This is a genomic window from Yoonia sp. SWMV100, assembly GCF_056108365.1.
On sequence record NZ_JBWBAQ010000003.1, the window covers coordinates 736,028 to 849,112 of the forward strand.

Below are 113,085 nucleotides of genomic sequence, written 5' to 3' on the forward strand. Positions count from 1 at the left end.
CCCCGTTCTGGATGTCACGGCGATCGATAACCTGCCATCGATGCTGCCAGCGGAAAGCAGTGCAGATTTTGCCGGGCAATTGCTGCCCCACCTGACGACGCTGCACGCGATTGACCAAGATGTTTGGGCGCGTGCGCGTGCGATTTTCGACAGTGAAGTGGGTTAAAACCCGCCTCGGGTCAGTATAATGCGTCTTCGGCGTCCGTCGGATCAATGCCCAACGCGGCCAACCCGGCCTCAAGGTGATCGGCCAGATGCGGCGATCCTTTCAGGTAATGCGCCGTAGGTGTCCGGGCTTCTTGGGTGGCGGTGCGCAGGGCCTCGGCCCAGTCATCAGCGTCGAAACTGCCGCGTCCGATCCAGAAGATGGCGACCAAGGCGGCCTGCTCGTCTTGGGCCAAACGATTCACAAAACCGTCGAATTCGTTTTCGGCACGGTCAAGTTCACGCGCAAGGATGATTACTTCGGCGACTTTGTCTGTGGGGATAGGTAACATTTGCAGGTCCTCCTGCCGCTACCTTAGTCTATGATTTGGGGCGCGTCTTGATGTAGCGCAACTAATCTTGTGCTGGGGCCAGTGGCACGACATCGGCGACCGGATTTGCCTCTAGTTCTGCAAAGTCGAAGTGATCAAGGCGGTTCGCCCGCTTCCCGGCTTTATCGGCCGAGATTTTGATTTCTTCGATGTCTTTGGCGGCCTGCCCAAAATGACGGTCAAGGTTGCCGACCCGCGTCACCAGCCGGTCCACGTCATCGCCCAACAAAGCCAGTTCTTTGCGGATGGCCCCTGTCTGTTCACGCATTCGCGCGTCCTTGAGGATCGCGCGCATGGTGTTAAGCGTCGCCATACAGGTGGTTGGTGACACGATCCAAACCCGCGCGGCAAAACCTTCGCGCACGATATGTGGCAAGCGGCCGTGCAGTTCGGCATAGACGGCCTCGGAGGGAAGGAACATCAGTGCGCCATCGGCGGTTTCACCTTCGATCAGGTAGCTGTCTGATATTTTGCGGATATGCCCACGCACCGCTTGTCCTAGCGCAGTAAGCGCGCGGTCGCGGTCGGCCTTCGTTTCTGCGGCGACAAGCGCCTCGTAGGCCTCGAGCGGGAATTTGGCGTCGATGACCATCGGGCCAGGCGGATTGGGCAGGTGGATCAGGCAATCGGCCCGGCGGTTATTCGACAGCGTGGCCTGCCACGTGTAGCTGTCGGCGGGCAGGGCCTTGGACACGATATCTTGCAGTTGGATTTCACCAAATGCACCACGGGTTTGTTTGTTGGACAAGATATCCTGAAGCGACAGCACATCCCCCGATAGCTTTTCGATATTGGTCTGGGCCTTGTCGATGGTGGCCAGCCGTTCCTGCAATTCCGTCAGGCTTTTGGTGGTTTTTTCCGACGATCCGGTCAGGGTTTCCTTCATCCGTTCTTGCATTTCGGCAAGTGTGTGTGCGGATTTCAAGGCGTTATCCGCCAGTCGGTCGGCCATTTGTGCCTGCACCGCCGCAAGCCGCGTTTCCATGGTTTGGATCACCAGCACCTGACCGTTCGCCTGTGCATCGCTGACAGTTTGGATGTTTCCGGCCAATTGGTGCTGGCTTTGACCAAGGGTGTTCATCCCCACGGACAGTCGTTCAATCTGATTGACCATCGCCTGCATGGTGCCCGCAGACCGACCGGTGCGGCGCATGGTGGTGATCAGGATGACCAGCACAAGCAGCAAAATGACGCCAGCGACCAGTGCGCCGATCACCACGGGGTTATTGAAAGCATAGGTTTGATCGCCGATTTGGATCATGTGCGCCCGAACAGCCGTTCGATATCAGACAGTTTCAGCTCTACGTATGTGGGACGCCCGTGATTACATTGGCCGGACAGCGGGGTTGCTTCCATTTCGCGCAACAGCGCGTTCATTTCGGCGCCTTGCATGCGGCGGCCTGACCGGATTGACCCGTGGCAGGCGACGCGGCTAAGGATGGCTTCGATTTTGGTTTTAACGCTGGCGCTGTCGCCTTGGTCCGTCAGTTCGTCCAGAATGTCGCGGATCATTGCTTGGGCGTTGACCTGTCCCAAAATTGCGGGGGTTTCGCGCACGGCGATGGCGTTGCCGCCAAAGGTTTCAATCGTCAGGCCAAGGCGTGAAAGGTCATCGGCAATGTCCAACAGCATCGCGACCTCGTTATCAGTCATTTCGATGATCTCGGGGATCAAAAGCGCCTGCGCGGCGACCCCGTTTTCGGCCATTTGCGTTTTCAGTTTTTCATAGACCAGCCGTTCATGCGCGGCGTGTTGATCGACGATCACAATGCCGGTTTCGGTTTGGGCGATGATATAGTTTTCATGCACCTGCGCGCGGGCCGCGCCAAGTGGCAGATTATCAGGTTCATCGACCATTGGCGGTTCAAAACGGGCCGACGGGGCCTCTGAAAACCCCGGTGCTTGGGCCTGAAACGTGAGTGACCGCGCGCTGAAGCTGGGGCGGGTCGGCAAATAGCTGCGGTCCATTTGATAGACGCGCGGTTCGGTCTGCTGGGGCTGCATCGCGCCCAGCGTTGCAGTGGCCACCGTGGTGGATGCCCGATGCCCGGCACCAGCCAACGCATGGCGCAGGCCAGAAACGATCAGCCCCCGCACGGTACCCGGATCGCGAAAACGGACCTCGGATTTCGCGGGGTGCACGTTAACGTCGACCAACGTGGGGTCACAATCGACGAACAGCGCGGCGACAGGGTGTCTATCGCGCGACAGCACATCCATATAGGCGGCGCGCAACGCGCCCAGCAACATCTTGTCACGCACAGGGCGGCCATTCACGAACAGGAATTGCGCGATGGCAGCCCCCCGCGAATAGGTCGGCAGCGCGGTATATCCGGTCAGGTGGAACCCGTCACGTTCCGCATCAATCGCCAGCGCGTTTTCGGCAAATTCGCGGCCCAACACGGTTTGCAACCGCCCGTGCAGCGCGTCGAACAGGTCACCGGTTTGGGCGTCCGCACGGAAGGTGGTGCGGTTATCGCCGTTGGACGCGTCGCGTAAGATGAAGGTGACAAAGGGTTCTGCCATCGCAAGGCGTTTTACCACATCATTCACGGCCTGAGCTTCGGCGCGGTCGGTGCGCAGGAATTTCAGGCGGGCCGGGGTGGCATAGAACATGTCACGCAATTCAACGACTGTCCCGGTGGACAGCGCGGCAGGGCGCACATCGCCCATCTTGCCGCCAGCGACGTTGATGCAGGCCGCGTCGGCATCAGGAATACGCGACGTAATCGTCAGGCGGCCCACCGCGCCCAAAGACGGCAGTGCCTCGCCTCGGAACCCGAAAGAGTGGATGTTCAGCAGGTCTGATCCGTCGATTTTTGATGTCGCGTGGCGCGACAGTGCCAATGCCAAATCATCCGCTGCGATCCCGCACCCATTGTCGGTGACGCGGATCAATGTCTTGCCACCATCGGCAATCACCACCTCGATCCGGGTTGCGCCAGCATCGACTGCGTTCTCGACTAATTCTTTGACGGCAGAGGCAGGGCGTTCCAACACTTCGCCTGCCGCAATCCGGTTGATTGCGGCATCGTCAAGCTGCCGGATCACCGGGCGGGGCTTTATCTGGGGGTCAGCAATAGTCATACCACTAGTATTAGCACAGCGCGCCACGATTCTGCGAGTGGAGAGTTGGGCACCAGCAGCGGTTAGCGGCCAGTGTTTTCCAATCCTTCGGGCTGCCCCACCACGACAAAATGTAGATTTTCAGGTTGCAGCAATGTGCGTGCGACCCTGTTCACATCGTCCAAGGTCACGGCATCGATAAAGCTGTTGCGGTTCGTTACATAGTCCGGCGAAAGGTCAATCATCTGCATCCCGACCATGATATTCGCAATCTCGCTATTACCGTCAAAGCGCAGGGGATATTCCCCGGTCAGATAGGTTTTCGCGCTTTCCAATTCTTCGGCGGTGATCCCGTTGGCGGCAGTATCGGCCCAGACATCGCGGGTGACGGAAATTGCTTCGGCAATTGTGGCATTTCCCGATGCGACTTGGCCTAACATCATGTCTGCGTGAAACTTTGAGACAAGATAGGTCCCGATTCCATAGGTAAGGCCCCGTTTTTCACGAACCTCATTCATCAGGCGCGATTCAAAGCCGCCCGCACCCAGTACCTGATTAAGCACATAAGCGGCAAAGAAATCTGGATCGTCGCGTTTCATCCCGGCGTGGCCGAAAATGGCCACCGCTTGCGGCGTTTCATAATCAATGACAGTGACGCCGCCCGCCAAGCCAAATGGCACATCGGCGGGCATCTCCGGTCCGGTCGCGGGTAGGTCGCCCAAAAGCTGGTCCAGCATTTCCCCAACCTGATCGGCCGCAATATCACCTACGACCGACACGTAAAGCTGATCGCGGGTCAGGCCATTTTGGTAGGCTGTGACGATATCATCGCGGCTAAGAGCGTTAACGCTGTCGACGGTGCCGTTGCTATCGGTGCCATAGGGGTGATCACCAAAGGCTTCGGCATCAAAGGTCTGACCTGCGATGCTGTTGGGACGTTTCGCGTCGCTGGCGATGACGGCCAAGACCTGACTACGGACGCGGTCGATTGCATCTTGGTCAAAAGTCGGGGTGATCAGCGCCTGCCGCAAAAGCGCAAGCGCCGCATCTTTGTTTTCGGTTAGAAACTGCGCGGATACACCAAGTGCATCGTCGTTCGCGTCAAAGCCATAGCTGGCGGCCAATGCTTCGCGGGCCGTTTGAAACGCCTGGGCATCCATTTCGCCAGAGCCTTCTTCCAACAGGCCCATCATCAGATTGGTCGCGCCACGTTTGCCGGGCAGATCAAGCGAAGTGCCGCCGCGAAACCGGATTTCCACTGCGATAAAGGGGATGCTGGGTTCTTCGACGACCCACGCGTTGATCCCGCCGGGTGACGTGACCTTGACGATATCAATTTCAGCGTGGGCTGTTCCGGCGAAAACCGCCAACATCAGGGCGAAAACTGTGCGCAACATCATCAGATCGCCTCTTCTTGATTGGCAACAACCCAGCCGGTCACGGCCTGATCGCGGTTAAACACCTTGGCGGCGACGGCTTTGATGTCCGCTTCGGTAACATTTTGCAAAACCTCGGGCCATGCTTGTACATCGGCAACTGTCAGGCTTTGGGTGAGCGCCGCGCCATAGCGGTTTGCCAAGCCTTGGACGTTGTCCAAAGCGTAGATTTCAGAGGCGCGCAGCTGTGTGCGAATACTGTCCAGCCGGTTTGGGTCGATGTCATTGGCGATAAAGTCGGTGATCACCTGATCCATCGCCGTTTCTGCCTCTGATAGGCTGACGCCTTCGGCGGGGGCGACCGCAACGCTAAAGGTTGCTGTATCCAAAGAGCTGCCATCATATGACGCAGAGGTATAGAGCGCTGTTTGCGTGTCGAATTGCAGCGCGCGGCCCAAGTCAGACGTAAAGGCGGATCCGCCGAGAAGCTCGGCCAGATAGGTAAGTGCTGCGGCCTCTTGTTGTGCGCCGGGGTCGCGTTCTGGGGCCAGATAGCTGCGCACCAGATAGGGTTGACTGACGCGCTGATCGACATACGTGATCCGGCGTTCCGCCCGTTGTGGCGGTTCTTGCGGGCGGATGCGTTCGGGCAGGTTCGGTTCTGCCGGGATCACGCCGTAGTAGGTTTCTGCCAATGCTTTGACGTCGTCCGGCTGCACATCACCGGCCACCACAAGAACGGCGTTGTTCGGGGAATAATACAGATCATAAAACGCCAAAGCGTCATCAATTTCCAACTGCTCCATCTCGTGTTTCCAGCCGATGATGGGCACGCCGTAGCGGTGGTTTTGATATTGCGCTGCGTTAAATTGTTCGCGGGCAAGCGCACCGGGGTTGTTTTCGGTCCGCTGGTTGCGTTCTTCAAGGATCACATTGCGTTCGGTTTCGATGTTATCTGCTGTGATCGCCAGATGGGTCATCCGGTTGCTTTCCATCTGCATCATCAGATCAAGCCGATCCGCGGCCACGCGTTGGAAATACGCGGTGTAGTCATAACTGGTAAAGGCATTGTCGCTGCCACCATTGGCCGCAACGGTCGCCGAAAATTCGCCGGCCTCTAGAATATCGGTCTGCTTGAACATCAGGTGTTCGAAAAAATGCGCCACGCCGGACGCGCCGACAGGTTCATCCGCTGACCCAACTTTGTACCAGACCATCTGCACCACCACCGGGGCGCGGTGATCTTCGATCACGACGACTTCCATCCCGTTATCAAGCGTGAATGTGGTCACGTCTTCAGCCAGCGCAGCGCTTGCGCAGGTGATGATGGCAGCAGCAGCAAACAATTGTTTCATGGGCACCCTTCCAGCTTAACTTGGGTGTAAACTGACGCCGGGTGCCGCGATGTTCAAGCCGTCATACGTTGTTGTGAGAATTGGTATTATTCGGCGACAGGTGCGTCGGGTACCTGCACGCCAAGCGCGGCAAGGCGCGCTAATTCGGCGTAGGCATCCAATGCCTGGTTCGCGTAGGCGCCGAAATAACGGTCGCGGTTCAATGGATTAAATACGTTGGATATCCGTTTGCGGCGCAAGATCGCGTCGTCCGCAGCAGCAAGTTCGGCACGGATCGCAGGGTTCACACCGTAACGCGCGGTATGTGCCGCAAGTGCGGCTTCGGTGGCGGGAATGCCGCCGGCGATTTGCGATGATGGGTTTCCACCCAGCACGGCAATTGCTGTCGCTTTGGGGGCTTGGTCGGCGCGATTTGTTCCGCCGGGTGTCGGCATCGGCAGGGACGCGCTGGCCGGCACGTCCAGCGGGTTCAGCGGGATCACCAAAAATTCGTCTGGCCCACCATCCGACACGCCCATTTCCCGCAGGGGACGGTCGGTGTTGCCGCAGGCGGCCAATGTCGCAAAGGTCAGAACAGAAAAAAGGATCGCACGCATCAAAGCACCCGTTAGATTGTTGCGACGTGTTTAGCCGATGATTGGCATGAGGTCACGCGCTCTTCTTCTTTGGTTTTGATTTGTCGCCGTCACCTAAAAACGCCAGCCCAACAGCCCCCAGAAAAATCGCCACATCTGCGACGTTGAACGAGTAGGGGTTGTTGATGCCGCAGCACGACATGTTCAGAAAGTCGGCGACTGCGCCATAGAAGACCCTGTCAATGACATTGCCCAAGGCCCCACCAACCAGCAAGCCTGCGGATAAATAAGCCCATTTCGAACCACCGTTTTTATGCAGCCACCACAGCACCGCGACCGAGATAACAAGCGCCAGTCCGATCAGAACCCAGCGCATATCAAACCCGGCAAATAGCCCAAAGTTGACGCCACGGTTCCACGCCATCTGGAACTCCAGATAGGGCGGGAAAACGCGGATCGGGCTGACACCCGGTTCGGACAGCCGCAGCCAGTGTACAACATAGTATTTGCTGGCTTGGTCCAGCAACAGCACCAATAGCCCGGTCCAGAATGTCAGACGCATCATCGCCCCTTAGTGTTTAAAGTGGCGCATACCGGTAAAGACCATCGCGATCCCGGCCTCGTCCGCTGCTGCGATAACTTCGTCGTCGCGCATTGAGCCACCCGGTTGGATAACGCAGGTTGCGCCTGCGGCGGCGGCCTCGAGGAGGCCGTCGGCAAACGGGAAGAACGCGTCTGATGCAACGGCTGATCCAATGGTCAGCGGCTGTGCAAGCCCCATAGCATCGGCCATGCGTTCGGCCTTTTTGGCGGCGATCAAGGCGCTATCGAGGCGCGACATCTGCCCTGCACCAACACCAACAGTTGCCCTATTTTTCACATAGACGATCGCGTTGGATTTCACGTGCTTTGCCACTTTCCATGCGAATAGCAGGTCGGCCATCTGTTCATCTGTCGGCGCCACCTTTGTCACGACTTTCAGGTCATCCAGCCCGACAAAGCCTGTGTCTTTGTCCTGCACCAGCATCCCGCCCGCAACCTGACGGTAAGTGGTGATCGGCGCGGTCACATCAGGAAGGCCGTCTGTCGTCAAAAGCCGCAGGTTTTTCTTGGCTGCAAACACGGCCTTTGCGGCATCGGACGCACCGGGGGCGATCACGACTTCGGTAAAGATTTCAACAATCGCCTTGGCTGTTTCCTCATCAAGCGGTTGGTTCAGCGCGACAATACCGCCAAAGGCAGATGTGCGGTCGCAATCGAACGCATTTTGGTAGGCTTCAAGCAGGGTGGCCCCACGCGCGACACCGCAAGGGTTCGCGTGTTTGATGATCGCAACGGCCGGGCCGTCTTCGGGCGCAAATTCGGACACCAATTCGAACGCGGCGTCGGTGTCGTTGATATTGTTATAAGACAGCTCTTTGCCCTGATGCTGCGTCGCGGTGGCCACGCCGGGGCGGTCTGTCCCATCGGTGTAAAATGCTGCCGACTGGTGGCTGTTTTCACCATAGCGCATGACCTGCTTGAAGGTGCCGCTGAACGACCGGCGGCGCGGGGTCTGCGCATCAATCGCGCCCGCCATCCATGTGCTGACTGCTGTGTCATACGCAGCGGTGCGGGCATAGGCCGTCTGGGCAAGACGTTGACGCAGGGCCAGCGTGGTCTGACCGTCGTTGGCATCCATATCAGCCAGCACGGCGTCGTAATCTTCAACATCGGTTACAACCGTCACAAAGGCGTGGTTTTTGGCCGCAGAACGGATCATCGCGGGACCGCCAATGTCGATGTTTTCAATGCAGGTGTCGAAATCGGCGCCTTTGGCGACGGTTTCTTCGAATGGATAGAGGTTGACCACCAACAGGTCGATCGGACCAATGTTGTGTTCCACCATCGCATCGCGATGGGTTTCCAGATCGCGGCGGGCAAGCAGGCCGCCATGAACAACGGGATGCAATGTCTTGACCCGACCATCCATCATTTCCGGGAACCCGGTGACATCGGCGACATCGCGCACCTCAAGGCCAGCATCGCGCAGTGCCTTGGCCGATCCGCCAGTGGAGAGGAGTTCCACGCCACGCTTTGCAAGCGCGGTGGCCAGGTCGATCAGACCCGTCTTGTCAGAAACAGAAAGCAGCGCGCGGCGCAGTGGTGCAAGGTTGGTCATTCAAAGTCCCCAGGTGTATAATCCACGTCGTCCAGTGGCGCGGTCTGCACCAGATCACGCAGGGCAGTGGGCGTGTCTTGTGCCTTGGCCAGTGACCAGCGGACGCGTGTCGCATAGGACATTGCGCGGCCAGATAAAACCACTTGATGTGTTCCAAGGGGTCTTAATCTGCCATTTTGAAGATAAACTGACGGGCTAAGCGCCATTCCGGCGCTACCGTCATGACGAAACACCCATGTTTCGCCTGATTTCAGGGTCAGATACACATCCGGGCCATGGGTTGTGGTTGTCACATCAGGATGCAAGTGGAACCGGATACTGAACGCGACCCCCGGATCCGCAGTCGCGCTGTCAAAAACCGCGGTGTCTGCATCATCCAGCGTGGTTAGCAGGTCTTCGCCCCATAGGGTGCGCCCGTCGGTTGAAAGTTGCAAAATGCGGGCGTGGGTCAGCCCATGGCTGGCTTGATAGCCGTTGTGTGATACCTCTAGCTTGCGCCCACCTTCGACGGCTGGTGCATGGTATCGTACAACGTCCGGCGTGTTGCTTAGCAGGTCATCTTCAGAGTTGAGCCGCGACGATGACATCCCGTCAAAACAAAGCGTTGAGTGGCTGGGCGTTGCACGGCTCGCGCGGCGCCACTCTTTGCCAAAACGCGCACCTGACCCGCAATTCACGATCAGGGGGCGACGCCCCGAGGTTAGCTCGAAGCCGAGCGTGCTGGCGTGACCTTTGGCCGACGCCGCCCCTGTGGGCGGCGGTGCGGCATCCAAGATGATTGTCGAACGTCCACCTGTGAGCCGGGCAAACCCCATCGGAAGGCCCGCGGGTGCCGGTGTTCTGACCCCTGAATCGGCCAAAGCCTGATCCAGCCAGCCGTCAAGCCCCGCGCCGCCACCGTGAAAACGGGGGAGCGCCCCATCAGCATGGCGCAGGCCGCGCAGGGTCGGCGCAATCCGTTCGATCGCTTGGGTGACCTGTCGCGGGACACGTTGATTGGCGTTGGTCAAGGTCTGATGGACGAGGTTTAACAGTGTCAGTGTTTCAAGCAATTCTTCGGGGTTGCGTGTTGCGATTGCGCCACCCGGACTGATGTGGGTTTCGCACAGCGCCGCCAGCGCAATGACCGCTGGGGCTGCACATTTGTCCATACCTTGCAGCGTCAGTCCGGCATAGATCACGCCAGACAGGGCCTCGAGTTGCGGCAGGCCTTTGGGGGCAGTTTTCCAGCGGTGGTGCAAAAACAGGGTCTGTTGTGCCAATGTCCGCATGAAATCGTCACTGGCGGTCTGATCTTGTCCGCGCAGCACGAAAGATCCATGATTGATCCAGCGGATTACCCGGCGTCCGGTAACTTCAGGAACCCAGCCATCGCTGCGCCCGTCACCAAACCGTTTGATCCAGTCGAAAACCCATGTTTGCGCGCGATCGCGCGCCTTTTCGTCGCCAACTGCGGCCAGATCATCCATCCATGCGCAGCCATGAATTTCACCACGCACCTGCGGATTTTTCTGAACGATGTCCCAGATCGACAGTTGCGGCCCCTCGATGAACAGACCCGAAAACAGGAAGTTACCGGTAATCAACTGCCGACCGCGCGCGACAACGCCGATTGTGCGGGGATCGGGCGGTGTGACAAAACCCAGTGGCAATTCGGTACGCGCGGCGCGGCGGGCGTGATACCTGTGCATCAGTCGGGTGCGGCGATCCCGCCATGGTGTTGGATTTGCCAAATCTGCGCTGCCTCAGATGTTCGTCTAAGGCGCACGATAGGAAATGTCGGGGCTCAAGTCACGCAAGCATCTGTGTCTCGGCGAGGCTTTGCCAATATCACGAGATTGCTTCGTAACTGACGCAACTGGTCCGCCTGTTGTGGCTGTCGGACGTACGCAGCAACCCGCGCAGGCTGTTTCCCCAACGGCGCAAACAGAGTGGCGTCAAACCCGCTGCTGACCGTTGCAAGCACCATCCGAAGGGTGTCCGACATATCGGCGCCGCGGTGCGTCTCGCAGCGCTGTGTTTGTCGGATCTCGGCGCACACTGCCAGATATAGCAAGGATGTTTAAAGCGGTTTGCAAAGCACCGCCATATAGAACCCGTCCATGCCGCCAAGTTCCGCCCAGTAATCGGGGCGTAGGCGCAAACCACCTTCGGCTGTCACCCAGGCAGGATCAATGCCGGGAATATCCAGCGCGGCGCGGTCGATTTTCAGGTCTGGGTGCCGCGCAAGTGCGTCTTCGGCTTGCACTTCGCCTTCGTCGGGCAGCAACGAGCAGGTGCAGAACACCAGACGCCCACCGGGTTTGAGCAAGGTTAATGCGTGGTCGATCATGGCCCCTTGCTGATCGATCAACGTGCCAAATTCTGATCCGTCCTTCGCATAGGGCAGATCCGGGTGCCGACGAATGGTGCCGGTGGCAGAACAGGGCGCATCAAGCAGGATCGCGTCGAACCCGGTTTCGTCAAATGCAAAGGCGTCGCTGATCACGGTGCGTGCGGTCAGCCCGACCCGTGCAAGGTTTTCTGTGACGCGTGCCATGCGGCGTTGTGATAAATCAACTGCGGTGACATCTGCGCCCGCCGCAGCCAATTGCATGGCCTTGCCGCCGGGGGCTGCGCAAAGATCCAGTACTTTCAGGCCAGTGACGTCACCCAGCAATTTCACGGGGATCGCCGCGGCGGCATCTTGTACCCACCAATCACCTGTTTCATAACCCGGCAGCGTTGTGACCTGACCTGCGTTTGCGATTCGCACCGACCCTGTGGGCAGGATGGCGCCACCTGTCGCGGCGGCAACCGCTTGCGCGTCACCCTTTGGGGTCAGATCAAGCGGGGCACCTGCAAAATGCACCGCCTCTATCGCGGTCACCGCGTCGCGGCCCCATGCGGCCACCAGCGGTTGCCGAAGCCAGCCGGGCGTCAGAGGAATTGCGCGTTTATCCCACGCCGCCGCACCTTCGTCAGCGATCTTGCGCAGCACGGCGTTGGTAAGGCCTTTCATGGTTTGCGTGCGCTTGTTGCGTCCGACAATTTCCACATAAGCGTTAACAACGCCGTGCGCTGCCTCGCCGGCCGATAGTTCAATGACCCCTAAACGCAGCGCATTCAGCACGTGGTCCGGCGGGGTCTTTTTCAGGTGCGGTTTCAGCATACGGTCTGCGCGGTCAAGCCCCCGCAGCGCCGCGGTGGTCAGACGTTGGGCGCGGGCGCGGTCATCATTGGCAAGATGATTAAGCGCACCTCCGACGATCAGTTCCGCCATCAAACGACCTTCGGTCGTGATTTCCATCAGCATGTGATGTGCGGTGCGGCGGGCGGGCAGACCGGTCTGAGTCATGGAGTCTCTCTTGAGATTAGGTGAAAGCGGCGTATATCAAACAGGTGCCGCCGACAAGGAGACCCGAAATGACAGACCAACCGACAGATCTGCCGCCCGCAGCCCAGCGCGCCTTGGCGGAAGCCGAAGACCGGCGCAACAAAGTCGCGGCAAAGCGACTTCCGCCCGAATTGGGCGGCCGCGATGGTCCTGAACCGGTGCGTTATGGCGATTGGGAACGAAAAGGTATCGCGGTCGATTTTTGAGCATCCGCATTGGCAATTTATTGCTAGGCGTGGGCGAAAATTTGCGACAAATCTGCACATAGCAAGAAGCCACGCGACAATTAAAATGTATGGTGTAAATCCCTAGTCGAGCTGCATGTTGCTCTGACAATAAAAGGATATAACCTATGAAAATTGAGGCACTTTTAGCGACTATTGCAATCGTTTCCGGATCGACCGCCTTTGCAGCAGGGGACTGCACTGCCGAGGTAATCGATGTCAAAATCTTGCAAGCGCGCGAGGCAATCCAGACGATCGGGTCGCAGGATCCAGACCGCGCGTATGTTTTGGTTAGCCAATTTCAGCGCAACTTGTCCGCTGCGACAGCGTCTGCTGATCTGACACCAGTTTGTGCCACTTACGATGCTGTTATCGCAGCAGCAGTCGAAGGTTGACGAGTTGACGGCAAAGCGCGTGATCAGCGCGCTTTGCCGTGTCGCAAATTTGCACTGATAGAGTGTGTTTTTTGCATTTCAGCATTTTGCTGTCTCACATTTTACTCCAATTTAGGCTAGTCGTCGGTATGAAAGGGCTTGGTTGCTGTTTCAGTGACCGTGCTTTGTGGGAGAAAACATGCTTTTGACGTTACATCGTGCCGCAATCCTGAGCCTGTCTTTGCTTGTATCGGGCTGCAGTTTACCGCGTGGCGCGGGTTTCCAATCCGAGGTTCTGGCCGCGTCGAATGCTGGCAACCGGGCGGAAGGCGAAGAAGCAGTTTACGATTTCGAAGTGTACAAGGTCACCCGCGAAACGTTGCCAGTGATCGGCGCATGGCCGGACCCACATGCCGAAAGCTTTCCGTGGATTAGCAGCCAAGAGCAGCCCGCATCGCTGATCATTGCGCCAGATGATTTGGTACAGCTCACAATTTGGGATGCAGAAGAAAATTCTTTGTTGTCCGGACTTGGCGGTGGCGTCACCCCGTTGCAGGAAACACAGGTGGATTCCACCGGGCGCATTTTTGTGCCCTACATCGGCGAATTGCAGATTTCTGGTATGTCCCCGACGACTGCGCGCAGTCGCATCGAAGAGGAATTGAGCCGCACAATTCCATCGGCGCAGGTACAATTGATCGTGAAACCGGGGCGCCGTAACACCGCGAACATTCTGGGTGGTGCTGGCGCGTCCGGCCTGTATGAACTGCCAGATCGGAATTTCAAACTGCTTGAACTTCTTTCCATGGCAGGTGGGGCAAACACCGAATTAACCAACCCACAGGTGCGGTTGATCCGTGATGGGCGTACATATGGCATACCTCTTAAGCGGCTGTTGGAAGAGCCGGCTTTGAACACGACGATGCGCGGTGGCGATTTGGTGCGCGTTGTGTCCGATGACCGCAGTTTCCTTGCGCTGGGCGCCACGGGTGCAGAGGCTGTCGTCCCGATTGAAAAGCCCGAACTCTCCGCGCTTGAGGCGCTGGCGACGATCGGCGGCGTGAACGACGGATCTGCAAACCCAAAGGGTATTTTGATTCTGCGCGAGTATCCCGCCAGTGCGGTGCGCACCGATTTGACTGGCCCACCACAAGAGCGCGTGGTGTTTACGCTTGATTTGACAACTGCTGACGGTCTGTTTTCCGCTGGAAAGTTTTTGATCCAAGATGGCGACCTGATTTACGGAACCGAAAGCGTGCTTGGCGCTGCTTTGACCTTGGTCGGCGTTGGTCAGACGATTGCTTCTCTTGGGAACTAAGGTTCGTTAGAATAGGCTGATGTCGTCACCGAGCGTGCTGGGATTGGACACGTTTTCAATTACCAGCACGTTGCCGTCGCCAAAATCAATGACCATCTGCGATCCGGTATGCGTGCCGTAAAGGCGCAAAACATCATCAGCAGAGGTAAGCCCGGTCCAGACGGCTGGATCCAAAGTGATGTGATCAATCCCTTGGGCGAAATCGGCGATCGTATCGGTGCCGCCGTCAAAGATGAATTCATCTGCACCTGCGTCACCAAACAAAATGTCATTGCCCGCGCCGCCGCTGATCGTGTCGTCGCCGGCACCACCGTGCAATATATCGTGCCCGTTCCCACCCCATATCTGGTCGTCGCCTGCGCCACCGAACATCATATCTGCCCCGTCATCGCCATTGATCACATCGTTGCCGCTGCGTCCCATCAAGGTGTCATCACCATTGCCACCGTTCAGTGTGTCATGCCCTGCGCCGCCACTGATGACATCGCGCCCCGCGCCGCCTGTTAGCGTGTTATTACCGTTGCCCCCGAATATCATAGCATCTGCCGTGCTGCCGCCAGATGACTGCGGTGGCTGGGTTCCGTGTAGCGCCGCGCGCAGCGTGACTAGATTGTTGCTAGCGATCACTTGGGCCCCGGTCATGACGTTGATGGCGCCGCCTTGGTCAACTTCGGTGGGGGTCGGGTTCAGATTTGGCGGTGGTGTCGCCGGACCGGGATAGCCGGCGGTGCTGTTTTGCGGAACATGTGTCAATCCGATGAGGTCTGCATTGGTAAAGTCGCGATAGTCGAATGGGTTGCCATCGCTGCTTTGAATAATCAGCACCTCATCCCCATAGCGAATTTCGACGCCATCGTCGCGAATGCGCATGGTCAGTTGCTGAATGTCGCGCAGCATTGGCCACAGCGACACGTCAATCCGGTCTTCGCCCCAGGTAAAGTCCGTGATGGTGTCGGTCTGCCCATCCAGCGATAGCACAAATACATCAGCGCCTGCGCCACCGGTCATGACATCACTGCCTAACCCATCGCGCAAAATGTCATCACCCAGGCCGCCATCGATCACATCGTCCCCATTGTGCCCCTGCATAATGTCGGCCCCACCGGTTCCAACAAGAAGCCCCCCCGCTAAGGCCGCGGTTGCAGTGACGCCTGCCGTTCCGACGTCATAGCGCAGCTGCGTCAGCCCATTTTCGCTCGCGCTTGCGACAAATATGTTGATCGCGTTGCCTTGTCCCTGCACCGCGATTGCACTGATATTATCAAGGGTCATGTCCGTCGTATCAGCCAGCGTTGCACGGGGCACCAGTTGACCACCGTCAAGCAACGAAAAGACCGTAATGCCGTCATCCGCCCCACCCGCGACGACAAAGGTTTGGCCTTGATGTGTGATCACCTCTAGGGCGGTGACCCCGCCAAAACGCGTGTCCAAGGTATCAATTACATGATCGCGGATGATCAGGCTGCCGTCTGGACCGATCTGCATAACGGTGATGGTGCTGCTACCTGCGGCCCCCAATAAAATGTAGGTTTTATCTCCGACCGTTGCGGTTGCCATCGCGGTAGGTGCTTCGATCCAAAGTCCTTCGGTCACGTCCAGGCTGTGCGCGGCGGTTAGGTCGCCGTTCGCACCTATTGCCCAGCTTGTGATCGTATTTGCGGTGCCGCTTGTGGTAAGCAGGAATTGCTGCGCGCCTACTGTTGCATATGTGGTCGCCGCGATGTGATGGGTTGCGCTGCCCAAGGGACCAACCGTGATGTCGTGTCCCAGAAAACTGCCACCGCTGTCGAATGTGAGTTGTCCGATGCCAGTGGTCCCGTTCAGACCGCCATAGACTGCTTGCATACCGGATTCCAGCGCGACCGTGGTATAGTTCTGAAACCCGCTGAAGGGGACTGTTGTTAGGGGTGTTGCGCTATCAAAGCTGCCGTCAACGGCTGTCGAAATCGTCTGAACCGTACCGCCGCCGGTGATGATGGCGATGCCGCCGGACGTCGCAACCCCTGCCAGCGTCGGGTGGCTACCCGGCGTATCAGCGCCGTCAAGGTCGTGTATATCCGTAACGACAGGTTCCGCGCCGGTGATGTTCCATGCGGTCAGCACGCCATCGTCACGTGTCGTGCTATACAGCACGGACCCGTTGGCAACCGTCATAATAGACAGATCGGTGATGTGTGAATGGTCAGGGTCAGTCACCAAGCTGACACACGACACGAAGCTGATTGCTGACATGCATGGTCCCCCCCAGGACCGGTAACAGTCGTCTGAGGATAGGTTCGGTCCGCGCCTTGGCTCTCAGGTGGCGCGAATAGGGCATAACGGTGGCTCTTTGTTCGAAATTGGCTCAATATCGCGCTGAATTTTAGTGTTCACAGTGGCGGCGTGCAGGGTAGAAGTGGCAGCAACGACAAGAGCGAGGCGGCATGAGCCCAAAATTTGGAACAAGCGGTCTGCGCGGTTTAGTCACCGAACTGACGCCTGGTTGTGTGACGCGACACGTCACCGCCTTTGTCGCGGCATGCCCGGTTGGTGCGGGGCTGTTCATTGGGCATGATTTGCGACCATCGTCCCCTGAGATCGCGATGTATGTTGCGCATGCGGCGCGGGCGGCGGGCGTCGATGTTGTTATGTGCGGGCCAATTCCAACCCCGGCTTTGGCGTTGGCGGCGATGTCCAATGGCGCGGCGGCAGTCATGGTCACGGGTAGTCACATTCCTGCGGACCGAAACGGCCTCAAGTTTTACACACCGACAGGGGAGATTACCAAAGCAGACGAGAGCGCAATTCTCGCAGTGCGCGATCAGTCACGCAATGTGACACCGGGCGATATGGCGCTGCGCGATGACGTGGGCGCAGCCTATTGTGAACGGTACACTGCGGCATTTCAGGGCGCGCTGGGCGGTATGCGGGTCGGACTTTATGCACATAGTGCTGTCGGACGCGATGATTTGAACCACCTTTTGACAGCGCTGGGCGCAGAGGTCACTGTTCTTGGCTTGTCGGACACATTTGTGCCCGTCGATACCGAGGCTGTTTCACCTGCGGTGCGCCAGCAATTGCGCGACTGGGCCGATACCCACGATTTTGCAGCCATTGTATCAACCGATGGTGACGGCGATCGGCCTTTGATGACCGATGAAAATGGCGAAGTTATTCCGGGCGATATTTTAGGGCAGATCACCGCGAAGGTTTTGGGCGCTGATACGGCTGTGACGCCTGTTTCTTCTAACACGGGCGCTGACAGGCAGTTCGCGACCGTCATACGGACAAAAATAGGGTCGCCGTACGTGATTGCCGGAATGCAGACCCAAACCGGAAGGGTCGCCGGGTACGAGGCGAACGGAGGGTTCTTGCTGGGTTATACCGCGCATGGACCATCAGGTACTTTGGCGCCGCTTATGACGCGAGATGCCGTCTTGCCGTTGATTGCGGGCCTTGTCGCTGGGCGTGATCGCGGGTTGGCGCGTGTGGTGGCCGAACAGCCCGCACGATTTACGGCGGCGGACCGTATTGCTGATGTTTCACGGCAGGCCGTTGAAAACATGTTGATGCGCCTGAAAGAGGATGTTGCGTACCGCGCAGCGCTATTGAAGCAGTTGGGCGCACGTGAAGCCAACGTCGATCTGACCGATGGTTTGCGAATGACCTGCGTCGATGGACGGATTATCCATTTTCGCGCGTCAGGAAATGCGCCGGAACTCCGCGTTTATTCCGAAGCCGAAAGTGTAAGTGCAGCGCGGGATACAACGCTAGATAGCATTGCGTGTATTTTAGATATATTGGGCCAGGCTCAGGCATAAATTAATACATCGTTAACCTGAAATGTGACAATAGGCACAGACTTTTGACCGGAAGTTTGGAAAGTCAAAGGGCCGACAACGTTAAAAATTTTTAGTGTTTATCAGTTTTCCCGCGGGCTCCGTGTTTGTTCTCAGGCGCGGAGCCTACGGGATACGCGTCGTCATAGCCGTTCGGGTTTGAAGATTGCCATGCCCACGTGCTTTTTGTCATGTCATCCAATCCGAATTCTGCCTTCCACCCAAGTTCTGTGGCCGCACGGCGTGGATCAGCCTGAGAGGCTGCAATATCGCCAGAACGCCGCGGGGCTTGTTGTGTAGGAATTGGATGACCGCACGCGCGCTCGAAGGCAGAAACCATCTCGCGCACGCTGTAGCTTTGGCCCGTGCCGATATTAAATGCACGCGCACCGATTGCCCTGCTGGTAAAGCCCAACGCGGCAACATGCGCGCGCGCGAGGTCGACCACATGAATGTAGTCACGCAAACCTGTGCCATCGGGGGTGTCGTAATCATCGCCGAACACCGTCAGCACATCGCGTTTTCCAACGGCGACTTGGGCGATGAATGGCATCAGATTGTTGGGGATGTCTTTGGGGTCTTCGCCAATCTGGGCAGAGTGATGCGCGCCCACGGGGTTGAAATAGCGCAGTAATACCGCCGAAGTACCCGGTGTCGCCTTTGCCCAATCGGTTATGATTTGTTCTGCCATCAGCTTTGATCGACCATAGACAGATGTCGGCGCGGTCGGGTGGTCTTCGTCATATGGCAGGTAGACGGGTTCGCCATAAACTGTCGCAGAGGACGAAAAGATGATCTGCTTGCACCCGGCACGGTCCATTGCATGCAAAAGCGCCAACGTGCCACCTACATTCACGTCGTAGTACCACAGCGGCTTTGCTTCGCTTTCTCCTACTGCCTTGAGGCCCGCAAAGTGGATCACCGTATCGGGGCGAAAGTCCTGCATTGCGCGGTCCAACGCTGCCGGGTCGCGCACGTCACCAACAAAATCTGTGACCACACCATTCGACAAGCTCCGCACACGATTTAGAACCTCGGGCGCGGCATTTGTGTAGTTGTCCAGCACGCAGACCTCGTTCCCTTGGGCCATCAGCTCAAGCAGAGTGTGGCTGCCGATATATCCGGCACCGCCAGTGACAAGAACGCGCATGGGCAAGACTTTCTATTTTTCGTGTTTCTTATAGGCGACATGGGCGCGGTATCAACGCACCCTTCCAGATGCCCTAAAGAATAAAGTCCGACTCGGTCAATCCGGACACCGCCAAAAGCGTGATGCCCATGTCCGCGATGCCGTCGCCGTTCTGGTCGATAAACACGAAAGTGTCGCCGCCAGTTTCCGACAGCCACACTTCGCCAGCGTTGTTTCCGGCTGCGGCGACGAACGTGAACGCCTGATCTCCGCCGGTCCCAAGATTCGCATCGATCGTGGAAAGATCAATGACATCTAACCCAATCGCAAAGTCTGTGATTGTGTCTTGCGTCCCGACAAAACTGTCGCTGATGGCATGGAAGATAAATGTATCGGCACCCAGTCCGCCGGTGATTTGGTCGCCGCCGCCGCCGCCATCAATCGCATCGTGTCCGCGCCCGCCCGACAGGTTATCCGCACCGCCACCGCCGCTGATGGTGTCGTTGCCGGACCCGCCGTATATCGTATCGATACCTGACCCGCCTTGCAGGACATCGTAGCCGCTGCCGCCGTAGATGGTATTGATGCCACTTGCGGTCTCTACTGTATCACCGCCGGAGTTACCGTAGAGCGTATCGTTGTTGGCACCACCATCGATGGTGTCATCACTAGACCCGCCATGGGCCGTGTCATTGCCATTGCCACCGATCAGATCATCGTTTCCGGCACCGCCGATGATCTCGTCATTTCCGTTATTGCCGGTGAGCGTGTTGTTCGCGTGATTGCCAATAAGGGTGTCGTTGCCGGACCCACCAGTCGCATTCTCGATCTCGACTCCGTTGGCAATTGTATACCCGCCGGCGATCCCGTCAGCGGCCGAAATGAACCCGCCGCCGCCGATTTCGTACTGCAAGGTCGCAGGGCGCAAGTCGATGGTCACTGCGGTTGCGCCGCTGTAACTAATTGTATCAATCCCGCCGGTATCCCAGATCGAAAGCCATCCTGTGCCACTATTCGCACTGTTGCTATCAGGCATTTCATAGGTGTCGTTGCCACTGGCGTAGGTCGTGTTCGCGCCATACAATTTTTGCAGTGCCGCGATATCCAACGCCATTGGCCCGGCAGCATCGCCATAGTCAAAGCTATTGGACGGGGCGCCATTGTAACCAGAATTGTAGGACATGATCGTATAGACGGCTTGGTTCAGGTCAAAGTCACCATACTGCCCAAACGGAAAATCGGGATCGTTCTGATCGAGACCATTCAATACGTTTTCGCCATCATGGGGATGTCCAAGCCCCAAACCATGCAGGGCCTCGTGGACAATAGTTGAAAACCCAACACCGCCAGCCTGTAATCCGTTTGTATCCCACCCGTACCCGCTGCCGTTAAAAACACCCACGCTAGGAGCAGGCCCATTTGGGTAATAAAAATACCCCAGCAAGCCTGCACCCTCTCTTGCAAGCAGTTCGTTGTCGTCCAGCACCAGTTGAAAGTCTGCATTTGGATCAGTCGTTTCCACAAAAGTGACGTTGGCCACGGCAGAGATAGAGGCAAGGGCCGCCATAAACTGCGCGCGCTCGGTGCTGGTCCAGCCCTCGGATGTCACCCCATCACGCGACTGCCCTGCCGGAACAAAGTAGACAGTGATCGGCGTCGCTGTATCCGTGCGCTCGCTTCCACTGTCGAGCGTATCAACAGGTGTGCTGGCGGGAACCTCGACCGCGCTGAATCGGTAGGTGCCTGACGACGCATCGCCATAGCTGGCCGCCTCAAGGTAGAACGTGCCGCCAGTGGCGCTGCCCACAACAACCCGTGAATCTAGGTTGGCCCCTGGATCGATGTCATCGTTCTGCTGAACCAAGTCCCCGTTCGCTGCATAAACGCGAAGGTATGTGTCCAGAGTGCCAAACCCGTCCAATGTGACTTCGACATATTGCCCCGGCTCCAGTTCGATCCGCACCCAATCCCGGTCGCCAACGGTTTCCAGTGCATCAACATATGTGCCACCAACAGCGATCGTTGCGGTCGTCGTGTTATTTGATGGAAGATCAGGCATCATATACTCTTTAATTCGGGGGCGCGCGACGGGTTGTAGTCCCAAGATCATCCACAACTTTGGCGAAAATACCCGGGCCGCGTATAATTACGGCGCAATGTCCACAACTCGGCAGCCTGTGTCAATCTTCACAACTTACGTTAGCGGATCTGCGCCCATCACGTGCGCGCATAGATATCTTCGTAACGCTGAATGTCATCTTCGCCCAAATAGCTCCCGGTTTGGACCTCGATCAAGACCACCGGCAGTTTTCCGGGGTTTTCAAGCCTGTGTACGGCGCCGAGCGGAATATAGATGGACTGGTTTTCCGTTATTAATTTACAGGTGCCATCGACGCTTACGTTTGCAGTGCCGTGAACCACGATCCAGTGTTCGGCCCGGTGGTGATGCGATTGAAGCGATAGCGATGCGCCAGGGTTCACCACGATCCGCTTTACCTGAAATCTGTTCCCATGCGCCAGGCATTCATACCACCCCCAAGGCCGGTGATCTTTTGGGAAACACTCTGCTTGGGGTGCGCCTTGTTCTTTCAGCAGTGCGACTACCTGTTTCACGTCCTGCGCCCGGCTTTTGTGGCTGATCAAAACTGCGTCCGGCATTGCCACTGCAATAATGTCTTCCAGGCCAATACCGACAATGGTCTGCCCGTCTGTTTCTGATCGCAGCAGGCTGTTTTTGCAGTCGATTGCGGTGGCGGCCCCTGACAGCGCCAGCCCGTCATTTTCGGTTTCGCGCCAGACTGATGCCCAATCGCCCAGATCTGACCAGCCGCCACTGAATGGAACAACAGACAGGTTATCGGCCTTTTCCATCACGGCATAGTCAATCGAGATATCGCCAGCAGCTTTCCATGACGCTTCATCAAGCCGTAAAAAGCCAAGGTCGTGTTTGGCGGCGCTGACCGCGGCCTGTACTGTGGCAAACATTTCCGGCGCGTGGGCCCTGTATGCCGCCAAAATTGTCTGCACGGAAAACAGAAAAATACCCGAGTTCCAAAGATATCGCCCGTCAGACAGCATATGCGCCGCCTTGTTCGCGTCGGGCTTTTCGACAAAGCTGCGCAGCGGTAGGGCGACCGTTTCACCCTTGGGCATCGTATGGAGTTCAAGGTAACCGTACCCCGTTTCGGGGCGTGTCGGCGTGATCCCAAATGTCACCAACTGTCCAGATTGCGCTGCCGGAATAGCGGTCGCGATGGCAGAATCAAACGCGTGTTTGTCAGGGATCACCTGGTCGGACGGCGCAACCAGCATCAGGCCGTCCGGATCGGTTTCCATGAGGTGAAGCGCGGCAGCCAAGATCGCCGGCCCGGTATTGCGTGCGGCGGGTTCGATCAAAATGGCGCCGGGATCAAGGCCGACGTGCTGCAGTTGCTGCGCCACGGTGAAGCGAAAGCTGTCTGCCGTGACGACCACAGGTGCCGTGAAGGTAGCACCTTTCAACCGGATGGCGCAGGATTGGAATAGGCTGTGTTCACCCATCAGGGGAACAAATTGCTTTGGATAGCTTTTGCGCGACAGCGGCCAAAGCCGGGTGCCTGTGCCACCACACAAGATAATGGGGGAGATCATGCTATACCTCTGACGCTATGCTCAGAGCGCAGCCAGTCGTAGGTCGCAGTCATTCCCGCGGTCAACTCGATCCGGGCCTGCCAGCCGAGCGCGGACATCACACTGATATCCAGAAGTTTGCGCAGCGCGCCATCAGGTTTACTGGTGTCGTAGGAAATGGCCCCGGTAAACCCCGTGATTTTAGCGATCATTCGCGCCAGTTCCGAAATCGCAATGTCCTGCCCTGTGCCGACATTCAGGTGGCTTTGCATAGGCGTGGTGACCGCGTCATAGCGCAGCTTTTCCAGATTTAATACAAAAAGGGCGGCGGCGGCGAGGTCGTCGACATGCAAAAATTCACGGCGTGCTATGCCGCTCCCCCAGATTTGGACCCGATCTGCACCTTTGCGTGCGGCATCATCAAACCGGTGCAGTAGCGCCGGCACGACATGCGCCGTCTCCGGGTGAAAGTTGTCGCCCGGTCCATAAAGATTCGTTGGCATGATTGACCGGTAATCACGGCCGTATTGCCGATTATAGCTTTCACACAGCTTGATTCCGGCGATTTTTGCGATCGCATAGGGTTCATTCGTGGGTTCAAGCCCGCCGGTGAGCAGGGCGTTTTCGCGCATCGGTTGGGGCGCTGCGGCAGGGTATATACATGACGACCCCAGAAACAGAAGGCGTTGGATATCCGCGTCATGCGCAGCGTTGATAACGTTGGCCGCAATCATCAAGTTTTCATAGATGAAATTCGCCGGGAACGTCGCATTTGCCATGATTCCGCCGACGCGGGCTGCGGCAAGGATCACGGCATCTGGGCGCGTGTCGTTCATAAAGTTGCGCACCGCGTGCTGGTCTGTCAGATCAAGCCGTGCGCGGGGCGCGGTAATCAGTTCGTGGTGGGTTTGCGTCTGTAGCTTTCGTAAAATTGCGCTGCCGACCATGCCGCAATGCCCTGCAATATAAATCCGCATCTATGCCTCGACGGACACGGGCAGGTGCATCCCATGCTGGACAAGAAGCGCGTGACGACGCGCAGCCTGCAAATCATGGGTCACCATTTCTGCGCACATTTCCTGCGCCGTGATCTGCGGTGACCACCCTAATTGCGCCTTTGCTTTCGCCGGATTGCCCAGCAAAGTTTCTACTTCGGCTGGCCGAAAGTAGCGGGGATCGACGCGCATCACCACATCGCCGGGTTTCACCGCGGCGGCGCGGTCGCTTGTCACGGCGGTCACTGTTGCGGTCTCTTGCAGGCCTTCGCCGCGAAACGCCAGCTGAAGTCCCAGTTCTGCCGCTGTCCAGCGGATGAAATCACGCACAGAATGCTGGATGCCCGTGGCGATAACGTAATCGTCTGGTGTGTCCTGTTGCAGCATCATCCACTGCATACGCACGTAGTCTTTGGCATGGCCCCAGTCGCGCTGTGCGTTGATATTGCCCAGATACAGGCAATCCTGAAGGCCCAACGCGATATTGGCCATGCCGCGCGTGATTTTGCGGGTCACAAATGTTTCGCCGCGCCGCGGGCTTTCGTGGTTAAACATGATGCCGTTGCAGGCAAACATACCGTATGCCTCGCGGTAGTTCACGCAGGTCCAGTAGGCATACAGTTTGGCAATGCCATACGGGCTACGCGGATGAAAAGGGGTGGTTTCGCTTTGCGGGCTTTCACGCACAAGCCCGAACAGTTCCGATGTCGAAGCCTGATAGAACCGTGTTTTGTTTTCCAGACCCAGAAACCGGATTGCTTCCAGTAGGCGCAGCGTGCCGATGGCATCGACATCTGCCGTGTATTCCGGCGCTTCAAAGCTGACGGCAACATGGGATTGTGCACCAAGATTGTAGACTTCGTCGGGCTGCACCTGTGCGATGATTCGGGTCAGGCAAGAACTGTCCGTCAAGTCGCCGTGGTGCAAGATAAGCCGTGCGTCATCGGTCTGGGGGTCTTCGTAGATGTGGTCTATCCGTGCGGTGTTAAACATTGACGCGCGGCGCTTGATTCCGTGGACTTCGTACCCTTTTTCCAGCAGAAACTCTGCTAAATAGGATCCATCTTGACCGGTTATGCCGGTAATCAACGCGCGCTTCACCGTCTTATGCCTCCGCTTTGCCGCGAGGCGATTCGTTTCACCCGCGTTAACCTCTTTGTCGCCGCAGAAGCCTTAACGACACGTTAATCTTAATGAATTTCGGGCGTTTCAGGCACCGTACGGCCGCTGCACCAATCATTTACGGCAATCAATGAATAGTGGTTTGGATTTCATTTTCCCAAAAGGTGCTGTCCCCATGTCAAACCAAACCCCTAATCTTTCATTGCCATTTATCATGCCCGCGCAGGCGCAAAAGCACGTCACCCATAACGAGGCGATTGAATTGCTCGACATGGTTGTCCAATTGACGCTTGAAAGTTCCTTTGCGACCACGCCACCTGTCAGCCCAGCCGAAGGGCAAGCATGGGCGTTGGGTGCCGGGGCGACGGGGGATTGGGTCGGCCACGACGGCCAGATCGCCACTTGGCGCGGGGGTGGGTGGCTGTTTGTCGCACCGCGTGACGGGTGGGTCGCGTGGGTGCGCGATTTGGCGGAATTGCAAGTGTGTTCGGGTGGTGGCTGGGTGACCAAAGGCGGCGACCCGTTGCTGCAAAACCTTTCTTTCATTGGGATTAATGCGACCGCGGATAGCTACAACAGGCTGAGCATCAATGCGCCGTCAACGCTGCTGAATAACGAAGGCGCGGGGCACCAGCTGAAAATCAATAAGGCGGGGTCGGGCGACACCGGGTCGCTATTGTACCAATCCGGCTGGTCAGGACGGGCAGAAATGGGGCTGGCAGGCAATGACGACTTTAGCATCAAGGTCAGCGCGGACGGATCAAACTGGACGACAGCCGCGACGATTGCAGGGGATACAGGACGCGTTACGGTTGAGCAGTTATTGCGTCTGACACCGGGCGCAGCCCCTGCCAGCGCGCAGGCTGGTGACGTTTATTTCGATTCTGCCGCTGCGAAACTGCGGTGTCATGACGGGGTGGTTTGGCAGGATTTATTTTAACACAGCGACAAAAATCTAACACTTTTGTGGGTGCGGCCTTGATAGGCCGCGCCCATTTTTTTGTGCCTCATTTATTTAATATGTGGTTTCTGCGGACAAAATCATGCCAAAGTGCGCCAAGTGACCAATATGATGTGCATTAACGCCGCAGGGTGCTTGCGACAGCATAGCTGCTCTGCTACATCGCGCTGGATTTTGACGCTTTCGTGATGAACGGGGGCCAAACAAGTTGCCTGTTTGCTGCCCTAGGTCGGGCGGTGATCTGGGCCTAAGACATCGGAAGGGTGGACGTGTCCGAAACTGCTGGTATCTCCACAAGCATTGCGTCGCGATATGCGACTGCTGTGTTTGACCTTGCCAAGGAAGGCAAGGCCATCAAGGCGCTCGAAGTTGACGTAGCTGCCTTTGAAACTGCAATGGCTGAAAGCGCGGATTTGCGCACATTGCTGTCGTCGCCGCTGTACAGCCGCGACGAACAGGGCGCAGCGATTTCTGCTGTGGCCAAAAAAATGGAATTATCTGCGACAACAAGCAATGTATTGGCGCTGCTGGCAAGCAAGCGCCGTTTGTTTGTATTGCCGCAGTTTCTTGTCGCATTAAGCGACATGCTGGCGGACGAGCGCGGCGAAGTGACAGCGGAAGTCACTGCAGCGAAAAAGCTGACCAAAGCGCAAGCCGACAAACTGGCAAAAACACTGACTTCCCAATTCGGCAAGTCTGTCACCATCAAAGAAACCGTTGATGCGTCAATCATCGGCGGTCTTATTGTAAAAGTGGGCTCTAAAATGATCGATACGTCGATCGCTTCAAAGCTCAACGCACTCCAGAACACTATGAAAGAGGTCGGATAAATGGCGATCCAAGCGTCTGAAATCTCTGCGATCCTTAAGGACCAGATCAAAAACTTCGGTCAAGATGCCGAAGTGGCCGAAGTTGGCCGGGTACTGAGCGTTGGTGATGGTATCGCCCGCGTTTATGGCCTTGATAACGTGCAGGCCGGTGAAATGGTTGAATTCCCCGGGGGTATCCGTGGGATGGCTTTGAACCTTGAATCTGACAACGTCGGTGTTGTTATTTTCGGGTCCGACCGTGACATTAAAGAAGGTGACGTTGTGAAACGCACCAAGTCCATCGTGGACGTTCCCGTTGGTGATGAACTGCTGGGCCGCGTTGTCGATGGTCTGGGCAACCCGTTGGACGGTAAAGGTCCGATCAAAACAACAAAGCGCGCTGTTGCTGATTCCAAGGCACCAGGCATTATCCCACGTAAGTCCGTGCACGAACCAATGGCGACTGGTCTGAAGTCTGTTGACTCGATGATCCCGGTTGGCCGTGGTCAGCGCGAATTGATCATTGGTGACCGTCAGACAGGTAAAACAGCCATCGCGCTGGATACGATTCTGAACCAAAAATCGTATAACGATGCAGCGACCAGCGAATATGACAAGCTGTATTGCGTATACGTTGCGATCGGTCAAAAGCGTTCGACCGTTGCACAATTGGTGAAAAAGCTCGAAGAATCCGGCGCGATTGAATATTCGATCGTTGTTGCTGCGACAGCTTCTGACCCTGCGCCGATGCAGTTCCTTGCACCATATGCTGCAACTGCGATGGCAGAACATTTCCGCGACAACGGCCGCCACGCGCTGATCATCTATGATGATCTGTCGAAGCAGGCTGTGTCTTATCGTCAAATGTCGCTGCTGCTGCGCCGCCCACCAGGGCGTGAAGCCTACCCAGGTGACGTTTTCTATCTCCACTCTCGCTTGCTGGAGCGGTCTTGTAAGTTGAACGAAGACAACGGTTCCGGGTCTTTGACGGCGCTGCCGATCATCGAAACCCAAGGTGGTGACGTGTCTGCGTTTATTCCGACAAACGTGATTTCGATCACCGACGGTCAGATCTTCCTGGAAACAGAACTGTTCTACCAAGGGATCCGTCCTGCTGTGAACACAGGTCTGTCGGTGTCGCGCGTTGGTTCGTCTGCTCAAACAAACTCGATGAAGTCGGTTGCTGGTCCGGTGAAACTGGAATTGGCGCAGTACCGCGAAATGGCGGCCTTTGCGCAGTTCGGTTCTGACTTGGACGCCGCGACACAGCAATTGCTGGCCCGTGGTGCCCGTCTGACAGAGCTGATGAAACAGCCGCAGTATTCGCCACTGACCAACGCAGAGATCGTTTGCGTCATCTACGCAGGCACCAAAGGTTACTTGGATAAGGTCGGCGTCAAAGACGTTGGTCGTTTCGAGGCTGGTCTTCTTAAGCACCTGCGCACAAACGCAAAAGACGTGCTGGACATGATCACCAAGGAAGATCCAAAAATCAAAGGTGACGCAGAAGCAAAGATCAAAGCCGCTTTGGACGCATTCGCCGCTGATTTCGCGTAAATCTTGAGATAAGGAGACGAAAACGTGCCTAATCTTAAGGACCTTAAAAATCGGATCGCGTCGGTCAAATCGACCCGCAAGATCACGAAGGCCATGCAGATGGTCTCGGCTGCAAAATTGCGCCGGGCCCAAGACGCAGCCGAAGCATCACGTCCCTACACAGAGCGTTTTAACGCTTTGATGGGTGCGCTGTCTGCTTCGGTTGGCGGCTCTGCGAGTGCTCCAAAATTGCTGGCCGGTACGGGCAGCGATCAGGTGCATTTGCTGGTTGTCATGACGGCTGAACGTGGCCTTTGTGGTGGTTTTAACGGCAACATCGCAAAGCTTGCTAAAGTGCATGCGCAAAAACTGATCGCCGCCGGTAAGACAGTGAAAATTGTCACCGTTGGGAAAAAAGGCCGCGACGCGATCAAGCGCGACTTGGGTCAGTATTTCGTAAAGCACTTTGACATGTCGGGCGTGAAACGCGTGGGCTATGCCGATGCGCAAAACATCGCAAAAGATGTGTTGTCGCGTTTCGATGACGGTGAATTTGACATCGCGACGATCTTCTTCGCGCGTTTCGAAAACGTTGTCACACAACATCCGACTGCGCAGCAGATCATCCCTGCGAAATTCGACGTGGCCGAAGACGCTGACGCAGCGCTTTATGACTATGAGCCAAGTGAGGAAGAAATCCTTGCTGACTTGTTGCCACGTGGTGTTGCAACAGCCATTTTCAGCGCACTGCTGGAAAATGCTGCCTCTGAACAGGGCGCACGGATGTCCGCGATGGATAACGCCACACGCAACGCTGGTGAAATGATCGACAAGCTGACCATCGAGTATAACCGCTCGCGTCAGGCTGTGATCACCAACGAGCTGATTGAAATTATTTCGGGCGCGGAAGCGCTCTAGACCCCGGAGAAAACCATTATGGCAAACGCAAAAGGCAAGATCACGCAGATCATCGGCGCCGTCGTTGACGTGCAGTTCGGTGACCATCTGCCTGAAATTCTGAACGCCCTAACCACAGACAACAACGGCAAGCTGTTGACGCTTGAAGTTGCGCAGCACCTTGGCGAAAACACCGTCCGTACCATCGCGATGGACTCTACCGAAGGTCTGGTGCGCGGTCAGGAAGTGACCGATCTGGGCACAACCATCACCGTGCCAGTGGGCGACGCCACACTGGGCCGCATCATGAACGTGATCGGTGAACCTATCGACGAAAAAGGCCCGATTGGCGAGCAACAGCGCCGTTCGATTCACGCTGACGCGCCACCTTTTGAAGCACAGTCAACAGCTTCCGAAGTGCTGGTCACAGGCATCAAGGTTATCGACCTTCTCGCGCCGTATGCGAAGGGTGGTAAAATTGGACTGTTCGGTGGTGCCGGTGTTGGTAAAACCGTTCTGATTCAGGAACTGATCAACAACATCGCCAAAGTGCACTCGGGTTATTCCGTGTTCGCGGGTGTGGGTGAACGGACCCGTGAAGGGAACGACCTGTACTACGAATTCATCGATTCCAAAGTTATCGACATCGACGACCTGACCAAGTCCAAAGTTGCGCTGGTTTACGGTCAGATGAACGAGCCACCAGGTGCGCGTATGCGTGTGGCCCTGTCAGGTCTGACAATGGCAGAAGCATTCCGCGACCAGTCCGGCACAGACGTTCTGTTCTTCGTGGACAACATCTTCCGGTTTACACAAGCCGGTTCCGAAGTGTCCGCACTGCTGGGCCGTATTCCTTCGGCTGTGGGCTACCAGCCGACACTGGCCACCGACATGGGCCAGATGCAAGAACGCATTACATCGACCAAAAACGGTTCGATCACGTCCGTTCAGGCGATCTATGTTCCTGCGGATGACTTGACCGACCCTGCGCCGGCCACATCGTTTGCTCACTTGGATGCGACAACGGTTCTGAACCGTGCGATTTCGGAAAAGGGTATCTACCCTGCGGTTGACCCGCTTGATTCCACATCGCGCCTGCTGGACCCAGCCATCGTTGGCGAAGAGCACTATGCCGTTGCGGCGGACGTGCAGCAGATGTTGCAGCGCTACAAATCGTTGCAGGATATCATCGCGATTTTGGGCATGGACGAATTGTCAGAAGAAGACAAACTGACCGTTGCGCGCGCACGTAAGATCGAACGCTTCCTGTCACAGCCTTTCGACGTGGCGCAGGTGTTCACTGGCTCTCCGGGTGTTCAGGTTCCGCTGGAAGACACAATCGCGTCCTTTAAGGCCGTTGTTGCTGGCGAATACGATCACCTGCCAGAAGGTGCGTTCTACATGGTAGGCGGCATCGCTGAAGTTATCGCAAAAGCCGAAAAAATGGCTGCAGCCGCAGCTTAATGAACCTGTAAGGAGCCGACATGGCAAACCTACAATTTGACCTTGTCTCGCCCGAACGCCGCTTGGCGTCGGTCGAGGCGACCGAGGTCCAGATCCCCGGTGCCGACGGTGATATGACCGCGATGGCAGGCCACGCGCCCACCATCACGACATTGCGCCCCGGTATCCTGCGCGTGACGCATGGCAGCACCACAGACGAATATGTCGTCTTGGGCGGTTTTGCCGAGATCAGCGCGACAGGCGTTTCTGTACTGGCCGAACAGGCCATGCACCGCGACGAGCTGACGCAAGAGGTCTATGACCAAATGATCGCTGACGCCAAAGAACTGTACAAGAAGCACGAAGAAGTCTTTAAAAATGAGCCGGGCCCCGTCGATGACGCGGCCAAGCTGATTGCAGATATGGTGGCGATTGGCACCCATATCGGTCTTGACCCAAATCAGTCCAGCTTCGGGTAACGCTCTTTAAATCTATTCGCCATTGGCCCCGCCTTGCGGGGCCTTTTGCGTTTTTTAGGTCGCATTTATTCACAAACTCTGTGATACACCTATGGATGTATTCGAGAGGCCGGTCGCGGCAATGCGTAAATTTGAACGTGGGTTGATAGGGGTTGATCACGGCGACGTGGTTCTGTTCTCTGACTTCGAAGATGATGGCGAGATGTGGCGTGGCCAAGGCCCGCGCAAAAGCCATGCATCCGTTAAGTTTGCGAAACCATATGTGACGCCGCCGCATGTGCAGGTCTCGATTTCGATGTGGGATATTTCAAATAGCTCAAACATCCGCGCCGACGTCCAGGCCGAAAGAATCACCGAGACCGGATTCGAGATCGTCTTTCGGACATGGTCCGACACGCAGGTTGCGCGGCTTCGGGTTGCGTGGACGTCGATCGGGGAACTCCCGCATGATGATGCGTGGGAACTTTATTGATGCCCGCTGAATGCCGCGCCCAAAAATAAACCCGACCGCTTGCGCGACCGGGTTTTTCTTTGGCGCAACGCCTTGCTTAGTCGGCTGTATAAAGGCCCTCGTAGATCGGGCCCAAGGTCTTGTGGTCGAACAGCGATGACACGGATGTGCCGTTCCATGTGTTCAGAATGGCCTGCGCAAACATCGGCGCGGTGGGAACGATGCGAATGTTGGATGCGGCTTTGATGGCATCTGTCGCAGCGATAGTGTCGGTGATCACAAGGCTTTTCATGGCTGAATTCTTGATCCGTTCGACCGCCGGGCCAGACAGCACGCCGTGCGTGATATAAGAATGCACCTCTTTTGCGCCGTTCTCCATCAGCACTTCGGCGGCTTTGCATAGGGTGCCAGCCGTGTCGACGATGTCATCGACGATGATGCAGACGCGGTCTTTCACATCACCGATCACGGTCATTTCAGCGACTTCACCGGGTTTGCCGCGGCGTTTGTCCACGATGGACAGGGGGGCCCCAATACGCTGGGCAAGGTCGCGCGCGCGGGTCACACCCCCAACGTCAGGCGACACGACCATCACGTCTTCCATGCAAGACCGAAAGTGGTGCATCGCATCCAAGGCATAGATCGGCGAAGCATAGAGGTTATCAACCGGAATGTCGAAAAAACCCTGAATTTGGGTGGCGTGCAAATCCAACGTCAGGATACGTTCGATGCCCGCTTCGACCAACATGTTTGCGACCAATTTTGCTGTGATGGGCGTGCGCGCTTTGGACCGGCGATCTTGGCGGGCGTAGCCAAAGTACGGGATAACCGCGGTGATGCGGCCAGCCGATGACCGCCGCAAGGCGTCTGTAATGATAAGCAATTCCATCAAATTGTCGTTGGCCGGATTTGATGTGGGCTGGACGATAAACATATCCTCGCCACGCACATTTTCGAACACCTCGACGAATATCTCGCCATCGTTAAACCGTTCGACGCGCGCATCAACAAGCCCGACATCCATCCCGCGATGCATCGACATTCGTCGGGAAATTGCGGCGGCAAGGGGTTGGTTCGCGTTACCTGAAATCAGCTTTGGCGCATTCATTTTGGGCATTAGGCATCCTTTGGCAGAGGAGGGTTACATTGGCGTAACAGATTCGTGGCGTTGACACCGACTAGCACAGGGTTACCGTCAGGCAAACAATGCGCGCACCTCAGGAGACAAAAATGGCCCATGTTGACTACTTCTTTTCCACCATTTCGCCATTTAGCTACCTATGCGGGACACGCCCCGCTGAAATCGCGGAAAAGAATGGCGCCACAATCACCTATCGACCATTAGACATCATGGGTCTGTTTGCCCGAACTGGTGGAACTGCCCCAAAAGATCGCCACCCCAGCCGGATGGAATACCGTGCCCAAGAGCTGCGTCGCGAAAGCGGCAAAGCGGGACTGCCGCTCACGCTTAAGCCCGCGTTCTGGCCCACCAATCCTGCGCCGTCGTCCTATGCGATTATTGCGGCGCAAAAGGTCGGGGGTGACGTGGCCGGGCTGGCAAAGGCGATCGGCGCGGCATGTTGGGCGGACGACCGCGATATTTCGCAAGATGATGTGATCCGCGACTGTTTGACGGCGGCAGGTTTTGACGCTGACCTCGCTGATAAACACATGCTGACTAGCGCAGACACCTATGCGCAAAACCTTGAGCAGGCTGTGTTGCGCGGTGCGTTTGGCGCACCCTTTTTTATCACCGATACGGATGAACGGTTTTGGGGGCGCGACCGGTTGGATGATCTGGACCTATATCTGGCTGGCGCCTAAGTGACGCTGCTTGCGGGCCAAAGGGTCTGTGTTGACGTCAGTGGCGCAGGCGCACCCATCGTGATGGCGCATTGCGCGTTAGGGCGGCTAGAGGGTATGAAGCCGCTTGCCCGGCATCTGGATGGCACAATGACGCTGTTCGATCTTCCCGGCCATGGCCGCAGCGCAGATTGGGACGGGAACGCCGAATATCAGGGGCTGGTTGCCAAGATCACCGCGTCGCTTTGCGACGGTCCAACCCACGTGATCGGTCATTCGTTCGGCGCAACTGCTGCGCTGCGCGTGGCTGTTGAGCGGCCCGATCTGGTCAGTCGCTTGACCCTGATCGAACCTGTCTATTTTGCGGCCACCAAAGGAAGTGCCGCGCATGCCGCCCATGCTGCGGCCTTTCGCCCGTTTATCGGCGCAATGCTTACGGGCGACGAAGCCCGCGCCGCACAGCATTTTAACACATTGTGGGGGGCGCAGCCGTGGAATGATCTATCGCCTGGACGCCAACGCTATTTAACTGACCGCATCCATCTGATCGTCGCGGGTGCTGCGGCGATTGAAGAGGACGCGGATGGGATCACATCTGCGACGCGTTTGGGCGCGCTGACAATGCCCGTGACATTGGTCAGGGGCAGCGCCACGCAGCCTGTGGTCGCTGCGATTCACGCAACCCTGATGCAGCGCATTCCGCAAGCTACAGATAATGTGGTTGATGGGGCAGCGCACATGGTGCCGCTGACCCATGCGACCGAAGTCGCTGCGATCATCCGCGCAGCAGCGCGAGGAATTCACTGACGCTTTGTTCGGTCATTGCCCAATCGGTGACAAGGCGGGCGGTCAGCATTTGATCGGGATCGCCTGTATTCACATCGCCGTCCATGACGTAATAGACCGCGCCGGCATCAAGCACACGCTTGTGGTCATGGCGGGGCATCCGGAAAAAGATGATGTTGGCCTGCGGCGTAAACAACAGTTGCGCTGTGTTATGGGCGCGTAGCCCTTCGGCCAATTGTACGCAGCGTGCGTTTGAGGCCCGCGCTGTTTCGATCCACAAACCGTCCGTCAGATAGGCCTGCATTTGCGCAGACAAATAGCGGTGCTTGGACAGCAGATGCCCACCGCGTTTGCGGCGCAACTCGAATTCCCACGCGAGGTCGGGATCAAAGATCACACAGGCCTCTACCCCCATCGCGCCGTTTTTCGTCCCGCCAAAGCTGACGGTATCAATGCCTGCTTTCCATGTCATGTCCGCAGGGCTGCATCCCAGCGTGACCATTGCATTGGCGAAACGCGCACCATCCATGTGGGTTTTCAGACCAAAAGACCGGGCGACATCGGTGATCGCGCGGATCTCGTCCAATGTGTAAACCGTCCCTTTTTCGGTGGTCTGCGTCAGTGAAACCGGACCGCGCTGCACACCATGGACACCACGATTTTGCTCTGCTTCGATGCGGGTTTTTAGCGAAACACTGTCAAATTTACCATCGACAGTGGGAATAAGCGATAGTTTCGCCTGCGAATAGAATTCGGGGGCGTTGCATTCGTCTTCTTGGATGTGGGCGATATCCGCACAAAAGATCGTCTGCCAAGGCTGGGTCATTGTCGCCAGCAAAAGGGCGTTCGCAGATGTGCCGTTGATCGTCAGATAAACGGCGGCATCGGGGGCTTCGAACAGGTCTCGTACCTGCTGGCGCACGTCGTCCATAATCTTGTCGGCGCCATACCCAAGCGCATAGCCGATGTTGGCATCGCTGAGGGCTTGCATGATTTTCGGATGCACTGGACCCGCGTTGTCAGACGCAAAAAACATTACAGCGGCTCCTCGATGATGTGGTCTTCCCAGTCGTCTTCGTCGACCTCGAATTCGGGGATCGTCATGCCCCGCACGGATACGCCAGCGCGATGCACCGATTCTGGATCACCGCTGATCAGCGGGTGCCAGTCGTATAGCGGACGCCCTTCATAGACCAAACGATAGGCGCAGGTTAGCGGCAGCCAATACATCGTGCTTTCGATGGTTTTCGGGCTAAGAACGATGCATTCCGGCACAAACTGATGCCGGATCGGGTAGTTGCCACAAAGACAGGTTTGATCATCCAGCAGGCGACACGCCACGCGCGTCATCACGACGACGCCGGTGTCTTCGTCTTCCAATTTGTTCAGACAACATTTGCCGCAGCCATCGCACAGCGCTTCCCATTCGGGCTTTGACAGTTTGTTCATGGCTTTGGTTTCCCAAAACCGGTCCGTCAGGCCGCCACGGGTGATTTCATTTGACATTTTTCAGGATCTTTCGGGCAGTGTCGCAGTCGACACCCATCTGGGTGATCAGCGCGTCAAGCCCATCAAATTTCAGTTCGGGCCGCAGGTAATCGACCAGCGCGACAGACAGCGTTGCGCCATAAAGATCGCCCTTGAAGTCAAAGAGAAAGCTTTCGCAATTGGGGGTATTTTCGCCAAACATCGGGCGCACACCAATCGATGCGGCACCGTCATATGTGCCTTTGTGGGCGCCGTCCAATACGTCAACTTTGACCGCATAAACCCCGAATTTGGGGGGATGCAGTCCTGCGATGGACATATTTGCGGTTGGATACCCCAATTCGCGCCCGCGCTGATCGCCGCGAATAACTTTGCCTTCGATACGGTGCCAATGGCCCAACATCGCGGCGGCGTCACGTGGCCTGCCGTCTGTCAGCGCGTCACGGATCGCGGTTGACGAAACATTCCCGTTGTCATGGGTGAGGAGCGGTGCAATTGTCACGCCAAAACCCATCTCGGCGCCAAAGGTCTGCAAGTCAGTGACCGTTCCACTGCGCCCCTTGCCAAAGCAAAAATCGGCGCCCACCACAACATGCTTGAGGCCAAGTTGGTCAGCAATCACGGTCTGCGCGAATTCACGTGGGCTAAGCTGCGCGAGGGCTGCGTTAAAAGGGACTTCATACAGCTTCTCAACGCTTAATTTGGCCAGACGATTGGCGCGGGATTCGGCGTTCATCAGGCGGAACGGGTTCGGGTCGCGGGAAAAATAGCTGCGCGGATGAGGTTCGAATGTCATGACGCCCAATGGTGCGTTTGCAGCCTGCGCTGCGCTGCGCGTCAAATTGAGAACCGACTGGTGCCCTAAATGGACACCGTCAAAGTTGCCAATGGCCGCAACCGCGCCGCGGTCATTTGGGTCGATGAATAAGGTGTCTCGGATGATGCGCATATCCTTGCGTAGCGCGGCCTGCGGGGGTGTTCAACCCTAGTCGAATTTACGTGACGGCGCGAGAACCGTAGCATCGCCCACAAGGACCTTTTTATCATTCACGAGACAGCGCGTATTCAGCGTCACCCGGCGTTTGGAATGGTCGATATCTGTCACTTCGACCTCGGCCAGAACCATGTCACCGGGGCGCACCGGTGCCAAGAATTTCAGGCTTTGACCCAAATAAACCGTGCCGTGGCCAGGCAGTTGTTCGCCAATGACGGCGCTGATCAGGCCAGCGGTCAACATGCCATGCGCAATGCGTCCGCCAAAGATCGTATCTTGGGCATAGTCTTCGTCTAAATGGACCGGATTCCGGTCGGTGGAGACTTCGGCGAACATTTCGATATCACGGTCGGTCACGACCTTCCGCAAAGACCGGATCATTCCGATTTCAATATCTTCGATGCAAATCGTCCCACGGGGGGCGTTATCTAACATGTCGCGCTCCATTGAGTAACAAAAATCCCAAATACATATCCGTATTGTAATTTTATTACTTTGCAGGCGCAGAAAGATCAAGTGATTCCGTTAGCGAAGATGCCCGATCGCAAATGTTGCACTGGTTTGCTGCGCATTCAGATAGGCATCAAGCGCGGCGGGATCGGGCTGGTGCATCGTCTTGGTCTCGGTCGCGGCAAGCCCGCCGGTGATGAACAAAACGTCCAGATCTTCCTGAACAGCACCCAAAACATCAGTATGTACGCCGTCGCCGATAGCAATGATCTGGGCGTCCGCGGGCACTTTGTTCAGGGCAGCCAGACGGCGGCGGGCAAGATCATAGATCGGCGGATGCGGTTTGCCGAAATACAGGCTTTCGCCACCCATTTCGGTGTAAAGGGCTGCCAGCGCGCCGGCACACCATTCGCGTATCTCGCCGCGGTCCACAACGATATCGGGGTTGGCACACAGCAACTTGAGCCCCTTTTGTTTGGCATAAAGGAACTGCGCGCGGTTGACGTCAAGGTCGGCCATCGGATCGAACGGACCGCAACAAACGATGCCCTCGGCTTCGTCCAGTGGTACGCGTTGGATGTTCACCGGGGTGTCGATGATTTTTAGTGGCTTAAAGAAATCATCATCGCGGGGGCTTTCACCCATAAACCAGACTTTTTCGCCAACGATGCCGCGATACATCGCGGCACGGGCGCTGTCACCAGAGGTGGCAATCGCATCCCACGCGTCTTCGGGAATGCCAAAACCGTGGATTTGATGGGCAACCGATTCCCATGGGCGGGGCGAATTGGTCACCAGCACCACAACACCGCCTTGCGCGCGGTACGATTGCATCGCAGACACCGCATCGGGCAACGCCGTGATGCCGTCGTGCATACAGCCCCATAAATCAACAAAGGCCGCGTCGTACTGACCCGAGATGTCAGCGAAAGTTTCGATAATCTGGGTCATGGCGCGGCCTTTTTTAAGTATTGGCGTGTTGCCCCGGACCGATCCGGGGCAAGCCGATTACAGTTTCAGGTTCGGGATGATCTGCTTTTTGCGGCTCATGATGCCCGGCAGAACAACGCTGTCACCTTCGACTTTGGCGTCGAACGATTTTTCGGCCAGCGTTTTGGATAGATCGTTCGGGATCAACATTGTGGCTTCTTCGCGCAAAATATCGACGACAAACAGCAGCACCTGATCAACGCCGTCTTCCTTGGCGACGGTGGTCATGGTTTCCATGATGGATGCTTTGCGGTCCAGGATAATTTTTGGCGCAGTGGTTTCCAGAACAGAAACGCGGAACTTGGTTCCGGCGACTTCGTATTCTTTGCTGTCCATCCGCAGCAGTTCAGCATCCGAAAACGCGGATACATCCGATTTGGCTTCGAACATTTCCGACGCGTAGGATTCGATGTCGATTTTCAGGTCTTTGGCCAAAGATTCGGCCAAGTCTTTATCGACCGATGTCGTTGTCGGGGACCGAAACGCAAGCGTGTCGGACAGGATGCACGACAGCATCAGACCTTTGATGTTGTCGGGCATATCAGCCGCCTTTGCACCCATCATTTCATGCATAATGGTCGCGGTACAGGCCAGCGGACGGATCGTGATATTGATCGGGCCTTTGGTGCTGAGGCCGCCGACCAACAGGTGGTGATCAATGATCGCCAGAATGTCAGCATTGTTAATATTTGCGGGCAGTTCGGCAGGGTTGTTGGTGTCCACAATCACACAAGATTGGCCATCTTCCACGTCGGAAATCACCGCCGGCAAGTCAAAGCCCCAGCGCTTTGCGACAAAGGCCGCTTCGGTGTTGGGCGTGCCAAGCAGGGCCGCTTTGGCTTCGATACCTGTGTGGTTCAAAAACCAGTCCCAGATCAGCGGAGACCCGGTGCTGTCGGTGTCGGGGGCTTTGTGGCCAAAAACAAGAGTTGTCATAATTGTCTGCCTTTAGATGTGATCGGATTTGGGCGCGTTATAGCAGGGCTTTTCACAATGTCACGCCGTTGCATTCACCCGGCACCCTACGCCATGATACGGCGATTGCACAGGATAGCCGACAAATGACCAAACCCCGCGAGGCCGATCTTTATGCGCCGATCAAAGCCTACCTTCAAAGGCAAGGTTACGAAGTCAAAGGCGAGGTCGGCGCGGCCGATGTTGTGGCGCGCAAGGCGGATGACTTGATTGTGGTCGAGCTCAAGCTTGGGTTCTCGCTTGCGCTTTTTCATCAAGGGGTCGACCGATTGTCTGTAACGGACCACGTTTATGTCGCAGTGCCGTCCGATGGGCGCGCCAAGGCGCAAAAGGCAAATGTATCGCTTGCCCGTCGCTTGGGGCTTGGCGTTATGACGGTGCGATTGCGCGATAATTTCGTCGAGGTTCTGGCCGATCCCGGCCCCTATGCCCCACGTAAATCCAAGAAAAAGCAAACCCGGCTGTTGCGGGCATTTGATCGGTTGCAGGGCGACCCCAACGCTGGTGGCGCAACCCGCCATGGCATCGTCACAGGGTATCGGCAAGATGCCCTGCGATGCGCGCGTTTTTTGGCGGTGCATGGCCCGTCAAAAGGCGCAAAAGTCAAAGAATGGGCCGAGGTGCCGCAGGCCACCCAAATTATGGCCGACGATCATTACGGGTGGTTTCAGCGTGTATCGCGCGGGATCTATGACCTGACAGAAACCGGCCGAAAAGGGATGATCGATTTCGGAGATGACGGTGACGCATAGGGCGCTGTCAGTCTGCGCGACTTATGGCCCACCCGTCGTCTTGCAGCAAATTCAAAATCCCGTTTTCACCCACCAGATGCGCCGCCCCAACCGCGACGACAATATCATCATGGGTTGCCAATGCTTCGGTGATGACAGGAATCCAGTTGCGGTTTCGATTGTCTAGCAGTTCGGTTTGGGTTTCGTCGAACAATGCCATCGCCGCTGTCACGTCCATGTTCGGCAGATCCGAGAGCGCGATGCGCGACAATTCCAGCAAGGTTGCGATATCTTGGGAAAAATACGCGTCCAGCATGGCAACAAACATGGCCTCTTGCATCTCGGGCATCAAAAGATTCATGCGCAGCACTTCCAACTGCTGTTCCAACGGTTCGTCCTGAAAGATCGAAAACAGCAGCCGAAAATCCTCAAGGGCCTGCATGGGCACGCCTGTCTCGGCCGCAGCCCCCGTGATCATGTGGTCAAGGCCCTGATCGCCCGCCAGCATGTCGGTCATTGCGCAAGGCGGCACCGCTAACACGATCGACAGGTACCACGGTTGCATTTTCGCGGCCATGAAGCTGGGAATCTGACGGGCAGAGGCGGCCTCTGACAACAGCTGCCATGTCTCTTCGTCCAAAAGTTCGGGCAACGTAGGCCCTGACGTCAGAAAGATCTGGCTGGGGTCGCTCGTCACCAGACGTTGCAAGGCGGCTTCGTCTTCTGGCGTCGCCTCTACAAGAACCAGGTCTGCGTTGTGAACTGCGTCAGCGACCGCCGCGAATACCGACTCTAGGCGTGGGTCGTAGATGTGCATCGTTCCGACGACCTTAATGGTGTCATTGCCCTTGCGGGCGTCCCAAATCACGCCTTCGGCAAATGGTATGGTGGCCACAGCCTCGATCAACTGTGCATTTTGCGCGGCGGTCAGTTGATCAAGATAGCTCCCACCGGCACACAATGCCGCCGCGGGCAGACTAAGGCAGCTGATAAAGGCCGCAGTGGCGATACGCTTGAACATGGCGTTTCCTTTACGTGAAGTCAGTGACACCCTAAGGACGGATCGCCCCGGGTCAATTACCCGAGGCGATTTTCAAGGATCATGCGTTGGCCTAGCCTTATTAACCAGCGCCCGACGATGTGCCGCAGATTACGCTGCGGTGGTGGTACGACATGCAACACAGGCCGCAGCAAAATCTTCGCGCCGCTTGGAAGCGGAACGTACCCAGTCAATGTTGCTTCATCAACTAAAGGAAACGGCGGCCACCCCGTTGCCACGTGTGACAAATTCAGGGCCTCTGGCTTCCCGCGACGCCTGCTGGGGCGGAGGGTATCACGGTGATATATATCGGGGCCGATCTTGTGATCGACGACAAAAAACGGGGGATGCATCTGCAATCCAATCTACGAATGTATAGAAAAAACGTTGGAGATACCTTGTGCCAGTGGCACACAGGCGCTGCTTTCGTGCGCTAGCACGTATGGGCGATAAAATCCTTTCGGTCCATGAGCAGTCTCCTTGATTCGTAGTCGAATAGATGTTGTTTAGCCGAATTGTTTTAAGCGTCAAAACGGCTTTTTAGAAATTTTTTGACTGTGGCAAATTAGCCAAAGGCAGACGATATCAGCACGATAACCAATCCACCGCACATTAAGACACCCTCTGGCCCCAGAATAGTTAACCGTTTCATTGCGCTTCCCATCAATGTACCTCAATTGCGAGGCATAACAGTGCTGTACACTAACGGTTGTGTCCTAAAACACGGTTAATAAATTTCTTCGGAAAGTGCACCCGGGTCAAGAATCTCGATTCTTTGACGAGAGGATTTGATCACCCCTCTTTTGGAAAGCTTGCTGATCGACCTGCTCACCATCTCGCGGTTCGCGCCAATTGTTCCCGCAATTTCTGCATGGGTGGGGGCATTTTCGATCACGGAACCAGCGGAAAGTTTTCCAAGCTCGGCGGCGAGGCGCAGGAGGTAGCTGTTCACACGCTGTTCGACCGAAAGCGTTGTCATTTCCATATTGCGCTCGGTCAGGCTGCGGATTCGGGCAACCAGATGGTGGGTAATGCGATCACGGATCAATGGTACGTCGCTAAATAGACGTAAAAACGTTTCGCGTTTTAGTGACAGGACTTTTGCGTCGGTTTTTGCGACGATCGCGAGTGACCGGTTAACCCCATCCAGGGCGGCAAGTTCCCCAAAGTAGGCCCCGACCGGAAACCGCGAAAAAACAATCTCGCGCCCGTCCGAAGTCCAATAGACCGCCAAGATCGCGCCATAGAGCAGAAAATGCAGATCGTATGACGCGTCTTCTTGGTCAAAAATCGTCTGCCACGCATCAAAAACTTGTTCGCTTGCTGCCAGCGGGATGCCAGCAAGATCATTTTCAGTCACGCCGTCAAATAACGGTAGGTTGTACCCCAATAATTGTGCGGCGTTCATGCGAAGGCCAACAGGCGCTTTGCGTCGACCAATTCAGGTGGCGATGCGTCGGGATGAAAGATTGCTACAGCCGCTGCCAGTGCAGGCTTGTCGATCAGACCCGCGTCCAGTTGGTCAAGCCGCACGCGCAAAAGCCAGAGCCGTGCATTTTGCCGTTGCGCCACCGTTGCCGCGCGTTCCAGTGTATTTTTTGCCTCAGCCTCCAGACCCAGCCGCAGGCAAATTTTTGCATGTATGCGCAGGATTTCAGCGAACCAGCAGTTCAATCCACTGCGGTCGTTTTCGTCAACGGCGAGCGATGACGCTTGGTACGCAGTGTCCAAGTCACCATGCTGCGCGTATGCCAGGGCAAGATGCGCACGGAAATATGGCAACCCGACCTTCGCGCCAACGGCCTCGTGCATTTGGATGACGGCCTGAAAAGCGGCAAAACCATCGGCACTCGCGCTTTGGGTGGGGTCCATGACATTCAGCCACGCGGCGCCGGTCAATTGCCAGAATGCCGCGGTTTGTTCATTCGCTGTCGCGATCCCTTCTTTTACGCGCGCGATCGCAGTTTGTGTGTCGCCAGCATAAAATAAGGGAACTGACCCCCAGATCAGCGAATAGGGCCGCATGACGGGAATGTTCAGCAATTTTTGATGTGCGTCAGTTTCTGCGATCAGATCCGGCACCATATGGCTGTCGCCGTAGATCGACCGCCCTACGCTGTCAAACATCTGGGTCGCAGCAAAGGTGTCAACGCCGTACTGCGTGATCATCGCCCCGTGCCGGGAGATGTCGTAAACGTCCCTCAGCTTTTGATATTCTACAAAGAGCTGTTCAAAGTTTCCGCTGTAGCAATGCAGACAAGCCTGCACATTGAGTGACGCGAGACGAATTTCGCTGTCGGCTGCTTGGTCTGTGCTATTTTTGACGGCATCCAGCAACAGGTCGCTGAACTGTTCTGACCCATCTTTATCGCCAGAGATGATTGCGTGCGAGAAGCTACCATAAAATGCGGGACCGATTGCGGCTGAATATTTATGTTGCGCTTGTGCGCGCGTTGTCACAGCATCGAATGCTTCTTTGACATGTGGTGCCATATAGCCGCTTGTTTGTACCCGGATCGACCCAAGCGCGGTGTAGCACGCAATTTCAAGATCCGTCACGTCGACGTCGGCAGGTGCGTCTTTGCACAGCGAAATCGCCGCGAGAATATGCGCCTCGGCATCCTCGAACGCGCCTTGAAAAAGAGCCCATTGGCTGACCGTAAGGTAGTTTTGGATCGCTGGCACGTGCTGTTGTGCAAGCCGTAAGTGGTCTGTCAACAAAGCGGGGTTCCGGCGCACAGCGTCCGGATGGTTGTTTTGAAGATGGGCCGCGATCTGGCTATGATAGTCGACGCGCGTGCGGCGCAACAGACCTTGGTAAGCAGCCCGATGCAAAAGCGCGTGCGAAAACATCCATGTCTCGGCACCGTTTTGTTGCAACACGCCGCGCGCGCAGGCCTTGGATAAATGCGGTTCGAGCGGTTCAAACTCGTTCGCAACAACACGCAGCATATCAAGCGTAAAGTTGCGGCCAATACTGGCCGCGCATTGCAGCACAGGTTTTGATGCACCTGTGGCGTCAATCTGCCCGGCAAGCAAATCCATCAGTGATTCTGGTACGCTGTCGTTTCCAATGTCTTCGGACTGGGCGCGCTGCAAAAGCTGCTCAAGGAAAAGCGGAATCCCCCCCGCTTTTTCGATCAGTGCCGCACGATTTTCTGCGGTGACTTGCCCCTTGCTCAGGGTGTCGAGCATCACGGCCGCATCAGCATCCGAAAGCGTATCGAGAGGCACGGTCGTAATTTGTAGCGTGCCCAGATACTTGCCAATCTTCGTGTCTTCGCGGCTGGTCATCACAATTTGATAGCGGGCTGCCTGCGGACTATTCAGAATGCCGATAAGTACGCCGAAACTCGCGTTATCGAGCCAGTGCAAGTCCTCAAAAACCAATAGACAGGCAGGTTGAATGACTTGGATTGCCTGCCATATACTGTCTTCGATAAGGGACTTCAGGGCGATGTTGGTTCGCTCCGATAACAGGCGCTGCCCTTCGGCAAGGCCCAAGACAAGCGCCAAGGCGCGCTGGGACTCGACCGACAGCCCAAACGGTCCAAAGCAATTTTGGATATCTGTGAATTCTGGTAGGGCGCTGCCAATTTGCGCCAAAATCCAGTCCTTAAAGGGTTGGTAACTGGCACGTGTGTGCACACCGTCGGCCGTGAATGTTGCGACCGCTGCCGCTGATTGTCCTATATGCCGGCTAAGGGCCGTCTTTCCGATACCTGCGGGCCCAATGATAAGGCAGGGCAAGTGGCTGGTGGCCACGCGTATCAATTCTGCACGGCGCCCAACAAAAAACTTTAGGCTGCGCTGATCTGGTTGCGGGACGTCAGGCGCGGGCGCAAAAAGCGTGTGAGGTTTCGAAAAACCTTTGAGAACCTGATCGGGCATCGCGGTCAGTGAAAGGCTGCCACGCAGCAACATGCGGGTGCTTTCGGCGATTAAAACAGTTCCAGGCGCGGCGCGTTCTTGGATGCGCTGCGCGAGGGTTGTCACCATTCCAGTGGCGCGCGGCAGGTTGTCGTTGGTGTGTGATGATCGTACCGCGACCTCTCCTGTGGCGATGCCGGCGCGAAGTTGCACGGTAATGCTGCCAAGATAACCTGCGTTTATCGTGTTCACAGACTGAAGCGCGGCATTTACCGCTTTTGACGCAGCCAGTTCGTCGGCGCGCGCCAACCCGAACAGGGCAACAATGCCATCACCCAAGTATTCTGTGATTTCGCCATCATGTTCTTCGATAATTTTTCGAGACTGTGCATAGAACTCTTCGAGCCACTGCTCCAGATCCTCTGCGTCGGCTGTGCTGGCGATCGCACTGAAACCTACGACGTCTAAAAACATCGCCGTAATTTGCTTTCGCTCACCCCTGCCGCTAGCGGCAGGGGGCAGTACTGGCTGGTTCATACCGCACTCCCGACGCCCCAGAGTTACTATAAGCGGAATTTTGCCGCTTCCAAGCGTGCAATGCGCGCACTGTCAAAAGGATTTGACAATGTCCAGCTTGTCCAGATCCGAAACGCGCCCGGCAGGGATGATTCCGGACTATGCGATGCATTTTCTAGTTGTAGAGGCGATGCAACCATACGGCCGACCGGAAGATTAGCGAAGGCGGAATTCTGGATATCAATTTGCGCATGAACGCCCGCGGCTTGCGCCCCGGTTAGGCCAAAATCCAAGTTTGAAAACTGCCACTTACCCCATTTATTAAGGGTCACAACCACTTGGTTGGCCAAACGCGACACCCGGCCTAATCCTGCAAAGTCGGTCAGGGGGCGTGCGACCCCAGGTTGTGCGTATTTACCAAACCAAACCGGCGTTCCGTCCGGCGTTTCGACCGCATAGTGGTCGTTGCCCATTGTCAATTTGCCGAGCCTCTTGTTGTAACCGTAAAACCACACCCCGGCGAGCTGTGGGAGTTTGCTGTTCAGGTAAAGATTAGGCAAGTAGGTGAAAACGCCATCATGACCTTCGACCTGTACATCGTTGATGGCGACGATGGCTTCATTATAGGGCCGAAAACCCAGCAGCCGCGGCAGGATGGTCGGCCGCACACCGATCTGCTGGTTGGCCAGAATCGACACCGGGTGTGTCCCTTCGGGCGTTGTTGACTGTGGGTGTAATGTCATCCCTTTTGGCAGGCATTTCGCAAGCGCGACTGCATCCACAGCGTGAAAGCTAAAGAAACCGTCCAATTCCCCCACACCAAAGAACGGCGTCAGCGGCCAGTTTGCATTCTGTGCATAAGGGCTGGCCAGACGCGTTGCGTCACCGGGACCATCGTCCATCGTGATGTCGCCTTCGCCCACGATTTCGATGTCAGCGCCGGTCAGGCCGCGCGCTGCACCTAATCCCGAAATTGTTGCGGCTTCGACGCAGCCCGCGTTAATCCCGCAGCGCGTCCAGTCCCCCGCGATAAAAAGGTTGTCAAACCCCGTGCCGTCGGGTGGTAGCCGATATTGCACGCTGCCCGGAACCGACAGGACATATCTTTCGGACCCATAAAAGTTCTCGCGGAAATATTGGGCTTTGAATTTTGCAGGGCCGGTTTTGGCGGTTTCCGCATGCAGCAGGGACATATCAAATTTGCCGTTCTTTTCCGCATTGGGCCACATCTGCAAAAGCGCGGTATCAGCCCAGTCTTTGACGCGGTCGGCAAACGGAATGGCATCAACACCTGCGTCGTGCGCTGGGCTACAGAAGTAAGCGATGGATGCGGGGCCGGGCGCAGACCAATCTTCGCGGCCAATCAGGTCCGACATATCAGCCCAAGTATCCAGTGGTTCGATAAAGCTGGTGATGACGGTCTTTAGGTCGGCGGGGATATCACCAATGTTGTGTTTGGCCACGACATCGTTCCACCCTAGATCTGCGGCTGTTTTATCCACCCAAAACTGTGCCGCATGGGTTGCAACGGTTGGCACCTTTTCCAACATCAGTTTCCACCGTTCGCTCGCAGCGACAAGTTCAGACGCCATATAGGGCAGCGAACCGATCGATGCGCCAAGGATCACCGCGTCAAAGTCGACCCCACGTCGCAGGCTATAGGCGCGGCCCGTTGGTGCATCTTTTTCGCATTCAAAATCAACACCGGCCTTCTTGAGCACAGCACCGTTTTCCAACTGATCCCAATGGGGCTGTGACGGCCAGCAAGGCAGGTCTTTGACGGTGACAAAGGGGTCATAGTCGGCACCGGTCAATGCCGCCTGTTCCACCATATCAATGCGCTCAACACAGGTTTTTGTGGCGTCCAACGCCAAATGGGTGGCGGCGTTGAAGAATTTGAATTTCACCCCCCGATGTTTCAAAATCTGATAGTATGGGCCAAATATCGTGTCGCCCATCCCGGCCATCATTTTGAAAAACAGTGAACCCTTATAGGTGAAGGCAAGGCGTAAAAGGCCGCGAATTGCGGTGCCGGCACCCACGCTGCGATGATCGGTGACACCAGCGGGATAACCAAACACATAGTCATAGCAGCCGCGGAACACGGCTGAATAAACCGCGTCAGGGCTGGCACCATAGTCCAGCAACCATTGGCTGATCTCGTTGTCATCAATCGCATCAAAGCCTTGCAAAAATACGCCGTTGTCGATGGTGCCGCGGAAGAACGCCAGTGACAGGTCGATGATATATTTCAGACGGCGTGCCTCATCGGACAGTTTTCCGCTTAGCCCTGTATCACTGGCAATCCAGTTTTGGGCGTGACGGGCCAAATCGGCCAGCACCATAAGGTCGCTTTTACTGTGCGCACTGGCTTTTTCGGGCATCGCTTTGGCAAAGTCGCGCATCTGGTGCAGCGGTGACGGTTTTTCGATGTGCAACCCCTTGCGCAAAAGCGCCGGGTGAAAGCGGGCGGGTGTCACATAGGCGGTGTCGTTTTCTATCTCCTCAAGGATTTTTTCGACGAAATTCACCACAGCTTCCAACAGCATCTGGAAATATCCGAACGGTGTGGGCAACACGCCACCTGTTCCGGGAACATTGTCGTTTGGCGGGAATTCAAGGAACCAAGGGTGAATGGTCTTAACGCCGTCAGTTTCGATTTCTTCGGCGAGCAGGAACCTGTTGAGGCCGGTGAACGCCTTGTCCAATGTGCCAAGCGGGGCATCTGGGCTGCGCAAACCGGTCAGGTTCAGTTGATCATAGCAATCACGCATCAACCGAAACCCGTTTTCGTAAAACCCGGCCCAGATATGCAGCCCGTGTTCTTCGATCCGGCCACCATGATCCATGTTGCGACCGCTGGCCCCCTTGCCGCCTAACCGCCAGCCAAGCTGGTAAAGCGTGATGTCGTATTGATCCTGCCAGTTTGGTTGCTGTGTAATGGCATAGGCCGCCGTAATTGCACCAACACCGCCGCCGATAATGGCGACTTTCTTTTTTGCGGACATAATCTATAGCTCCCCGATTCAATAAATATTGAAATACGTAAAGCCCCACCCGCGCTAAGTCTCTGCGATTATGCGCGATTTGCCAAGTGCATCTTGTTCCGCGGAACACCCGAACGCGGTAAATTCTTGCCCCTTACATCGAAGATGCTGGTGTGATCATGGCCTAAAAGGAGTAGTCCCATGGCGCGGCAACGTTGATGGACATTGCGGGTGCAGCGTCCTTGCGCGCGGTCATGTGAATATCACCATGGTGGGTGATACCTTTGGGCGCGACGGGCAGGTTTTCCATCAGTTGGGTGTAATGTGCTTGTTTGGCGAAACTGCATGCCCGCACCCGCCGTTCGATGGCGTCGTCTGTTCCAAAAAGCGCCTTGGATGAAAATGCCAGTGATAAGGTCGGCAGGGATTCTGTGGCGCCTATGGTATAGCTAAAGCGCAGCTTTTGGGTGGGCAGGTCCATACTGGGTGCTGCATCGGTCATGCCGTCAATCGACATCGACAGAACGTCTGGTGACACCTGTGCCGGCCCACACAATGCTGGCAGTATGGTACGTTTGACGCCGTCGGCTTCGCAATAAATCGTCACTTTGCGTGTTGTTCCGTCGTAACCCAGCATTGTCGTGCGCGCCGATGGTCCAAGGATCTGCAAAATCGGCTCAAACGGTGCCTGTGACATCAGCGTGGAAAGATCAGAAGCCGCCGTTGGAAGTTCGGCAAACAGCATCGTACTCAGCGTGTTGCCGTCATGACGCAGCCCCAAGCGCGCACCATAATGCAATTTTGCGGCGCCTTGGGCCACACTGATCACGTCACGCAGCGCGGCATCGGGCGGCGTTCCACCCAGATCGGCCATGATGCTACAAACTTGGCCAAAGCGCGTATTCGGATCGTGACTTGGGTTGTCGACTTCGGTCGTGAGCGTCGCAGCTTTGTCATGTGTTGAAAAGACTACCTCAACCGGGGAACCGGTGTCTGTCAGGCTGCTGGCAGACCAATCGGCCCAGCCACTAGGGTGCATGACCCCAATATTGTGCAGCACACGTTCAATCGCCTCGCCCGCGCGCCCCTGTCGACGCAGGTACCAACACCAGTCCAAATCACTGCGGGACGGAATTGCCGGAGAAAAGCTGAACATTGCCTGACCTTCTTCAATAAAGTGCGCCATATCTGGCGGTGTGTACTGAAAGACGGCTAACATTTCGCGTTGTGGCTATATGTGCGCAATCACACAAACCAGATATTTTTTATGCGTCTAATCAGTTGGATAGCTTAGTTGCGGCGCGGGAACATACCGTCCAGCGCAATAATGTAGTTCATGCACAGTGTGGGCTGCATCGTATCAACTGACAGGTCCGCAAGAAGGGCGCGCCCCGACGTTTCGGCCTGTTGGGGGGCAGCCACGCCAATAGAACTGCTTGTTGCGTTTGCGGTTACTTTTTCTGATCCTGTCTTTTCACCAATTGCGCGGGGCGTCAGGTTTGGTCCAGCGCCGGCGTGCATGGGAACCCGTCCTCGCAGGTCAGGCAATCCAAATGTATCGTGTCCGTCGCCGCCATAAGTTGTGCCCAGAATCGCAAACAAGGCTTCATTGGAAGCGATTTCCAAAAGCTGGCCATCGCAAAACGCCCATCCGCGCGGTGCAAAGTTTCCGCTGAACAGGACAACCTGTCCCAAGAGTGGTTCCATATTGAATTCCAGTTCCGAGCGGAGCTCCTACATACAAAAGGTGCGCGTTTCGGAAACACTGTGTGGTCGGTGCACCGTTGTGTCTGTGACTTTTCGCACAATCGATTTAGGGTGCGCGGAAAAGCCCCCTGATCAGCTCTGGATGCGAAAAATCATAGGTAATTCAATCACGCCATGATTGCACGGCGAATGACGGGTCAGCTATCGGGTGTGTTTTGTATGCACCCTCTGGTCTTGTGCAGACATTTTCAGCAAGGTGATGTGTTGCATCAAAGAGGCAGATGAAATCCAACCTCTGGGTACTAAAACACGTAAATTATTGATTTAATTAGGTAATAACGATTTATTTTTACTTTGTGCTAAGGCGTCGCGCGCGACGCGGACGAATTTTATGCATGACGCCATTGTTCTTACATCACTGTTTGCGCAAAAATATCAGGATGTCAGTTGCTTACGGTGTCTCCAAAGCAAAATCGGTGCCTTTGTGAAGGGTAGGAAATGCAAGAAGATCAAAAAAACAGCGCGACTAACGATCCGCTGCGTGGCAGGCCGAAACTTCGCGCTGATGGTCGGTCTGACCCCAGATTTCCAGAGGTAGACGATATTGCTGACCGTTTGAATACGATGACCCAGTTTCGCACCATGCCGGATGACGACAAGTAACATTCTCGTTTGAATTGCGCACTGGTCGCCCTGTTCCACTGCCGCTAAGTTGCGCTGGCAACTGATCAGGAATCCCTTATGCGGCGTTTGACTTATTTTGTTCTGCTTCTTGCCGGTCTTTATAGCGGGTACTGGTTTATCGGACAAAGCGCGGTTGAACGCGGGGTGCGCGATGCGATCACGCAAGCCCGTGCAGACGGTTGGCAGATATCTTACGGTCGCCTTGACACGGTCGGGTTCCCCTCGCGCTTTGATACGACAATTACCGAACCTGTGGTGTCTCCGCCTGATGGCGTCTGGCGTTGGGATGCCCCATTTTTGCAGGTCTTTGCGCTTAGTTACCAGCCGAACCGCATCATTGCTGCATTCCCGAATGAACAGGCACTGCGGCTTGGCGCGCAAACGGTCCAAATTTCAAGCAGTGGGCTTCGGTTAAGCGCGGGTGTCAAAGCTGCCACCGACCTTGCCTTTGATGCCGCCACGGCAGAGGTTGGTGCGTCGATGTTCGCGTCCGATGCAGGATGGGACGCGTCTTTGCAGCGTGCCCTGATCGCCGTTCGTGCGCAAACGCATGTCGATGCTACGTATGACGTCTACCTTGACGCGGATCAGCTGCAATTACCCGACGCTGTCGTTACGCAGATCGACCCGAAAGGACATCTGGGTCAGACCGTGTCGCGGGTTGTCGTTGATAGCGCGGTTACGCTTGATTCCCCATTGGACCGTCACGCCTTTGACGGGACTGGCCCGACGCCACGTGCCACCAAATTTGTGCTGCGAGAGTTGATCCTGGATTGGGGTGATGTCACCGTTCGTGGATCTGGACGGTTCGATATTGATGCTGCTGGCGTTCTGGACGGTCGGATCACGCTTGTATCAGCTGAATGGCGCCAGATGATCGACCTGCTTGTGGCGGCTCAAGTCATTGATGCCGGCGTTGCACCCACCGTGACAAAGCTGGCCGCGGCGATGGCCGCGGCAGACGGCACGCTGGATCTGCCTGTGCTGTTTCGGGATGGCACGATGTTCCTCGGGCCGTTACCGATTGGGCCTGCCCCCCGCTTGAACTAGTCGCGGCCAAATAACCCCGTCAGTGCGCGTCGCACCAAGGCGGTCACCGATGGTCGCTTTGCTGCGTGAAATGCAAGGGGGCGGCAAACCTCGATTGCGGCGACGCCGACCCGCGCGGTTAACGCACCGTTGATCACGCCTTCGCCAAAGCGACGCGAGACTTTGGACAACACGCCACCGCCCGCCACTGATCCGATCAAATCGTCACCAACCGCCACTGCCCCAGTGGCGACGAGATGTGACAGGACCGAGCGCGTTAGCCGCCAGTTGCCAAAGGCTCCTGAGCGCCCACCGTATATTTCGGCAATCCGTCGGATCATCCGCAAATTAGAGGTAAGCGCAGTGAATAAATCTGCCAGCGCGATCGGCACAATGGCCGTGACGGTGGCAACTTGGCGTGCAGCGGCTTCGACCTCGCGCTGGGCGCGGGCGTCCAGTGGCGCCAGCAACGTTGTTTCAGCCAGCCCCAGCAGCCCGTCCGCATCCAACACATCGCTTACACGGGTTTTCATCTCGGCGCGGCCCCATGCGGTGTCGTCGCGTTTGGCATATAGTTTGTCCAACGCCACGGTTACCTGACGCGCGGCTTTCAGATCGCCTGATGCCAGCGCAGCCGCCGCTTGGCGCTGAATACTGTCGAGGCGCTGCAACCTGCCAAACGCGGCCAGTTCCCGAAGTGCGACAAGCGCGAGCACCAGCACCAAAAGTGCGATGAGCGCGGTCGCGATCCCGCCAAGGATGGGCGAACGCGCAAGCAATCCGTTCACATAATCCCACGCGGCAAGTGACACGATAAAGGTGATCAACGACACGGCGAGCGACCAAAACCAACGCGAAATGCGGGATGGTTTACGTGCGGCCAATGCGGCCACGTGTTGCATGGCTGTCTGATCATACGATCCGGCAATATCCGGTACTGGTGGCACTGAATCGGGCTTTGCTGAATCAGAATCGTCAAGGTCGATCAACACAGGGCCAAGGGTCATAGCCGGTCTCCCAACAGAAATTGTGCGGCCTTATCCAGCCGGATATGCGGCGGGCCATCGCCCGGACGTGATGTAAGCGGGGCAGGTGCAAAGCGCATGATGCTGTAATCCGCATTCAGCCATTTTTCGGCGCCAGCCCGTGCAGGCGAAAGCAGATGCGCCGGATCATCGGGTAGCTTTCCAGGATAAAGCGCGGCCTGCTTGCCAGTATCAAGCAACCGACCACGCACCACGTTCAGCGGGTTCCCTGCGTGTTCCACCGTATCTTCAACAGTTGTACGCAAGGCCGCTATCGACATGGCAGCAGTTTGCGCACCTGCGAAATCGGCACGGTCGCGGGCCTCGCGTAGCAAAGCTTCGGTGATGGCCGTCAGTTGTGGGTGTTGTGTATGGTGCAAATGATCGGCCTTGGTCGCGGCAAAAAGGATTTTCTCGACTCGGCGGCCTTGGAAAATACGGGTTAAGAACGCGTTGCGCCCGGGGCGGAACGCCCCAAGAATCCCCGCCATCGCGCCGCGCAAATCGTCTAATGCGGCGGGGCCGGCGTGGATGGCGCCCAAGACATCGACCAATACAATCTGGCGGTCTATTTTCGCAAAATGGTCCTTAAAGAACGGTTTGACGATGTTGCGCTTATAGCTTTCGAACCGGCGCTCAAATTCGCGGCCCAGCGATTTGCGGGCAAAACTGTCGCCGGGCAGCGGCGCAAAGGTCAGCACTGGCGATCCGGCCAACTCTCCGGGCAACAAAAACCGTCCCGGTGTGCAATCGGAATAGCCTGCTGCACGTGCGGCATTCAGGTGTGCGGTGAACCGCTGGGCCAGCGCCTCGGCGACGGGTTCGTCAAGGGTTTGATCGGGGTCTGTGCTGGCGATTTGCGCCAGATAATCATCGCCGCCGGGACGGCCTTTGGCACGGGCCAGCGCGGCCGCCGCCCAATCGGCATAGGTCAGATCAAGCAGCGACAGGTCCAGCAGCCATTCACCCGGATAATCCACGATGTCGATATGCACAGTGCGCGGCCCGGAAAACCCCGATAGGAACCCGCTTGGTTGCACCCGTAGCGACAGACGCAATTCGCTGATGCGGTTGGTGCTTTCGGGCCAGCTTGGGTCGGGGGCCGTCAATTGGCCAAGGTGGGTTTCGTAGGGAAACCGGGGGATCGTGTCATCGGGTTGCGGTTGTAAATACGCAGCGCGGATACTGCCATTGGCAGCAGCAACCAGTTGCGGCATCCGGCCTCTGTCCATCAAATTGGCGACAAGAGACGTGATAAACACAGTCTTGCCGGCGCGTGACAGCCCCGTCACGCCCAACCGTATGACCGGATCGGCGAAAGGCGCGGTCAAGGTGTCGGTCACCCCTGTCACTGTGCGTGCAATCTGATCGGCGAATGTAGCGATGCCCAAGGTCGACCCTTTCCCAGCGTTTGCCACAAGATAGGGTGGCGCGGGGCAGATGTGTAGGGATTGATTTTATAGCTGTCGGTCCGTAATGCGGTGGCATGCCCCGCTATGCCCTTCTTGTTGAATATCACGGCGCGCCCTTTGCCGGGTGGCAACGCCAGAATGACCAGCCTTCTGTGCAGGGCGCGATCGAGGCTGCCTTAGCCAAGCTGGAACCGCGCGCCCACACCATCGCCGCAGCCGGGCGGACTGATGCGGGGGTGCACGCAACCGGGCAGGTTGCCCACTGTGATATGGACCGGGACTGGGACCCGTTCCGGCTGTCCGAGGCCCTTAATTTTCATTTGAAACCGGAACCTGTCGCAATTGTGAGCTGTGCAAAGGTGGCGGACGACTGGCACGCAAGGTTTGACGCGCTGGAGCGGCGTTATCTGTTTCGGCTGATGTCGCGCCGCGCACCGCTGACATCTGAGGCAGGGCAAATGTGGCGGGTGAACCATCCGTTGGACGGGGTGGCCATGCAGGCCGGGGCGGACCGGTTGCTGGGTCAACATGATTTTACGACATTCCGGTCGTCGATTTGTCAGGCAAAAAGCCCCGTCAAGACCCTTGATTCACTGCGGGTCGAGACGATTGAACACGCTGTCGGCACTGAATACCGCTTTCACGTGCGGGCGCGTTCGTTCCTGCACAATCAGGTCCGCAGCTTCGTGGGGACGTTGGAACGTGTCGGGGCGGGGGCGTGGACGCCGGACGATGTTACAGCAGCGTTGAAAGCCAGAAATCGCGCGGCGTGCGGGCCGGTTTGCCCGCCACATGGGCTGTATCTGGCACAGGTCCAGTATCCAGCAGACCCGTTTTCCTGATCGCGCGTTGCGCGGATGTGAATAGCCAATCATCGGAGTGTTCGCTAAGGTTGTGTGGAACCAAAGAGCGGTGAAACCGTTGAGACGCCAAAGGGGTGACAAGTGGCCAATTTGAAATGGTTTTGTGCAGGCTTTGTTTTTGCAGCGAGCATGGCGCAGGGGCAATCCGTGCGTTTGGTAAGCGATGAAGCGCGCGGGGTTCTTGATGCGGCTTCGTTGTTGCGATCTTTGGATGACACCGCCGTCCCCCAAGATTACATCGCCGCTGCACGTGCAGATTATCAACGATTGCTCACGGCGCTGTATTCCAAAGGTTACTATGGTGGCACGATTTCGATTACCATTGATGGGGTCGAGGCCGCGAACATTGCGCCGCTTGCCGCGCCAGCGCGGATTTCAGAGGTTGTCATCAACGTCGATCCGGGTCCGCAGTTTACCTTTGGGAATGTATCGATTGCGCCATTGCCAAGTGGCGCGGAAATCCCCCAGGATTTAGGCCCGCGCCAGCCCGCAGAGGCAGGGCGCATTTCTGCCGCGGTCTCTGACGGGATCCGAAGCTGGCGCGACGTCGGCTATGGCAGGGCGGCTGTTTCAGGACAGCAAATCACCGCGCGCCACCCTGATGCAAAACTGGATGTGAATGTTGCCTTGGCGCCGGGACCACAGCTGCGTTTCGGGGCACTTTCGGTCGAGGGAAACGAAAACGTACGCGAAGGACGCATTCGTCAAATCGCAGGCTTACCCACCGGCGAAGTTTATTCGCCAGCTGAACTGGATGCAGCGGCGCAGCGGTTGCGGCGGACGGGTGCCTTTGACAGCGTTGCTTTTACCGAATCCGACGCGATCGGCCCCGACAATGTGATGGGCATCACGGCGACCGTGGACGAGTCAAAGCCGCGGCGTTTCGGGTTTGGCGTTGAACTCGCGTCGATTGACGGACTGACGGTGTCGTCATTTTGGCTGCACCGCAACCTGTTGGGGGGCGCCGAGAGCCTTCGTTTTGATGGCGAGGTCGCAGGGATCGGCGGTGAAACGGGCGGCACAGACTATCGCTTGGGTGCTAACTTTATCCGGCCCGCCACCTTTGGGCCCAAAACCGAATATTATCTGACGGCGGAAATCTCGCGCGAAAACGAACCCGATTACCTGCTGGATAAGATATCCATTGAAAACGGTGTTGTAAGGCCGTTGACTGACGATTTGATGTTACGGGCGGGTATCGGTCTGCTGACAGCCCATGAAGAGACCGATCTGGGCGCACGCGACTATACACTTTTGACCTTCCCGCTGACGCTCACGCTTGAGCGGCGGGATGTGCCGACAAATGCGAAAAATGGATACTATGCAGACGCTTCGGCAACCCCGTTTGTCAGCCTGATCGGAAATTCGAACGGGGCGCGTTTGTACAGTGATTTGCGTGGTTATCGCACCTTTGGCGAGGCGGAAAAGCTGACTTTTGCGGCGCGCGCACAAGTGGGAAGCCTGCTTGGGGCGACGATCGAGGAAGCACCGGCAGATTACCTGTTCTATTCTGGCGGCGGCGGCACCGTGCGCGGACAAAGTTACAATTCCTTGGGTGTCGAAACCGTGCAGGGTGGGCAAACCGTGACCACAGGCGGCACGTCCTTTGCTGGCGCGCAGATCGAGGCGCGTTTTGCGGTTGGCGAAAAGATTTCGCTGGTCGGTTTCTACGATATCGGACAGGTCGGCGATACGGCGCTGCCTTTTGACGGTGGTGACTGGCATGCAGGGGCGGGGCTTGGGCTGCGCTATGACACAGGAATTGGCCCGATCCGGTTGGATATCGGTACACCGGCCAGCGGCGATGATGCCGGTCAATCCGTGCAAGTTTATATTGGTATTGGACAGGCGTTTTGATGATTTTACGCGCATTCGTGATTGCATTGTTGTTCCCCTGTGCCGCGCTTGCGCAGACGCAGGAGGAAGCAGACAAAAGCTATCTCGCTTCTTTGATAGAAGACAACCTGTCCGGCGCGGGCCGCGAGGTCAGCATCATCGGTTTCCAAGGTGCGCTTAGTTCACAAGCGACGATTGATGTGTTGACGATTGCAGATACCGAAGGCGTCTGGCTCACCATCGAGGATATCGTGCTTGATTGGAACCGCAGCGCCTTGTTGCGTGGCGCCATTGATGTTCAGGAATTGAGCGCGGCGCATGTGGTGCTTTCGCGTCCCCCTGTTGCGGACCCGAATGCCGTCAGTGCAACGCTGGAAGCAAAACCCTTTGCCTTGCCAGAACTTCCGGTCAGCATCGCGCTTGGTAAGCTCAATATCGACCTGATCGAATTGGGTGATGTTTTTTTGGGTGAACCCATTTCGGTCAGCCTGTCCGGCACCGCTGCGCTGGGCGACGGCGAGGGTACCGCGAACATCATTGCCAACCGGATCGACGGCAAGTCAGGGGCGTTTGAAATCAAGGGTAGCTACGCTAACGCCACCCGCCAGTTGGGTCTGCTGCTGCGTCTGGAAGAAGGTGCCGACGGGATTGCTGCGCGTGTTCTCGATTTACCGGGGCGGCCTGCCGTCAAACTGGTCGTTGAAGGCGATGCGCCTGTCGATGATTATGCGGCAACACTTGCCATCGCCACCGATGGGCAGGACAGGTTGAACGGCGACTTCGCATTGGTCAACACTGACGGCCAGCAGCAAATTCGCCTGAACGTTACGGGGGATATATCGCCGCTATTTTTGCCCGAATATCAGGATTTTTTCGGCACCGATGCGCGGCTGACGGCGCGGGCGGTGCGATCGGATACCGGGCGGATCGACGTTCCTGAACTTGAACTGGATGCAGGCCGGGTTGCTTTGACGGGTGCGCTTCAGATTGGCACACAAGGCTGGCCCGAACGGATCGATTTGACGGGTGGCATCACGCCGATGGGTGACAACCCTGTCTTGCTACCCGTGAGCGGCCCGAAGACCTATGTTGATGGGGCCGTTCTTGCGATCACATATGATGCAAAGGTCGCGGACGACTGGCGCGCCGAGATTTCGGTCGATGGGTTCGACCGTCCCGGGCTTGGCATTGAAAGCCTGAGCCTGCGCGGCGGCGGTATTTTGAAGGCAGGCGAAGGTGACGCCATCGGTCAGATCACGGCCAACCTGCGGTATGCGGCAGATGGTGTTCAGTTGGACGATGCCGGGGCGGCACGCGCGTTTGGCGACCGGATCGAAGGCGTATTTTCAGCCGCCCGCACCGAAGGTGCCGCCACACAGATTAGTCAACTGACCCTGTCAGGCGCAGGTATTGACGTCATGGTTCAAGGCACGGTCGACGGCCCAAAGGCCGGATTTGCAACAAACGCGACGGCAAAGATTGACGTTGCTGGGCTAGGGCGGTTTTCGACCCTCGCTGGGCAAGATCTGGGTGGTGCTGCCACATTGGATGTCATAGCGAACATTGGCCCGTTGGACCGGATGTTCCGCGTGATTGTCACAGGTGAGACCGATAATTTATCCGTTGGAATTCCGCAGGCCGACGCAGTTTTGGCAGGCGTCGGAGACATCGCTGCGACGGTGGTGCGCGACACAGAGGGTACCCGGCTCGAGGCACTGCGCCTGCAAACGCCCGAAGCAACGGTGACAGGGACCGCGAATTTGACAAGCGCCGGATCAAAGGCGCAGTTTAACGCCGCGCTGCGCGACGTTGCGGTCGTGCTGCCAGATGTATCCGGGGCGGCCACGGTCGCCGGTCAGGTTACCCGCAGCGCCGAAGGTCAGGTGGCGTTCGCGCTGCAAGGGATCGGGCCCGCTGTCCAGTTTGAAACAACAGGCAGTATGGATCCGGCTGAAACGGGTCAAACCATCAACGCCGACGTCACTGCCGAAGTGACCGATTTGTCGCGCTATGCAGCTCTTGCTGGGCGCCCTCTTGCTGGCGCGGCGTCGTTTGCGGCGAACGGTGTTCTGCTTAGCGATCAGATGCGTTTTGATGTGACAGTTTCCGGCGAGACCCGCGATGTTTCAACCGGAATAGACCGCGTTGACCCGTTGCTGGCGGGCGATGGGCAGTTTTCTGTCGGCTTGTCGCGGCCTAGCGATGATGCGCTGTTGATTTCCGATTTGTCTATTCTGACGCCAGGTTTCATTGCGCGTGGCGATGCAGAACTGCGCGCAGAGGGACCGACGCAGGCTGATATCACTGCGCGCATTGCTGATCTGGGGCTGCTTGATCCCGCGCTCAGTGGACCGCTCGTCATGAGCCTGTCAGCCGAACCCGAGGCAGGCGGTGCAACGGCGACCATGATACGGCTCACGGGACCGGGCAGCTTGGTCGCGATCGACGCAACGGTTGCGGCGCCCGCTGAAGGTTACGCCGTCACGGGCGATGTGACAGCGTCGGTTGCGGACCTTGCGACGTTTGCATCGCTTATCGGTCAGCCGATCGCGGGCAGCATCGATGTGACTGCGTCAGGCACCGTGATGCCCGATTTGACCCGGTTTGATGCCCAAATCAAAGCGACCAGCCAAGATATCCAAATCCGCAACCCGACGATTGATCCGCTGATTGCGGGGAAGGGACGCGTCAATGCGACGATTGCGCTGGCAGACGGTGTTTTGGCGGTGCGCACGCTCGAAGTTTCAACACCACAAGTATCGGTCGTTGGCGCGTTGAACGGGAACACCGGCTATGGCCAAGGGCGCTTTAACGCCAGTTTGCGCGATGTGGGCGTGCTGACTGACCAGATCAGCGGTCCGGTGCGGGCCACCGGCAGCGCATCGTTGGACGAAGATGGGAACTGGGGGATCGACGCGAACGGTACGGGGCCGGGCGGTCTGGTGGCGACGATCCGGGGGCAAGTCAGCCAAAGCGGGCAATTGAACCTTGCGATCAATGGCGGCGCACCCTTGGCGCTGGCCAATGCCGCGCTGGAGCCGCGCCGCCTAAGCGGAACCGCCAATTTCGATATCGGCGTCAACGGCCCGCCGGCGCTGTCATCGCTTAGCGGCAACGTGACCTTTGCGAACGGGCGGCTTACCGCGCCGACCTTGGGGCAGGCACTGACCAATGTCGGCGGACAAATCCGGCTTGGCGGGTCTTCGGCGCAAATCGACCTGCGGGCCGATGTGGCCAGTGGTGGTGGTGTGTCGGTTTCTGGCCCGGTCGCGCTAACCGGGGGCAATCAGGCTGACGTCACCGTGCGGCTTGATAACGTCGTGCTGCAAGATCCCGAACTGTATTCAACAACGGTGAACGGACAGATATCCCTGCGTGGACCAGCCCAAGGGGGCGCGCGGATCGAGGGGCGGCTAAATTTGGGCAAGACCGATATTCAGGTGCCGTCCTCGGGGGTCAGCGCGCTGGGGGATTTGCCTACGGTGATGCATATCGGAGCAGAAAGTGACGTGCGTCGCACTTTGGCGCGGGCGAATGTTGCATTAGGCGGCGGCGCTGCAACAGCCGCGACGTCTGCGCCACGGCGTGCTTACCCGCTCAATATTGTTGTGGATGCACCTTCGCGGATCTTTATCCGGGGCCGGGGGCTGGATGCGGAATTGGGCGGACGGCTTACCATTGGCGGAACGACCGCAAATGTTATCCCGGTCGGGCAATTTTCGCTGGTGCGCGGACGGATCAATATCTTGCAACAGCGGTTCGACCTGACCGAAGGCAGCGCCAGCCTGCAGGGTGATTTCGAACCCTACATCAGACTGGTTGCATCCACACAATCGACGTCAGGCACAACCATCCGGATTATCGTCGAAGGTCCGGCGGCATCGCCAGAGGTCCGGTTTGAATCCGTGCCGGACCTTCCCCAAGACGAAGTCCTATCGCAGCTTATCTTTGGCCGCGATTTGCAAAGCATCAGCCCATTGCAAGCCGTCCAGCTTGCAGCGGCGATCAGCACGCTTGCGGGGAATGGCGGTGGCGCACTGGACCGCTTGCGCGAAAATATCGGTCTGGACGATTTTGACGTAACGACCGACGATGATGGAAATGCGGCCGTACGTGCGGGGAAATACCTGTCAGATAACGTCTATACAGATGTGACCATCACCAGCGAGGGCAACACAGAAATCAACCTTAATCTTGATATCACAAGCGAAATCACCGCAAAAGGCAGCGTCGACCAAGACGGTGAAACCAGCATTGGCGTGTTTTTCGAGCGGGATTATTAAGTCCGATTTTGCCTCTCGTGCTCCATCTGGCGGATATAATCCCGCAGAAGTGTCACGCGGCGCGGGCGAAAGCTGTCTTCGGTCGGTTGGAAATGTATGATCCGAGACAACCTGAACTGCCGAAACTCTGCACGCAGACAACACCATGCAAGCAGCATAATGCCGTGGTCCAGATAAACAATCGCCAGTGGATATACGCGGCGCTCTGTCTTTGCGCCCTTCGCATCGGTATAAATTAAATCGGCGGCGCGTTCGTCCCAGCAGGCGGTGCGCAGGGCCGAGATATCGGGGCCAACTGGCACCTCTGCCCCCATGCGATAGACCAAATGGGTCGCGTGCAGCGCCTGACGTTGCAGCCGCTCTGGTAGCGTGGCGGCAATTTTGGCGAGCGCCGATTCGGCGGCGGCCGTCAACTGCGCGTCACCCAAATGGCGGATATCGCTGAGCCCCATCACCAGCGCCTCGATCTCTATTCTGTCAAAAGTTTGCGGTGGCAGGGCCGGATCTTCGGTCAGGGTATACCCCACCCCTGCGGCACCATCGATCAGCGCACCAGCCGCGCGCAAACTTGCGATATCGCGATAAAGCGTGCGCTCTGACACTTCTGTTTCCTGCGCCAGACGTGCGGCAGTGATGGGCTGTGGCAGGGTGCGCAGCGCGTGCAATAGGCGAAAAAGGCGATCAGAGCGGCTCATATCATCCTGACGGAAACTGACAGTAGGGACGATCTATACCAAAGCCGATAACGCAACAAAACCTCAAGAGGCTTTACCATGCTGACGCTGTATTATTCACCCAACTCGCGCGCGACGCGGATCATCCGACTGATCGAAGAACTGGATATCTGGGACGCAATCGACATCAAAGCGGTGGGGATCCCACGCCAGGACGGAACGGGTGCCGCCGATCCTGCAAACCCGCATCCCGAAGGCAAAGTGCCGCTGCTCGTGCACGACGGGGTCGAGATTTGGGAAAGCAACGCGATCATTCTGTATCTTACGGATATGTTCCCGCAGGCGCAGATGGGGCCAACGGTGGGCGACCCGCTGCGGGGGCGGTACCTAAGCTGGCTTGCGTGGTACGGCAATGTGCTGGAACCCGTCTTTGTGACCAGCGTGGCCCAACTGTCCCACCCAATGTTGACAGCGACCTTTCGCGGCGTGCCGGAAATGACGGCGCGTCTGGTTTCGGCATTGGAACGATCACCCTACCTGCTGGGCGACAGCTTTAGCGCGGCCGACTTGCTGATAGTGTCGCCCTTTACGTGGTTTCCGGGCGGAACACCGGACCACCCCGCCGTTCACGCATGGCTGCAACGCTGCGAGGCCCGCCCATCCGCCGCCAAAGCCGCTGCATTTGACGCTGAACAGCTTGCGCATATGCGGGGGGCGCCAGACAGGGGCTAAGCGCGATGAACCTATTGGTTCACCGCCAAAAGATGTTGAACCTCGTGATAGGGGCAGGCGACATAATGCTGTTCGCCGATGTTCTCCAGTACCGGCTTTGCCTGCGCACATGACGGCTGCACTTTTGGGCATCGGGTGCGGAAAACGCAGCCTGACGGTGGTGACAGGGGTGACGGCAGTTCGCCTTCCAAAATGGGCCGCGGGCGTGCGCGCTCTAACACCGGGTCGGGGATCGGCACCGAGGCGATCAGCGCTTGCGCATAGGGGTGCGCAGGCGCCGTTGACAGGGTGTCGCTGTCAGCAGTTTCCATCACGCGGCCAAGGTACAACACCAACGTGCGGTCACTGATATGGCGGACCACGCTCAGGTCATGTGCGATAAAGATCATCGACAACCCCATTTCGCGTTGCAGTTCCATCAGCAGGTTGATGACCTGCGCTTGCACGGACACATCCAGCGCCGATACGGGTTCGTCACAAATCAGCAGTTTCGGTTTCAGGATCAAAGCCCGGGCAATCCCGATGCGCTGACACTGCCCACCGGAAAATTCATGCGGATAGCGGTTGATCAGGTTTGGTAGCAAACCGACGCGCTCCATCAGTTCGGCGACGCGGGCCTTTACTTCTTTGCGGGGGGTGTTGGGATAGTGCGTGACCAAAGGTTCCGCGATAATATCACCCACTGTCATGCGTGGGTTCAGCGCGGCAAGTGGGTCTTGAAAGATCATCTGCACATCGCGGCGATGGATGCGGCGTTCGGTTGGTTCCATATTGGCCAAATCGGCATCTTCAAAAAAGATGTTGCCGCCCGACGACGGGATCGTGCCGACAATCGCGCGGGCCAGCGTGGATTTTCCAGACCCTGATTCCCCCACAATGCCAAGGCATTCGCCGGGGGCGAGGTCGAAAGACACCTCGGATACGGCATGTAGTTTGCGCGGTGGCGTCCATGGCCATGACCCGGGGCGGCGCACGTCAAATGTAACGGACAGGTTACGAACGGAAAGGATGGGCGACATTACGCGACCTCCTGAATGGGCAGGTGACAGGCACGGCGACGGTCGCCAAGGGTTTCCAGTATCGGGCGATCAGCCCGGCAGTTTTCAAGAACCTGCGCGCACCGCGGAGAGAACGGACAACCCGCTGGCAGACGCGACATATCCGGCGGTTCGCCTGCAATGGTCGCCAGCGTGGCATCAGCGCGATCAAGCCTCGGCACAGCCTTTAGCAATCCTGATGTGTATGGGTGCTGGGGTTTGGCGAAAATGTCGTCGGTTGGGCCTTCTTCCATGATTTGCCCGCCGTACATCACCAGCGTCCTGTCGCAGAACCCTGCAACCACGCCCAGATCATGGGTGATCAAGATCACAGCCGTGCCAAAGTCGCGACGAATGTCGCCCAGCAGCTGCATGATCTGCGCCTGAACGGTCACATCCAGTGCGGTGGTTGGTTCATCCGCGATTAACAGACGTGGTTGGCACAGCAGCGACATCGCGATCATAATCCGCTGGCGCATGCCGCCGGAAAATTCATGCGGGTACATGGTGATCCGCGCCCGGGCGTCGGGGATGCGAACGGCATCCAGCATTTTCGCCGCCTCATTGACCGCGTCGCGTTTGGACATGCCTTTGTGCAGCATCAACACTTCGGCCATTTGGTCGCTGATCCGCATATAGGGGTTCAGCGACGTCATGGGATCTTGAAAGATCATGGCGATTTCTTGGCTGCGGACCTTGTTCAGGGCGCGTTGGTTCATCGTGAGCAGGTTGTGCCCGTCAAACCGCGCCTCGCCACTGGCGCTTCCGTTTTTGGCAAGCAGGCCCATCGCGGCAAACGCTGTCTGGCTTTTGCCGGACCCGGATTCGCCGACGATCGCCAGCGTTTCGCCCTTGTCGATTCCGAAGCTGACGCCGTTCACGGCATTGACGTCGCCATCGGCGGTTTTAAACGTGACCCGCAGGTCTTGGACTTCCAATAAGCGCATGATCAGCGGTCCTTCGGATCAAGTGCGTCACGCAGGCCATCGCCCACAAAGAAGAAGGCAAAGATGGTGGCGACAAAAAAGAAAATCGGAAAGCCGATCTGCCAATAATACCCATACTGCATGGTGCTTGAGCCTTCGTCGATCAATGCGCCCAGCGACGTTGACGGTTCTTGCACTCCCAACCCGAGAAAGCTGATGAAGCTTTCAAAGATGATCATGTTCGGCACCAAGAGGGTCGCGTAGACAACGACGATTCCCAGCAGATTTGGCACAATGTGCCGCAAGATGATCTTGGCGGGGTGTACACCCGTGGCATGGGCGACTTCGACAAATTCCTTGTTCTTGATGGTCAGCGTCTGCCCGCGCGCGATCCGTGCCATATCCAGCCATGAAATCAGCCCGATGCCCAGAAACAGCATAAAAATCGACCGACCAAAGATGACCAGCATCAAGATAAGGACGAACATGAACGGGATCGACATCAACACATCGACGATGCGCATCATGATCCCGTCAATACGGCCGCCAAAGTAGCCCGCCGTTGCCCCGTAAATGGTGCCGACGACCACCGCGACAAGGGCGCCCACGACCCCAACCATCAACGAAATCCGTGTCCCTTGCACAACACGTGCATAAAGGTCGCGGCCGTTGCTATCGGTGCCGAAATAATGCCCGGTTTCGATCCCCGGCACACCTTTGTAAGCATTGCTGCCGATCAGGCTAAAGTCGACATAGTCCGCTTTGTATTGGGCAATCACACCACCAAACATCGCGAACAGACCGATCAAGATCAGAATGATCAAGGATACCACCGCAGCTTTGTTGCGGAAAAAACGGATACGGGCGTCCGCCCAAAGCGACCGGCCTTGCACCTCGGCAAGGTTCATCGCCTCTGCGACGGATTCAACGGAAGCAGTATTAGGTAACATCGATGCCCCCTTTAATAGCGGATCTTGGGGTCGATCCATGCGTACAGGATATCGACAACAAGGTTGAACAAGATGGTCAGGGCGCCCACCAGAATGGTGATCCCCATGATGACCGAATAGTCGCGGTTAAAGGCCGAGTTCACAAAGAACTGTCCGATACCGCCGGTCGAAAAATAGACGTCGATGACAACGGATCCGGTGATCATCCCCACGAACGCAGGCCCCAGATAGGACAACACCGGCAAAAACGTCGGCTTCATCGCGTGTTTCCAGATCACGCGGCGCATCGGTAGGCCCTTGGCCTTGGCGGTGCGGATGAAGTTGGTGTTTAACACCTCAAGCATAGACGAGCGCGTGATCCGCGCAACAGATGCCATGTAAGACGTCGACAGCGCGATAACCGGCATGACCAGATACTGCCATTGGCCACCTTCCCAGCCACCGCCCGGCAACCACCCCAGCCAGAGCGTAAATGTCAGAACCAGCAACGGCGCCATGACAAAGTTGGGCAAAACCTGCGCGCCGATGGATATGCCAACCGCCGCATAATCGATCCAGCTGTTTTGCTTGATCGCGGCAGCAACGCCAAGGCTCATGCCAAAGACGACGGCGACAAGGAACGACCAGAACCCGTAGGTAAGCGTCACCGGGAAACCCTGGGCGATCACATCGTTGACGGTGCGGTCTTTGTATTGAAACGATGGCCCGAAATCGAAATGGACGACAACACCCCAGATATAATTGACGATCTGTTTCCAGAACGGTTGGTCCAACCCGTATTTGGCTTCGATATTGGCCAGCACTTCGGGGGGCAGGGGGCGTTCACCACCGAACGGACCACCGGGCGCCGCGTACATCAGGATGAACGACAAAACGACCAGTATCAAAAGGGTCGGGATAGCCACCGCAAGGCGGCGGATGACAAAGCTGAACATGTGTCTGGGGTCCACAAATTTTGGATTGTGAAAAGCTAAACCGCGCCCCTTGGGTTTCAAGGGGCGCGGCGGATCAATCGCGAGCGTTACTCAGCGATTTTGTACAGATCGCGCGAATACCAGTTCTGCTGGAAGTTTTCGAGAGGCCAGCCTTCGAGGTTTTCAGTGAACATCTTAACCGATGCATAGTGGTAGATCGGGATGATAGGTGTGTCTTGCGCGATGAACTCTTCAACGGCGGTATAATCTGCCTGTGGGTTCTCGGCGGTTTTGGCGTCTGCCAGCAGCGCGTCAACTTCTGGGTTGTTGTACTTGCTGTCGTTATAGCCGGACTCGGACTGCATCAGATCAAGGAAGGTCGATGCTTCGTTATAGTCCGCACACCAGCCGCCACGGGCAACGTCAAAGTCACCGTTGGCACGGGCTTCTAGGAAGGTTTGCCATTCTTGGTTCGACAGTGTGGTGTCGACACCCAATGTCTGCTTCCACATCTGGCTGATCGCAACAGCGACGGTTTTGTGCGAATCGTTGGTGTTGTAAACCAGATTGACTGTCAGCGGATTGTCTTCGCCATAGCCCGCATCGGTCAGCAATTGCTGCGCCATCTCGTTGCGTTCGGTCTGTGTCATTGACGCCATTGCAATCTCGGGTGTTTCAAACCCGGCAGTCGCCCAGTGCGTAAATGTATAGGCAGGGGCCTGACCACCAGCCAGAACGTTGTCCACAATGATATCGCGATCAATCGCGAGGCTCAGGGCCTTGCGGACGTTCGGGTCTTGCATTTCCGCAGGGCCGTTTTCACGCAGGTTGAACATGTAATAGTAGGAACACGCATAGGGGACAGACACAGCCTGATCTGGGTATTCTTCTTGCAGGCGCGGGAATTGACCTGCAGGCACATCGGTGCGGTCCAATTCGCCAGCCAGATAGCGGGTCAGTGCAACGTTTTCATCGCCGATCACAAGCGCGGTGACTTTTTCGATGATCGTGTTGTCGTTGTCCCAATACATCGGGTTGCGTTCGCGGACGAGTTTTTCCTGCGGGACGTGTTCTGTCAGGATATAGGCACCGTTTGATACCATATTGCCGGGCTTGGTCCAGTCGGCGCCGAACTCTTCGACAGTCGCCTGATGCACAGGGAAGGTGGTGTAGTGTGTCAACATCTGCGGAAAGTATGGCAGCGGTTGGGTCAGCGTTACGACCAGCGTTGTGTCGTCGACCGCTTTGATACCCAGTTCTGATGGATCCATATCGCCGGCGATGACTTGCGACGCGTTTGCGACCGACATCAGTTCAATGAACCAAGCGTAAGGGGACGCCAGTTCAGGGGATGCAGCACGTTTCCAAGCATATTCAAAATCGCCAGCAACAACGGGGTCGCCGTTCGACCACTTTGCGTTGTCGCGCAATGTAAACGTGTAAACAAGGTTGTCATCACTGACTTCGTAACCCGTCGCAACGCCGGGCTCTAGGTTGCCGGCAGCGTCTTGGTTGAACAGACCTTCGAACAAGTCGCGTACGGCGTCACCACCGTCGGAATCTTCGGTCATGCCTGGATCAATGGATGGGCTTTCGTCACCCACGCGGTAGGTGAATGTTTGTTCAGAGGCAAGAGGTTCGCCTGTGACGGGATGTGTGGCGTGGCTTTCCGCGAAAGCGGTGCCAGATGCGGCGATTAAAATCGCAGAGGTCGTTGCGAGCAGTGTTGATTTCATTGTCATGAAAAACTCCCTGTTTCTGCATCGTTGGCCGATGCAATTGTCGGATATGTCACGCGCGTTTTCGCGCAGATAGCGCGCATATTTTGACCAATCGGTGGAAATGGCAAGGAACTTTGCAAGCTGACGCCACGGCACAAGAAATCTGCCGGGGGTAAAAGAGGAACAGATCCGCTGTTCAGATTTTTATTGCGGCGTGTTCCATCGTTGACGCAACAAACGAACAGGGTTTTTTTAAATTTTCCGCTGATGATTTGATCTTTGGGATGATTTTCTGTGCGAACGATGCGGGTTTAGTCGCTATTTTCGATCCGAAACACGGCTGAATCGCCTGTACCATAGTCGACTGTGAATCGGATCTGCGCACGCGCGTTGGTTTCGACCAGTTGACAGTTTGCTGGAATTTCACGGGTTCCCCAGCGCATCGCGCGGCAAAAATATCCGTCCTGCCAGTCCCACGATCCTGTGATCTGCCGACCAACGGCTGACCCGGTGATTGTACCGTCGGGGTTGACCATGAGCCGCACACCGTAAAGCCGGTTGCGCAAATGCTTGTCCGCGACCGTTGCTAAAAACGCCGACCGGTCCCGCAAGGGTTCAAACCCTTCTGCATAAGCAGCATTCGCGCATAGGGTGAGAGCAATAAGAACATATTTCATGGGCCACCTGTTTTTCATCAAGTGTCCCAATTACGCGCAACGCAGCGGTTTGGATGACTTTAAAGCCCCAGCACGTCCACCATATCATATTCGCCGGGGGTTTTGTCCTGCCCCCAAAGCGCAGCCTTAAGCGCGCCGCGGGCGAAAATCGCGCGGTCAGTTGCCATATGCCGCAGCACGATCCGTTCTCCTGCCGCCGCGAACAAAACATCATGTTCACCCACGATGTCACCGGCACGAATGGCGCTGAACCCGATGTCACCACGTTTACGGGCACCCGTAATCCCATCGCGGCCGCTATCGCTGACATCTTTCAGATTGACACCGCGCCCTTCGGCGGCGGCTTCACCCAACATCAGCGCTGTGCCAGATGGCGCATCAACTTTGTGGTGGTGGTGGGCCTCGATGATCTCGATGTCGAAATCTTCATCAAGGGCGGCGGCCACCTTTTTGGTTAGTTGCACCAACAGATTAACCCCCAGCGACATATTGCCAGCACGCACGATCACGGCATGACGCGCGGCTGCTTTTATTGCCGCAAGGTCATCATCTGACAGACCTGTCGTGCCGATCACATGCACGGCGCGCGCCTGTGCTGCCAGTTCCGCAAATCCGACCGTCGCCGCCGGCGAGGTGAAATCAATCACCGCCTGTGCTTTTGCAAACGCCTCAAGCGCATCGTCGGTGACAACAACGCCGACAGGTTGCCCGCCCATTACCGTGCCAATGTCCTGCCCGATCCAATCGTGACCGGGCCGATCGACCACGCCGACAAGGCGGCATTTATCAGACGCAAGCACGGATTTGATCAACATTTGGCCCATTCTGCCTGAGCCGCCGGTGATAACGATGCCTGGAGTGTCTGTCATGGGTCTGTTCCTTCGTGTTTGCACCCTATTAGCGATTGATTGCAGATGACGCAAAGCCCTCCTTGGCTTTGTCGCAAACTCGGCCTACATCTAGCGCATGGCTAAGAACACAAAAACACGCGACGGCAAGGCACCCACACAACGTATGTTGCGCGTGGGCGAACAGTTTCGTCGCATCCTGTCCGAGGTTTTGCAGCGCGGTGACGTGCATGACCCGGAGCTGAACCGGATGTCAATTACTGTCGGCGAGGTCCGGATGTCCCCAGACCTAAGCATTGCGACAGCATTCATTCTGCCGCTTGGCGGTGATGGCAAACAAGAGGCTCTCGCGGCGATGCGCCGGAACCGTTACGAAATCCGTCATCTGGTGGTCAAGGGCGGGACAATGAAATTTGCCCCCGAGCTGCGGTTTGAAATTGATGGCACCTTTGATCAAATGGACGCAACGCGCGCCCTTTTGGCGGAAAGCCACGTGCGTCAGGACCTTGACGACTGATGCGACTGTTTGCGTTTGTGCTGATCTGGATGGCAGCCCCTGCGGCGGCTGTGACCTGCGCGAACGTCGACTACGATGGCAACAGCTATACCACATGCAGCGTTGATGCGCGGACAGAAGACTTGCGGCTGTTTCTGCGCGACGAAGATGGCGCGGTGTTGGGCAGTTTTTCGGGTATCGAGGCCAACTTGGATGAGCAGGTTTTGGCATTCGGGATGAATGCCGGCATGTACCATGCGGACCGTGCGCCAGTCGGTCACTACGTCGAGGATGGCGTAGAAGAGATGCGCGTGATTCCAAACGCAGGCCCCGGCAATTTTGGCCTGCTGCCCAACGGCGTATTCTGTATCAATGACCAAAGCGCACAGGTGATTGAAACATTGCGGTTTCTGGACGAGAAACCCCAATGTCGGGATGCAACGCAATCAGGCCCGATGCTGGTGATCGACGGGGCGTTGCACCCGCGATTTTTAGCAAACAGTACTTCGCGATTCCTGCGCAACGGCGTCGGTGCGACAGCCAATGGCGCGCGCGCCGTCTTTGTGATCTCGAACAATGCAGTCAGTTTTTACGATTTCGGGCGGTTTTTTCGTGACTACCTGAAATTGCCAAATGCGCTCTATTTTGATGGCAAGGTGTCCCGGCTTTATGCCCGCGATATGGGCCGGTCCGATTTCGGGTTCCAGTTAGGACCAATGGTCGGAGTGGTAGAATAGGGTCAGCCTAGGCGCCATAACCGCGCGCAAGAACTGCAATCGCATGCACGTCGGCGCTGCATGCGACTGTATCCAGCAGATCGACGTGAAACCATCTGGCGTCGCTGACGTCATCGGCTGCGACCGGTGTGCCGCTTTCAAAGCTGCACAGCACTGCGGCCAGCAAGAAATGGTGTTGCACCGCCCCTGTGTCGTCGCGCGTGATAATATCAAGATTTGTCAGGTAGCTGACCGGTGTGGCAATCACCCCTGTTTCTTCACGCAGTTCACGTGCCGCGGCATCCAGGGCCGTTTCCCCCAAATCGACGTGGCCACCGGGATACCCCCAAAGCCCTGCATCCGGTTCCTTTTTGCGCCGCACCAGCAAAACCCGGTCGTCATCGAGGACAACCGCAATTGCCGCGACTTTTGGGGTCATAGAACGGCAGCCACAGCGCGTCCGAGCGTGACGTGCGAATCTGCTTCGAAATGCACACCGTCGATAGGGCTGGGTGCGATATGCTGACCTGCGTCAAGGAAATCCGCGCCCCAATTTTGTGCCAAGGCATCGTAAAGTCTGGGCAGGCCTGCTGCTTTGGTCGCTGCGCCAAAGAATTGTTCCGCAATCGGCCCTTGTTCCAACACCCGTGGCGGGCAGATCAAAAGAACGTCAAAGCCGCCGTGGCGGGTTTGGTATTCAACCGAATTGGCAATGGCAAGTAGTCCAGCAACACCAGCGGTGACGCCTTCGGGTGTGAGCCCAAAATGCGCCTTAAGGTCATTTGTGCCCAACATAATGGCCAAGACATCAATTGGACCGTGGCTTTCAAGCGCGATGCGCAAACCGCATTGCCCGTTCATATGCGCGCCCATCACAGGATCATCATGCGCGGCCGTGCGGCCCGGCAGTCCTTCCTCGATCAAGGTCCAGTCCGGCCCCAGCGTCGCGACGGTGACAGTGGGCCAGCGCACGGCGGGTCCAAAGCGTTGGTAAACGCCGCGTGTCGTGATCGGGGGCGTGCCGTGTGTGTTGCTATCGCCAAACGTCATCAGTGTTTTTGTCATATCGGCAGGCTACGCCGCGTTTGCGATGCGGTAAAGCATCATTGCCTCTTGGCCTGACGCGTGTGAGCGCACATATATGTCCCAACACACATAAGGAGATGGAACATGCTGGAATTGGATGCCACGCCAAAGGCCCCCGCTGATCTGATCAAAGATACGACCGATGCCACGTTTGTTGCCGATGTCATCGAAGCCTCGCAGACGGTGCCAGTCATTGTCGATTTTTGGGCGCCGTGGTGCGGCCCGTGTAAAACGCTTGGTCCCGCCATAGAGGCGGCAGTGACCAAAGCTGGCGGCCGGGTCAAGCTGGTCAAGGTCGATGTGGACCGTAACCAAGGGTACGCTGGGCAGTTGCAGGTGCAATCGATCCCGACGGTGTATGCGTTCTATCAGGGCAGGCCGGTAGATGGCTTCCAAGGCGCATTGCCGCCGTCCGAAATAAACGCGTTTGTTGAAAAAATCGCCGCGCTTGCGGGCGACCCCGAAGCCGAAGGGCTGGCCGCTGCGATCGAAGCTGCCGAACAGATGCTGGACGAGGGCGCTGCCGCAGATGCGGCAGAAACATTTGCCGCAATTCTGCAAGAAGAACCCGCCAACGCTCTGGCTTACGCGGGATTGGTGCGGTCCTATCTGGCGTTGGATGAAGTGGAACAGGCCGAAGCGATTTTGAACGGGGCCCCTGCTGAAATCGCTGACCACGCCGCGATCGAGGCGGTGCGGGCGCAGATCACTTTGGCGCGCGAGGCGGCAAATGCAGGGCCGCTGGCGGAATTGCAGGATGCTGTTGATGCGGACCCCGCGAACCATCAGGCGCGGTTTGATCTGTCCATCGCTTTGCATGCTGCCGGGCAGGTCGAAGACTCCGTGAACCAACTGCTAGAACTGTTCCGCCGGGACCGCGAGTGGAATGATGGGGCGGCGAAGGCGCAATTGTTCAAAATATTTGACGCGCGCGATGCCAAAGATCCCATTGTGCTGAACGGGCGCAGAAAATTATCGTCATTGATATTTGTTTGATCCGGTTCACGGGCTAGGTTGTCGACTATGATACCATTCAATGACCTTCCTGATGTGATCCCGGTATTCCCGCTGCCTGGCGCGTTATTGTTGCCGCGTGCAAAACTGCCGCTGCATTTGTTTGAACCGCGTTACCTTGCGATGCTGGACGACGTGCTGAAAACGTCGTCCCGTCTTATTGGGATGATCCAGCCCTACGCACGCCCCGACGACAAAGATCGCCTGCACGCCATCGGCTGCGCCGGGCGGCTTACGGCGTTTTCTGAAACCGAAGACGGGCGCTATATGGTGACGTTATCGGGTGTGTCGCGTTTTCGTATTGTGCAAGAAATCGAAGGATTTACCCCGTATCGCCGCTGCAAAGTCGATTGGGCCGGGTTTGATCGCGACCTGGGCGCCGTCGAAAAAGATCCGGGGTTTGATCGCGTCCCGTTCATGAAGATGTTGGGGCGGTTTTTTGAAGACAAAGGCCTGTCGACGGATTGGGACAGTTTGGGTGACGCAGAGGACGAATTGTTAATCAATTCATTGTCGATGCTGTGCCCGTTTGACCCGGAAGACAAGCAAGCCTTGCTTGAGGCGCCGTCGCTGACAACCCGGCGAGAGACATTAACAACATTAATCCAATTCGCCTTGCGCGGTGGATCAGGCGACGAGATTTTACAATGAATGAACCGGAATTCGACCCAAAGATGCTAGAGGCTTTGGTCTGCCCGTTGACCCAATCCACACTCGCATACGATGCGGAAAAACAAGAGCTGGTGTCAAAAAACGCGCAGCTTGCCTTTCCGATCCGCAACGGGATTCCTGTGATGCTGGTCGATGAGGCGCGCAAACTGGACTGAGGTTCGGGCGCGTTACCCCTGCATCAATTTCGGCAAATCCCCTGACAGTCCTGCCGCCTCGCGGATGAAACCGCGTCGCAGGCCAGGAATCGCGTTCACCGCCCCCATGCCAAGGTCGCGTAATCCGCGCAGCAGTGGGTTATCGTTTGAAAACAGGCGGTTGAACGTGTCGGTCGCCAGCGCAAGCGTCGCAGTATCGAACCGCCGCCATTGCTGATAGCGCTGCAAAACCAAGGGGCTACCGATGTCTTCGCCGCGGGCGCGGGCGTCAGACAGAACTTCGGCCAAGGCGGCGACATCGCGCAGTCCGGCGTTTAATCCTTGGCCTGCAATCGGGTGCATCCCGTGCGCCGCGTCGCCGACCAGCGCCATGCGATCACTGATCAGGCTATTGGCGAGCGTCAGGCCCAAAGGATAGGTAAATCGCGCACCCGTCAGACTGATCTGTCCGAGGAAACTGCCAAAGGCAGGGCGCAGTGCAGCAAGGAAATCAGCGTCATTCATCGCGGCCAATGCGGTCGCGCGGGCGTCGGTTTCGCTCCACACGATGGAACTGCGGTTTTCGGTCAGCGGCAGGATCGCCAGCGGTCCTGCAGGCATGAAAAACTGATGCGCGATGCCACCGTGCGGTTTGTCATGGGCAACGGCGCAGACCACGGCGGTTTGGCCATACCCCCAACCAGTGCGTTTGATTCCGGCCCGCGCGGCGGTGCCGCTGCGGCGTCCGTCAGAACCGACCAAAACCTGACCGGAAACCACCTTGCCAGAGCCTAGCGTGACGGTGACACCAGACGCGCGCATGTCTTGGGCAACAACGGTTTCTTGGGACAGTTGCGTGATCTTTGGATTAGCGGCCATCGCATCCAGAAAGGCGCGGCGCAGGTGGCGGTCTTCGACCATGAAACCCATAGGGCCTTCTTCGATCTCGGCGTGGTCAAAATGCAGCATCCACGGGCTGGCCCCTTTGCCGGCGTGGCCATCGGTGACCTTGATCTCAAGCATGGGCTGTGCGTCGTCGCGTACGGCATCCCAGATGCCAATACCCTGCAAAAGGCGTTTCGATGACACCGCCAGCGCATAACTGCGCCCATCAAAGTCAGGGCGTTTACGCCGATCAATGGCCAAGCTGTCAATAATTGTGACAGCAAAGCCCGCCTGTGCAGCGGCCAATGCCAACGCAGGCCCGTTCAGCCCGCCCCCTACGATGATGATATCCGTATCCATAGGGCGTAATATGACCCTGCGTGCGGGATTGTCCATGCGATCCTTGGCCGCTGGGCGCACATCGTACGGTGGTTTTTTCAGTTTATCCCGAATCGAGAGTTAACGCGTTATTTTGTTAGGAAATGATCTGTGGGCGATGCATCGGGCCTTTTTGGCGCGTGGGGCGTTGTAAGGGGCGCGCGCGCTGGAGCTGAAAGGGGTTTTGGGTCGTTCGATAGGATGGATGCATCGGTCGTCATGAACGCAAGCATCAAAGAATTTCCGCTTAGCGCCCAAATTGACAGGCTGATATTCAGAACGCTAAAACCTTTGTAGGCGATTTTGATGACCATCCGTCGCACGATTGCATTTGGGTGCAAAACTGGCAGAATAAATGGCGCGATAAAGGGAATTTCGAAAGCGCGCCTCTGTGCTAGAGAATGCGCCGGAGATTTATAAAGAAAAGCGCAGACATCATATTTCGTGAGATAGTTACTTCGTCCCATGATGCAAACACCGTGTTAGCCTGACAGCCGCAATGTGGTCATCGGCCCGCTTTCCTCGATTGTTCTCCGTTTTTCTCCCCGCTAGGGTCGGCCCAAGACAGGAGATTTCACATGCAAGACTGGCGATGGATGACGGCGGCGGATTTGGGGCGTGCGATTGCGGCGGGGCAGATTGACCCGATTGCTCTGACGGATGTGTATCTTGATGCCATTGACGCGCATCAGTTTCGGGATCGGATTTATGCGCGGGTGACGCAGACCCGTGCGCGCGCAGAGGCCAAGGCCGCGTCTGACCGCGCCAAGGCGGGGATGCGCCGTGGACCGTTGGATGGTGTGCCTGTGTCTTGGAAAGATCTGTTTGATACGGCTGGTATTGCGACAGAGGCCGGGACTGCGTTGATGGCTGGCCGTGTGCCGGACGCCGATGCGCTGGTGTTGCAAAATGCCACGGTGGCGGGACTGGTGTGTTTGGGTAAAACCCATATGTCCGAGATCGCATTTTCGGGGCTGGGGCTGAACCCGATCACGGCAACACCGCCTTGTGTAAACGACCATGCAGCGGTTGCTGGTGGGTCGTCGTCTGGCGCTGCGACGTCGGTTGCGTTTGGGCTAGCTGCGGCAGCAATAGGGTCTGATACAGGGGGATCAGTGCGGATTCCGTCGGCATGGAATGATCTGGTGGGGTTGAAAACCACCCATGGCCGATTGTCGCTGGACGGTGTTGTGCCGCTATGTTTGACCTTTGATACGGTGGGGCCGCTTTGCCGGTCGGTCGAAGACGCGGCACTGTTGTTTGCCGCGCTCAAAGGCGCAAAGCCGGTGGATTTGGCGGCAGCGGATCTGACCGGTGTTCGCTTGATGCTGTTGGATACGATTGCGCCCGATGATGTGCGCGGCGCCCCGCGCGCCGCGTTTCAAAGCGCGGTGGAGCGATTGCAGAACGCCGGTGCGACAGTCGAGCGCCGTGCATTCGCGCCGTTACTGGACGCGTTCAATGTGGCAGGCGCGCTATATGGCGCGGATAGCTATGGTTGGTGGCGTGATCGGGTCGAGGCGCACCCTGAAAAAATGTTCCCGCAGATATTGGAACGGGTGCGTGGCGGCCGTGACGTATCTGGCCCTGATTACGTGGCCGGTTGGAACCTGTTGCGTGACATTCGCAAGGCGTATGCGGCGGCGGTTGCCGGATTTGACGCGGTGATTATGCCGACGGCGGCGATGCTGCCCCCCGATGCGGCCCGGCTGCTATCGGATGCAGATTATTACAAAGTCGAGAATCTGCTGGCGTTGCGCAATACCCGCATTGCGAACCTGCTGGAACTGGCGTCGATCACGTTGCCAACGGGCGTGCCGTCGTGTGGGATTATGTTCAATGGGCGTCATGGGGGCGAAGCGGCGTTGCTGCGGCTGTGTGCTGCGGCCGAGCGGGCGCTGGCGTAAAAGCCACAAAATCATACCGATTCGCGGCTTGTTCTGGACAGGACGGGTCGCATCACGCTACTTTGGTAAAAAACGGGGCGAAATGATCCCGTGAATTGAGGCAGTTATGGTGTTCCCCGCGCGGTTTTCGAACCTCCCGGTTGCGACGTGGCCCCGTTTGCGTGCGTTACTTGACGTGCCAACAAAGGCGACGGATGTGATCAATATGACGATTGGCGAACCGCGCCACGCGTTTCCTGCGTTTGTGGGCGATATTCTGGCCGCCAATTTACAGGGCTTTGCCAAGTACCCCAACAACAACGGCACCGATGAATTGCTGGATGCGATTGCTGGGTTTTTGCAGCGGCGCTATGGGCTTGCCCTTGGGCATAATCAAATCCTGACGCTGAATGGCACCCGCGAGGGGCTGTATAATGCGGCGATGGCGCTGTGCCCCGAGGCGAAAAACGGACAACCGGTGATTTTGACACCGAACCCGTTCTATCAGGTTTACGCGGTCGCGGCGCTGTCAGTCGGTGCAGAACCAGTCTATGTGCCCGCGACCGAAGCCACCGGGCATTTGCCTGATTTTCATGCTTTGTCCGATGACGTGCTGAACCGGACCGCGATTGCCTATATCTGTTCACCAGCGAACCCGCAGGGTGCTGTGGCCGATGAAGCCTATTGGCGCGCGCTGATTACTTTGGCGCAAAAGCATGATTTCATCATTTTTGCCGATGAATGCTACTCCGAGATTTACCGCGATGTGCCGCCTGTTGGCGCGCTGCAGGTGGCGACCGACATGGGTGCAGATCCCGATCGGGTGGTGATTTTCCATTCGCTGTCAAAGCGGTCGAACCTACCGGGGTTGCGGTCTGGGTTCTGTGCGGGGGGTGCCAAATCCATTGCGCGGATCGCGCAGTTGCGTGCCTTTGCGGGCGCACCGCTGCCTGAACCGTTGCAGGCGGTCGCAGCGCAGGTTTGGCGCGATGAAGCACATGTCGAAGAGAACCGCGCGCTTTATCACCGCAAATACGAGATTGCGGATGATATTTTGGGCCATGTGCCGGGATATCAGTCGCCGCAGGCCGGGTTTTTCCTGTGGCTGCCTGTGGATGACGGCGAGGCCGCAGCGGTAAAGTTGTGGCAAGACACTGGGGTACGGGTTCTTCCGGGCGCTTATCTAAGCCGGGACGTGGCGGGCGAAAACCCCGGCAAAGGTTATATTCGGGTCGCCATGGTGGCCCCAACACAAGAAATGCAGCGCGGTCTGACTTTGATCCGCGACTGTTTGTATGGTTGAGGACGGTAAAATGGCATCATATCAGACACGGCAACGCGACCCCTTGTTGGATAGCGCAACGCAGGCAGTGATCGAAAAACGCAGCAGGGAACTGCTGGGGTTGGGTCTGGCGGTCGCAGGTTTGATTATCGCGATGATCGTCGGCAGCTATTCCCCCGATGACCCCAGCTGGATTTCGGCAACCGATGCGCCCGTGAAAAACTGGCTTGGGCATTTTGGCGCGTCGATCGCCGCACCGTTAATGATGGTCTTGGGCATGGGTGTTTGGATCGTACCGGTCGTTTTGCTGGGTTGGGGCGCGCGGTTTGTCCTGCATCACGGCCATGAACGGGCGCTTGGGCGGATTGTTTTCGCACCAGTGGCCGTGGTTGTTGCGGCTGTTTACGCCGCGACGTTGACCCCCGGCACCGATTGGCCCGCAAATTTTGGCTTGGGCGGATTGTTCGGCGACACTGTGCTGGGGGTGATTTTGACGATTGTGCCGTTTGGTGCGGTTTTCGGCGTCAAGCTGCTGTCGTTTTTGACCGGCCTTGGGTTGGTGGCGCTGATGGCGTTTGCGCTGGGCTTTACCAGGCCCGAGCTGCGTGTCGCGGGACGGTTCCTGTTTTTGGGCACGGTGATGCTGTATGCGATGATCCTGAAACTGGTTGGCAAGGGGGCAACCCTGTCGGCGACAGCGGCCCATGGGATGACGGCAGCGGCGCAAAATTACCGTAGTGCTGCCATTGTGCGCCGCACTGCTGCCGAAGATGATGCTATTTTTGAAGACGATGCGCCGCAAACGGCCCCTGCGATGCCGGACTTCAAAGCCCGCGCTGCGGCGGTCGTGCGGGCGCGCAATGCGTCCCATAGCCAGGAACCGGTCGTCACAGGTGCGCCAAAGATGCCGCCTGCACCGCCGGTTGGTGCGCCGATGCGTGCGGCCCCGGTCGCGCCAGTCAAACCTGTTGCCGAACCTGCAAGCGGCGGTTTTCTGTCGAATCTTCTTAAGCGTAATGACCCGATGCCCGAACCGGAATTGGTCACGCACCCCGAGATTGCACCAATCGCCCCGCTTGCAGGCGATTCCGACCGTGTAAGTGCCCGGATTGCCAGCGCCATAAAAGCCCGCGAAGTGCCACCTTCTCCGACGGGCGTGCGCATAGAGCCATCATTGACCGCTGGGCGTGGCCCCAAGCCGTTGGTGTTCAGCGCCCGGCAAGAACCTGTGCTGACCCAGCCTGCGGTGCACGTTCCGCCTGCGCCTACGGTGATGCCGCCGGCAGACATGGCCGAAGCGCCAGAACCCGATTTTGACGATATTGACATCGATGATGATATGATCGTTGCCGAGGATACACCGCGCATGGCAACGCCGCACATGCCGATCCCGCAGCGCCATGTGCCGGTTGCGCCGGTTGTGCCAACCCCAGAGCCGCGCGCCGTTGTGCAGCATCCGCCCAAGCGGACACCACAACCGTCACGTCAGGCGATCGCCGAGGCCCAGCCTGTGCTGGCCTTTGACGACAAATATGCCGACTATGAACACCCTCCGCTAAACCTGCTGATGAACCCAATTGATATTCAACGCCATCATCTGAGCGATGAAGCGTTAGAGGAAAACGCGCGCATGTTGGAAAGCGTGCTGGACGATTATGGCGTTAAGGGGGACATCACATCGGTGCGCCCCGGTCCTGTTGTCACGATGTACGAACTGGAACCGGCGCCGGGCCTCAAGGCATCCCGTGTGATCGGCCTGTCGGATGATATCGCCCGGTCGATGTCGGCGCTGTCTGCCCGTGTGTCCACGGTGCCGGGGCGGACCGTGATCGGGATCGAACTTCCTAACGAGAACCGCGAAAAAGTTGTGCTGCGTGAAATTCTGTCGCACCGTGATTTTGGCGATGGCACCCACAAGCTGCCGTTGGCGCTTGGTAAGGATATCGGCGGCGAGCCGGTGATTGCGAACCTTGCCAAGATGCCGCACCTTTTGATTGCGGGGACCACGGGTTCTGGGAAATCGGTAGCGATTAACACGATGATTCTGTCGCTGCTGTACAAGCTGACGCCCGAAGAATGCCGGATGATCATGATCGACCCCAAGATGCTGGAACTGTCGGTTTACGACGGCATTCCGCACCTGTTGTCGCCCGTTGTCACCGACCCGAAAAAGGCGGTTGTTGCCCTGAAATGGGTCGTAGGCGAGATGGAAGAACGCTATCGCAAGATGTCGAAAATGGGTGTGCGCAACATTGACGGCTTTAACGGGCGCGTCAAAGAGGCGTTGTCCAAAAACGAAATGTTCAGCCGCACCGTGCAAACCGGGTTTGACGACGAAACCGGCGATCCGGTATTTGAGACCGAAGAATTCGCACCCGAAGTGCTGCCCTATATCGTTGTCATCGTCGACGAGATGGCCGACCTGATGATGGTTGCGGGCAAAGAAATCGAAGCCTGCATTCAGCGCCTTGCGCAGATGGCGCGTGCGTCGGGGATTCACCTGATCATGGCGACACAGCGTCCGTCGGTGGATGTGATCACCGGGACGATCAAGGCCAACTTCCCGACCCGTATTTCATTCCAGGTGACGTCGAAAATCGATAGTCGCACGATCTTGGGCGAAATGGGCGCAGAGCAACTGCTGGGCATGGGTGACATGCTTTACATGGCGGGCGGATCCAAGATCACCCGTATTCACGGCCCGTTTGTCAGTGACGAAGAGGTCGAGGAAATCGTGAACCACCTCAAGGGCTTTGGCCCGCCTGAATATATGTCGGGTGTGGTCGAAGGCCCGTCTGACGATGCAGAAAGCAGCATTGATCAGGTGCTGGGCCTGAGCGATGGATCGTCGGACGTCGAAAATGCATTGTACGACACTGCTGTGGCAATTGTGATCAAGGATCGCAAATGCTCGACATCCTACATCCAGCGTAAACTGGCGATCGGCTATAACAAAGCCGCGCGTCTGGTGGAGCAGATGGAGGACGAGGGCGTGGTCAGTTCGGCGAACCATGTCGGCAAACGTGAAATACTCGTGCCAGAGCGTCACTAAGCCAGAACAGGTTTCTGGTTTTTTGCGTGCCTTGCGACCAGTTTGCGTTGCTGGGCAACGGGGGGGATGAGGACGGCGGGCGCGGGCGCATATGTGCCGCCTGCCAGTTCTGGAAAGAGCGTGAATAGCTCTGCGCGTGCTTCGGGTGGGATAGATTTCAGCGCCTCTGCGCCTGCGTACAGGCTTTCTGCAGGCGCATTTTCGGCGAATATAATTTCGTGACGATCAAAGAGGATGTGAAAATACTCTATGCCGTCCACGGTCACGTCCACTGAAATTTCGGGCAGAACCGTCAGTTTAATGGCCGATATCAATACCTCGGGGCAACCGAACATGCGCTGTGCGATCTTGGACGACACCAGCATGCGGTGTTGTCGCGACACCACCAGATCACGGTCAGGTAGGCCGCGTCCCAAGGCGCCATTTTTGATGCGAACGGGATAGAACTGCGGGTTTGCAACGAGTTGGCTCCGCGATATTTTCCGGCAGCCGATCCATCGAACAGTGTTAAGGCCGTGCGCGCGCGTCACAACTTTGTCGCCGACACGCAAATCTTCGATGCTTCGTTGCCCATCTTGGGTCAGGATACGCGTCCCGCGCGTAAAGCATATCGGGGGCGGTGCAACCGCGGTGACGTCGGCATCAAACGTGTTGCTCAGGCCGCTTGTAATCGCAGTGACATTCTGACCAACAGTAAATGGGGTGCCATTTGTTGCATAAAGGGTTCCGCTGCTTCCAGCGCCCTTTTGGAAAAGGTAGAATCCGGAACCTGTGTCGTTGCCGCCACCGGCACCGATGAACGCATCCCATTCGTCGTTCGAAATCAGCCCATCGTTGTTAACGTCATCGATATTCAGAACGACGCTTGTCGCGTTGACCGAATTAACGGTTACTGTCCCGCCGCCGCTAACGACTGCAACGGTTCCCGGTGGGAATGTGAGGGTGATTATCGCCATCTTCCGACCTCGACTCATGGTGGGGCAGGAGAATGTCGTTGCTATTCCTCAGCGCTAAACTCCAGCAATCTTTGAACTTAAGTTGGTTTAACTCAACCTCAAAGGCAATAGGGAAGTTTGGCATCGCGCTCAGGCAATGCGCCCGGTGTGCAAACAGCGTAGACTTTTGCGCCGCGGTGGATCGGGGCTATGGCGCTATTCACTTTGCGGCGTCAATGCGACCAGCAGAACCCGCGCTTCGTAGTTGCGCAGCACGCGTCGCGCCGCCTGTGCCGCATTGCGCAGATCAAGGAATGCCTCGGGAAACAGGTTGAAGAGTTCGGCTTGCTGAACGTCGGTTCCTTCGGTCATGGCTTCCCACGATGGAAACAGGCTTTCACTGAACACGTTATCTGTTGCGACGATTTCGTGCGCTTCGAATAGGATGTGGACATAGTCGACGACGCCGCCGCTGCGTATGCGAATGGTTGAATCATTCGCCAAATGTTTTGCTGCGATCAAAATTTCGTCTTCGCCAAAGAGAAGTTCGGCCATGTACCCCGTCACGAGAACGCGGTGATTTGGTGACAGCTCTAACGGGTGGGTATTGCCGATGGCGCCGGGAGCAAAGCGGACCGGGGCAAAGTTGCCAAGCGCGGGAACGCGCCTGCGCCCGATCCATTTAACAGGTTGATAGCCGTGATCCGCCGTCCAAACCAGATCACCGACAGCGAGCGTTTCAATCGGACGATCGCCATCAGCTGTTGCAATCATGGTGCCCGCGACAAAACAGATAGGGCCGCCGTTAATGATCTCGACGTAGTCGCCGATGTAAAAATCCGAGTTGCCGACTTCGACGGTGCCGCCGTCAATGGACGTATTGTAGTTGAGGTCAAAATCACGCTGACGATCAAGCAGGATCGTTTCGCCGCCATTTGTTGCAATCCCTGTGCCCGGCGCAATGGTGAGCGTGTTGCTGAGCGTGGGACCGCCGTCCGACGGAATCAGCACGTTGGCGTTAAACCGGACGTAGCTGTCGCCAAGACCGGAAATATCGGATTGGACGTTGGCAGTTTGGCCGGGGTTTTGCGGGGCGTAGTTGTATTTTATCAGCGACGTATCCGGAGTGCCGGACGCCACGCTGGCCAGATAGGCCTGATAATCGGCGTAGGTGTCAAAAATGGTCAGGTCAGAAATAGAGCTGCCGTTCCCGATTTCGCCTTGGGCGGTCGGGTTGGTCACCTCGAACACGACAATATCGTCGGGTTCAAAAATCGCGGTCCCACCCTGAAACGTCACGGTACCGGCGTTGTTGTAGCCGCCGCTTGAGTTGGTGCCGATGTTGCCACCCTGGATGACATCCGCACCCAGCACAGCGAACGAAGCTGTTGCCATCGTTTCCACTCCTACCAAACTAAACCAAACGCTACTCGACACATATCAATGCACATAATACCCTTATCAGTACATTGTAAGCGTTCAAAGTCTGCTTTTGGTGCAACAAACGTATCATTCCGGATGGATTTTAGCACACGCAACGCGTGGGTGGTAATAATTAGGCATGCCTGCAGCACGATTGTGGTCCGAAAAATATAAATTTTGGTTCTGAAGCGATGCCTAGATACCAGTGCCTAAATAAAAACCCCCACCCGATTTCTCGGGCGGGGGCTTTTGAATCTTCACGTCGGGAATGGTTTAGACCATACCTTCGCGCTGGAGCTTCTTGCGCGCCAGCTTGCGCTGACGACGAATAGCTTCTGCTTTCTCACGCGCTTTACGCACGGAAGGCTTTTCGAAATGCTGCTTAAGCTTCATTTCACGAAAGACGCCTTCACGCTGAAGTTTTTTCTTCAGAGCACGCAACGCCTGATCGACGTTGTTATCACGAACACTAACCTGCATGTGGTTTTCACCACCTCTCTAAGTTGGATTTGCAAAAATTGCAGGAACTGGGCATGTAGCAAAGGCGTGCTAGTTTGTCCAGTACCCGCACTCACAGGAGCCACCCAATGTCCAATCCACCCATTGACCCGGTAAAAATTCAACTGCTTGACGCCATTCTGCCGCATGTGGCGTTTGATGGGTGGTCGCCTGCGGCATTTGCGGCCGCCGTTTCCGAAGTCGGTCTAAACCCTGAACATGCGCGCACCCTGTGTCCGCGCGGCGCGGTGGATCTGGCCATTGCATTTCATCAGCGCGGCGATGCGGTGATGATTGCACGGCTGGCGGCGGCCGATCTGTCCGACATGCGGTTCCGCGATAAAGTGGCCGAGGCGGTACGCCTGCGTATTCGCGCGATTGATGACAAAGAGGCGGTGCGCCGCGGAACGGCGCTGTTCGCGCTGCCACATATGGCCGCCGATGGTGCGAAACTGATCTGGGGTACGGCGGATGCGATTTGGGATGCATTGGGCGATACATCGCAGGATGCTAACTGGTACACGAAACGGTTGACGTTGTCGGGCGTTTACAGTGCTGTTGTTCTCTATTGGTTGGGCGATGACAGTCTGGACGCCCAAGCGACGGATGCGTTCATTGACCGCCGTATCGACAACGTGATGCAGTTCGAAAAGGTCAAGGCCAAGGTGCGGGCGAACCCGCTGTTCAAACCATTGACCGGGCCGCTGGGCCGGATGATGGGCCTTGTGAAAGCCCCCACCAAGGTACCCGACGTCGATTTGCCCGGCGTATGGCGGGACCCACAATGATGCGTGCAGTTGAGATTTCCAAACCCGGTGGCCCCGAGGTTCTGACGCTGACAGAGCGCAAGATGCCAGCGCCTGCCCATGATCAGGTTGTGATCAAAGTGGCCTACGCTGGCGTGAACCGCCCCGACGCATTGCAGCGCGCCGGGCTCTATAATCCGCCGCAAGGGGCCAGTGATTTGCCGGGGCTTGAAGCATCCGGCGTAGTGGTGGCAGTTGGGGGTGGCGTCACAACGGTGGCAGTGGGTGATCCCGTTTGTGCGTTATTGCCCGGCGGTGGCTACGCGGAATATGTTGCGACCGCAGCGGCGCATTGTTTGCCGGTTCCTGCCGGGCTGAGCATGGCGCAGGCCGCGTGTTTGCCCGAAACATTCTATACCGTGTGGTCAAATGTGTTCTTGCGTGGCGGCCTGCAAGCAGGAGAGCGGTTTTTGGTGCATGGCGGATCGTCAGGTATCGGAACGACGGCTATACAATTGGCCAAGGCATTTGGCGCGCGGGTGTTTACCACGGCTGGCAGTGACGACAAATGTGACGCGTGCATCAGGTTAGGCGCCGAAGCCGCATTTAATTATCGTAACACTGATTTTGTTGAAAAAATGCAAGCTTTGGGTGGCGCTGATCTGATCCTTGATATGGTCGGCGGCCCGTATATTCAGCGCAATATCAAATCTCTGGCTGATGATGGCAGGCTGGTGCAGATTGCATTTCTGCAAGGGCCAAAGGTCGATCTGAACTTGATGCAGGTGATGACGCGGCGGTTGACGATCACCGGATCAACATTGCGCCCGCAGTCAGATCTGGCCAAGGCGCGGATTGCCGGCCAATTGCGCGCACAGGTTTGGCCGCTGCTTGCGGCCGGTAAAATCGCCCCGGTGATGGATCAGGAATTCGCCCTTGCCGATGCGAGCGCTGCCCATACGCGGATGGAATCAAGCACGCATATCGGCAAGATTGTCTTGAAGGTCAGTTAGGGCGTTACTGGCGCGGTGGATAGCTTTTGTAGACCGGAAGTTTCCACCCGAACGCCAAGCTGCCTGCCCGCAGCGCAAAGGTGCCGACCGCGCAAATAAGCAGCGCCAGTGCCGTTGGCACACCAAAAGCCAGCGCGATCAGGGCGGCCCCCGCACCAAACAGGGCGCAGGTCACGTAAAGTTCGCCTTGCTTGAGAACAAGCGGGACTTCGTTGCACACCACATCGCGCATCAGCCCGCCAAAACAGCCGGTGACAACGCCCATCATCAGCACGACCGCTTGCGATTGCCCCATCGCAAGCGCGACGCCAACGCCCGCAGGCACCGCAACGGCAAGCGCACAGGCATCAAGCCAGAGAATCGTGCTGTAGCGGCTTTCAAGCAGGTGCGCGGTAAAGAACGTGATCAGCGCGGCAACGGCGGCGACGCCGATGAAATCGGGGTTGTCGACCCAAAATACCACGTCGCGATTCAGGATGATGTCGCGCAGCGTACCGCCGCCGACCGCCGTAAGGCTTGCGATGAATACGAATCCAAAAATATCAAGCTGGGCCCGGCTGGCCACCAGCGCACCGGACAGGGCAAAAATAAAGACCGACGCGTAATCAAGGACGGTGAGGAGGGTCATTTTTTAAACGGTGCCATGCCCGCACGCGCAAGTTCATCGGCGCGTTCGTTTTCGGGGTGGCCTGCGTGGCCTTTGACCCATTCCCATGTCACATTGTGCCGCTGGACGGCGGCATCCAACCGGCGCCACAGGTCTTCGTTTTTGACGGGCTTGTTGCCCGCGGTTTTCCAGCCACGTTTTTTCCAACCGTGAATCCACGCCGTGATCCCGTCTTTGACATATGCACTGTCGGTGACGATGGTCAGTTTGGTAGGTTTAGCAAGTGTTTCCAACGCATTGATCGCGGCCAGAAGTTCCATTTTGTTGTTGGTGGTGTGGGCTTCGCCACCGCTTAAAGCGCGTTCTTTGACCACGGTATCGCCGTCGCGCGCAACCAGCAGCGCGCCCCAGCCGCCGGGGCCGGGATTGCCGGAACAGGCGCCGTCTGTGTAAGCATATAGATCAGGCATTGGTGTCCTTTTGTGCGCGTATCACGACGTAGGTGTCGACCGTACCAGCCGCGCCGCGCGTCGTCCCATCGGTGGTGGCAAGAATCTTGAAACCGGCGTTTTGCAGCAACCCCTGCAATTCGGGAACGGTGACATAGGTGTATTTGCGATTGATTGCGTCGCGCTTTTCGCCGGTTCCGACCGTCATCGCAATATGAAAGATACCGTTCGCGCGCAAGGCTGTCGCGATGGCGGCAATATGCCGGCCAAGGTCGCTATGCGGCGCATGTAAAAGCGCAAAGTTGGCCCAGACTCCGTCATATGCGGCAACCGCGTCCAGATCATCAAAGGTCATATAGCGCGCGCCGATATCATGCGCCTGATTGGCTAGGTCGATCAGCCCGTGCGATGCATCCACAGGATCAGGCCGAAACCCGGCGGCGCGCATGTGGACCGATGCCGCCGCAGCTCCGCAGCCAAGGTCAAGCACCGCAGCGCCTGCCGGCAACAGCGCCATGAACGCCCGCAGTGACCCGCTGGGTTCACCGATTTTTGTCAGGGTGTCATAAGTTTGCGCGGCATCATCATACCAAGCAATGGTGGCTTTATCGACCATGCGCCACCTTACGGTTGTTCAAACGCGAGCCGCAGGCCAAGCCCGGCGAACACAGCGGCAAATGTGCGGTTAAGCCAACGCATGACGGTCGCGTTCCCGATTAAACGATCCCGTGCCCGCGCGGCAAAGATGCCGTAAAGTACGAAGATCATAAATGTCAGCGCCATGAAAATCCCGCCAAGGATCAGCATTTCGCTGGTTGCACTGGCCGGATTTCCCGAAAGGAAGGGCGGCAGAAGCGCCAGAAAGAAGATCGACAGCTTTGGGTTCAGAATGTTGATCAACGCCCCGCGACGCGCAATTTTAAACGCAGGCTGCGGGTCGGCGTCGGCACGCACGGCCAGCGCCCCGTCTGATTTCAGGGCCTGCCACGCGAGATAAAGCAGATAGACGACGCCCGCGAATTTCACAATTTGGAACAAAATCGCGCTGGTATGCAGCAGTGCGGCAAGGCCAAGTGTTGCCGCAATCAGATGTGGGACGATACCGATGGTACAGCCAAACGCGGCGACAACTGCGGCGCGCCGACCCTGCCCCAAACCCAACGCGAGCGTGTAAATAACTCCGGTGCCGGGCGCGAGGCAGACCACGATCGCGGTCATAAGAAATTGCACGCTGATCACGCGACCTGTTCCCGCAGGATGCGCGGCACTTTGAATTCGACGTTTTCTTTGGCGGTTTCCACCATTTCGACGGTGACATCATAGCGGGCGCGAAAGGCGTCGATGACTTCGTTGATCAGGACTTCTGGGGCTGATGCCCCGGCGGTGATGCCCATTGATGTGATTCCATCAAGCGACCGCCAGTCGATATCTGTGGCCCGCTGGACAAGTTGTGAATAGGCGCATCCTGCGCGCGCGCCGACCTCGACCAACCGGCGTGAATTGGATGAATTGGGCGCACCGACGACAAGCATCGCATCGCAGTGGGGTGCCATTGCTTTGACCGCTTCTTGGCGGTTGGTCGTGGCGTAGCAGATGTCTTCTTTGTGGGGGCCAACGATAGCCGGAAAGCGTGCGTTCAGCGCCGCAACGATATCAATCGTGTCATCCACCGACAGGGTGGTTTGGGTCACAAAGGCCAGTTGTGATGGGTCACGGACCTGCACGGTGGCGACGTCAGCGACGGTTTCAACCAACAGCACCTCGCCGTCGGGTAATTGGCCCATGGTGCCAACGGTTTCGGGGTGGCCCGCGTGGCCGATCATAATCATTTGCAGGCCGTTTTCGGCGTGGCGCTGGGCTTCGATGTGGACCTTACTGACGAGCGGGCAGGTCGCGTCAACATAGATCATTTCACGTTTGGCGGCAGCCGCAGGCACCGCTTTGGGAACGCCATGCGCTGAAAAGATGACGGGACGGTCATCGGGGCATTCGTCAAGTTCTTCGACGAAAATGGCGCCTTGGTCGCGCAGGCTGTCGACGACGAATTTGTTGTGCACGATTTCGTGCCGGACATAGACGGGCGCACCCCATTTCTGGATCGCCATTTCAACGATCTTGATCGCCCGATCAACGCCCGCGCAGAATCCGCGCGGCGCGGCAAGGTAAAGGGTCAGGGGGGGCTTGGTCATGGTCATTCTCCGGCGTTTGCAAGAGACGTAAGCATTTGACGCGGGCGCGTCCAGCGTTTGGCGTCAGGCAGTGAACCGCCCGACGCCGATTGAATTAGGATTCAGCGGTGTCATCAACGCCTTCGGTGGCGTATTCCGGGCGCGGTTCGCGGGTTGGGCGGCCAACAACGTCACGCAATTCGTCCAATTCGATGAAATTGTCGGCTTGGCGGCGCAGTTCATCGGCGATCATCGGGGGCTGGCTACGAATTGTGGATACAACCGAAACGCGAACGCCTTTGCGCTGCAGAGCCTCGATCAATGGCCGGAAATCGCCATCGCCCGAGAACAGGACGACGTGGTCCACGAAGGGTGCAAGTTCCATCGCATCGACCGCAAGTTCGATGTCCATGTTGCCTTTGACCTTACGGCGGCCCATGCTGTCGGTGTATTCTTTGGCGGGCTTTGTCACCATCGTAAAGCCGTTGTAGTTCAGCCAGTCAACAAGGGGACGGATCGGAGAATATTCATCATTTTCAAGCAAAGCAGTGTAATAAAACGCGCGCACCATTTTTCCACGGCGCATAAATTCTTGACGAAGCAGCTTGTAGTCGATGTCAAAACCTAACGATTTTGCGGCGGCATAAAGGTTGGAGCCGTCGATAAATAGCGCCAAGCGCTCGTCACGGTAAAACATGAAATGTCCTTTCAAAATGAAACTTGCTGGCGTTTGGAGGTGTGAGTGGTGGGTTTTCAGCAAGCGTTCTATTACTGTAATGTATTCGGAAAACCAGACAAGTGGCGAAAATGACAGACAACCCTAGAGCGGCGCTTATATCCATTGGAAGTAATGAAGAATCTCTTTTTGGTGACGCAGCGGAAACTGTACAAAAAGCCAGCAAAATTCTTGGAAAAATGTCTGAAACCCCGGCGCTTTGTAGTGCCTTTTACAAGAATCCGGCCTTCCCAAAGGGGGCCGGGCCGGATTTTGTGAACGCCGCGATGGTCATTTTCACGTTTCTGTCACCTGATGCGATCCTTGCCGAATTACACGCCATCGAGGCCGCTGCGTTGCGACAACGCACACAACGTTGGGGGCAACGCACGCTTGATCTTGATTTGATCGGTATTGATGATGTGGTGTTGCCGGACCGCGCTGTGCATGATCATTGGCGCCTGCTTTCTGAAGATGCGCAACTGTCGACCGCGCCCGATGCGTTGATTTTGCCGCATCCCCGGATGCAGGACCGGGCGTTCGTGTTGGTCCCGCTTTGCGATGTTGCGCCAGATTGGGTGCATCCGGTTTTGGGGCGCAGTGTTCGGCAGATGTGCGACGCGTTGCCAGCCAACGACGTTGCTGAGGTTGTACGACTGTCCCAAGAACGCTGATCGGCTAATTTAATGCAAAACCGCTTCGCGCGGGCCTTGTCAATCTTGGATTTTCGCAATAAAGAAGCCTCTTGCTAAGTCCCATTTGACTGACTGGAGTACGCCCATGGCCCGCGTCACCGTAGAAGATTGCGTCGATAAAGTTCCTAACCGGTTCGAGCTTGTCATGCTTGCGGCCCATCGTGCCCGTGAAATTGCTGCAGGTTCGCCCCTGACTGTGAGCCGTGACAACGATAAAAACCCGGTCGTGTCTTTGCGTGAAATCGCAGAGGAAACACAGCAAGCTGATGATCTGCGCGAGCGCATGATTGAAGCGAACCAGACACAGATCGAAGTCGATGAGCCGGAAGAGGACAGCATGTCCTTGTTGATGGGCGCTGAAGCTGACAAGCCAGTCGAAGACGATATGTCCGAAGAAAAATTGCTGCGTGCGCTCATGGAAGCGCAGGGTCAGCGTTAAGGGCCGATTTCCGGCCTAACAAATTTAGGTGCGGGACCAGATGACGACTGCTGACGAACTAATCTCTCTGGTCCGCACTTATAACCCCAATACAAATCAGGCGATGCTGCGCGACGCGTTCGCGTTTGGGGCGGAAATGCACGAGGGGCAGTTTCGCCACTCTGGTGAGGCGTACTTTACCCATCCCGTTGCTGTGACCATGATCCTTGCGGAACAGCAAATGGATGATGCGACACTGGTCACCGCATTGCTGCACGACACCATCGAAGACACCAAAGCGTCGTATGCGATTGTTGAAAAACGGTTCGGTCGCGAAGTTGCTGATTTGGTAGATGGTGTGACAAAGCTGACCAATCTTCAGCTGAACTCTAGCCAGACCAAGCAGGCTGAAAATTTCCGCAAGCTGTTCATGGCCACCTCGCGCGATTTGCGTGTGACATTAGTTAAGTTGGCGGATCGGTTGCATAATATGCGGACGATCAAATCGATGCGTCCCGATAAGCAGGTCCAGAAAGCCCGCGAAACAATGGAGATTTTCGCCCCCCTTGCAGGCCGCATGGGGATGCAGTGGATGCGTGAAGAGCTTGAGGATCTGTCGTTCAAGGTGATCAACCCCGAGGCGCGCAGTTCAATCATTCGCCGCTTTATCACGTTGCAACGCGAGGCGGGTGATGTGGTCCAAAAAATCACCGCAGATATGCGTGTCGAGCTTGAGAAAGCGAATATTCAGGCAGACGTATCCGGGCGCGCAAAAAAGCCCTATTCGATCTGGCGCAAGATGCAGGAAAAGGAAAAGAGCTTTAGCCGCCTGTCCGACATCTACGGCTTCCGCGCGATTGTTGCTACCGAGGCCGATTGTTACCGCGTGCTAGGTGCGATCCACCAACGTTGGCGTGCGGTCCCCGGACGGTTCAAGGATTACATTAGCCAGCCCAAAACCAACGGCTATCGGTCGATCCACACGACGGTGTCGGGCCGCGACGGCAAGCAGGTCGAAGTCCAGATACGCACCCGCGAAATGCACGAAGTTGCAGAAACCGGCGTGGCTGCGCATTGGTCCTATAAGAATGGTGAGCGCGTCGAAAACCGCTTTGCTGTGGACCCTGTGCGCTGGATCGCGTCGCTGACCGAACGGTTGGACGACGATCAGGATCACGACGAATTTCTCGAAGCGGTCAAGCTAGAGATGTACACCGATCAGGTGTTTTGTTTCACCCCAAAGGGCGAAGTGATCAAGCTGCCGCGCGGCGCGACCCCAATTGATTTTGCCTATGCTATCCACACCCGAATCGGGTCGGCCTGTGTTGGGGCCAAGGTCGATGGCATCCGTGTGCCGCTGTGGACGCGCCTGAAAAATGGCCAGTCTGTCGAAGTGATTACCGCCGAAGGGCAGACCCCGCAGGCTACGTGGATCGAAATTGCTGTGACGGGCCGGGCGAAAACGGCGATCCGCCGAAGTCTGCGGGAACAAGACCGCGGGCGCTTTGTGCGGTTGGGCCAAGAACTGGCGCGGGTGGCGTTTGAAAACGTCGGCAAGAAAGCGACCGATAAGGCACTGCGTACGGCGGCCAAAGCGTTGGCGATCCCGGATGCGGATGAATTGCTTGCCCGGTTGGGCAGTGCGGAAATCACCGGGCGCGAGGTGCTGCGCGCGATCTATCCCGAACTTGAAACCCGGCGCGGTGAAGAAGTTGACGGACATCGCGCCGTTGTCGGGTTGGCGGCTGATCAGGTCCACAAACGTGGCGCCTGTTGTCAGCCCGTCCCGGGAGAGCGGATTTTGGGCATCACCTTTCGCGGTCAAGGGGTGGTTGTCCACGCGATTGATTGCGAAGCGCTGGCCGACTACGAAGAACAGCCCGATCGTTGGGTTGATCTGCATTGGCAAGAAGGCACCCATGCGGCGGTGAATACGGTGACGTTTGATGTTACCATCACAAACGACGCGGGCGTTTTGGGGCGGATCTGTACGCTGATCGGTGAACAGGACGCCAATATTTCCGACTTGCGTTTCATTGATCGCAAACCTGATTACTATAGGCTGCTGATCGACGTTGATCTGCGCGATGCCGAACATTTGCATCGTGTGATGACCGCGCTTGATGCAGAAAGCAACGTGTCGTCTATCGTGCGTCATCGCGACCCGGCACTGGCCAACGTGCGACGCAGCTAACCCCATTCGGGAAGGAAGATTGTATTGGTTTTCAAGCGCAGAGACAGGCGGCCAATATGGCAAGTCGTGCTCAGCGCGATCTATCCGCGCGGCGGTTGGGCGCGTGCGTTCGAATACGTCAAACATCGGGTGCGCCGTTTGCCTGATACCCCGGAAAAGATTTCGCGTGGGATTGCCGCGGGTGTGTTCACTGCGTTTACGCCGTTCTACGGCCTTCATTTCATCTTGGCGGCGTTAATTGCCCGCATGATGCGCGGCAATATTTTTGCGGCACTGCTGGGGACATTCTTTGGTAATCCGCTAACCTACATCCCCATCGGTGTCGCGTCTTTGGGATCTGGCTATTGGATTTTGGGCCGTCCTTTCAATGCTGGGCTGTTCGGCTTTGGCCATCGCGACCCCGGGTTTTGCGGGTTAGGCTGCCGGTTTGGCAGTGCGTTTTCGGATATTTCTCATAATTTCTGGGCGATGTTCACCCCAGAGCGCGCGGATTGGCGTGGCCTTTTCGAATTCTACCACGAAGTGTTTTTGCCGTATTTGTTGGGGGGCATCGCGCCCGGCATTATCTGTGCCGCTGCGTCCTATCTGATTTGCGTTCCGTTAATCGCTGCCTATCAAAACGGGCGCCGCAAAGCCTTGCGTGCAAAGTTGAACCAGCTTGGTAAAAAGAGCATACCGACAGATCAGGGCTAAGGCACAGGTAAGGAGCGGGAATGACACAGAATAAACTGCGGCTTGGGGTGAATATTGACCATGTGGCGACCGTGCGGAATGCCCGCGGTGGCGATGTGCCTGATCCCGTGCGTGCCGCGTTGATCGCCCAAGAGGCGGGTGCCGATGGTATCACGGCGCATCTGCGCGAGGATCGCCGCCATATCATCGACAGCGATATTGACCGGTTAGTGCAGGCGCTGACCGTACCGCTGAATTTTGAGATGGCTGCGACGGCGGAAATGCAGGCGATCGCCTTGCGCCACAAACCGCACGCCGTTTGTCTTGTTCCAGAAAAGCGCGAAGAGCGCACCACCGAAGGTGGCCTAGAGGTGGCGGGTCAGGACAACACCCTTGCCCATTACATAAAGCCGTTTGTGGATGCGGGCAGTCGCGTGTCGCTGTTTATCGCGGCGGACAAACGTCAGGTCGCCGCCGCTGCCCGCATCGGTGCGCCGGTGATTGAACTGCATGCCGGGGCCTATGCCGATGCCTGTGCCGAGGCGCGTTGGGATGTGCGTGACAGTGAGCTGGCAAAGATCACAGATATGGCCGCGTATGGCGCAGAACTGGGACTCGAGGTGCATGTCGGCCACGGGTTGACCTATGACAGCGTGGGTCCGGTTGCCGCGCTGCCGCAAGTCAAAGAATTGAACATCGGCCACTTTATCATCGGAGAGGCGATTTTTCGTGGTCTTGGCCCCGCGATTATAGAAATGCGGCGCTGTATGGATGCCGCGCGGGACGGAGTTTAAGATGAATTATCTGCGCTATGCGGGCATTGTGATTGCCGTGACATTAGGCCTGCCCATCGTTCTGGGCTTGATTGCACAGGTGACGGGGATCAACCTGAGCACTGCATTTGTCGTGATCGCGCCAGCGATAGCTGCGGCGATGATCGAAGGGCAGAAATTCGTGGCAAAGACATCGCGCTTGCCAACCGGAAAGGAAACCGGGGCCTTTGTTATCTTTGCCACATTGATTTTGGTGGGGTTTCAGGCGTTGTTGACGGCGGCAGTGATCACCAATGTGGCCGGATACGAGACCTTGCTGATTTCGCCGCCTTCTATCTGGTTAATCATTGGTGTTGTGGCGTTTGTGACGGTGGCCGTGGCCCTATGCAACTGGACCTTCCTGCGCATGGGCGCGAAGAATCAGATCAAGGTATTGCAGCGGTCGGGGCAACCCAAGTGAATATCTTCGGAGCCTTCCTGTCATGATCCTTGGCATCGGCACAGATCTTGCAAACATTGACCGGATTGCCGGGACGCTGGCACGTTTTGGTGACCGCTTCCGCAACCGGGTCTTTACCGAGGTCGAACAGACCAAAGCGGAACGGCGCAAGGACGTCGCCGGAACCTACGCAAAACGCTGGGCCGCAAAAGAAGCCTGTTCCAAGGCGTTGGGTACCGGACTTGCCATGGGGATTTCGTGGAAAGATATGTCCGTGACCAATATGCACAGCGGCCAACCCGTCATGCATGTGACGGGCTGGGCCAAAGACCGGCTGGATGCCATGACCCCGCCCGGCCACAGCGCCATTATTCACGTGACTTTGACCGACGATCACCCTTGGGCACAGGCATTTGTGGTGATCGAGGCCCGACCGGACGCTTGACAGGGACTGTCTGCCACCTCATGTAGCCTCAAACACACAAAGGAATAGAACATGGCCGAAAAAACCGGACCCATGGCTGCCATCGTTGAAACATTCAAAACTGTTTTCTGGGCGCTTCTGATTGCGGGCGTTTTCCGTACGCTGTTTTTTCAGCCGTTTTGGATTCCGTCCGGGTCGATGAAAGACACGTTGCTGGTGGGCGATTTTCTGTTTGTGAACAAAATGGCCTACGGGTATTCGTATGCGTCCTGTCCGTCGGTGCCGTTTCTCAACCTTGGGGCTGATGATTTTTGCGGATTTGCCGAAGATTATGATGACCGGTTGTTCGGATCTGACCCAGAGCGTGGCGATATCGTGGTGTTCCGGCATCCCGTCACAGGACAAGATTTTATCAAGCGTTTGATCGGGTTGCCCGGTGACCGTATCCAGATGAAAGACGGCCTGCTGTATATCAATGACGTCGCAGTCGAGGTGGAAGACGTCGCACCGTTTGTTGAAACCATGGGCGCGCGCGGCGATTATCTAAAATGCATCAACGGCGTCGTCGGGGCGGGGGCTGACTGTATCAAAGAACGCCAGATCGAGACTCTGCCAAATGGCGTGAGCCACAGCATTTTGAACGCGGGCAACCAGCCCCAAGACAACACACAGGTCTTTACAGTCCCCGAAGGCGAATTTTTCTTTATGGGTGACAACCGGGACAATTCCACGGACAGCCGTTTCGCGCAGTCTGGTGGTGGTGTTGGGTTCGTCGAACGCAAAGATCTGATCGGTCGCGCGGACCGCGTCATGTTTTCCTCCGCAGGGCGGTCGATGCTGGCGTTCTGGACGTGGCGCAGTGATCGTTATTTGAAGGCACTGGATTGAAGATCGCGGCAGATCTGATCGCGTTTTCGCAACGTTTGGGTTACGGCTTCGCCAACCCGGAACTTTTGGTGCGCGCTGTAACCCATTCGTCGATGGTCAGCGTGCACCGCGACGACAATCAGCGTCTTGAATTTTTGGGCGACCGTGTGTTGGGGCTTGTGATGTCTGACGCCTTGCTCAAGGCTGATCAGGCCGCGCCCGAAGGATTGCTTGCACCACGGTATAATGCGTTGGTGCGCCGCGAAACCTGTGCCGAGGTCGCCCGCCAGATTGATCTGGGTGCGGTGATCAAATTGGGGCGTTCAGAAATGAAATCCGGCGGACGCCGTAAAGAGGCGCTGCTGGCTGACGCGATGGAGGCCGTGATTGCAGCGGTCTTTCTGGATGGTGGCTACGAGGCGGCACAAAAGGTTGTCATGCAGCTTTGGGGGTCACGTATTAGCAATGTCGCCGTTGATGCCCGCGACGCCAAAACCGCATTGCAAGAATGGGCGCAAGCCCGTGGTGAGGTGCCGCCACAGTATGTCGAAGTGGCGCGCACTGGACCTGACCATGCACCTGTGTTTACGATCGAGGCACGCCTTGCGTCTGGTCCGTCCGAGCAAGCCACCGCCGGATCCAAGCGCAACGCCGAACAGGCGGCTGCGACCGCACTTTTGAAGAAAGTAAAATCATGACTGATGCCCCAACCAAAGCGGGATTTATCGCGCTGATCGGTGAGCCGAACGCGGGAAAATCGACGTTGTTGAACCGGATGGTGGGGGCAAAGGTTTCGATCGTCACCCACAAGGTCCAAACCACGCGCGCGCGGATTCGCGGCGTCGCTATGGAAGGCAATGCGCAGTTGATTTTCATCGACACGCCGGGCCTGTTCAAGCCGCGCCGCCGGTTGGATCGCGCAATGGTGGCTGCCGCGTGGGGTGGCGCCGCTGATGCGGATGTCGTGGTATTAATGATCGAAGCCCATCGCGGCATGAGCGAGGGTGTGAAGGCGATTTTGGAAAACCTAGCTGACCGGACGGGCAAGACACCTGTCGCGCTGGCGATCAACAAGATCGACAAAGTTAAGTCCGAAACGCTGTTGGCGTTGACCCAAGAGATGAACGATGCGTTTCCATTTGCGGAAACCTTTATGATCTCGGCCGAACGCGGCCATGGCTGTGACGCTTTGCGCAGTTGGTTGGTGGAAAAGCTGCCCGAAGGCCCGCTTTTGTACCCCGAGGACCAGATTGCAGATCTGCCAATGCGCATGATTGCGGCCGAAATGACCCGCGAAAAGCTGACGCTGCGGTTGCATCAGGAATTGCCGTATGAGTTGACCGTCGAAACCGAGAATTGGGAAGAGCGCGCGGATGGCTCTGCGCGGATCGACCAGCTGATCTATGTCGCGCGTGATGGCCACAAGGGGATTGTACTTGGCAAAGGCGGCGAGACGGTGAAATCCGTCAGTACAGCCGCCCGTATCGAGATGGAAGAATTCCTTGGCCGCCGCGTTCACTTGTTTTTGCAAGTCAAAGTGCGGCCGAACTGGCTCGAGGAATCAGAGCGCTATTCCGAGATGGGGCTGGATTTTAAAGACGGAAATACCTGACCTTCAATGCGCCTGACCGCCGATATCTGGGTTTCAGCCTATCTGACGCGGCTTCGGCTTCAGGACATCCCGGCCTTTGTGGTCGCGCGTGGTGATGGCACCGCAGGCGCTGTGCTCATCAAGTTGAACACCCTTGATGGGCAGGCCGTCTGTTATCAGCGCAGTTTTGATCTCAAGACCGGCGCGCGCACATGGGTTGTTTTAACCGAAGGCGATGAACGCAGCGTTGATACGTCAATCACCAAGCAGCGCGGCTTTGATCCGGATCTTTGGGTGATCGAAGTCGAGGACAAACAGGGCCGTCACCTGCTGGATGAACCGGGTCTTGAATAGATTCTTGCCTCCGGCGGGAGTACTTTTGGCAAGATGATGCGAACAAGTCATCTGGTGACGGGTTATTAAGGATGTTCTGGCACAGTGACAGCGCGGTACAGGCTGGAGAGCCGATCGCCGTGCAAGGTGATGAGGCGTATGCCTTTTCGCGGGGGCAAGGTGGTCGTTGGTATCATCTTGCCCTAAATACTCCCGCCGGAGGCGACCCGGGCTTGCAATCTATGATACACGCGGCTGTTATAGCACGATGAATGCGATGTTTCTGAAATGATTACCTGGCGGGATGAGGCGGCGTTGCTTGCGACGCGCCCCTTTGGTGAGAGCGCGGTTATCATTGATGTATTCAGTGCCGAACACGGGCTACACGCCGGTGTCGTGCGCGGTGGCACAAGCCGTAAGATTGCCCCGATGCTGCAGCCGGGCGCGCAGCTGTCCGTCACTTGGAAAGCCCGCCTTGATAGTCACCTTGGCAGCTTTACCGTCGAGCCAGTGCGCAGCCGTGCCGCGGTGGCGATGGCTGATAGGTTGGCGTTGGCGGGTCTGAACGCGGTTTGCACTTTGCTCGTCATGGTGCTGCCAGAACGCGAACCGCAGTCCAGAATGTATACCCGCACGATCGCGCTTTTGGATTTGCTGGGCCAGTCGGACGTTTGGCCGCTGGCCTACCTTCGGTGGGAGCAGGCACTATTAGAGGCGACTGGTTTTGGCATGGATCTGTCGGCATGTGCCGTACGTGGCACCAATGAAGAGCTAATTTATGTCTCCCCGAAATCGGGCCGCGCTGTCAGCCGTCAGGCGGCGGGGGAATGGGCGGACCGACTGTTGCCGTTGCCTCCGGTGTTGGCGGGGCAGGGCGACGCGGGCAACGATGACATTTTGGTGGCGTTGCGTACGACGGGATATTTCATCGAACACCGACTGCTGCGCGGTATGGGCGACCGCCCCATGCCAGCCGCGCGCGCGCGGTTGCTGGATGCGATTGCGCGCGGCTAGACCAGATCGTTGTCGATCAGGTAGGCCGCTGTGCTGACCACGCTTTTCGGCGTTTGCCGCATGCCGCGCCCGAGAACAGAAATCGCCCTGCTGTTATCGATTTTATCGATGCGCCCCAGGCTGGGAACGATCTGCCGGATTGCGGGATCAAAAAGTGCTAGGAATTTGACCACAAAGTCTGGCGCCAGCCGTGTGACGATCTTGCGTTCGGGGTAGGCGGTTTTGATGGCTTTTGCGATGTCCGCAAACGCCATAAAGCGATCAACCGTCATGATCCGCTGGCCGTATGTTTCGGGATTGTCGATCACCGTGACATGCATTTCGGCCACGTCCTGAACATCGACTGCGGTGAATCCAAAATTGGGCAGCATCGGGTCTTTGGCTTTGAGGATACGTTCGATGACAGCGATCGATGTGCCAAAGTGCCGGTCGAGTGGCGCGCCAGTGACAAAGCCGGGGTTTACGACCGTCAGGTTCATCTCTCGCGCATGGTCCTGCACAAAGTCCCACGCAGCGCGTTCTGCCAGCGTTTTGGATTTGATGTAGGGGGCGGTGCCCGGGTCGTTCACGTTCGTCCAGTTGGTTTCGTCATAGGATGTGTCGCCGGGGGGTAACGATGATCCGCTGATCGCCGCTGTCGATGAGGTCAGGATGACGCGCGTGACCCCGGCATCCTGCGCGGCACGCAGCGCCCGAAGCGCACCGCCAACGGCAGGCCGAATAAGGTCATTTTCGTTCTTTGGCTGCACCATCGGAAACGGAGATGCGGTATGCATCAACACATCGATTCCTGCCATGGCGTCGACCCAGCCATCGTCAGACAAAAGGTCCAGCGCGACAAAGGTGAGCCGACTTTCGATGTCGTCTGTGATGGCAAGATGCGGCAACACCGCAGCGGTAACTTCGCCTGCGCGGTCTAAAGTGCGCAGTGACCCGCGCACGTGATAGCCTTTGTTCAGAAGTTGCACCGCGATGTGTTTCGCGATGTAACCGGATGCACCGGTCAGAAGGACAGTTTTTGGCACGTGCGGTCTCCGAAAAGGGGAACTGATGACAGTTTATAAGAGATCGTCAGCCGCTTTCATGCAAGCGAGAGTTGCCTTATCGCGTGCAAGTGTCGCCTATTTGCCCGATTAGTCCAACAGGCGTCGCGCGATCACTTGCGCCTGAATTTCGGCCGCCCCTTCGAAAATGTTCAAAATGCGCGCGTCACATAGAATGCGGCTGACCTTGTATTCCAGTGCAAAGCCGTTGCCGCCATGGATTTGCAGCGCATTATCGGCGCAGGCCCATGCGATCCGTGCGCCAAGCAGTTTTGCCATCCCTGCCTCAAGATCGCAGCGACGGTCATTGTCTTTTTCGGCAGCGCTAAAGTACGTCAGTTGCCGGGCAATCATAATCTCGACAGCCATCATCGCCAGTTTGCCGGATACACGCGGGAAATCGATCAGGGATTTGCCGAATTGTTTGCGGTCTTTTGCATATTGCATCCCGACATCCAGCGCGGACTGTGCCACCCCGATCGCGCGCGCCGCGGTTTGGATGCGCGCGGATTCAAAGGTTTGCATCAATTGCTTGAAACCTTTGCCGGTTTCGCCACCCAGCAGATTTTCACCCTTTACCTTGAACCCGTCAAAGCCCAGTTCGTATTCTTTCATGCCGCGGTAACCCAGCACCTCGATTTCGCCGCCCGTCATGCCGGGGGTCGGGAATGGGTCTGCGTCGGTTCCGGGGGTCTTTTCGGCCAGAAACATCGACAGACCGCGATAGTCGGTGGTGTCGGGATCGGTCCGTGCCAGCAGGGTCATGACATGGGTGCGCGCCGCGTGGGTGATCCATGTCTTGTTCCCGGTCACGGTCCAATCGTCGCCGTCTTTGACCGCGCGGGTGCGCAGGCTGCCCAGATCGGACCCCGTGTTCGGTTCGGTAAAGACCGCTGTTGGCAGGATTTCGGCGCTGGCAATACCGGGCAACCACTGCTGTTTCTGGGCTTCGGTGCCGCCGCACAGGATCAATTCGGCCGCGATCTCGGACCGAGTGCCAAGGCTGCCGACGCCGATATAGCCGCGTGACAGTTCTTCGGAGACCACGCACATTGATGCTTTGGACAGGCCGAAACCACCATATTCTTCGGGGATGGTCAGGCCGAAAACGCCCATTTCGGCCATCTCGGTGATGATCTCCATCGGGATCAATTCATCCTTAAGATGCCAGTCGTGGGCATAGGGTTCGATTTTTTCCACACTAAAGCGACGAAATTGTTCGCGGATCATTTCCAATTCGTCGTCCAGACCAGTGGCGCCGACGGTGACATTGGCAGAGTGTTCTTGCATCAGGGCCACAAGCCGGGTGCGGGCGGCCTGTGTATTGCCCGCGCGGGTCAGGGCGGCCACGGCGGGCAGCATGTCGGCTTGGGTCAGGCCGATGTCGTTCAGGCGCAGCATTTCGCCTTGGCTCATCGGGATGCCGCCGTAGATTTGCGCAAGGTATTCGCCAAAGGCGATCTGATGTAGCAGTTGTTCGGTCTCTCCGAACTTTCCGTCGGCTTGCAGTCGTTCGGCCCATGCCTGCATTTGCTGTAGCGCCTGCGTGTAAGTCGCAAGCCATGCAAGACCGTGCGCAGCGGTTTGGTGCTGTTCGATCAGGCGGGCAGAAATGCGGTCGCCATCAGTGACAAGGTCACGCACAATCGTTTTGGCGCGCGTCAGGATGTCATTCACTGCTGGCAACGCGGTTTGGCAAAGGTGCATCAGGTCACCTAAAACCGGGCTGGTGCTTTGTGTCATATCCTGTCCATCGTGTGCCATCGCGAGAATCCCCATATTTGCAAGTGCAGAGATAATATGTTTGCATCCGCAGCGCAACTTTAATTCGCCTTGACGTCAGCGTTTAACCGAAAATGTCGCAGAGGAATTTTCGTGTGATCGCCGAAATAACGCCGTATGACAGGGCATGAGTGACATATTTGATATTCTTCCGCCTGCGCTTTTGATTTTTGCCTGTGGTGTGACCTTTTTGGGTGGTTTCGTGAAAGGCGCGGTTGGCTTTGCCATGCCGCTGATCATGATTTCTGGGATGGGTATTCTTATTGATCCACAAATTGTTGTCGCGGGTGTGATCATCCCGATTGTTGTGACAAACGGGATGCAAGTCGTACGCGCCGGACTGGTTCCGGCATGGGAGGCACTGCGCGAACATTGGCGCTATGTCAGTATCGTATGTGTGATGATCCTTGTGTCGGCACAGTTCCTGCGCCGCATTCCGGCCGACACCATGTTTTTGGTGCTTGGCGTGCCTGTGGTGGTACTGTGTGCCATTCAGTTGGTGGGCTGGCGGCCTCAAATCCCCCCACTATATCGGCGGGCGTTCGAATGGTCCGCAGGTGCGCTTGCTGGTGCGTTGGGCGGTTTGGCGGGCACGTGGGGGCCGCCGACCGTATTGTATTTGCTTGCGCTGGGCACGCCACGCGCACGGCAGATGGCCGTGCAGGGGGTGATTTACGGCCTTGGGTCGCTGATGCTGCTGCTGGGCCATTTGCGGTCTGGCGTGTTAAATGGGCAAACGTGGCCGCTGTCCGCGCTTCTTGTTTTTCCCGCGATCGTGGGCATGTGGGTTGGCTTCAAGCTGGGCGACCGGTTTGATCAGGAACGGTTCCGGCGCGCGACTTTGTGGGTTCTCATTATTGCGGGGGTCAATTTGATCCGCCGCGGGGTAATGGGTTAACCCCACAATCCGGCAACGTCAGGATAGCATTTCACGATAGCCGCAGATGTCGGCTAACCCGGGGACAGTGCTGGGCGCGACCACCTCGAATGTGGCGTGATACAGCTGTTTGCCATTATGTTCCGCGGCAAATGTCCAAATGCCGGGCTGCAATTCATAGGCGTAGTCAAATTGGTAAAAGCTGAACGACCGGCTCACCCCGCTGACCTGGCTTTCGAACCGTTGTTCGGTGGTGCCCGCGTCGCCCATCGGTGGGTGGGTCACAACAACCGTGACCCCGTCTATCCCGTTCACGTCACGCGCCTGTACCCTTGCGCCAAAGCCAACCCCGATTGCAGCGGGCACAATCTGTGATCCTGAGACGAACTTTGGCGACTGGTCGATCTGGTGGGTGATGCCTGCAATTGTGTTGGGGGCTGGTCTGGACCCGATCGGGTCCGGAGCGCACACGATTCCAATTTCAATATCCCTGATCGCAGTGCTGACCATATCGGGCGCTGCACGCCCAAGCGTGGCAAAGGTGATGAATGCAAAAATGACCAGCCCAATTTTCATGGGCTGATCATATCGAGGTGGCGCTGATCACGTAAGGCAGATTGTGATCCACCCATGGTTTTAACCAATTGCCGCCGATTTTACGTCTTCGTCGATGAAGGGGACGTACTTTTCGAAGTTATCGCTGAACATTTGCACCAGTTTGTGCGCCTGCGCGTCATAGGCCGATTGATCCGCCCATGTTTCGCGCGGGTTCAGCAACGCGTCGTCGACCCCAGCGACTGCAACGGGCACTTCGAAGCCAAAGTTCGGATCTTTGCGGAAGCTCCCTTCGGCCAGCGACCCATCAAGTGCGGCGGTCAGCAGCGCGCGCGTTGCTTTGATTGGCATCCGCGAACCCGTGCCATATGCACCACCGGTCCAGCCCGTATTCACCAGCCAGCAAGTCGCGCCGTGGCTGGCGATCTTGGCACGCAGCAGGTTGCCATACACTTCGGGACGGCGTGGCATGAACGGCGCGCCAAAGCAGGTGCTGAAGGTTGGTTCTGGTTCGGTGACGCCGCGTTCTGTCCCGGCAACCTTTGAGGTGAAGCCAGACAGGAAGTGGTACATCGCCTGCGCGGGTGTCAATCGCGCGATGGGAGGCAACACGCCAAACGCATCACAGGTCAGCATGATGATGTTCTTGGGATGCCCGCCAAGCGCGGTTTCTGACGCGTTCGAAATATAGTTCAACGGGTAAGCGCAGCGCATGTTTGCGGTCAGGCTGTCGTCGTTGAAATCAAGCTCGAGAGTTTCAGGATCAAACACCATGTTTTCGATGACGGTGTGCGGCATCGAACAGGTTGCATAGATTTCCGGCTCGGCCTTGGGGTCAAGGCCGATCGTTTTGGCGTAGCAGCCACCTTCGAAATTGAAGGTGCCGCGATCAGACCAGCCGTGTTCGTCGTCGCCGATCAGAACCCGTGACGGGTCTGCGGACAGCGTCGTTTTGCCAGTGCCAGACAGGCCAAAGAATACAGCGGTATCGACCGGGTTACCCGGTGCGTGATTCGCCGAACAGTGCATCGGCATGATGCCTTTTTCCGGCAGCAGATAGTTAAGCAAGGTGAACACGGATTTTTTGTTTTCGCCGGCGTATTCTGTGCCGCCGATCAGGATCAGTTTGGCGTCAAAGTTGAGCGCAATGACCGTTTCTGACCGGCAGCCATGTTTGGCTGGATCGGCCTTGAAGGTTGGGCAATTGATGATGGTGAATTCAGGCACGAATGTTTCAAGTTCGGACGCGTCCGGGCGCCGCAACAAATGCCGGATGAACAGACCGTGCCATGCCAATTCGGTGATAACCCGCACATCAAGCCGGTAGGCCGGGTCGGCGCCGCCGTACAGGTCTTGGACGTCGTAGCGCCTACCTTTCATGTGATCGAGCATGTCAGCGTAAAGCACGTCAAATTTAGCAGGATCCATTGGCGGGTTATTATCCCACCAGATTTTGTCTTCGACAGAAGGGGTCCGCACGACGAATTTATCCTTGGGCGACCGGCCTGTGTGTTTGCCGGTGGTCACCAACAACGCGCCACCCTTGCCGTTGACGCCTTCGCCTGCTGCAACGGCCGCCTTTTGCAAGGCGTCCTCAGAGCGGTTGTAATACACATAACCCAGCCCTGTGATGCCTTGATCTTCAAGCTTCATCTTTGGGTTGACCTTACCGTGGTCCATGGGTTCGCTCCTTTAAATGTTTGCCTTAGTGGCCTGCGATAGGTCTCCTTAACACCAAGTTTTTATGGCGGGATAGTGGGGTTTCGTTCCGTTAGCGCAACCAACCGGATGTTAGCGCAACCAGCGCAAAGAACTGCCGGGCCGCCTGCGACATGTTAGCGGTAAAAATGCAAAACAGCACCAATTGAGGCGATAATGTGGCGACGACTGAGTTAGGGATTGATTCGCCTGTCCAAAAAGATGAAAACACCAAGGCGGGCTTGAAAAACTGAATACGCGGCTACTTAGGGAAGATCCACATGTCTAGAATTGCATTGGTTGACGATGACCGGAATATCCTCACGTCAGTTTCAATGACGCTTGAAGCCGAGGGCTTTGAGGTGGAGACCTATAACGATGGCCAGTCCGCGCTTGAGGCGTTTAACAAACGGATGCCTGATATTGCCGTGTTGGATATCAAAATGCCACGCATGGATGGTATGGATCTGCTGCAGCGCCTGCGCCAGAAAACGTCGATGCCCGTCATTTTCCTGACCTCGAAGGACGATGAAATTGACGAGGTTCTGGGCCTGCGCATGGGTGCAGACGATTACGTGAAAAAGCCATTTTCGCAGCGCCTGCTTGTCGAACGTATTCGCGCGTTGTTGCGTCGCCAAGACGCGATTGCCGGCGAAGAAATTGAAGAGACTGAAGAAACAAAGGTCATGATCCGTGGCGAATTGGTTATGGATCCCTTGCGCCACGCGGTGAAATGGAAGGGGAACGATGTTTCCCTGACCGTGACCGAATTTCTGCTGCTTCAGGCCCTGGCGCAACGCCCGGGTTTCGTCAAAAGCCGTGATCAACTGATGGATGTTGCTTACGATGATCAGGTCTATGTTGATGACCGCACGATCGACAGCCACATCAAACGTCTGCGTAAAAAGATGCGGAATACAGATAACGATTTCTCGGCCATCGAAACGCTGTATGGTATTGGGTATCGTTACAACGAAGAGTAAGGCATGACAGCCGCCCCAAAGATCGACGTCCGCGACCTGCAGTCCGTGCGTGCGGCTGCGCGCGCGCCCGATCTGGTTTTGGGCGACGATTGGGTTATGTCCGACGAAGAGATCGACGCGATCGGGACGCCGCGTGGCTTATTCACGCTGCGTCGTTCACCGATTGCGCGCAAGATTGTGACTATCAACCTGATCGCGATGATTTTGCTGATTGCGGGTGTCTTGTACCTTAACCCGTCGCGGGATCATCTGGCCTATCAACGTGCGCGCGGGCTCGTCAACGAGGCCCGGCTGATCTCAGATGTATTCGAGGCACGCCTTCCTTCGGCGGCGCCTGTCAATTTTGTCACCGCCGACGGGATTGACCCGGCCGAGACGTTGGCCGGGTTAAGCCTGCGAGGCGGTGTCGAGGTATCGGTGTATGGGCTTGATGCGACTTTAGTGGCGACCGCAACCGGCAGCCTGGATGCATCAGAGCAAGCAGAGCTTGAAAAGCACACTGGCGGGACGTTTCTCACGGATAATCTCAGCAAAATGTGGAATGGGCTTGCTGCGATCGGGGCCTTTCGCGGCGAAATATTGACGCCTGACCAACAGCGGTTGGCGCTGACGCGCGAAAACGTCCGGCAAGCATTGTTGCGCGGCACACATCTTGAGACCTCTACCATTAGCGGCGTGACCAGTTTTGTCGTGACAACACCGATTATGCAGAACGGAAACGCTGTGGGCGTGATTGCGCTGCGCACGGCGGCGGGCGAAGTTGACAGTCTTGTGCAGCGCGAGCGCGAACAGGTCTTGCGTCTATTTCTGGTCGGGATCCTTGTCAGTATCGGTCTTAGTCTTGTTTTGGCGTCGACAATCGCGAACCCGCTGGCAGATCTTGCGACGGCCGCCGAGGCCAGCCATGACCGCAACGCCCGCAAGATGTCCCCTGGCAAGGTCCGTATCCCCGATCTGACGGGACGCCCAGACGAGATTGGCCGCTTGTCGGGTGCGCTGCGCGGAATGGTCGCTGCGCTGTACGAACGGATCGAAGGCAACGAACAATTTGCAGCCGACGTGGCGCATGAAATCAAAAACCCGCTGGCGTCCTTGCGTTCGGCTGTCGGCGCAATGCAATTTGCGAAACGCGATGATCAACGCGCGCGGTTGCTTGAAGTTATCGAACATGACGTCAAACGCCTTGATCGACTGGTCAGCGATATCTCTAACGCGTCACGCCTTGATAGTGAGCTGGTCAAAGAGGAAGAGCTATCATTTGATCTGCTAAATATGTTGGCGAATGTGAACGAATACCTGGGCAAAGAAGCGCGCGCAAAGGGGATCGACTATGTTGCTGACGTGCCTGCAGACCCGATTACAGTCCGTGGCCTTGAAGGACGTCTTGCACAGGTGTTCGTGAACCTGATCACAAACGCGATTTCGTTCTGCGATGACGGGGACGCGATCCGGGTTTGGGTCCGCAAGCGGGACAACCGCGTGCTCGTGGTTGTCGAAGACACAGGGCCAGGTATTCCCGATGGCGCATTGGCAAAGATATTTCAGCGCTTCTATTCCGAACGCCCTGAGGGGCAGTTTGGCAACAATTCGGGCCTTGGGCTTGCGATTTCCAAGCAGATTGTCGAGGCCCATGACGGCGTGATCTGGGCGGAAAATATCCGTCCGACAGATGCCGATCCCACGTCAGAGCCGCTGGGTGCACGGTTTGTCGTCGGGCTTCCGGTTTAGGGCGCGCAGATGACCGCGGCGGCCACCCTGCATGCGACATGTGTGGCGTGGGACGCAAAGGCGGTGATCATCATTGGTCGGTCCGGTGCAGGAAAGTCTGCATTGGGATTGCAGTTGATGGCGCTTGGCTGTGTTCTTGTGGCGGATGACCGTGTGTGTGTGACCCCAACACGCACTGGATTAATCGCATCCTGTCCCAAGACGATTGTTGGATTGATCGAGGCCCGCGGTGTCGGCATTTTGACCGCGAAGACGACTGCGCAGGCCGATGTACAGCTTATCGTTGATTTGGATAAGACAACGACACAGCGTCTGCCAGAACGTCGCGTTATGATGCTGCATGGGCATAAGATCCCCTTGATTCATCGCGCTGCAGGTGATCACTTTGTTCCTGCAATCCTGCAGCTTCTCAAAGCAGGTTGGAGTGAAAGATGACAGTGCCCCCTTTGCCCCCCAATTCGTCGCCCCCGACCATCGTATTGGTGACGGGGCCGTCAGGGGCTGGGCGGTCAACGGCGATTAATGCGCTAGAGGACCTTGGATACGAGATTATCGACAACTTGCCGCTGTCGCTGTTGCCACGCCTGTTAGATGGACCGCCGCTAAGCCGTCCGCTGGCGTTGGGATTGGATGTGCGCAATCGCGATTTTGGCACCGACGCGTTGATCGCCGCAATCGATCAGTTGGCGGCGCGCCCTGATCAAGACGCACAGGTCTTATATCTTGAGGCGAACGAAGAAGAATTGGTCAGGCGCTATTCCGAAACACGCCGCATGCATCCTTTGGCCCCGGCGGGACCGCCATTGGTCGGCATTACGCGCGAACGCGAACTGTTAAGTAGCGTGCACGCCCGTGCTGACGTGCTGATTGATACGACGGGGATGACGCCTCATGACCTTCGTGCCGAGATCGACCGATGGTTTGCGCCGGGGGATGGGCGGCCCTTGGGGGTGACGCTCCATTCATTTTCCTACAAGCGGGGTCTGCCAAGGGGGATGGATATCGTGATTGATTGCAGATTCCTTCGAAATCCACATTGGGACGATACGTTGCGCGCTTTGGATGGCCGTGACGCCGCTGTGGCGGCCTATGTCAAATGCGACCCGCGGTTCAATTTGTTCTTTGAAAGGGTCAAAGCCTTGGTTGACCTGCTGCTTCCGGCACACAAGGATGAAGGCAAATCGCATTTGTCGATTGGATTCGGGTGTACCGGAGGGCAACACCGGTCGGTCGCCGTTACGGAACTCCTTGCATCTGCTCTTGCGGATGATGGGTGGCATGTGTCTAAACGACATCGTGAAATGGAACGGCGCGATGCGCTTGGGAACAAGGGACACCAGGTTTGATTGGTATCGTCATTGTGGCACACGGTGGGCTTGCGCAGGAATACCTTGCGGCAGTTGAACATGTCGTGGGCCAGCAAACAGGCATGGTGAGCATCGCGATCGGTCCCGAAGACGACCGTGCCGCGAAACAAGAAGAAATCTGTGATGCGGCTGACGCGGTGGACACTGGCGACGGTGTTGTGATCGTGACGGATATGTTTGGCGGATCGCCTTCAAACCTGTCTTTGCGCGCCTGTGGCCCGGATAACCGGCGGATCCTTTACGGGGCCAATTTGCCGATGTTGATCAAGTTGGCAAAATCACGGCGCCGTACCGTCCCTGATGCAGTCGAAGCGGCGATTAACGCGGCGCATAAGTATATCAACAGTCACAATGGCGGGTCGCACGCATGACAACATGCCGTTTGAAAATTGAGAATATTAAAGGGTTGCACGCAAGGGCCTCCGCCAAGCTGGTTGAAGTGGTCGAAGGATTTGATGCGGACGCCACTGTCAGCAAAGATGGAGAGTCCGCCAGCGGTGATAGTATTATGGGGCTTTTAATGCTGGCCGCCTCGATCGGGACCTATATCGACGTAGAAACACGTGGGCCACAGGCGGACGCACTTGCACAAGCGATTACCGACTTGGTGACCGATAAATTTGGCGAAGGTAACTAAGCATTGGCTTAGGTTAGGAAATGACGTTTTGACGGATACAGCCGGGAAAACCACAGCACCATCGGTCTTGCCCCACGATGTGCCGCACGTCTATGACCGCCGTCGCCTGACGTATTCGGACACGTTTGACAGCCCGTTTAAGCGTACGCTGATCCAAGCCATCGAATGGATGACGGGTAAGGCGCGGATCATTCGGATGATCCGAAAATTCGAACGCATGGGTAAATTCCATGGCCAAGACTTTTGGCGCGGCGCGTTGGGTGTGATGGATATCGACCTGCAGACACCGCAACACCAACTGAACAACATTCCCAAAACAGGGCCGACAATATTGGTCGCCAACCACCCGCATGGCTTGGTCGACGGGATGATTCTGGCGGACCTGATCGGTCGGGTGCGCACCGATTATCGCATTTTGACACGGTCATTTTTGACTGGGATCGACCAAGATGCCGCAAATTTCATGATCCCTGTGCCGTTTCCGCACGAAGAAGGCGCGCAAAAGAAGATGGTCGAAATGCGTCGTTTGGCCATGGAACATCTGAGCAATGGCGGCCTGATCGCGCTATTTCCGTCGGGCGTCGTTGCGTCATCCGAGACATTGTTTGGCCCGGCGATCGAGGCAGAGTGGAATGTATTTACCGCCAAAATGATCCGCACCTCGGGTGCAAAGGTCGTACCCTGCTATTTTCCAGGGTCCAATTCCCGCTGGTACCTTATGGCCAACCGCATTTCTGCGACATTGCGCCAAAGCCTGTTGTTGCACGAAATTGTCAAGGCATGTGGCAGGCCACAAAAGCCGGTCGTTGCGCCAACATTAAACGACGCAGAGGTCAAAGAACGCCTAAAAGACCCCCGCGCCTTTATGGCGTGGTTGCGAAACCTCACACTGGGGTTGCGCGATTAACGCGTTGGTACGGGTGTTTCGCCGCGATAGTCGTAAAATCCGCGTTTTGTTTTGCGGCCTAACCAGCCTGCTTCGACATATTTGGTAAGCAGTGGGCAGGGCCGGTATTTTGTATCTGCCAGCCCTTCGTGCAGGACGTTCATAATCGCCAGGCAGGTGTCGAGCCCGATAAAATCTGCCAGCTCCAGCGGCCCCATCGGGTGGTTCGCGCCCAGTTTCAGGGATGTATCGATGGATTGCACGGACCCCACGCCCTCATACAGGGTGTAGATCGCTTCGTTGATCATCGGCATGAGAATACGGTTGACGATGAAGGCGGGAAAATCTTCGGCAGTTGCAGAAGTTTTACCCAGCTTTTCAACCACGGCATAACAGGCTTTGAACGTCTCTTCGTCGGTTGCAATGCCGCGGATCAATTCGACCAATTGCATGATCGGCACCGGGTTCATGAAATGAAATCCCATGAATTTTTCAGGCCGGTCGGTGCGCGACGCGAGCCGGGTGATCGAAATTGACGATGTGTTCGACGTTAGAATCGTGGCGGGTTTTAAATGCGGCTGCAGTTCCGCAAAAATGGCGGTTTTCACTTCTTCGCGTTCGGTCGCGGCTTCAATGATCAGGTCGGTTTGACCAAGGTCTGTCAGGGTTTGCGTTGTGTTAATCCGGCCCATGGCCGCGGCCTTGTCGTCGGCGGATATGGTGCCTTTTGTGACTTGGCGTTCAAGGTTCCGGTCAATCAAGGCAACAGCCGCATCCAATGCATCCGCGCTGATATCGGTGAGTAAGACGTCATAGCCCGCAACGGCAAAGACATGGGCAATCCCGTTGCCCATCTGACCGGCGCCCACAATACCTACGCGTTCAATTGCCATCTGTCTGTCCTTTTCGGTTCCCGGCCACCATAGGCCCGGCGTTGGGTCGGCTGCAAGGCGGCGCGGTGCCGAAAAGTTAAATTGAATTTTGCCATTAGGGAATTCGCAAATCATTTTTGCGAATCTCTGGCTGGGCGATCAAAATTCGGTGGGAAATATGAAGCAAGAGGTTATCGAAACGGGGGAGTTAAGTTACTCTCCGTGTAGGTACGGCAATTCAAAGGTGCTGTTCCGCGGGCCGCGCAAGGCGCTGAATGAACCCTACCTTGCCTTCATCGGCGGGACGGAAACTTATGGCAAGTTCATACATAAACCATTTCCCGCGCTTGTTGAAAAAGCGATGCGTCAGCCGTGCGTGAACTTGGGCTGCGTAAACGGGGGGATCGATGCGGTTGTGAAAGATACTGCGGTACTGGAAATTTGCCGCGATGCTGATCTGACGGTGATACAAATTATGGGTGCTCATAATCTGTCAAATCGATTTTATTCGGTGCATCCGCGCCGCAATGATCGGTTTTTGATGGCATCAACGGTATTGCAGGCAATTTATCCAGAGGTCGATTTTTCGCAGTTTTCTTTTACACGGCATATGTTAGGCGCCTTGCACGATACATCACCCGAGCGTTTTGATATTGTGGTGAATGAGCTGCGACAGGCGTGGTTGGCGCGCATGCGTAGCATGGTGTCAAAGATCGGGCGCAATGTCATTCTATTGTGGTTTTCAGACCAAGAATTAAACAATCAACATTGGTCGATGCGCCCTGACCATTTGAAGCGTGATCCGTTATTCGTCACAGCGTCTTTGATTGATGAATTGCGCCCGTTGGTTAGGGGTGTGGTGGTCGTGCAGCCGTCCCACGCTGCTAAGACAGAGGGTGCAAAAGGCATGATCCATTCCGCGTCCCAACATGCAATGGCGTCTGAAATGCTGGGTGTCCGAAGCCACTACGAAGCAAGTGCGGTTTTGGTCCCAGCGATCCGTGAACAGCTCTACACCATCTAGACGTTCAAAAGGCTTTGCCTAACCTTTGGCCGGGGCAGACCATCATGTCGTAAGTGTCCCGTGCCAGTTCGTGCAAGTGGGGATATGCGCCGTAACGTGAGTGATGCGTTGCGAGTGAAGACACCAACAGGGCATATCAGGACTGGTGCGTCTGCCGTTCGGATGGGCGTGAGGTATCGGCCTCGTGATCAGACATTTCGGCCGCGTTGCGCTGACAGGACGTATCTATTTACGCACTTTACGTCTGCTGTTGCCACCGCTTGAGAAAGGTAGTTCATTGTCTGCTGCTGGGACCCGCCATAAAAAAGGGCCCGCAAGCGCAGGCCCCTTGGGTCGTTTTTGGTTTAAGCTTCAGAGCTTTTCTGTCAACTCTGGCACCGCGGTGAACAGATCAGCAACAAGCCCAAAGTCGGCGACTTGGAAAATTGGGGCTTCTTCGTCTTTGTTGATGGCGACGATGACCTTGCTGTCTTTCATCCCGGCAAGGTGTTGAATTGCCCCG

Annotated in this window: 109 protein-coding genes (2 of these 109 only partly in view); 52 read left to right on the forward strand and 57 right to left on the reverse strand. The window is 56.8% G+C overall.

Translation table 11 applies throughout. The features are described 5' to 3' along the window. Window positions 1–166 carry the end of a saccharopine dehydrogenase gene (locus tag ACXJGX_RS08425; RefSeq protein ID WP_474780514.1) on the forward strand. It extends 875 nt beyond the left edge of the window, so the window shows 166 of its 1,041 coding nt (coding positions 876–1,041); the start codon falls outside the window, past its left edge; its stop codon occupies window positions 164–166. 13 nt (window positions 167–179) lie between these two features. Here ACXJGX_RS08425 and ACXJGX_RS08430 read toward each other — a convergent pair whose 3' ends face one another. The 10 genes from ACXJGX_RS08430 to ACXJGX_RS08475 form a co-directional block, all read right to left on the reverse strand. After that, window positions 180–497, reverse strand: coding sequence for a DUF3775 domain-containing protein (locus ACXJGX_RS08430; protein ID WP_474780516.1), 318 nt, complete (start codon window positions 495–497; stop codon window positions 180–182). 61 nt (window positions 498–558) lie between these two features. Next, window positions 559–1,797, reverse strand: a complete 1,239-nt coding sequence (locus ACXJGX_RS08435; RefSeq protein WP_474780518.1) for a DNA recombination protein RmuC — start codon at window positions 1,795–1,797, stop codon at window positions 559–561. Then, window positions 1,794–3,623 (reverse strand): DNA mismatch repair endonuclease MutL, encoded by a 1,830-nt coding sequence (gene mutL, locus ACXJGX_RS08440; RefSeq protein ID WP_474780520.1) that lies wholly within the window; start codon window positions 3,621–3,623, stop codon window positions 1,794–1,796. The genes ACXJGX_RS08435 and mutL overlap by 4 nt, the downstream gene beginning before the upstream one ends. A gap of 62 nt (window positions 3,624–3,685) precedes the next feature. Continuing rightward, entirely contained in the window at window positions 3,686–4,999 is a 1,314-nt protein-coding gene (locus tag ACXJGX_RS08445) for a M16 family metallopeptidase (protein WP_474780794.1), read from the reverse strand. A gap of 2 nt (window positions 5,000–5,001) precedes the next feature. Beyond that, window positions 5,002–6,333 carry a M16 family metallopeptidase gene (locus ACXJGX_RS08450; RefSeq protein ID WP_474780522.1) on the reverse strand — a complete coding sequence of 444 codons (1,332 nt, stop codon included), beginning with the start codon at window positions 6,331–6,333 and terminating at the stop codon, window positions 5,002–5,004. 86 nt (window positions 6,334–6,419) lie between these two features. Continuing rightward, window positions 6,420–6,929 (reverse strand): DUF3035 domain-containing protein, encoded by a 510-nt coding sequence (locus tag ACXJGX_RS08455; RefSeq protein WP_474780524.1) that lies wholly within the window; start codon window positions 6,927–6,929, stop codon window positions 6,420–6,422. A gap of 52 nt (window positions 6,930–6,981) precedes the next feature. Next, window positions 6,982–7,470 (reverse strand): signal peptidase II, encoded by a 489-nt coding sequence (gene lspA / locus ACXJGX_RS08460; RefSeq protein ID WP_474780796.1) that lies wholly within the window; start codon window positions 7,468–7,470, stop codon window positions 6,982–6,984. 9 nt (window positions 7,471–7,479) lie between these two features. Further along, entirely contained in the window at window positions 7,480–9,069 is a 1,590-nt protein-coding gene (gene purH, locus ACXJGX_RS08465) for a bifunctional phosphoribosylaminoimidazolecarboxamide formyltransferase/IMP cyclohydrolase (RefSeq protein WP_474780526.1), read from the reverse strand. Continuing rightward, the gene (locus ACXJGX_RS08470; protein WP_474780528.1) at window positions 9,066–10,760 is read right to left on the reverse strand and encodes a heparinase II/III family protein; all 1,695 of its coding nucleotides are present in this window, start codon (window positions 10,758–10,760) and stop codon (window positions 9,066–9,068) included. The genes purH and ACXJGX_RS08470 overlap by 4 nt, the downstream gene beginning before the upstream one ends. A gap of 371 nt (window positions 10,761–11,131) precedes the next feature. Beyond that, a complete protein-coding gene (locus ACXJGX_RS08475; RefSeq protein ID WP_474780530.1) occupies window positions 11,132–12,406 on the reverse strand; it encodes an RsmB/NOP family class I SAM-dependent RNA methyltransferase in 1,275 nt (424 codons plus the stop codon). 68 nt (window positions 12,407–12,474) lie between these two features. On the opposite strand from ACXJGX_RS08475, the gene ACXJGX_RS08480 reads away from it, so the two are divergent. From ACXJGX_RS08480 to ACXJGX_RS08490, 3 genes are all read left to right on the forward strand, one after another. Further along, window positions 12,475–12,651 carry a DUF1674 domain-containing protein gene (locus tag ACXJGX_RS08480; protein WP_474780532.1) on the forward strand — a complete coding sequence of 59 codons (177 nt, stop codon included), beginning with the start codon at window positions 12,475–12,477 and terminating at the stop codon, window positions 12,649–12,651. A 146-nt stretch (window positions 12,652–12,797) separates the two neighbouring features. Beyond that, the gene (locus tag ACXJGX_RS08485; RefSeq protein WP_474780534.1) at window positions 12,798–13,064 is read left to right on the forward strand and encodes a hypothetical protein; all 267 of its coding nucleotides are present in this window, start codon (window positions 12,798–12,800) and stop codon (window positions 13,062–13,064) included. A 178-nt stretch (window positions 13,065–13,242) separates the two neighbouring features. After that, entirely contained in the window at window positions 13,243–14,361 is a 1,119-nt protein-coding gene (locus ACXJGX_RS08490; RefSeq protein ID WP_474780536.1) for a polysaccharide biosynthesis/export family protein, read from the forward strand. 6 nt (window positions 14,362–14,367) lie between these two features. Here ACXJGX_RS08490 and ACXJGX_RS08495 read toward each other — a convergent pair whose 3' ends face one another. Next, complete coding sequence (locus ACXJGX_RS08495) at window positions 14,368–16,593, reverse strand: calcium-binding protein (RefSeq protein WP_474780538.1); 2,226 nt, start codon at window positions 16,591–16,593, stop codon at window positions 14,368–14,370. A gap of 191 nt (window positions 16,594–16,784) precedes the next feature. Between ACXJGX_RS08495 and ACXJGX_RS08500 the strand changes: the two genes are divergently transcribed. Continuing rightward, window positions 16,785–18,161, forward strand: coding sequence for a phosphomannomutase (locus ACXJGX_RS08500; protein WP_474780540.1), 1,377 nt, complete (start codon window positions 16,785–16,787; stop codon window positions 18,159–18,161). Window positions 18,162–18,252: 91 nt separating this feature from the next. On the opposite strand, the gene galE is transcribed toward ACXJGX_RS08500, so the two are convergent. The 5 genes from galE to gmd all read right to left on the reverse strand — a co-directional run bounded on the left by galE (window position 18,253) and on the right by gmd (window position 25,013). Continuing rightward, a complete protein-coding gene (gene galE / locus ACXJGX_RS08505; RefSeq protein WP_474780542.1) occupies window positions 18,253–19,329 on the reverse strand; it encodes a UDP-glucose 4-epimerase GalE in 1,077 nt (358 codons plus the stop codon). A gap of 73 nt (window positions 19,330–19,402) precedes the next feature. Beyond that, on the reverse strand, window positions 19,403–21,367 hold the full coding sequence (locus ACXJGX_RS08510; protein WP_474780544.1) for a M10 family metallopeptidase C-terminal domain-containing protein: 1,965 nt from the start codon (window positions 21,365–21,367) through the stop codon (window positions 19,403–19,405). 158 nt (window positions 21,368–21,525) lie between these two features. After that, window positions 21,526–22,938, reverse strand: coding sequence for a mannose-1-phosphate guanylyltransferase/mannose-6-phosphate isomerase (locus tag ACXJGX_RS08515; protein ID WP_474780545.1), 1,413 nt, complete (start codon window positions 22,936–22,938; stop codon window positions 21,526–21,528). Continuing rightward, window positions 22,935–23,894 (reverse strand): GDP-L-fucose synthase family protein, encoded by a 960-nt coding sequence (locus tag ACXJGX_RS08520; protein ID WP_474780547.1) that lies wholly within the window; start codon window positions 23,892–23,894, stop codon window positions 22,935–22,937. Before ACXJGX_RS08520 ends, ACXJGX_RS08515 begins: the two co-directional genes overlap by 4 nt. Beyond that, the gene (gmd, locus tag ACXJGX_RS08525) at window positions 23,895–25,013 is read right to left on the reverse strand and encodes a GDP-mannose 4,6-dehydratase (RefSeq protein ID WP_474780548.1); all 1,119 of its coding nucleotides are present in this window, start codon (window positions 25,011–25,013) and stop codon (window positions 23,895–23,897) included. A 196-nt stretch (window positions 25,014–25,209) separates the two neighbouring features. On the opposite strand from gmd, the gene ACXJGX_RS08530 reads away from it, so the two are divergent. The 7 genes from ACXJGX_RS08530 (at window position 25,210) to ACXJGX_RS08560 (ending at window position 31,631) form a co-directional block, all read left to right on the forward strand. Then, window positions 25,210–25,974 (forward strand): DUF2793 domain-containing protein, encoded by a 765-nt coding sequence (locus ACXJGX_RS08530; RefSeq protein ID WP_474780550.1) that lies wholly within the window; start codon window positions 25,210–25,212, stop codon window positions 25,972–25,974. Window positions 25,975–26,264: 290 nt separating this feature from the next. Next, window positions 26,265–26,825, forward strand: coding sequence for a F0F1 ATP synthase subunit delta (locus tag ACXJGX_RS08535; protein ID WP_474780552.1), 561 nt, complete (start codon window positions 26,265–26,267; stop codon window positions 26,823–26,825). After that, the gene (gene atpA, locus ACXJGX_RS08540) at window positions 26,826–28,361 is read left to right on the forward strand and encodes a F0F1 ATP synthase subunit alpha (protein ID WP_474780554.1); all 1,536 of its coding nucleotides are present in this window, start codon (window positions 26,826–26,828) and stop codon (window positions 28,359–28,361) included. It begins immediately after the preceding gene. Between the two features lie 24 nt (window positions 28,362–28,385). Then, window positions 28,386–29,258, forward strand: coding sequence for a F0F1 ATP synthase subunit gamma (locus tag ACXJGX_RS08545; RefSeq protein WP_474780556.1), 873 nt, complete (start codon window positions 28,386–28,388; stop codon window positions 29,256–29,258). Window positions 29,259–29,276: 18 nt separating this feature from the next. Further along, window positions 29,277–30,701 (forward strand): F0F1 ATP synthase subunit beta, encoded by a 1,425-nt coding sequence (gene atpD, locus ACXJGX_RS08550; RefSeq protein ID WP_474780558.1) that lies wholly within the window; start codon window positions 29,277–29,279, stop codon window positions 30,699–30,701. A gap of 20 nt (window positions 30,702–30,721) precedes the next feature. After that, on the forward strand, window positions 30,722–31,159 hold the full coding sequence (locus tag ACXJGX_RS08555) for a F0F1 ATP synthase subunit epsilon (protein WP_474780560.1): 438 nt from the start codon (window positions 30,722–30,724) through the stop codon (window positions 31,157–31,159). A 121-nt stretch (window positions 31,160–31,280) separates the two neighbouring features. Next, a complete protein-coding gene (locus tag ACXJGX_RS08560) occupies window positions 31,281–31,631 on the forward strand; it encodes an H-type lectin domain-containing protein (protein WP_474780562.1) in 351 nt (116 codons plus the stop codon). 76 nt (window positions 31,632–31,707) lie between these two features. Here ACXJGX_RS08560 and ACXJGX_RS08565 read toward each other — a convergent pair whose 3' ends face one another. Beyond that, window positions 31,708–32,727 (reverse strand): ribose-phosphate pyrophosphokinase, encoded by a 1,020-nt coding sequence (locus ACXJGX_RS08565; RefSeq protein WP_474780564.1) that lies wholly within the window; start codon window positions 32,725–32,727, stop codon window positions 31,708–31,710. Between the two features lie 113 nt (window positions 32,728–32,840). On the opposite strand from ACXJGX_RS08565, the gene ACXJGX_RS08570 reads away from it, so the two are divergent. Together ACXJGX_RS08570 and ACXJGX_RS08575 are read left to right on the forward strand one after the other, a co-directional pair. Next, window positions 32,841–33,434 carry a DsbA family protein gene (locus tag ACXJGX_RS08570; protein ID WP_474780566.1) on the forward strand — a complete coding sequence of 198 codons (594 nt, stop codon included), beginning with the start codon at window positions 32,841–32,843 and terminating at the stop codon, window positions 33,432–33,434. After that, complete coding sequence (locus ACXJGX_RS08575; RefSeq protein ID WP_474780568.1) at window positions 33,435–34,220, forward strand: alpha/beta fold hydrolase; 786 nt, start codon at window positions 33,435–33,437, stop codon at window positions 34,218–34,220. On the opposite strand, the gene ACXJGX_RS08580 is transcribed toward ACXJGX_RS08575, so the two are convergent. The 6 genes from ACXJGX_RS08580 to ACXJGX_RS08605 all read right to left on the reverse strand — a co-directional run bounded on the left by ACXJGX_RS08580 (window position 34,189) and on the right by ACXJGX_RS08605 (window position 39,057). Continuing rightward, window positions 34,189–35,235, reverse strand: a complete 1,047-nt coding sequence (locus ACXJGX_RS08580; RefSeq protein ID WP_474780570.1) for a threonine aldolase family protein — start codon at window positions 35,233–35,235, stop codon at window positions 34,189–34,191. The genes ACXJGX_RS08575 and ACXJGX_RS08580 overlap by 32 nt on opposite strands. Continuing rightward, window positions 35,235–35,705, reverse strand: coding sequence for a YcgN family cysteine cluster protein (locus tag ACXJGX_RS08585; protein ID WP_474780572.1), 471 nt, complete (start codon window positions 35,703–35,705; stop codon window positions 35,235–35,237). The genes ACXJGX_RS08580 and ACXJGX_RS08585 overlap by 1 nt, the downstream gene beginning before the upstream one ends. Continuing rightward, window positions 35,695–36,636, reverse strand: a complete 942-nt coding sequence (locus ACXJGX_RS08590) for a bifunctional riboflavin kinase/FAD synthetase (RefSeq protein ID WP_474780574.1) — start codon at window positions 36,634–36,636, stop codon at window positions 35,695–35,697. Before ACXJGX_RS08590 ends, ACXJGX_RS08585 begins: the two co-directional genes overlap by 11 nt. Before the next feature lie 36 nt (window positions 36,637–36,672). Beyond that, window positions 36,673–37,116, reverse strand: coding sequence for a MaoC family dehydratase (locus ACXJGX_RS08595; protein WP_474780576.1), 444 nt, complete (start codon window positions 37,114–37,116; stop codon window positions 36,673–36,675). 90 nt (window positions 37,117–37,206) lie between these two features. Next, on the reverse strand, window positions 37,207–38,082 hold the full coding sequence (locus tag ACXJGX_RS08600; protein WP_474780578.1) for a TIGR01459 family HAD-type hydrolase: 876 nt from the start codon (window positions 38,080–38,082) through the stop codon (window positions 37,207–37,209). A 57-nt stretch (window positions 38,083–38,139) separates the two neighbouring features. Beyond that, window positions 38,140–39,057 carry a manganese-dependent inorganic pyrophosphatase gene (locus tag ACXJGX_RS08605; protein WP_474780580.1) on the reverse strand — a complete coding sequence of 306 codons (918 nt, stop codon included), beginning with the start codon at window positions 39,055–39,057 and terminating at the stop codon, window positions 38,140–38,142. 125 nt (window positions 39,058–39,182) lie between these two features. Here ACXJGX_RS08605 and ACXJGX_RS08610 point away from each other — a divergent pair, with 125 nt between their 5' ends. After that, window positions 39,183–39,848 (forward strand): DUF2161 domain-containing phosphodiesterase, encoded by a 666-nt coding sequence (locus ACXJGX_RS08610; protein ID WP_474780582.1) that lies wholly within the window; start codon window positions 39,183–39,185, stop codon window positions 39,846–39,848. 7 nt (window positions 39,849–39,855) lie between these two features. On the opposite strand, the gene ACXJGX_RS08615 is transcribed toward ACXJGX_RS08610, so the two are convergent. From ACXJGX_RS08615 to ACXJGX_RS08640, 6 genes are all read right to left on the reverse strand, one after another. After that, on the reverse strand, window positions 39,856–40,848 hold the full coding sequence (locus ACXJGX_RS08615) for a TraB/GumN family protein (protein ID WP_474780583.1): 993 nt from the start codon (window positions 40,846–40,848) through the stop codon (window positions 39,856–39,858). Between the two features lie 745 nt (window positions 40,849–41,593). Next, a complete protein-coding gene (locus ACXJGX_RS08620) occupies window positions 41,594–42,274 on the reverse strand; it encodes a Crp/Fnr family transcriptional regulator (RefSeq protein WP_474780585.1) in 681 nt (226 codons plus the stop codon). Beyond that, window positions 42,271–45,273 carry an ATP-binding protein gene (locus tag ACXJGX_RS08625; protein ID WP_474780587.1) on the reverse strand — a complete coding sequence of 1,001 codons (3,003 nt, stop codon included), beginning with the start codon at window positions 45,271–45,273 and terminating at the stop codon, window positions 42,271–42,273. The genes ACXJGX_RS08620 and ACXJGX_RS08625 overlap by 4 nt, the downstream gene beginning before the upstream one ends. Window positions 45,274–45,299: 26 nt before the next feature. After that, the gene (locus ACXJGX_RS08630) at window positions 45,300–48,260 is read right to left on the reverse strand and encodes an NAD(P)-binding protein (RefSeq protein ID WP_474780589.1); all 2,961 of its coding nucleotides are present in this window, start codon (window positions 48,258–48,260) and stop codon (window positions 45,300–45,302) included. 163 nt (window positions 48,261–48,423) lie between these two features. Further along, entirely contained in the window at window positions 48,424–49,458 is a 1,035-nt protein-coding gene (locus tag ACXJGX_RS08635) for a hypothetical protein (RefSeq protein WP_474780591.1), read from the reverse strand. A 71-nt stretch (window positions 49,459–49,529) separates the two neighbouring features. Continuing rightward, window positions 49,530–49,946, reverse strand: a complete 417-nt coding sequence (locus ACXJGX_RS08640) for a phage tail protein (RefSeq protein WP_474780593.1) — start codon at window positions 49,944–49,946, stop codon at window positions 49,530–49,532. A gap of 498 nt (window positions 49,947–50,444) precedes the next feature. Here ACXJGX_RS08640 and ACXJGX_RS08645 point away from each other — a divergent pair, with 498 nt between their 5' ends. Then, entirely contained in the window at window positions 50,445–50,609 is a 165-nt protein-coding gene (locus ACXJGX_RS08645; protein WP_474780595.1) for a hypothetical protein, read from the forward strand. A 78-nt stretch (window positions 50,610–50,687) separates the two neighbouring features. After that, window positions 50,688–51,680: a DUF2125 domain-containing protein gene (locus ACXJGX_RS08650; RefSeq protein WP_474780597.1), complete on the forward strand. Its 993-nt coding sequence runs from the start codon at window positions 50,688–50,690 to the stop codon at window positions 51,678–51,680. Here ACXJGX_RS08650 and ACXJGX_RS08655 read toward each other — a convergent pair. Further along, window positions 51,677–52,666: a YcjF family protein gene (locus ACXJGX_RS08655; protein WP_474780599.1), complete on the reverse strand. Its 990-nt coding sequence runs from the start codon at window positions 52,664–52,666 to the stop codon at window positions 51,677–51,679. The two genes, ACXJGX_RS08650 and ACXJGX_RS08655, sit on opposite strands and share 4 nt — an antisense overlap. After that, window positions 52,663–54,075 (reverse strand): YcjX family GTP-binding protein, encoded by a 1,413-nt coding sequence (locus ACXJGX_RS08660; protein WP_474780601.1) that lies wholly within the window; start codon window positions 54,073–54,075, stop codon window positions 52,663–52,665. Before ACXJGX_RS08660 ends, ACXJGX_RS08655 begins: the two co-directional genes overlap by 4 nt. A gap of 95 nt (window positions 54,076–54,170) precedes the next feature. On the opposite strand from ACXJGX_RS08660, the gene truA reads away from it, so the two are divergent. The 3 genes from truA to ACXJGX_RS08675 all read left to right on the forward strand — a co-directional run bounded on the left by truA (window position 54,171) and on the right by ACXJGX_RS08675 (window position 61,078). Further along, complete coding sequence (gene truA / locus ACXJGX_RS08665) at window positions 54,171–54,938, forward strand: tRNA pseudouridine(38-40) synthase TruA (RefSeq protein ID WP_474780603.1); 768 nt, start codon at window positions 54,171–54,173, stop codon at window positions 54,936–54,938. A gap of 102 nt (window positions 54,939–55,040) precedes the next feature. Next, a complete protein-coding gene (locus ACXJGX_RS08670; RefSeq protein ID WP_474780605.1) occupies window positions 55,041–56,816 on the forward strand; it encodes an autotransporter assembly complex protein TamA in 1,776 nt (591 codons plus the stop codon). Then, window positions 56,816–61,078, forward strand: a complete 4,263-nt coding sequence (locus tag ACXJGX_RS08675; RefSeq protein WP_474780607.1) for a translocation/assembly module TamB domain-containing protein — start codon at window positions 56,816–56,818, stop codon at window positions 61,076–61,078. The genes ACXJGX_RS08670 and ACXJGX_RS08675 overlap by 1 nt, the downstream gene beginning before the upstream one ends. On the opposite strand, the gene ACXJGX_RS08680 is transcribed toward ACXJGX_RS08675, so the two are convergent. After that, window positions 61,075–61,773 (reverse strand): helix-turn-helix transcriptional regulator, encoded by a 699-nt coding sequence (locus tag ACXJGX_RS08680; protein ID WP_474780609.1) that lies wholly within the window; start codon window positions 61,771–61,773, stop codon window positions 61,075–61,077. The two genes, ACXJGX_RS08675 and ACXJGX_RS08680, sit on opposite strands and share 4 nt — an antisense overlap. Before the next feature lie 78 nt (window positions 61,774–61,851). Here ACXJGX_RS08680 and ACXJGX_RS08685 point away from each other — a divergent pair, with 78 nt between their 5' ends. Beyond that, window positions 61,852–62,484, forward strand: a complete 633-nt coding sequence (locus tag ACXJGX_RS08685) for a glutathione S-transferase family protein (RefSeq protein ID WP_474780611.1) — start codon at window positions 61,852–61,854, stop codon at window positions 62,482–62,484. An 11-nt stretch (window positions 62,485–62,495) separates the two neighbouring features. Here the strand turns inward: ACXJGX_RS08685 and ACXJGX_RS08690 are convergent, their stop codons facing one another. From ACXJGX_RS08690 to dapB, 7 genes are all read right to left on the reverse strand, one after another. After that, entirely contained in the window at window positions 62,496–63,503 is a 1,008-nt protein-coding gene (locus ACXJGX_RS08690) for an oligopeptide/dipeptide ABC transporter ATP-binding protein (RefSeq protein WP_474780613.1), read from the reverse strand. Next, the gene (locus ACXJGX_RS08695; RefSeq protein WP_474780615.1) at window positions 63,503–64,468 is read right to left on the reverse strand and encodes an oligopeptide/dipeptide ABC transporter ATP-binding protein; all 966 of its coding nucleotides are present in this window, start codon (window positions 64,466–64,468) and stop codon (window positions 63,503–63,505) included. Before ACXJGX_RS08695 ends, ACXJGX_RS08690 begins: the two co-directional genes overlap by 1 nt. A gap of 2 nt (window positions 64,469–64,470) precedes the next feature. Continuing rightward, window positions 64,471–65,397 (reverse strand): ABC transporter permease subunit, encoded by a 927-nt coding sequence (locus tag ACXJGX_RS08700; RefSeq protein ID WP_474780616.1) that lies wholly within the window; start codon window positions 65,395–65,397, stop codon window positions 64,471–64,473. A gap of 11 nt (window positions 65,398–65,408) precedes the next feature. Beyond that, on the reverse strand, window positions 65,409–66,332 hold the full coding sequence (gene oppB / locus ACXJGX_RS08705) for an oligopeptide ABC transporter permease OppB (RefSeq protein ID WP_474780618.1): 924 nt from the start codon (window positions 66,330–66,332) through the stop codon (window positions 65,409–65,411). Window positions 66,333–66,418: 86 nt separating this feature from the next. Further along, the gene (locus tag ACXJGX_RS08710; protein ID WP_474780620.1) at window positions 66,419–68,053 is read right to left on the reverse strand and encodes a peptide ABC transporter substrate-binding protein; all 1,635 of its coding nucleotides are present in this window, start codon (window positions 68,051–68,053) and stop codon (window positions 66,419–66,421) included. A 290-nt stretch (window positions 68,054–68,343) separates the two neighbouring features. Further along, window positions 68,344–68,709, reverse strand: coding sequence for a dihydrodipicolinate reductase (locus ACXJGX_RS08715; RefSeq protein ID WP_474780622.1), 366 nt, complete (start codon window positions 68,707–68,709; stop codon window positions 68,344–68,346). Window positions 68,710–68,768: 59 nt separating this feature from the next. Further along, window positions 68,769–69,578 carry a 4-hydroxy-tetrahydrodipicolinate reductase gene (gene dapB, locus ACXJGX_RS08720; RefSeq protein ID WP_474780624.1) on the reverse strand — a complete coding sequence of 270 codons (810 nt, stop codon included), beginning with the start codon at window positions 69,576–69,578 and terminating at the stop codon, window positions 68,769–68,771. 97 nt (window positions 69,579–69,675) lie between these two features. On the opposite strand from dapB, the gene rbfA reads away from it, so the two are divergent. Beyond that, window positions 69,676–70,074 (forward strand): 30S ribosome-binding factor RbfA, encoded by a 399-nt coding sequence (rbfA, locus tag ACXJGX_RS08725; RefSeq protein WP_474780626.1) that lies wholly within the window; start codon window positions 69,676–69,678, stop codon window positions 70,072–70,074. Beyond that, window positions 70,074–70,790, forward strand: a complete 717-nt coding sequence (locus ACXJGX_RS08730; RefSeq protein ID WP_474780628.1) for a phosphodiester glycosidase family protein — start codon at window positions 70,074–70,076, stop codon at window positions 70,788–70,790. The genes rbfA and ACXJGX_RS08730 overlap by 1 nt, the downstream gene beginning before the upstream one ends. A gap of 7 nt (window positions 70,791–70,797) precedes the next feature. Here the strand turns inward: ACXJGX_RS08730 and ACXJGX_RS08735 are convergent, their stop codons facing one another. Both ACXJGX_RS08735 and ACXJGX_RS08740 read right to left on the reverse strand, forming a co-directional pair. Beyond that, window positions 70,798–71,208, reverse strand: a complete 411-nt coding sequence (locus ACXJGX_RS08735) for an NUDIX hydrolase (protein ID WP_474780630.1) — start codon at window positions 71,206–71,208, stop codon at window positions 70,798–70,800. Beyond that, window positions 71,205–71,834, reverse strand: coding sequence for an SGNH/GDSL hydrolase family protein (locus ACXJGX_RS08740; RefSeq protein WP_474780632.1), 630 nt, complete (start codon window positions 71,832–71,834; stop codon window positions 71,205–71,207). The genes ACXJGX_RS08735 and ACXJGX_RS08740 overlap by 4 nt, the downstream gene beginning before the upstream one ends. A 105-nt stretch (window positions 71,835–71,939) precedes the next feature. On the opposite strand from ACXJGX_RS08740, the gene ACXJGX_RS08745 reads away from it, so the two are divergent. Genes ACXJGX_RS08745 through ACXJGX_RS08755 form a run of 3 tightly spaced genes read left to right on the forward strand, consistent with a single transcriptional unit; the run spans window position 71,940 to window position 73,696 of the window. Next, window positions 71,940–72,851, forward strand: a complete 912-nt coding sequence (locus ACXJGX_RS08745) for a tetratricopeptide repeat protein (RefSeq protein ID WP_474780634.1) — start codon at window positions 71,940–71,942, stop codon at window positions 72,849–72,851. 27 nt (window positions 72,852–72,878) lie between these two features. Continuing rightward, window positions 72,879–73,520, forward strand: a complete 642-nt coding sequence (locus ACXJGX_RS08750; protein ID WP_474780636.1) for an LON peptidase substrate-binding domain-containing protein — start codon at window positions 72,879–72,881, stop codon at window positions 73,518–73,520. Further along, a complete protein-coding gene (locus ACXJGX_RS08755; RefSeq protein WP_474780638.1) occupies window positions 73,517–73,696 on the forward strand; it encodes a Trm112 family protein in 180 nt (59 codons plus the stop codon). Before ACXJGX_RS08750 ends, ACXJGX_RS08755 begins: the two co-directional genes overlap by 4 nt. Window positions 73,697–73,708: 12 nt before the next feature. Here the strand turns inward: ACXJGX_RS08755 and ACXJGX_RS08760 are convergent, their stop codons facing one another. Next, window positions 73,709–74,956 carry a UbiH/UbiF/VisC/COQ6 family ubiquinone biosynthesis hydroxylase gene (locus ACXJGX_RS08760; protein WP_474780640.1) on the reverse strand — a complete coding sequence of 416 codons (1,248 nt, stop codon included), beginning with the start codon at window positions 74,954–74,956 and terminating at the stop codon, window positions 73,709–73,711. A gap of 560 nt (window positions 74,957–75,516) precedes the next feature. Here ACXJGX_RS08760 and ACXJGX_RS08765 point away from each other — a divergent pair. The 3 genes from ACXJGX_RS08765 to ACXJGX_RS08775 all read left to right on the forward strand — a co-directional run bounded on the left by ACXJGX_RS08765 (window position 75,517) and on the right by ACXJGX_RS08775 (window position 81,158). Then, the gene (locus tag ACXJGX_RS08765) at window positions 75,517–76,845 is read left to right on the forward strand and encodes an amidase (RefSeq protein ID WP_474780642.1); all 1,329 of its coding nucleotides are present in this window, start codon (window positions 75,517–75,519) and stop codon (window positions 76,843–76,845) included. 106 nt (window positions 76,846–76,951) lie between these two features. Beyond that, window positions 76,952–78,127, forward strand: a complete 1,176-nt coding sequence (locus ACXJGX_RS08770) for an aminotransferase class I/II-fold pyridoxal phosphate-dependent enzyme (protein ID WP_474780644.1) — start codon at window positions 76,952–76,954, stop codon at window positions 78,125–78,127. Window positions 78,128–78,137: 10 nt separating this feature from the next. Beyond that, window positions 78,138–81,158, forward strand: coding sequence for a DNA translocase FtsK (locus ACXJGX_RS08775; protein WP_474780646.1), 3,021 nt, complete (start codon window positions 78,138–78,140; stop codon window positions 81,156–81,158). On the opposite strand, the gene ACXJGX_RS08780 is transcribed toward ACXJGX_RS08775, so the two are convergent. From ACXJGX_RS08780 to rpsU, 3 genes are all read right to left on the reverse strand, one after another. Continuing rightward, window positions 81,155–82,114: a Hint domain-containing protein gene (locus tag ACXJGX_RS08780; protein ID WP_474780648.1), complete on the reverse strand. Its 960-nt coding sequence runs from the start codon at window positions 82,112–82,114 to the stop codon at window positions 81,155–81,157. The two genes, ACXJGX_RS08775 and ACXJGX_RS08780, sit on opposite strands and share 4 nt — an antisense overlap. A gap of 195 nt (window positions 82,115–82,309) precedes the next feature. Beyond that, complete coding sequence (locus tag ACXJGX_RS08785; RefSeq protein ID WP_474780650.1) at window positions 82,310–83,488, reverse strand: Hint domain-containing protein; 1,179 nt, start codon at window positions 83,486–83,488, stop codon at window positions 82,310–82,312. A 300-nt stretch (window positions 83,489–83,788) separates the two neighbouring features. Beyond that, the gene (rpsU, locus tag ACXJGX_RS08790; protein ID WP_474780652.1) at window positions 83,789–83,995 is read right to left on the reverse strand and encodes a 30S ribosomal protein S21; all 207 of its coding nucleotides are present in this window, start codon (window positions 83,993–83,995) and stop codon (window positions 83,789–83,791) included. Between the two features lie 107 nt (window positions 83,996–84,102). Between rpsU and ACXJGX_RS08795 the strand changes: the two genes are divergently transcribed. Together ACXJGX_RS08795 and ACXJGX_RS08800 are read left to right on the forward strand one after the other, a co-directional pair. Continuing rightward, window positions 84,103–84,801: a COQ9 family protein gene (locus ACXJGX_RS08795; protein WP_474780654.1), complete on the forward strand. Its 699-nt coding sequence runs from the start codon at window positions 84,103–84,105 to the stop codon at window positions 84,799–84,801. Further along, complete coding sequence (locus ACXJGX_RS08800; RefSeq protein ID WP_474780656.1) at window positions 84,798–85,772, forward strand: NAD(P)H-quinone oxidoreductase; 975 nt, start codon at window positions 84,798–84,800, stop codon at window positions 85,770–85,772. Before ACXJGX_RS08795 ends, ACXJGX_RS08800 begins: the two co-directional genes overlap by 4 nt. A gap of 4 nt (window positions 85,773–85,776) precedes the next feature. On the opposite strand, the gene ACXJGX_RS08805 is transcribed toward ACXJGX_RS08800, so the two are convergent. From ACXJGX_RS08805 to ACXJGX_RS08830, 6 genes are all read right to left on the reverse strand, one after another. Further along, on the reverse strand, window positions 85,777–86,400 hold the full coding sequence (locus ACXJGX_RS08805; RefSeq protein ID WP_474780658.1) for a trimeric intracellular cation channel family protein: 624 nt from the start codon (window positions 86,398–86,400) through the stop codon (window positions 85,777–85,779). After that, window positions 86,397–86,849, reverse strand: coding sequence for a ribonuclease HI (gene rnhA / locus ACXJGX_RS08810; RefSeq protein ID WP_474780660.1), 453 nt, complete (start codon window positions 86,847–86,849; stop codon window positions 86,397–86,399). The genes ACXJGX_RS08805 and rnhA overlap by 4 nt, the downstream gene beginning before the upstream one ends. After that, window positions 86,842–87,444 (reverse strand): methyltransferase domain-containing protein, encoded by a 603-nt coding sequence (locus ACXJGX_RS08815; protein WP_474780662.1) that lies wholly within the window; start codon window positions 87,442–87,444, stop codon window positions 86,842–86,844. The genes rnhA and ACXJGX_RS08815 overlap by 8 nt, the downstream gene beginning before the upstream one ends. Before the next feature lie 8 nt (window positions 87,445–87,452). Continuing rightward, window positions 87,453–88,067 carry a LysE family translocator gene (locus ACXJGX_RS08820; protein WP_474780664.1) on the reverse strand — a complete coding sequence of 205 codons (615 nt, stop codon included), beginning with the start codon at window positions 88,065–88,067 and terminating at the stop codon, window positions 87,453–87,455. Next, on the reverse strand, window positions 88,064–89,017 hold the full coding sequence (ispH, locus tag ACXJGX_RS08825) for a 4-hydroxy-3-methylbut-2-enyl diphosphate reductase (RefSeq protein WP_474780666.1): 954 nt from the start codon (window positions 89,015–89,017) through the stop codon (window positions 88,064–88,066). Before ispH ends, ACXJGX_RS08820 begins: the two co-directional genes overlap by 4 nt. A 94-nt stretch (window positions 89,018–89,111) precedes the next feature. After that, a complete protein-coding gene (locus ACXJGX_RS08830) occupies window positions 89,112–89,693 on the reverse strand; it encodes a LabA-like NYN domain-containing protein (RefSeq protein WP_474780668.1) in 582 nt (193 codons plus the stop codon). Between the two features lie 110 nt (window positions 89,694–89,803). Here ACXJGX_RS08830 and folK point away from each other — a divergent pair, with 110 nt between their 5' ends. The 12 genes from folK (at window position 89,804) to recO (ending at window position 99,131) form a co-directional block, all read left to right on the forward strand. Beyond that, complete coding sequence (gene folK / locus ACXJGX_RS08835) at window positions 89,804–90,385, forward strand: 2-amino-4-hydroxy-6-hydroxymethyldihydropteridine diphosphokinase (protein WP_474780670.1); 582 nt, start codon at window positions 89,804–89,806, stop codon at window positions 90,383–90,385. Between the two features lie 106 nt (window positions 90,386–90,491). After that, complete coding sequence (gene rpoZ, locus ACXJGX_RS08840) at window positions 90,492–90,845, forward strand: DNA-directed RNA polymerase subunit omega (RefSeq protein ID WP_474780672.1); 354 nt, start codon at window positions 90,492–90,494, stop codon at window positions 90,843–90,845. Window positions 90,846–90,885: 40 nt separating this feature from the next. Beyond that, complete coding sequence (locus tag ACXJGX_RS08845) at window positions 90,886–93,018, forward strand: RelA/SpoT family protein (RefSeq protein WP_474780674.1); 2,133 nt, start codon at window positions 90,886–90,888, stop codon at window positions 93,016–93,018. A gap of 24 nt (window positions 93,019–93,042) precedes the next feature. Next, complete coding sequence (locus ACXJGX_RS08850) at window positions 93,043–93,711, forward strand: DUF2062 domain-containing protein (protein WP_474780676.1); 669 nt, start codon at window positions 93,043–93,045, stop codon at window positions 93,709–93,711. A 20-nt stretch (window positions 93,712–93,731) separates the two neighbouring features. Continuing rightward, entirely contained in the window at window positions 93,732–94,484 is a 753-nt protein-coding gene (locus ACXJGX_RS08855) for a pyridoxine 5'-phosphate synthase (RefSeq protein ID WP_474780678.1), read from the forward strand. Window position 94,485: 1 nt separating this feature from the next. Continuing rightward, a complete protein-coding gene (locus tag ACXJGX_RS08860; RefSeq protein ID WP_474780680.1) occupies window positions 94,486–94,923 on the forward strand; it encodes an ABZJ_00895 family protein in 438 nt (145 codons plus the stop codon). 22 nt (window positions 94,924–94,945) lie between these two features. Further along, the gene (gene acpS, locus ACXJGX_RS08865; RefSeq protein ID WP_474780682.1) at window positions 94,946–95,347 is read left to right on the forward strand and encodes a holo-ACP synthase; all 402 of its coding nucleotides are present in this window, start codon (window positions 94,946–94,948) and stop codon (window positions 95,345–95,347) included. Window positions 95,348–95,398: 51 nt separating this feature from the next. Further along, entirely contained in the window at window positions 95,399–96,214 is an 816-nt protein-coding gene (lepB, locus tag ACXJGX_RS08870; protein ID WP_474780684.1) for a signal peptidase I, read from the forward strand. Next, window positions 96,211–96,891, forward strand: coding sequence for a ribonuclease III (rnc, locus tag ACXJGX_RS08875; RefSeq protein ID WP_474780686.1), 681 nt, complete (start codon window positions 96,211–96,213; stop codon window positions 96,889–96,891). Before lepB ends, rnc begins: the two co-directional genes overlap by 4 nt. After that, window positions 96,888–97,805: a GTPase Era gene (gene era / locus ACXJGX_RS08880; RefSeq protein ID WP_474780688.1), complete on the forward strand. Its 918-nt coding sequence runs from the start codon at window positions 96,888–96,890 to the stop codon at window positions 97,803–97,805. Before rnc ends, era begins: the two co-directional genes overlap by 4 nt. A 6-nt stretch (window positions 97,806–97,811) precedes the next feature. Next, the gene (locus ACXJGX_RS08885) at window positions 97,812–98,138 is read left to right on the forward strand and encodes a DUF1491 family protein (protein ID WP_474780690.1); all 327 of its coding nucleotides are present in this window, start codon (window positions 97,812–97,814) and stop codon (window positions 98,136–98,138) included. Window positions 98,139–98,405: 267 nt separating this feature from the next. Continuing rightward, the gene (gene recO, locus ACXJGX_RS08890; protein ID WP_474780692.1) at window positions 98,406–99,131 is read left to right on the forward strand and encodes a DNA repair protein RecO; all 726 of its coding nucleotides are present in this window, start codon (window positions 98,406–98,408) and stop codon (window positions 99,129–99,131) included. On the opposite strand, the gene ACXJGX_RS08895 is transcribed toward recO, so the two are convergent. Both ACXJGX_RS08895 and ACXJGX_RS08900 read right to left on the reverse strand, forming a co-directional pair. Continuing rightward, a complete protein-coding gene (locus ACXJGX_RS08895) occupies window positions 99,128–100,156 on the reverse strand; it encodes an NAD-dependent epimerase/dehydratase family protein (RefSeq protein WP_474780693.1) in 1,029 nt (342 codons plus the stop codon). The two genes, recO and ACXJGX_RS08895, sit on opposite strands and share 4 nt — an antisense overlap. 108 nt (window positions 100,157–100,264) lie before the next feature. Beyond that, window positions 100,265–101,938: an acyl-CoA dehydrogenase family protein gene (locus ACXJGX_RS08900; RefSeq protein WP_474780695.1), complete on the reverse strand. Its 1,674-nt coding sequence runs from the start codon at window positions 101,936–101,938 to the stop codon at window positions 100,265–100,267. Window positions 101,939–102,083: 145 nt separating this feature from the next. On the opposite strand from ACXJGX_RS08900, the gene ACXJGX_RS08905 reads away from it, so the two are divergent. Next, window positions 102,084–102,854, forward strand: coding sequence for a sulfite exporter TauE/SafE family protein (locus ACXJGX_RS08905; protein ID WP_474780697.1), 771 nt, complete (start codon window positions 102,084–102,086; stop codon window positions 102,852–102,854). 18 nt (window positions 102,855–102,872) lie between these two features. Here ACXJGX_RS08905 and ACXJGX_RS08910 read toward each other — a convergent pair whose 3' ends face one another. After that, window positions 102,873–103,409, reverse strand: coding sequence for a DUF3859 domain-containing protein (locus tag ACXJGX_RS08910; protein ID WP_474780699.1), 537 nt, complete (start codon window positions 103,407–103,409; stop codon window positions 102,873–102,875). Between the two features lie 60 nt (window positions 103,410–103,469). Further along, on the reverse strand, window positions 103,470–105,068 hold the full coding sequence (locus ACXJGX_RS08915) for a phosphoenolpyruvate carboxykinase (protein WP_474780701.1): 1,599 nt from the start codon (window positions 105,066–105,068) through the stop codon (window positions 103,470–103,472). Between the two features lie 299 nt (window positions 105,069–105,367). Here ACXJGX_RS08915 and ACXJGX_RS08920 point away from each other — a divergent pair, with 299 nt between their 5' ends. Genes ACXJGX_RS08920 through ACXJGX_RS08950 form a run of 7 tightly spaced genes read left to right on the forward strand, consistent with a single transcriptional unit; the run spans window position 105,368 to window position 110,708 of the window. Next, on the forward strand, window positions 105,368–106,069 hold the full coding sequence (locus ACXJGX_RS08920; protein WP_474780703.1) for a response regulator transcription factor: 702 nt from the start codon (window positions 105,368–105,370) through the stop codon (window positions 106,067–106,069). A 3-nt stretch (window positions 106,070–106,072) separates the two neighbouring features. After that, complete coding sequence (locus ACXJGX_RS08925; RefSeq protein WP_474780705.1) at window positions 106,073–107,797, forward strand: sensor histidine kinase; 1,725 nt, start codon at window positions 106,073–106,075, stop codon at window positions 107,795–107,797. 9 nt (window positions 107,798–107,806) lie between these two features. Beyond that, window positions 107,807–108,232, forward strand: a complete 426-nt coding sequence (locus ACXJGX_RS08930) for an HPr kinase/phosphorylase (protein WP_474780707.1) — start codon at window positions 107,807–107,809, stop codon at window positions 108,230–108,232. Then, the gene (rapZ, locus tag ACXJGX_RS08935; protein ID WP_474780709.1) at window positions 108,229–109,143 is read left to right on the forward strand and encodes an RNase adapter RapZ; all 915 of its coding nucleotides are present in this window, start codon (window positions 108,229–108,231) and stop codon (window positions 109,141–109,143) included. Before ACXJGX_RS08930 ends, rapZ begins: the two co-directional genes overlap by 4 nt. Next, window positions 109,140–109,535, forward strand: coding sequence for a PTS sugar transporter subunit IIA (locus ACXJGX_RS08940; RefSeq protein ID WP_474780711.1), 396 nt, complete (start codon window positions 109,140–109,142; stop codon window positions 109,533–109,535). Before rapZ ends, ACXJGX_RS08940 begins: the two co-directional genes overlap by 4 nt. Then, a complete protein-coding gene (locus ACXJGX_RS08945) occupies window positions 109,532–109,801 on the forward strand; it encodes an HPr family phosphocarrier protein (RefSeq protein ID WP_474780713.1) in 270 nt (89 codons plus the stop codon). The genes ACXJGX_RS08940 and ACXJGX_RS08945 overlap by 4 nt, the downstream gene beginning before the upstream one ends. A 28-nt stretch (window positions 109,802–109,829) precedes the next feature. Continuing rightward, window positions 109,830–110,708: a lysophospholipid acyltransferase family protein gene (locus tag ACXJGX_RS08950; protein ID WP_474780715.1), complete on the forward strand. Its 879-nt coding sequence runs from the start codon at window positions 109,830–109,832 to the stop codon at window positions 110,706–110,708. Here ACXJGX_RS08950 and ACXJGX_RS08955 read toward each other — a convergent pair. Then, window positions 110,705–111,580 carry a 3-hydroxybutyryl-CoA dehydrogenase gene (locus ACXJGX_RS08955; RefSeq protein ID WP_474780717.1) on the reverse strand — a complete coding sequence of 292 codons (876 nt, stop codon included), beginning with the start codon at window positions 111,578–111,580 and terminating at the stop codon, window positions 110,705–110,707. The two genes, ACXJGX_RS08950 and ACXJGX_RS08955, sit on opposite strands and share 4 nt — an antisense overlap. Window positions 111,581–111,737: 157 nt before the next feature. Between ACXJGX_RS08955 and ACXJGX_RS08960 the strand changes: the two genes are divergently transcribed. Continuing rightward, on the forward strand, window positions 111,738–112,583 hold the full coding sequence (locus tag ACXJGX_RS08960) for a DUF6473 family protein (RefSeq protein ID WP_474780719.1): 846 nt from the start codon (window positions 111,738–111,740) through the stop codon (window positions 112,581–112,583). Window positions 112,584–112,934: 351 nt separating this feature from the next. Here the strand turns inward: ACXJGX_RS08960 and ACXJGX_RS08965 are convergent, their stop codons facing one another. Continuing rightward, window positions 112,935–113,085 carry the final stretch of an electron transfer flavoprotein subunit alpha/FixB family protein gene (locus tag ACXJGX_RS08965; RefSeq protein WP_474780721.1) on the reverse strand. Its footprint extends 776 nt past the window's final position, so 151 of the gene's 927 nt are visible here — the last part of the coding sequence; its start codon lies off the right edge, out of view; it ends in the stop codon at window positions 112,935–112,937.

What these genes read in the sequence shown, in the direction of transcription:
- ACXJGX_RS08430 (WP_474780516.1), bottom strand. Translation starts at nt 497, where the DNA reads ATGTTACCTATCCCCACAGACAAAGTCGCCGAAGTAATCATCCTTGCG.
- ACXJGX_RS08435 (WP_474780518.1), bottom strand. Translation starts at nt 1,797, where the DNA reads ATGATCCAAATCGGCGATCAAACCTATGCTTTCAATAACCCCGTGGTG.
- mutL (WP_474780520.1), bottom strand. Translation starts at nt 3,623, where the DNA reads ATGACTATTGCTGACCCCCAGATAAAGCCCCGCCCGGTGATCCGGCAG.
- ACXJGX_RS08445 (WP_474780794.1), bottom strand. Translation starts at nt 4,999, where the DNA reads ATGTTGCGCACAGTTTTCGCCCTGATGTTGGCGGTTTTCGCCGGAACA.
- ACXJGX_RS08450 (WP_474780522.1), bottom strand. Translation starts at nt 6,333, where the DNA reads ATGAAACAATTGTTTGCTGCTGCTGCCATCATCACCTGCGCAAGCGCT.
- ACXJGX_RS08455 (WP_474780524.1), bottom strand. Translation starts at nt 6,929, where the DNA reads ATGCGTGCGATCCTTTTTTCTGTTCTGACCTTTGCGACATTGGCCGCC.
- lspA (WP_474780796.1), bottom strand. Translation starts at nt 7,470, where the DNA reads ATGCGTCTGACATTCTGGACCGGGCTATTGGTGCTGTTGCTGGACCAA.
- purH (WP_474780526.1), bottom strand. Translation starts at nt 9,069, where the DNA reads ATGACCAACCTTGCACCACTGCGCCGCGCGCTGCTTTCTGTTTCTGAC.
- ACXJGX_RS08470 (WP_474780528.1), bottom strand. Translation starts at nt 10,760, where the DNA reads ATGCACAGGTATCACGCCCGCCGCGCCGCGCGTACCGAATTGCCACTG.
- ACXJGX_RS08475 (WP_474780530.1), bottom strand. Translation starts at nt 12,406, where the DNA reads ATGACTCAGACCGGTCTGCCCGCCCGCCGCACCGCACATCACATGCTG.
- ACXJGX_RS08480 (WP_474780532.1), top strand. Translation starts at nt 12,475, where the DNA reads ATGACAGACCAACCGACAGATCTGCCGCCCGCAGCCCAGCGCGCCTTG.
- ACXJGX_RS08485 (WP_474780534.1), top strand. Translation starts at nt 12,798, where the DNA reads ATGAAAATTGAGGCACTTTTAGCGACTATTGCAATCGTTTCCGGATCG.
- ACXJGX_RS08490 (WP_474780536.1), top strand. Translation starts at nt 13,243, where the DNA reads ATGCTTTTGACGTTACATCGTGCCGCAATCCTGAGCCTGTCTTTGCTT.
- ACXJGX_RS08495 (WP_474780538.1), bottom strand. Translation starts at nt 16,593, where the DNA reads ATGTCAGCAATCAGCTTCGTGTCGTGTGTCAGCTTGGTGACTGACCCT.
- ACXJGX_RS08500 (WP_474780540.1), top strand. Translation starts at nt 16,785, where the DNA reads ATGAGCCCAAAATTTGGAACAAGCGGTCTGCGCGGTTTAGTCACCGAA.
- galE (WP_474780542.1), bottom strand. Translation starts at nt 19,329, where the DNA reads ATGCGCGTTCTTGTCACTGGCGGTGCCGGATATATCGGCAGCCACACT.
- ACXJGX_RS08510 (WP_474780544.1), bottom strand. Translation starts at nt 21,367, where the DNA reads ATGCCTGATCTTCCATCAAATAACACGACGACCGCAACGATCGCTGTT.
- ACXJGX_RS08515 (WP_474780545.1), bottom strand. Translation starts at nt 22,938, where the DNA reads ATGATCTCCCCCATTATCTTGTGTGGTGGCACAGGCACCCGGCTTTGG.
- ACXJGX_RS08520 (WP_474780547.1), bottom strand. Translation starts at nt 23,894, where the DNA reads ATGCGGATTTATATTGCAGGGCATTGCGGCATGGTCGGCAGCGCAATT.
- ACXJGX_RS08530 (WP_474780550.1), top strand. Translation starts at nt 25,210, where the DNA reads ATGTCAAACCAAACCCCTAATCTTTCATTGCCATTTATCATGCCCGCG.
- atpA (WP_474780554.1), top strand. Translation starts at nt 26,826, where the DNA reads ATGGCGATCCAAGCGTCTGAAATCTCTGCGATCCTTAAGGACCAGATC.
- atpD (WP_474780558.1), top strand. Translation starts at nt 29,277, where the DNA reads ATGGCAAACGCAAAAGGCAAGATCACGCAGATCATCGGCGCCGTCGTT.
- ACXJGX_RS08555 (WP_474780560.1), top strand. Translation starts at nt 30,722, where the DNA reads ATGGCAAACCTACAATTTGACCTTGTCTCGCCCGAACGCCGCTTGGCG.
- ACXJGX_RS08560 (WP_474780562.1), top strand. Translation starts at nt 31,281, where the DNA reads ATGCGTAAATTTGAACGTGGGTTGATAGGGGTTGATCACGGCGACGTG.
- ACXJGX_RS08565 (WP_474780564.1), bottom strand. Translation starts at nt 32,727, where the DNA reads ATGCCCAAAATGAATGCGCCAAAGCTGATTTCAGGTAACGCGAACCAA.
- ACXJGX_RS08570 (WP_474780566.1), top strand. Translation starts at nt 32,841, where the DNA reads ATGGCCCATGTTGACTACTTCTTTTCCACCATTTCGCCATTTAGCTAC.
- ACXJGX_RS08580 (WP_474780570.1), bottom strand. Translation starts at nt 35,235, where the DNA reads ATGTTTTTTGCGTCTGACAACGCGGGTCCAGTGCATCCGAAAATCATG.
- ACXJGX_RS08585 (WP_474780572.1), bottom strand. Translation starts at nt 35,705, where the DNA reads ATGTCAAATGAAATCACCCGTGGCGGCCTGACGGACCGGTTTTGGGAA.
- ACXJGX_RS08590 (WP_474780574.1), bottom strand. Translation starts at nt 36,636, where the DNA reads ATGCGCATCATCCGAGACACCTTATTCATCGACCCAAATGACCGCGGC.
- ACXJGX_RS08595 (WP_474780576.1), bottom strand. Translation starts at nt 37,116, where the DNA reads ATGTTAGATAACGCCCCCCGTGGGACGATTTGCATCGAAGATATTGAA.
- ACXJGX_RS08600 (WP_474780578.1), bottom strand. Translation starts at nt 38,082, where the DNA reads ATGACCCAGATTATCGAAACTTTCGCTGACATCTCGGGTCAGTACGAC.
- ACXJGX_RS08605 (WP_474780580.1), bottom strand. Translation starts at nt 39,057, where the DNA reads ATGACAACTCTTGTTTTTGGCCACAAAGCCCCCGACACCGACAGCACC.
- ACXJGX_RS08610 (WP_474780582.1), top strand. Translation starts at nt 39,183, where the DNA reads ATGACCAAACCCCGCGAGGCCGATCTTTATGCGCCGATCAAAGCCTAC.
- ACXJGX_RS08615 (WP_474780583.1), bottom strand. Translation starts at nt 40,848, where the DNA reads ATGTTCAAGCGTATCGCCACTGCGGCCTTTATCAGCTGCCTTAGTCTG.
- ACXJGX_RS08620 (WP_474780585.1), bottom strand. Translation starts at nt 42,274, where the DNA reads ATGAACGCCGCACAATTATTGGGGTACAACCTACCGTTATTTGACGGC.
- ACXJGX_RS08625 (WP_474780587.1), bottom strand. Translation starts at nt 45,273, where the DNA reads ATGAACCAGCCAGTACTGCCCCCTGCCGCTAGCGGCAGGGGTGAGCGA.
- ACXJGX_RS08630 (WP_474780589.1), bottom strand. Translation starts at nt 48,260, where the DNA reads ATGTCCGCAAAAAAGAAAGTCGCCATTATCGGCGGCGGTGTTGGTGCA.
- ACXJGX_RS08635 (WP_474780591.1), bottom strand. Translation starts at nt 49,458, where the DNA reads ATGTTAGCCGTCTTTCAGTACACACCGCCAGATATGGCGCACTTTATT.
- ACXJGX_RS08640 (WP_474780593.1), bottom strand. Translation starts at nt 49,946, where the DNA reads ATGGAACCACTCTTGGGACAGGTTGTCCTGTTCAGCGGAAACTTTGCA.
- ACXJGX_RS08645 (WP_474780595.1), top strand. Translation starts at nt 50,445, where the DNA reads ATGCAAGAAGATCAAAAAAACAGCGCGACTAACGATCCGCTGCGTGGC.
- ACXJGX_RS08650 (WP_474780597.1), top strand. Translation starts at nt 50,688, where the DNA reads ATGCGGCGTTTGACTTATTTTGTTCTGCTTCTTGCCGGTCTTTATAGC.
- ACXJGX_RS08655 (WP_474780599.1), bottom strand. Translation starts at nt 52,666, where the DNA reads ATGACCCTTGGCCCTGTGTTGATCGACCTTGACGATTCTGATTCAGCA.
- truA (WP_474780603.1), top strand. Translation starts at nt 54,171, where the DNA reads ATGCCCCGCTATGCCCTTCTTGTTGAATATCACGGCGCGCCCTTTGCC.
- ACXJGX_RS08675 (WP_474780607.1), top strand. Translation starts at nt 56,816, where the DNA reads ATGATTTTACGCGCATTCGTGATTGCATTGTTGTTCCCCTGTGCCGCG.
- ACXJGX_RS08680 (WP_474780609.1), bottom strand. Translation starts at nt 61,773, where the DNA reads ATGAGCCGCTCTGATCGCCTTTTTCGCCTATTGCACGCGCTGCGCACC.
- ACXJGX_RS08685 (WP_474780611.1), top strand. Translation starts at nt 61,852, where the DNA reads ATGCTGACGCTGTATTATTCACCCAACTCGCGCGCGACGCGGATCATC.
- ACXJGX_RS08690 (WP_474780613.1), bottom strand. Translation starts at nt 63,503, where the DNA reads ATGTCGCCCATCCTTTCCGTTCGTAACCTGTCCGTTACATTTGACGTG.
- ACXJGX_RS08695 (WP_474780615.1), bottom strand. Translation starts at nt 64,468, where the DNA reads ATGCGCTTATTGGAAGTCCAAGACCTGCGGGTCACGTTTAAAACCGCC.
- ACXJGX_RS08700 (WP_474780616.1), bottom strand. Translation starts at nt 65,397, where the DNA reads ATGTTACCTAATACTGCTTCCGTTGAATCCGTCGCAGAGGCGATGAAC.
- oppB (WP_474780618.1), bottom strand. Translation starts at nt 66,332, where the DNA reads ATGTTCAGCTTTGTCATCCGCCGCCTTGCGGTGGCTATCCCGACCCTT.
- ACXJGX_RS08710 (WP_474780620.1), bottom strand. Translation starts at nt 68,053, where the DNA reads ATGACAATGAAATCAACACTGCTCGCAACGACCTCTGCGATTTTAATC.
- ACXJGX_RS08715 (WP_474780622.1), bottom strand. Translation starts at nt 68,709, where the DNA reads ATGAAATATGTTCTTATTGCTCTCACCCTATGCGCGAATGCTGCTTAT.
- dapB (WP_474780624.1), bottom strand. Translation starts at nt 69,578, where the DNA reads ATGACAGACACTCCAGGCATCGTTATCACCGGCGGCTCAGGCAGAATG.
- rbfA (WP_474780626.1), top strand. Translation starts at nt 69,676, where the DNA reads ATGGCTAAGAACACAAAAACACGCGACGGCAAGGCACCCACACAACGT.
- ACXJGX_RS08730 (WP_474780628.1), top strand. Translation starts at nt 70,074, where the DNA reads ATGCGACTGTTTGCGTTTGTGCTGATCTGGATGGCAGCCCCTGCGGCG.
- ACXJGX_RS08735 (WP_474780630.1), bottom strand. Translation starts at nt 71,208, where the DNA reads ATGACCCCAAAAGTCGCGGCAATTGCGGTTGTCCTCGATGACGACCGG.
- ACXJGX_RS08740 (WP_474780632.1), bottom strand. Translation starts at nt 71,834, where the DNA reads ATGACAAAAACACTGATGACGTTTGGCGATAGCAACACACACGGCACG.
- ACXJGX_RS08745 (WP_474780634.1), top strand. Translation starts at nt 71,940, where the DNA reads ATGCTGGAATTGGATGCCACGCCAAAGGCCCCCGCTGATCTGATCAAA.
- ACXJGX_RS08750 (WP_474780636.1), top strand. Translation starts at nt 72,879, where the DNA reads ATGATACCATTCAATGACCTTCCTGATGTGATCCCGGTATTCCCGCTG.
- ACXJGX_RS08755 (WP_474780638.1), top strand. Translation starts at nt 73,517, where the DNA reads ATGAATGAACCGGAATTCGACCCAAAGATGCTAGAGGCTTTGGTCTGC.
- ACXJGX_RS08760 (WP_474780640.1), bottom strand. Translation starts at nt 74,956, where the DNA reads ATGGACAATCCCGCACGCAGGGTCATATTACGCCCTATGGATACGGAT.
- ACXJGX_RS08765 (WP_474780642.1), top strand. Translation starts at nt 75,517, where the DNA reads ATGCAAGACTGGCGATGGATGACGGCGGCGGATTTGGGGCGTGCGATT.
- ACXJGX_RS08770 (WP_474780644.1), top strand. Translation starts at nt 76,952, where the DNA reads ATGGTGTTCCCCGCGCGGTTTTCGAACCTCCCGGTTGCGACGTGGCCC.
- ACXJGX_RS08775 (WP_474780646.1), top strand. Translation starts at nt 78,138, where the DNA reads ATGGCATCATATCAGACACGGCAACGCGACCCCTTGTTGGATAGCGCA.
- ACXJGX_RS08780 (WP_474780648.1), bottom strand. Translation starts at nt 82,114, where the DNA reads ATGGCGATAATCACCCTCACATTCCCACCGGGAACCGTTGCAGTCGTT.
- ACXJGX_RS08785 (WP_474780650.1), bottom strand. Translation starts at nt 83,488, where the DNA reads ATGGCAACAGCTTCGTTCGCTGTGCTGGGTGCGGATGTCATCCAGGGT.
- rpsU (WP_474780652.1), bottom strand. Translation starts at nt 83,995, where the DNA reads ATGCAGGTTAGTGTTCGTGATAACAACGTCGATCAGGCGTTGCGTGCT.
- ACXJGX_RS08795 (WP_474780654.1), top strand. Translation starts at nt 84,103, where the DNA reads ATGTCCAATCCACCCATTGACCCGGTAAAAATTCAACTGCTTGACGCC.
- ACXJGX_RS08800 (WP_474780656.1), top strand. Translation starts at nt 84,798, where the DNA reads ATGATGCGTGCAGTTGAGATTTCCAAACCCGGTGGCCCCGAGGTTCTG.
- ACXJGX_RS08805 (WP_474780658.1), bottom strand. Translation starts at nt 86,400, where the DNA reads ATGACCCTCCTCACCGTCCTTGATTACGCGTCGGTCTTTATTTTTGCC.
- rnhA (WP_474780660.1), bottom strand. Translation starts at nt 86,849, where the DNA reads ATGCCTGATCTATATGCTTACACAGACGGCGCCTGTTCCGGCAATCCC.
- ACXJGX_RS08815 (WP_474780662.1), bottom strand. Translation starts at nt 87,444, where the DNA reads ATGGTCGATAAAGCCACCATTGCTTGGTATGATGATGCCGCGCAAACT.
- ispH (WP_474780666.1), bottom strand. Translation starts at nt 89,017, where the DNA reads ATGACCAAGCCCCCCCTGACCCTTTACCTTGCCGCGCCGCGCGGATTC.
- ACXJGX_RS08830 (WP_474780668.1), bottom strand. Translation starts at nt 89,693, where the DNA reads ATGTTTTACCGTGACGAGCGCTTGGCGCTATTTATCGACGGCTCCAAC.
- folK (WP_474780670.1), top strand. Translation starts at nt 89,804, where the DNA reads ATGACAGACAACCCTAGAGCGGCGCTTATATCCATTGGAAGTAATGAA.
- rpoZ (WP_474780672.1), top strand. Translation starts at nt 90,492, where the DNA reads ATGGCCCGCGTCACCGTAGAAGATTGCGTCGATAAAGTTCCTAACCGG.
- ACXJGX_RS08845 (WP_474780674.1), top strand. Translation starts at nt 90,886, where the DNA reads ATGACGACTGCTGACGAACTAATCTCTCTGGTCCGCACTTATAACCCC.
- ACXJGX_RS08855 (WP_474780678.1), top strand. Translation starts at nt 93,732, where the DNA reads ATGACACAGAATAAACTGCGGCTTGGGGTGAATATTGACCATGTGGCG.
- ACXJGX_RS08860 (WP_474780680.1), top strand. Translation starts at nt 94,486, where the DNA reads ATGAATTATCTGCGCTATGCGGGCATTGTGATTGCCGTGACATTAGGC.
- acpS (WP_474780682.1), top strand. Translation starts at nt 94,946, where the DNA reads ATGATCCTTGGCATCGGCACAGATCTTGCAAACATTGACCGGATTGCC.
- lepB (WP_474780684.1), top strand. Translation starts at nt 95,399, where the DNA reads ATGGCCGAAAAAACCGGACCCATGGCTGCCATCGTTGAAACATTCAAA.
- era (WP_474780688.1), top strand. Translation starts at nt 96,888, where the DNA reads ATGACTGATGCCCCAACCAAAGCGGGATTTATCGCGCTGATCGGTGAG.
- ACXJGX_RS08885 (WP_474780690.1), top strand. Translation starts at nt 97,812, where the DNA reads ATGCGCCTGACCGCCGATATCTGGGTTTCAGCCTATCTGACGCGGCTT.
- recO (WP_474780692.1), top strand. Translation starts at nt 98,406, where the DNA reads ATGATTACCTGGCGGGATGAGGCGGCGTTGCTTGCGACGCGCCCCTTT.
- ACXJGX_RS08900 (WP_474780695.1), bottom strand. Translation starts at nt 101,938, where the DNA reads ATGGCACACGATGGACAGGATATGACACAAAGCACCAGCCCGGTTTTA.
- ACXJGX_RS08905 (WP_474780697.1), top strand. Translation starts at nt 102,084, where the DNA reads ATGAGTGACATATTTGATATTCTTCCGCCTGCGCTTTTGATTTTTGCC.
- ACXJGX_RS08910 (WP_474780699.1), bottom strand. Translation starts at nt 103,409, where the DNA reads ATGAAAATTGGGCTGGTCATTTTTGCATTCATCACCTTTGCCACGCTT.
- ACXJGX_RS08915 (WP_474780701.1), bottom strand. Translation starts at nt 105,068, where the DNA reads ATGGACCACGGTAAGGTCAACCCAAAGATGAAGCTTGAAGATCAAGGC.
- ACXJGX_RS08920 (WP_474780703.1), top strand. Translation starts at nt 105,368, where the DNA reads ATGTCTAGAATTGCATTGGTTGACGATGACCGGAATATCCTCACGTCA.
- ACXJGX_RS08925 (WP_474780705.1), top strand. Translation starts at nt 106,073, where the DNA reads ATGACAGCCGCCCCAAAGATCGACGTCCGCGACCTGCAGTCCGTGCGT.
- ACXJGX_RS08930 (WP_474780707.1), top strand. Translation starts at nt 107,807, where the DNA reads ATGACCGCGGCGGCCACCCTGCATGCGACATGTGTGGCGTGGGACGCA.
- rapZ (WP_474780709.1), top strand. Translation starts at nt 108,229, where the DNA reads ATGACAGTGCCCCCTTTGCCCCCCAATTCGTCGCCCCCGACCATCGTA.
- ACXJGX_RS08945 (WP_474780713.1), top strand. Translation starts at nt 109,532, where the DNA reads ATGACAACATGCCGTTTGAAAATTGAGAATATTAAAGGGTTGCACGCA.
- ACXJGX_RS08955 (WP_474780717.1), bottom strand. Translation starts at nt 111,580, where the DNA reads ATGGCAATTGAACGCGTAGGTATTGTGGGCGCCGGTCAGATGGGCAAC.
- ACXJGX_RS08960 (WP_474780719.1), top strand. Translation starts at nt 111,738, where the DNA reads ATGAAGCAAGAGGTTATCGAAACGGGGGAGTTAAGTTACTCTCCGTGT.